This window comes from Streptomyces sp. NPDC088554, from assembly GCF_044752945.1.
In the GTDB taxonomy this organism is placed as follows: domain Bacteria; phylum Actinomycetota; class Actinomycetes; order Streptomycetales; family Streptomycetaceae; genus Streptomyces.
This window is the reverse complement of record NZ_JBIVMF010000027.1, coordinates 1-91783: the sequence shown is the minus strand read 5'-3', so window position 1 is coordinate 91783 and position 91783 is coordinate 1. Positions and strand designations below refer to the sequence as shown.

The following is a 91783-nucleotide window of genomic DNA, read 5'->3' as shown; positions in this document are numbered from 1 at the left end:
TTCGGCTACCTCACACCGGCCGAGACCAGGCAGTACCACCAGCACGCCCTCGCGGCATAGAGATCGAGTGTCCAAGATCACGGGGAAACTTCAGGGCGGCGTCGTACCGGAGGCTTGGATAGGTGGGCGGAAGGTGTCGAGCTGGAGTACGTCGGCACGGCTGGTCCCGCCCAGGAGAACATCCCTCGTAGGACCAGCAAACCGTGGTTCTTCAAGGAACTGGGCAAGACGGCGCGAGCCATCGGAGCAACCATCAGTGCTGTCCCTGAGCCCGGGATCACGCGAGAGTTGACGTGAGGCATCCGCCCGGGACGCCCGGAAATAACGATGTCCCTCCGCCGACCGCCTCGTTAGGGTCTCGGACCGATGATGCACGAGAATGAGATTCCGACCGACGGCGCGCTGGTACAGCGGCTACTCACACACCAATTCCCGCAATGGGCGGATCTGCCCATCAGCCCGGTGCACTCCGCAGGCACCGAGAACGCGATCTACCGGCTGGGCGACGAGCTTGCGGTCCGGTTGCCCCGGATGGAGGGCGCTGTCGGCCAAGTGGACTTCGAGCAGGACTGGTTGCCACGGCTGGCCCCCTGTCTCCCCACTGCCGTGCCCGAGCCAATCGCCGTGGGACAACCGGGACACGGGTACCCCTTTCCGTGGGCGATCAGCCGTTGGATCGACGGCTCGCACCCCACCACCAAGCCGGATGAGCTCCCCGACGGCCACCGGCTCGCCAGAGATCTCGGCGAGTTCGTCACAGCGCTGCGCAAGGCCGACACCACTGGGGCCCGCCCGGGCTACCGGAGCGTGCCCCTGCGCACCCGCGACGCCTCCGTACGGGAGTGGACCGCCAAGGCGGCGGACGACATCGACGCCCCCGCTCTCCTGTCCGCCTGGGAACAAGCCCTCGACCAGCCGGACTGGGACGGGCCACCCAAGTGGACACACGGCGATCTCATCCCCGGCAACATCCTCGTCAACGACGATCGGCTCCGAGCGGTGATCGACTTCGGCACTGCGGGCGTGGGCGACCCCGCCTGCGATGCCATCGCCGCCTGGACGCTGCTCAGTGCGGAGACCCGGAAAACCTTCCGCGCGGCAGGAGGATTCGACGACGCTGCCTGGGCCCGGGGACGAGGATGGGCACTCACCTTCGTCAGCGGGATCGACTATTACCGCCACACCAACCCCGCCATGGCCGAGCTGGGACGCCGCGCCGTCACCGAGGTCCTCACAGAACTGGCCGGATGAACCACACATCTGCGGGGAAGGGCACGGAGACGTGCTCAAGGTATGCGCCTCGCAATGAAATACCCGGACTTGCGCGAGACAACGCCACCCAGGCGTCTCAGCTAAATCCGGGCACCTCAGGTCAGGATCCTGAACTACCCGGACTAATCTGCGACAGGACATTAATGGCTTGCCCACCGGGAAAGCTGGAGTTAGCTTTCCGAGTGGGAAAGTCAAAGGGGAGTCAAGCGGGCTCGTCCCGTACGGGGGAAGGTGATGGTCATGAGCACACCGGTGGACGCCGAGCAGGCGTGGAAGGATCTACAGCGCATCCGGGTGCCGCAGGAGCGGGTGTACGACGAGATCGAGCGGAGCGGGTCCGGTGATCCCGGCGCGACCTGCACCACGGCCGCGATCATGTGGAGCTTCCTGGTCTTTCTGGGCCTGGAGCTGCCCCTGTGGGGCGTCCTGCTGGCCACCGCCGCGTATGTCGCGCTGCTGGGCGCGCTGGCCGTGAACTACAACCGCAGGACCCGGGTGCGGCTGCACCGCTCCCGGCACAGCTGGCGGTCGTCCGCCGCGTTCGTCGCGGGAGGGGTGGTGACCGGCGGGACGATCCTGCTCTCCGGTCATCTGGTCGAGTCGCTGGAGCCGATGCTCGCCAGTCTGGTCCAGGCCACGGTCTCGGCGGCCGTGTTCGTGTTGTTCACCGGGCCGGCGAACCGCTGGGCGACCGACTCGTTGCGCCGACGCGGCGAGGAGGCGGGCCGATGAGCACCCCCGACGGCTTCGACGAGCTGATCCATCCCGCCACCCGGCTGTCGGTGGTCGCGCTGCTCGCCACCACCGAGTGGGCGGACTTCGCGTTCATGCGCGACAGTCTCTCGCTCAGCGATTCCGCGCTCTCCAAACAGCTGCACACCCTGGAAGAGGCCGGATATCTGGAGATCCACAAGGAGGGCGGCGGCCGCAAGCGGCGTACGAAGGTGCGGTTGACGGAGCGCGGGCGTACCGCCTTCGAGGGGCATGTGGCGGCGCTCCGGGCGATCGTCGAGGGTGCCGGCCCCGCGACGGCGGCCGGAGTGGCGTCCGGGACAGCGTCCGGGGTGCAACAGCAGCGGTACGAGACGGAGGCAGGCCGATGACGACGCCCGCCGGCATCACCGCCACAGCCACAGCCACCACCACCGCCCGACCCATCATCCAGGTACGCGATTTGACCATGTCGTACGGCGACACCGATGTCCTCCACGGTATCGATCTGGACATCCACCGCGGCGAGGTCTTCGCCCTGCTCGGGCCCAACGGCGCGGGGAAGACCACCACCGTCGAGATCCTGGAGGGCTTCCGGCAGCGCTCCGCCGGGGAGGTCCGCGTCCTCGGTACGGACCCGGAGCAGGGCGACGACGCCTGGCGCGGCCGGATCGGGCTGGTCCTCCAGTCCTGGCGCGACCACCGCCGCTGGCGGGTCGCCGAGCTGCTGGGCCACTTCGCGACGTACTACCCCGATCCGCGCGACCCGGCCGCGCTGCTGGCCCTGGTCGGCCTCACCGACCAGGCCGGTCAGCAGGTGGAGCGGCTGTCCGGTGGCCAGCGACGGCGGCTGGACGTCGCGCTCGGCATCGTCGGCCGCCCCGAGCTGCTCTTCCTGGACGAGCCGACGACCGGCTTCGACCCGGAGGCGCGGCACGAGTTCCATGTCCTGGTCGAGCGGCTCGCCCGCGACGAAGGCGTCACCGTCCTGCTCACCACACACGACCTGGTGGAGGCCGAGCGGCTCGCCGACCAGATCGCCATGCTGGTCAACGGCCGGATCCGGGCCTGCGGCACCCCGTCGGAGCTGGCCGGGCAGGCCGCCGCGCAGGCCGAGGTCCGCTGGACGGCCGACGACGGAACGCCCCGCCGCGAACGTGCCGAGGACCCCTCACGGCTGGTCTGGGAGCTGCACCAGGCCGCGACCGGCCCCATCGCCGGTCTGGAGGTCCGCCGCCCGACGCTGGAGGACACGTATCTGCACATGGTGCACCGGGAGGACGACGGCACGGACAGGGCCGTGAACGGAAAGGCGCAGGCCGTACGAGGGGGGCACACGTGACGGACACGATGGACAAGACGGAGAAGGCGTACGTGAGCGACGCACCGGGCGGGACGGAGAAGCCGCGCCGCGCCACCCGCCGCTACTGGCGGGCCGGTCTCCTCCGCGGCCGTATCGAGCTGCGGCACTTCCTGCGCAACCCCAAGGAGATGTTCGGCCATCTGAGCAATGTGGTCGTCGCGCTGCTGCTCTCCGTCTACCTCAACGGCCATGTGCCCGGCACCCAGATCCCGATGGGCCATCTGGTGATCGCGGGCTTCGCCGCCTATCTGCTGTTCCAGGTCGGGCTGTTCAACCTCCCGCAGATGCTCGTGACCGAGCGCGAGGAGGGTGCCCTGCTACGGCTGCGCGCCACGCCCGGCGGGATACCGGCGTATCTCATCGCCAAGTGCCTGCTGGTGATCGGCATGGCGGTCGGCAATCTGGTCCTGCTCCTGGCGGCCACGGCGCTGCTGACGGACGGGCCGCTGCCGCACGGGCCGGGCGACTGGCTGACGCTGCTGTGGGTCACCATGCTCGGGCTGCTCGCCGTCGTACCGCTGGGCGCGGCCATCGGCGCCGTCCTGCCCAACCCGCGCGAGGCGCTGGCGCTGATCATGCTGCCCACGATCGCGCTGCTGATGACCTCCGGAGCGGTGTTCCCGATCACCTCGCTGCCCGTGCCGGTCCAGCAGGTGGCATCCGTCTTCCCGCTCAAGTGGATGGCGCAGGGCCTGCGTTCGGCGCTCCTTCCGGACGCCGCGCGGGCGGCCGAGGCGAGCGGCTCCTGGGAGCTGCCCACGGGCGCCCTGGTGCTGACCGCCTGGGCGGTCCTCGGGTTCCTCCTCGCGATACCCCTCCTGCGCCGCGCCGCCCGCCGCGAGTCAGGCTCCCGCCTGTCCGCGCGCCACCACAAGGCGGCACAGAGCGGGGCGATGCCCGGGTAGACAGGTGGCGGGTGGAGAGGTGGCCGATGGCTGGTGGACAGCTGCCCTGAGGGTGCCCAGGGGGACATGGAGCGCCGGCAGGTGCGCGATGCCCAGCACCACCTGCACCGGTGCGAGTACGAGGAAGCCGGACGCGTACAGGATGGGGCGGGGTGAGCCGCCGCCGGGCCGCCACGCCAGGACCGCGGCGAGTACGTACAGCATCGACGCGCGTACATCACGCGCGCTCCGACGCTGAACACGCCTCCGGAACCCGCCTCCCTCCCGCCTCCCTGAACACGCCTCCCGAACCCACCCTCCGAACCCACCCCTCCGACCGGTTCCGCCGAACCCCGTCGCTCCGCCTACGGTGTGACCGCGTCCAGGAGCGCCAGCTCCGCCGCCGAGAAGCCGAGCGCCCCCGCCGCCACGTTCTCGGCCAGGTGCGCCGGGTCCCCGGTGCCCGGTATGGCCAGTACATGCGGCCCCTGGTGCAGCGTCCAGGCCAGCCTGACCTGGGCCTCCGTCACGCCATGGGCCTGGGCGACCTTCCGTACCTCCATGCTGTCCGCACCGCCCGTCCCCGCCTCGCGCCCCTCGCCCGCGATGGCGAAGAACGGGACGAACGCGACGCCCCGCTCGCCGCACACCCGCAGGAACGCGTTCTCCTCGGGGCTCGCGCCGATGCCGTACCGGTTCTGCACACAGACCACCGGGGCGATGGCCAGCGCCTCGTCGAGATGGCCGGGGGTGACGTTGGAGATGCCGAGATGGCGTACGAGACCGGCGTCGCGCAGCTCCGACAGCGCGCCGAAGTGCTCGGCGATCGAGCCCGTGCCCTTCGTCCGCAGGTTCACCACGTCGAGGTGGTCGCGTCCGAGCTGGCGCAGGTTCTCCTCGACCTGGCCGCGCAGCTGCTCCGGGGTGGCCCACAGCCACTCGCCCGAGGGGTCCCGGCCGGGGCCGACCTTGGTGGTGATGACGAGGTCGTCCGGGTAGGGCGCCAGGGCACTGTTGATCAGTTCATTGGCCGAGCGCAGCGCCGAGAAGTAGAACGCGGCGGTGTCGATGTGATTCACCCCCAGCTCGACCGCCGCGCGCAGCACACCGATCGACCGTGCGCGTTCGCTCGGGACGTCGTCGAGGGCGAAGGGCGCTCTGCCGGTCAGCCGCATCGCGCCGAATCCGACGCGGTTGACCGTCAGATCGCCCAGCTCCCAGGTGCCCGCAGATCCCTCGACTCCCACAGATGCCTCAACCCCCGCAGCTCCCTCGACTCCCTCAACTCCCTTGGATACCGCAGCTTCCGTAGCTCGCGCAGATGAAGTCATCCGGTGAGTCTTTCACCCGGCCGGGCCCGTGGACAGCGGTACGAAATCGACATCCCGCCACAGCTCACGCGTCCCCGGATGCCACGCCGTCCCCGTACTCTCCGCCGCTCCCCACACGTGCGCGGCGGCCTCCCCGAGCGGTGGCCACCCCGGGTCGCCGGTCGCCGCGAAGGCGGCCAGGGACGCCCGCATGCGCCGGGCCAGCCGGTGGTCGTCGGCGGTGGGCGGGCCGCCGACGAGGAACGCGACGGCGGGGTCCCCGAGCGTGCCGAAGACGAAGGGGACGTCCGCGTTGTGCCAGGCCAGGACCGGTCCCCGGGGGCCGGTCCGGCGGCGGTCGAAGCGGGAGAGGTAGGTACGGCCGCCGGCCCGCGCGTGCGTTTCGGCGAGCCGGTTGGCGTACTCGGCGAACAGCAGATCGCCCAGTACGGACAGCTGGATCTCGTGGGCGGTGGCTTCCGGCAGCAGCGCGCGGTAGCCCGGCACCAGGTACGCGGGCAGCCCGAGATCGCGCGCGAGGGCGGCGAGCCGCTCGTCCGTACCGACCCCGTCCGTGGCACCGACCGCGTCCATCAGCCAGTACTCCTGGGTGGTGTGGCAGACCAGCAGCTCCACCTCGCGGGCCGCGCCCGCCTCGATCGCGGCCAGCGGGGCGGCGGGGAGGATCTCGCCGTCGACGACCGGGCCGTAGATCACCGGGTTGTGGTGGCGGGCCCCCGTGTCCGGATCCCGCCGGTAGCGCTCCACGACCCGGTCGGAGGCGTCGACCAGTTCGGACGGCGACGCCGCCGCCAGCCCCTCCGCCGTGGCCGCGACACCCGCCGCCGCCGCGACCTCCCGGGTGGTCGCCGCCGCGAGCCCGGCCGTCCGGCAGGGGCTCGCGGGGCTGAGCGCCACCACCCGCCGGAACAGCCCCCGCGCCCGCGCCATGCCCATCAGGCAGACCGCCGAGGCGGCCCCGGAGGACTGTCCGGCCACCGTGACGTTGCCCGGGTCGCCCCCGAAGGCGGCGATGTTCGTACGGACCCACCGCAGCGCGGCGAGCTGGTCGAGCAGCCCCCGGTTGTCGGGGCACCCGGGGGCGTCCGGCACCCGGCCGAACCCCTCGAAGCCCAGCCGGTAGTTGACGGTGACGACGACCAGTCCGCCGGTACGGGCCAGCTCGGCGCCGTCGAAGTCCGGCTGCGCCGAGGAGCCGAAGGTGTACGCGCCCCCGTGGATCCAGACCAGCACCGGCGCCGCTCCGGAAGCCGGACCCGGCTCCGGTGCCCATACGTTCAGCGTGAGGACGTCCTCCTCCCCCGGCGTCCAGAACGGCGCCCCCGGCAGCCGCGCCGACTGCGGTACGACCGGCCCGAACGCCCCGCCCTCCCGTACCCCCGCCCACCGCGACGGCGGACGCGGCTCCCGGAACCGGCCGGCGCCGAAGGGGGCGGCCGCGTACGGGATCCCGAGGCACGCGACGACGCCGGGGACGGGCCGGTGGCCCCGTACCGCGCCGTCCTCGACATGGAAGAGGTCATCCGCCTGATTCATCCGAGCATGATCCATCACCTCGGCCGCCGATCCGGCCCGCTCCCGCCGGGACGTCGGCCGCCGATCCGGCCCGCTCCCGCCGGACGTCAGAACGGCAGCGGCCCGCTGTGCACGACGTCCAGCCGGGACACCGCGCGGGTGAGCGCCACGTACAGCCGGTGCCGTCCCCGGGTCTCCGCCGCGACGATGGCCGCCGGTTCCACGACGACGACGTGGTCGTACTCCAGCCCCTTCGCCTCCGTCGCGGGCAGGACCGTTACCCGGGCCGCCGAGGCGCCGAGTTCGTCCGCGCGCGCCGTGGCGACGCCCGCGTCGGCCAGGGCGGTACGGAGCCGGTCCGCCTCGGGGCCCGACGCGATGACGCCGACCGAGCCCTCGTGGCCCAGCGCCTCCCGTACCGCCTCGATCACCGTCCGGGCCGGATCGCCCGCATCGCTCCGTCGGTACGTCAGCCGCCCGCCGCCGCGCAGCGAACGGGCGGGCGGTACGTCGACGTCCAGCGAGGCCAGCAGCCGATTGGCCGGTTCCACGAGCGCGCCGGGCACCCGGAAACCGACGGTCAGCGGGACCAGCGCCGCGTCCGGCCGGCCCAGCTGGCGCAGGAGTTCGGGCCAGGAGCGGGCGGCCCACGGGGTGGTGCCCTGGGCGAGGTCGCCGAGGACCGTGAGGGAGCCGAAGTCCACGCGGCGGGCGATGGCCCGGCACTCCATCGGGGAGAGATCCTGGGCCTCGTCGATGACGACATGGCCGTACCCCTCGGGGCGTTCGATCAGCCCGGCCAGTTCGTCGAGCAGCACCAGATCCGCCGCCGACCAGCGCGTGTCCGCCCGCCGCCGTGGCACACGGCCCGCCGGGCGGTGGATCGCGCGCTGCTCGTCCGCCGTGAGGAGGCCGTCCGCCGCCGCCCCGGGCGCGGCGAGCAGCGCGGACAGTACGTCCTCGGGGACCGCCTTCGGCCAGACCGCGTCCAGATACGCGGTGACCGGCCGCGAAGTGCCGACCCGCCGCGCCCACAGCGCGGACTGCGGGCCCGCTCGCCGTTCCGCCTGGAGCTGGATCGCCCGTACGGCCCGGCCGCGTACCCGCTCCCGGCCGGTCGCGTACGGCGGCGCCTCGGCCCGTACCTCCTCGACAATCGCCACGAGTTCGTCGACGCCGAGCCGCCAGCGGTACGAACCGTCAGGCAGCGTCAGCGGTTCGGCGGGCGGCGCGATCCCGCCGTACAGCGCCCGGCGCAGCACCTCGGCCATGCGGGCGTCGTGCTTGACGACGGCGGCGGCCTCCGTGTCCCGTACGCCGGGCTCGTGGCGCGCGATCTCGTCGCCGAGGGTCGACTGCCGGATCCCGGTCTCGCCGAGCGCGGGCAGCACCTCGGCGATATGGGCGAGGAAGGTGCGGTGCGGCCCGAGGATCAGCAGCCCGGAGCGCTGGAGACGCCGGGGGTACGTGTAGAGGAGGTACGCGGCCCGGTGCAGACCCACGGCGGTCTTGCCGGTGCCGGGGGCGCCCTGGACGCAGATGGACCGGCCGAGCCCGGACCGTACGAGGTCGTCCTGTTCGGGCTGGATGGTGGCGGCGATGTCCCGCATGGGGCCGATGCGGGGGCGCTCGATCTCACCGGTGAGGATGGCGCCGGGGGCCGGTCCCGTACCGGATCCCGGGTCCGCGGCAGGTGCTGTGGACGCACCGGGGGCCGCGTCGCCCATCAGGTGCTCGTCCTCCAGGCCGGTCAGGTCCTCCGGCGCCCCCTTGCTCCAGGGCGCCCAGCCGAACCGGCGGCGTACGGCGACGCCCTGCGGGTCGTGCGCGCTCGCCCGGTAGAAGGCGCGCGCGACGGGCGCGCGCCAGTCGACGACCAGGGGCGGGGCGGCGGGGTGTTCGCTGATCCGGCGGCGGCCGATGTGGTAGCTCTGGCCGGAATGCTCGCCTCCGGTCCCCTCCCGGCCGTCGAAGTCGAGGCGGCCGAAGAAGAGCGGGCTGTCGGGTTCGAGCCGCAGCTCCTTGGCGCGGCTGCGCAGATGGCGGCCGAGGACTTCGGCGTCCGCGCCGGAGGCGAAGGCGTTCTCGCCGGTGACGACCTGTTCGTGGGCGTCGTCCACCATGCTGGTCAGGGCGGCGCGGCAGGTCTGGTGGTAGGCGCGCTCCCGGTGGAGTTCGCCGTCGTCGAGTGACGTCATTCCAGCGAGAATACCGGAACCGAGTAACAAATATTACCCAGTAATCATTCGGCTCACCAGAGACTCAGCCCCGTACGCAACTGCCCGAACGCCAGCTCCGCCGCCGCCACCGCGTCCGGAAACACCCCGTCCGCGCTCTCCCCCTCCTTGATCCGCCGCCAGTTCTCCTCCGCGAGGATCCGCTGTACGGCGATGATCTGCCCGGAGCCGAGCGCCGCCACGACACCGGCGCCGAGCGCCCCCGCGAGCGCCGCCTCGGAGCGCCGCTGATATCCGTGCAACCTCGCCACCAGACTCGGCGTCCCGTACAGCAGCCGGTGGTAGGCGAGCACGGGGGCCGCGTCGTTGAGCCCGGTCACCGGATCGCGCCGGTCGAGGCCGTCCAGGAAGTGGGCCCGCAGGGCGTCGAGCGGGCGTACGCCGTCAGGGCGCCCCGCGACGACCCGCGCGGCCTCGTCCTCGTGGTCGGCGAACAGGTGCAGCGCGAGGTCCTCCTTGGCCGGGAAGTACCGGAAGAGGGTCGGCTTGGAGATCCCGGCCGCCGCCGCCACCTCGGCCACCGAGACGGCGTCGAAGCCCTTCGCGAGGAAAAGGCCGATCGCCGCGTTGGAGATGTCCCGGTGCCGCTGCCGTTTCTTGCGCTCCCGGAGGCCGAGGTCTTCGGCCCGGTCCGGAGAATCGTTGTCGTCGCCACTCATACCGAAAAGCCTACGCAGACGTGACCCGCGACACCTACACAGGCGGCGCGGAGCCCGCACAAGCGGCCTGGCGCCCACCGGCCGGGCCACTGACCGGGCCGCCGATCAGACGCCGGCCGGGCCGCCGATCAGGCCACGCCCAGCAACCGCGCGCCCAGCTGCCTGTCGAGGAACCAGTTCCGGTACGCCGCCGCCACCGCCTCCACCGACGGTACGGCGATGCCCGCCAGCCGGAGCGGCCCCCGGGCCACCCGCAGCACCCGGTGGATCTCCTCGGCCGCCCTGGACAGCTGGCTCCTGACCAACTCCGTTCTCCCGCCCAGGAAATTCGCCGTACGAATCACATCCGTGAAAACGGACTGCACCCGCTTGTACGCGAGAAGAACGGGGAGGTCCTTCTCCCAGCCGTGCGAACTCCAGGGCCGCGCGTGCTCGGCCGCACATCTCCATACCCGCATGAATCGATGACATTCCGGGGGAGCGAGCCGCATCAGATGGACCAGGGTCACCGCGTCGTAGAGCGGATCGCCGATCATCGCGAGTTCCCAGTCGATGACCCAGATTTTTCCATGCCGGTCGACGATGACGTTCTTCTTGTGGAGATCGCCGTGCAACAGTGCGGGGGGACGCCTGCTCAGCCGCCCGGTCAGCCCCCTGAGGACGTCGAACACCTTTGCCCTGATGCCGAGTTCGGCGAAGAGCGACGCGTAGTTCCGGCCGATTCCCCGGAACACCTGATGCTCGGTGAACCAGACCAGCCGGTCCAGGAAGTCGGCCGAGTCGTCGTTCCGGGGAAGCCGGCTCGCGGTACATACCCGGCGTATCCCGGCCGTCTCGATTTCCTTCGGCTCCACGGATATCAACTCGCGGAAGAAGTCGCCCAGTTGGACGATCTGGCCGTCCGAGGGCGAGCGGCCGGGGCCGAGGCGGAAATCGAGGGTGTCGCCGGGGACGTAGCTCTGCAGAATGTCGCAGCCGGGAGGTTCGACGATCCGCGGGATGCGGGCGATACGGCCCTGGAGGAAGGAGAGCAGCTCCTTGTCCGAGCGGAAGTAGCGCCGGTCGAAGTCCGGCCCACCATGGCGGACCAGGACTTTCGCCCACTTCGGACCCCCGGCGACCGGGGGGAGGGGAACGACGAATGTGGTGCCGGAGTGCCCGTGGAACGGGCCCGGTATCGCGTTGTGTCCGCACCACACCACGGCCACGGAAGAACGGCCGCTCCGGCCGGGGCCGGTCAGGAAGCAGAGAGTGGGACGCTCTTTTTCGTATTCCGTCCCGGGCGCTTCCGATATCACCTTGAGCACCGTGCGAATTTCCTTACTGGAAGAGACGCGCCATTCAGTCACCGGGCAGCTGGCAGCTTTACGACATGCCGCCGAAGCACGCTGCTGATCCAAAGAGAATTTCTACGCTTCGTCTGCCGAGTTTTATCGCGGGAACGAAGGCGACCAGAGCCAAGAAAACCTGGAAACCATTTCCGAGAAACGACAGCCCGGGACGTTTCCGCGATTACCGCAGTCGTCACGTTGCTCACTAAATGTTACACGCACCCCAAGGATTGTCCAGCACCCATTCGTACTAGTCAGCCCACCGATCAGCCTACTGATCAGGGCGCCGATCCGGGGACCGAACAGGCTCCCGGGCCACATTCCCCTATATTCGTTGTTCCGTAAACAAAAAAACCGCCCCCACAACGGGAGGCGGCTTCCTTGCGGAAAGTCATGGAAGACAGGAAATATATCCGATCGTCAGGTCTCACGTGGGGGCCATTCCACCTGGGTCACACCGAGATGGGTCCAGACGGATTCGAACCAGGCCCCGAGTTCGGCGACCTGAAGAGAGCCTTCGGCCTTCGGATCGTCGGTTTTCCTGTGATGGAAAAGGGTGGAGAGCCGGCCGAGAACATCGAGTGCGTCGACCGTCGAGCCGTCATCGAGGATCATGTCCCGGCGGGTGACGTGATACAGCCCGGACAGCGAGGATTCGCCGTTGAAGATATAGATCTTGTTCGTCGGCGTCAGCGGGACCTGCCGGACCGACAGCCGGAACGCGGTCGTCACCGCCGGCTCCGCCACGAGCGTCTCCAGCCTGGTCCGCAGACCGTCGATATGGACGTTGGCCATGTTCATCCAGCGCTGGTACGGCCGGTCCTCCGCCGGATCCAGCGGCGCCCCCGGCTCCGGCACCGCCGCCGGATACGCCGGCCGGAACTCCTGCGAGGGGACGAGCAGCCGCAGGGTGATGCTGTCCGGCCGCACCTCACCGCGCTCCACCGCGTCCAGCTGGACCGCGAGGTGGTGTGCCAGGGACTCCGTGGTCAGCGAGTAGGCGTCGAGGGTGACATCCCGGGCCGACCGGAACGCCTTGGCGATCAACTCCCCCAGCCCCACGGGCCGGCCGCTCTCGGGAGCGGCCATATGGATCCGCCGGCTCCGGACCACGGCCTCCTGCGGCTCCTGCGCCACTTTGGTCCCCGAGCCCTGGAGTGTCTCGATCCAGCCCTCGCTCTTCAGCGCCTTCAGCGCCCTGACCACGGTCTCCCTGGACACCCCGAACTCTTCCGCGAGTCTCTGCTGGGTGGGGAGGTTGCGCCCCCGCTCATACGTGTTGTCGTTGATGCGCGAGCGCAGTACGTCAGCGATCTCCGCCCAACGCGTGCCCGCCTTCGGTGTCTCGCGCCTGTCGGCGCCCGGGCGATCAGTGGCCATGGGCAAACCGTACAACTTGACGGTCGACAAGGCCCATCTTTCGGCCAACTTTGGCAATTGGACTGCCGATCAGTCAACTCGGTCTGCCTTACTTACAAATAAGCAGTCAACCAGTCCAATTCCATCCGCGATGCCGCTGTGACAGGGGTGAAAGATGACCGATTCAGTACGGCGCCAACGCCCGCGCACTGGACAGGATCTCCGCCAGGCTTTTGACGATCGCCCGGTCCGGAACACCCGCTCCCCGCAGCTCGGCGAGTTTCCGCCCGTTCCTCGCGTACCCGAGAAAGGCCACCCCGGCGTGGGCCGCCGCCTTCGCGTCGGATGCCCCGTCGCCGATCATCAGAGCCTCCGAGGCCGACGCCCCGAGCCCGTCCAACGCCCGCAGCAGGGAGTCGGGATGGGGCTTGAGCAGGGTCACATCCGCCGTGCGGCCGTAAATATGTCTGCCGAAGCAGCGAATCAGCCCCCGGTCCTCCAGATACCGGCGGGCCGCCTCGGCCGAGTTGTTGGTCGTCACCGCGAGCCGACGGTCGAGCGCGACCAGCCGTCGGATCAGCGGAGCCGCGCCCAAGGTCGGCTTGGCCGAGCGCGCCGCGGTCAACTCCTCGGCGGTAAGCGCCGCTTCCAGCTCGGCGAAGCCTCTCAGCAGGACGAACGGATCCCGGGTGGACACCATCCCGGCCGACAGCCCCGCCCCCGGACCCCGCCCCGGCTGCGGCCCCAGCCTCGACCGCAGCCGGTCCGCCACCTCGGCTGCCGGATGCCCGGCATACAGCCTGGCGACCGGCCCGTCGAAGTCGAACAGCACACACCGGGCAGCGGAGAGCAGTTCACGCACATGTACGGAGTCGGTCACGCCGGGCACCCTACCCGGCGCCCTCGAAAGGCACTGAACAGATGAAGCGGCTGAAGCAGACGAAGCCGATGGAACAAACGGAGCCACCTGAGCAGACGGAACCGCTGGAACCGCTGGAGCTGATGGACCCGATGGACCCGCTGGAGCTGATGGACCCGATGGACCCGATGGAGCTGATGAACCGATGGAACTGATCGCCTTCACCGCCGACGTATTCGCCCTGGGAGTACACGCGTTGCTCGGCTGGCCGTACGGCGCCATGGGGCTCGTGGGCCTGGCCCTGCTCGCGCGGGGAGCCACCGCACGACGTCACGGATCCGCGTGCGCGGGCGCGGTCGTCCTGGCCCTCCTGCTCATCCCCCCAGGTGCCTGACCCACCGGCCCCGGCCACTGGCCACCAGCCATCGGCCACCAGCCCCGAAGGACTCACCGCCATGCCTCTGCTGGTACTTCTCGCCTCCGTCTTCTCCATCGGCCTCGAAGCACTCGTCCAACTCCGCTTCGGTCCGATGGGCTTCGTGGGCCTGCTGCTGCTCTCCATCGGAATCCGGGCCCGCAACGCGACCTTCGGCTGTGTCGGAGCCGTGGTCCTGACCCTGCTGATGGCCACCGGCCAGTGACCGGAGCGCGTCGAACCACCCCTGGGACTGCGCCACAAGGACGGGGTCCCGTTCCTTCCTCGTCCCGCCCGGGCCGGAGACCGACAACGGCGGCGCGTCACCCCCGGCGCCGCCGCCCACCGTGCCGTACTCGAACAGGACCTCGGAGCCGTTGAGGACGTACAACTTCACCGGTGGTGCCCGCCACGCGCCACCGCACCGCCCCGCCACACGCCCACGCACCGCCACGCACCGCCGCAACGCACCGCCACGCGCCCCCGCACCGCCACGCCACGCGCCCCCGCACCGCCACGCACCGCCACGCCACGCGCCCCCGCCCCGCACCGCCATGCGCCACCGCCGCGCGCCACCGCCACGCGCCCCCGCACCGCCCCGCCCCGCCCCGCCCCCGTACAGAAAGAGCCGCCCCCAGCCTCAGAACGCCGCCCGCACCGCCCCCACCACCTCGCCGCCGCCCAGCAGCGGCGTCCGTCCGATCCGCCCCAGCACCTCGGCCTCGACCCCCAGCAGCTGGAGCGCCCGGGCGAGCACCGGACCCAGCGCCCGCCCGCCACCGTCGTCGATCTTGAAGGCCAGCGCGCGCCCGTCCGGCAGGGCCACCGCCTGGACCGCCTCCGCGCCCATCTTGGAGAGCGTGCCCGGCATCTCGCGCATCAGCCAGGTGTCGGAGCGGCGCGTCCCCGCGACGTACTCCGGATGCGCGCGCATCGCGTCCGCCACCCGTCGCTCGGCCGTGCCCGGCGCGGCGAGCACGAAGTGGCGGAAGGCGCGGGCGAGACCGGTGAGGCTGAGCGCCATCAGCGGGGCGCCGCAGCCGTCGACCCCGACCGCCGGGACCCGCTCGCCCGCGGCCTCCTCGATCACCATCCTGACCAGCTTCTGGAGCGGATGGGCCGGGTCCAGATAGCTGTCCCTGGGCCAGCCGTTCAGGTCGCAGGCCGCCAGCATCGCCGTGTGCTTGCCCGAGCAGTTCATCGTGATCCGCTCCCGTACCCCGCCCGCCGCGAGATACGCCTCCGCCTCGACCGGGTCCAGCGGGAGGTCCGGCGGGGTCCGCAGATCGTCAACCGTCAGCCCGTGTTCGGAGAGCATCGTCCGGACCAGATCCAGCTGGAACGCCTCACCGGAATGGCTCGCCGCCGCCAGCGCCAGCCGCTCCCCCGACAGATCGAGCCCGGCCCGCAGCACGGCCGCCGCCTGCATCGGCTTGTTGCTGGAGCGCGGAAAGACCGGCGCCTCGGCGTCGCCCAGCTCCAGTTCCACCCCGCCGTCCGCCGCGAGCAGCACCAGCGTCCCTCGATGCCGCCCCTCCACGAAGCCCGACCGTACGACCTCGGCGAGGACCGGCGGCTGGGGCGGCGTTATGGCGTGGGTAATGGAGGTCATCATCGGCCTTCCGCGGGCGGGACGGGTCAGGTCAGCAAGTCGTCCACTTGCGCCTCGCCCTCACGGTACCTGCGCGCGATCTCGGCACTGCAATCATCGACCGTACGCTGCAACTGATACCGCCGACGCGAGAGTTGCCGCTCGTTACGGACGAGCCGCCCCATCGCCGTGTGCAACTCCTCGTCCGTACGGGCCGCCAGGTCCGACAGCTCCACCTCCGCGAGCGTCTCGGCGGCCAGCGCGCGGTACTCCTCGCCTCGCGGCGTGGAGAGCGTGACATGGCGGGCGGAGGAGCGGTGCCGCGACGGGATGTCGGTGAGGATCTCGGAGAGCCGGTCGACCACCGGCGTCTCGGGGGCGGTACGGCGCGCCAGCTCGGCCCGCAGAATGTCGATGCGCCCCTGGAACAGCCGCCGCAGATAGCTGAGATCGGCCTCGTCCCGCCGCGATTCCCGGCGCAGCGCGCGCAGTTCGGGCAGGTGCAGCACCCCGAAGTCGTACGGACGCGGCGCGGGCAGGGCCGGCTCGCCGCCGGTCCGCTGTACGGGCGGACGCCCCCCGGCAGCCGCTGCGGCAGCGCCTCCCGGATCCGTACCACCCGTACCACCGCCAACAGCCCCGCTGCCGGTGCCCCGTGTCGTACGGGTCGCCGGTACGGGACCGGGCGGCTGCCCGGCGCCAGATGTGCTCATCGCGCGTACTTCCCCTCGCTCCGCTGGGGCGGCCCCGTCCCCACCGTGGAACCCCATCCCTGGACCGGTGCGCACCATGCCCGCACCGCCTCCGTGCATCGTGCCACTCCTGCCACCGCCCGTGCGGGGGCTCTGCACCCGTTCGGCCCCCGCTAGGTTGGTCGGTATGCGAGCAGTGGTGCAGAGAGTCGACGGCGCGAGCGTCGTCGTGGTGACGGAATCCGGGACCGAAACAGTCGGCGAGTTCGCCGGCGAAGGGCTGTGTGTGCTGGTGGGAGTCGCCCACGAGGACACACCGGAGCAGGCGGAGCGACTCGCGCGCAAGCTCTGGTCGATACGGATACTGGAGGGCGAGAAGTCCTGTTCGGAGGTGAACGCCCCGCTCCTGGTGATTTCGCAGTTCACCCTCTACGGGGACGCCCGCAAGGGCCGCCGCCCCACCTGGAACGCCGCCGCGCCCGGTCCGGTGGCCGAGCCACTGGTCGACAAGGTGGTGGACCAGCTGCGGGAACTGGGCGCGAAGGTGGAGACGGGCCGGTTCGGAGCGGACATGCGCGTCTCGCTCACGAACCACGGCCCGTTCACGGTGATCCTGGACATGTGAGCCGGCAACCGGCCCCCGCAAGCCTCTACGGCTCGACAACGACCTCCTGCGCCGCCGCCGTGTCCCCCGCCATCAGCCGCGCGTCCACCGGCACGTTGCGCTTGACCAGCGCGAGCGCGATCGGCCCCAGCTCGTGGTGGCGGGCCGAGGTGGTGACGAAGCCGAGCTGGCGGCCCTCGGGGCCGTCGTCGGCGAGCCTGATCGGCGTGCCGTGGCCCGGCAGGTGCACATCGCTGCCGTCCAGGTGCAGGAAGACCAGCCGGCGCGGCGGCTTCCCCAGGTTCTGCACGCGGGCGACGGTCTCCTGGCCCCGGTAACAGCCCTTCTCCAGGTGGACCGCGCCGCCGATCCAGCCCAGCTCGTGCGGGATGGTGCGGTGGTCGGTCTCGAAGCCGAGGCGCGGCCGGTGGCCCTCGACGCGCAGCGCCTCGTACGCGAGGATCCCGGCCACCGGGCCGTTCGCCGCGGCGTACGCCGCCAGCTCGGCCCGGGGCAGGAAGACGTCCCTGCCGTACGGAACCTCCCGTACGACCGCGCCCCCGGGCACCTCCGCGATGGAGCCCGCCGGGAGGTGGACGACGGCGAAGTCGTCCGTACGGTCGGCGACCTCGACCCGGTAGAAGAACTTCATCGACTCCAGATAGGCGACGAGCGCCTCCCGCGTACCCGGCTCGACGTGCACCCAGACCGTCTCGCCGTCGTCCACGAGGTACAGCGCGTGCTCGACGTGGCCGTTCGCGGAGAGGACCAGCGCCTCGGTCGCGCGGCCCACGGGCAGCTCGCTGACGTGCTGGGTGAGCAGCAGATGCAGCCAGCTCAGCCGGTCGTCGCCGCTGACGGTGACGACACCGCGGTGCGAGAGGTCGACCAGGCCAGTGCCACCGGCGAGTGCGCGCTGTTCCCGGAAGAGGTCGCCGTAGTGCGCGGCGACGCCTTCGTCCTGGCCCTCGGCGGCGACGGCTCCGGGCAGGGCCAGGAGAGGGCTGGTCGTTGAATGTAGCTGCATACGGTTCAGCGTACGACCTGGCTACGACATCGGAGCGACATCCTCGGTACCAAGGCCGGTACCAGTATCGGCCTCCGCTTTACCCCCGGCCCCGTCCCCGGCGGCCTCGGTGCAGCTCCGGCAGCGCCCGAAGATCGCGAAGTGCTTCATATCGGTCGTGAAGCCGAACTCCTCGCGCAGCTTGGCGGTGAACTCGGCGGTGACGGCGGTGTCGACCTCGATCACGTTCCCGCAGTCCCGGCAGACCATATGAATGTGGTGGTGCCGGTCGGCGAGGTGGTACGTGGGCGAACCGTGGCCCAGATGCGCGTGCGAGACGAGCCCCAGCTCCTCCAGCAGCTCCAGTGTCCGGTAGACGGTGGAGATGTTCACCCCGGAGGCGGTTCTGCGCACCTCGACGAGGATGTCGTCCGGCGTCGCGTGTTCCAGCGAGTCGACGGCTTCGAGGACAAGCTGTCGCTGAGGGGTCAGCCGGTAACCGCGCTGCCGCAGGTCGCTCTTCCAGTCGATGCTCACCACGCCCCCAGTCTAGGCAGGACATGACGCAAAGGCCGTCTACCAGACGTAGACGGCCCAAACGCGGAAGCCGGAAAACCCGCCCACCGGTCTACCGGGTCTACCGGAAGAAGGCGATCCCGTCGTCCGGAAGGTCACCGAGGTCCTTGGCCCACTCCGCGACCTGCTCCGGGGAGACGACCTTCTTCAGATGAGCCGACATGTACGGCCGCAGCGTGACCTCGGGGGTGGACTTCTCGCCCACCCACATCAGATCACCCTTCACATATCCGTACAGCCGCTTGCCGCCACTGTACGGACCGGACGCCGCCGTACGCGCCACCGCGTCGGTCACCAGGTCGATCTGCGGCTTCTGGGCGCCCAGATCCCCGTACCAGACCTCGACGACACCCTGGTCCCGGACCATCACGACCTCGACCTTGCGGTCCTTGTCGATCCGCCAGAACCCGGCCTCGGACTCGATCGGCCTGATCTTCTTGCCCTCGTCGTCGAGCGCCCAGGTGTGCGAGGTGTACTCGATGAAGTCCCGGCCGTCGTGGCTGAAGCTGACTTCCTGGCCGAAGTTGGCCTTCTCCTCACCGGGGAAGTCGAAGACGCCGACGCCTTCCCAGTCGCCGAGGAGGAAGACGAGGGGGACAAGGTCCGGGTGCAGGTCGGACGGGATCTCGATCATGAGCGGCTCAGACGATCTGTAGGAGCGAGTACGGGGGCGGGTACCGGGCGGGTACGGAGCGAGTCGGGTACGGGACGACTAGCGCTGGCCCTGGTACAGCTTCTTCACGGCCAGCCCGCTGAAGGCGAGCACACCGACACAGACGAGGACCAGCAGGGTGGAGAAGAAAATCTCAAGCACGGGGTGCTCCTCGGATGAGCGCTACGAGCGGTACGGGCGGCAAGAGCCGGGCCCCAGCCTAATGGGTGGACGCCCGGCTCTCTCGGTGAGGTACGCCATGGGCGTACCGGACCGCCGACGGCTGCCCCCGCCGACCGCCCGCCGACGCCCCGCCGACCGCCCCACCGGTCGGCGGGGCGGCCGGCCGGACTCAGCCGAGCAGCTGGCTCTGGAGCACCACCGTCTGGTGGAAGGGAACGGCCGGGGCCGAGCCCTTCCGCTCGTGCACGATCAGCCCGAGGGTGTCCCCCGCGGCGACGTACGCGTACCGGGCCCGCGTCGCGCCGTACGGCTCGGACTCGACGTAGACGTTGGTGCTCACGAACAGCTCCGCGCCGGGCGGCGCGTCCGGCCACGACTCGTCGAGGTCGGTCCCGGGCGCGGTGGCCAGTGACGCGCCCGCGCCGCTTCCGAGGGCCAGCGCGTCGTGCTTGAAACCGACCGCGAGACCGGACGACGGGAACCGCAGCAGGTAGACCTTGGAGACGGTGCCGTCCGGCATGGTCCAGCCCCGGGCGGCGATGTGCCGTACGGCGTAGTCGCGCAGCAGCGTCGTGAGGTCCCCGCGCTGTTCGGCGGCGTACTCGGACACGTACCGCTCCGTGCTCACCCAGCCACCGGTCAGCTTCCGGTCGGGCGTGGCCCCCGCCGGAGCTCCGAGCAGCAGCGCCCGGAGATCGGCGTGGTGGATCTCGCCCGCGTTGTCCGGGTTGAAGGGGCGCGGAGAGCCGGCCGGGAGGGCGGGCAGGGAGAGCCGTGGGTAGTCCCAGCGCCCGTCGCCGCGCGTCGAGAGCCCGGGGACGTCGGTGCGCTCCATCCCGTTGACGCCGTACGCCACGCCGGTGCCGAGCCCGGCGAAGACAGCTCCGGCGACGGCCCAGCGGCCGACCGCGCGCAGGACACGCCGGGGCGGCCGGGGAGCGGGGGCCGGGGCGGATCCGGGGGCCGGGGCGGGTTCGGCTGCTGCCGCCGCCGGAGAAACGGCCTGCTCACTCATATGTACGTCCCCGGGGAAGCGATGTGGTCGAGCTGGTCCTTCACCAGCTCGACGAAGGTGAACCGGTTGATCGGTTTCGCGCCCTGCGCGACCACGACGACGGCGACGTCGCCCTCGTACGCCACACAGCTCATCGACTCGATGTCCGCCATCTCGGTCTCGGGCTCCAGCGAGCAGGAGGAGTGCTTCCTGCCCTCGATCACCGGCCCCTTGCGCGCGCCTTCGCCCGGCTGGGACGCCACCGCGTACCAGCGGCGCGCGGCCTCGCGGTCCTTGAGCGCGATGAGGGAGACCTCGGCGTAGAGGGACCCCTGCCCGTTGCCGCCCTTCAAGCGGTACTTGCGGAGCGCGAGCCCCTGGATCCCCATGCGGTCGATCTCCCGGTGCGCCTCCCGGCGTACAGCGGCGGGGTATCCGGCACCGATCTCCTCCTTCATCCTCCCGACCGCCTGCTTGCCGGTCAGCTCACCGTCATTGCCGTATTCGCCCATGTCCGGGCCGAGTTGGTAGCCCGGCGGCACCGGCAGCAGCTTCTTGGTCAGCTCGGTGTCCGCGCGGCCCCTGCCGATGGGCCCGGCCGGGTCCTTGGCCGGCTCGGCGTCGTCCGCCTCCGCCCACACCGTGGTCGGAACGGTCCGGTCCGCCCCGTCGGACGTGATCTTGATGAACGCGGCCCCACCGACCACGGCGCCACTGACGAGAAGCGCGGGCAGCACGGTCCCGAAGAGCCGGCGCGTACGGGTCCGGGGCGTACGGGTCCGGGGCGCCGGGGCCGTACGGTCGTCGTCATTCACAGGCGCTCCAACTGGCGCTCGATCAGCGTCCGGATGTCCTTCTCGCTGATCGGCTCGCTGTCGAAAAGGTTGACCTTGATGAGCACATCGCCCCGGTACGCGGTGGCGTACGCCCGGAAGGGCAGGCGACCGGCCTCGGCAGTGGGCTCGAAGACGTAGGAGCGGCCCTCGGCCGTGCCCGCGACGGGATGGCCGGAGTTGCCCGCTCTGTCGCGCATGTGTCCGGGCAGCACGGCCATCTCGGCGGGGCCCTGCGCGTTGACACTCGGGCGGTACTGGACCAGGACGATGTTCCCCTGCCGGTCGCCGCCCTCCTCCCAGGCCATGCCGGCGACCCGGCGGATGTCCTTCTCCAGCGCCGAGGAGAACGAGGAGTAGTCGTCGGAGTGGTAGTAGGCGTAGGAGCTGATCGGCACCCAGCCCTTGCCGTCGAGCCAGGGCACCGCCAGCTCCCGCCCACCGGCCGGCCGGCCGATCAGCAGCTTGCGCAGATCGCCATCGGTCCTGACCTGGCTGTCCTCCTCGGCGGAGAGCGGCTCCGCCTCCTCCCCCTCGGGCAGGGACTTCGCCGGGTACGCCAGCCCCGGCTGGGCGAGCGGAGGCAGCGGCGTCGGCGGCCTGCCCGCCTGGAGCGCGTACCCCGTGGCCGTTCCCGCGACGGTGCCGAGTACGGCGGCCACGGCGATCAGCAGGGCCGTCCGGCCGCGTCTTCGGACGGGTGTCGACTGTGATGCGGAAATGGGATCCCCCACAAGAGCTGAGCTGAGGCGCGGATTCCGTTACCCACGCACACAGCAGACTCACAGCGGGCGGGGGTGGTTGTAGCGCCGATGATCACGATTCGGCCCCGCCCCGGCCGACCGGCCGGGTGCGAGATCAGGCCAACATCGCCCGGGGGTGGTGTGGAATTTCTCGCCGGTCATCACGTAATAAAACGGACGGGCGATCGAGCGGGAACCAAACAGACCGGGCGGAGTCCGCGTCACGCCGACCCCGCCCGGAATCACTTCACGCATTCATCCCGATATCACTTGTGAATGGTCACGCACGCCTTGGTGCCCGGGAAGTCGTGCCAGTAACCGCAGACCTTGCTGTTGTTCTCGGCGTTCGAAAGGGGGTCCCACCCGACCGTCTTGGTGACGGTCCGGGCGACGCTGTGCGTAGCGCTCTGGAAGCCCGCCGAGCCGTCGGTGAAGTCGATCTTGGCGTAGTCCTTCCAGGCCCGGTTGTTGGACTTCTTGGACAGGGACACGCTGTCGACCCGCAGACCCGTCCCCTTGACGGTGATACAGACGGAGCCCGATCCATCGGTGGATCCCGCGTTACCGGTGCAGCCGGTGGCGGAGAGCGGCCGGACGTCCACCGCGTTCGCGTTCGCCCCCATGGCCAGGACCCCCATTCCCGCCATCACCGTTGCCGCCGCGACGGATACCATCTTCTTCATTTTTCCATCCCCCTGGATATACGAAAAAATCTCGAACATCGAAACACAGAGCCGTGCCCGCATCAAACGAGTTCCGGCCCGACAATTCGACTTGTTTTCAACTATAAAAATAGCCTTTTCCATGCTATTTAGAGCCGTGTACGATCCGGCATATGCAATCCGCGAAGAAGCTTGTGATCAAAGTGACCGCCGGTGCCGACTCCCCCGAGCGCTGCTCCCAGGCGTTCACCGTGGCCGCGGTCGCCGTGGCCAGTGGGGTGGAGGTCTCGCTGTGGCTGACGGGCGAGTCCGCGTGGTTCGCGCTGCCGGGGCGGGCCGCCCAGTTCGAGCTGCCGCACTCGGCGCCGCTGCCGGACCTCGTGGAGTCGATCAGGGAGGGCGGGCAGATCACGCTGTGCACCCAGTGCGCGGCCCGGCGCGGCATCGGGGAGAAGGACGTCATGGAGGGCGTACGGATCGCCGGGGCCCAGGTCTTCGTCAGCGAGATCATGGCGGACGGCGTCCAGGCGCTCGTCTACTGAGCACCGCGTCACGCGTTACCGAGCCCCAGCGGCAATACGACTGGCGCGATACCACCGGCCCTAGCGGCGTTTCCTGCGCTCCAGCTCGTCCAGCCACGCGTCCGACTCGTGGGCCTCGTGTGCGGCGCGATCCTCGGGCGGTTCGTCCCACCAGCGGTCGTCCTTCTCCCACGTGTTGCCCACGAAGGCGGCGATCGGCGGGATGACCATCGCGATCAGACACAGCACGATCGCGGCCGGAACCGACCAGATGCGCACGAACGCCCAGGCGGAGACGAAAAGCACCAGACATCCGCCCATGAGCAGGAAATAGCCGCGACGGCGTCGCGCGTACATGTCTTCAGCGTACGTCGCGCACCCGCTGTCCCGGAGAGCGCGAAGGGCCGTACCCCTGCCGGTGAGCTTCCAGCCCCTGGGGTACGGCCCTTCGGACGGTTGTCCGTAGCCGTGGATACGGCGTCCGTTGATCCGGCGAGATCCGGTGTGCGCGGAACTCAGACCGCGATGGCGACCTCGGAGAGGCCACCCGTCTGCGCGACGACCGTACGGTCCGCCGTGGCACCCGGGACGAGCGCGCGCAGCGTCCACGTACCCTCGGCCGCGTAGAAGCGGAACTGTCCGGTCGCCGAGGTCGGGACCTCGGCGGTGAACTCGCCGGCCGAGTCCAGCAGGCGTACGTAACCGGTGACGGGCTCGCCGTTACGGGTCACGGAACCCTGGATGGTGGTCTCTCCGGGCTTGATCGTCGAGGCGTCGGGGCCGCCGGCCTGTGCTCCACACATACTGTTCAGTCCTCCGGGTCGGAACGAATTACTTGTTGGCGCCGAGCTCGATCGGCACGCCGACGAGCGAGCCGTACTCGGTCCACGAGCCGTCGTAGTTCTTGACGTTGTCCACACCGAGCAGCTCGTGCAGTACGAACCAGGTGAGCGCCGAGCGCTCACCGATGCGGCAGTACGCGACGGTGTCCTTGCTCAGGTCGACCTGCTCGTCGGCGTAGAGCTGCTTCAGCTCGTCGTCCGACTTGAAGGTGCCGTCGTCGTTGGCGTTCTTGGACCAGGGGATGTTGCGCGCGGTCGGGATGTGACCCGGGCGCTGCGACTGCTCCTGCGGGAGGTGCGCCGGGGCGAGCAGCTTGCCGCTGAACTCGTCGGGGGAGCGCACGTCGACCAGGTTCTGCGTGCCGATCGCGGCGACCGCGTCGTCCCGGAAGGCGCGGATCGAGGTGTTCTGCGGCTTGGCCCGGTACGAGGTGGTCTCACGTGTCGGGACGGCCTCGACCAGGTCGCGGGAGTCCAGCTCCCACTTCTTGCGGCCACCGTCGAGGAGCTTGACGGAGTCGTGACCGTACAGCTTGAAGTACCAGTAGGCGTAGGAAGCGAACCAGTTGTTGTTGCCGCCGTAGAGGATGACGGTGTCGTCATTGGCGATGCCCTTGGCCGACAGGAGCTTCTCGAAGCCCTCCTGGTCGACGAAGTCACGGCGGACCGGGTCCTGGAGGTCCTTCTTCCAGTCGATCCGGATGGCGTTCGTGATGTGGTTCTTCTCGTAGGCCGAGGTGTCCTCGTCGACCTCGACGATGACCACCTTCGGGTCGGCGATGTGGGCCTCGACCCAGTCGGCGTCTACCAGGACGTCGCTGCGGCTCATACTTTTTCTCCTCCGGGGCAGTGTGTCGGCGAGATTCGAGACGGTGTCGCGGATGCGGGGGTGCGGATGCGAACGCATACGGGATGCGGGTACGCAACCGCGGATCGCGGCCCTGAGGAAGCTCGAAGGGCGCGGGGGAAACGGAACGCGAACGTCCCGCTCAGGCAGGGCGACAGAGCATGGCGGCGACGCGGCACAGGTCTACTGCCCGCCGCTTCGTGAGGTCCGCCTGCCGCTTCATAGGTCCGATCGTAGGTACGTCCCGGTGGCGATGTCACCGTTGTGTCATATCGCGAGACGCGATCATCCATGATGCGAGACACGAGCGGGGATGCGAGCGGGCCGGGAACGGACCGCGAGGAAGTCCCGTCCCTGGGCGGGGCGCCCCGCCCAGGCGGCGAGCGTTCTAGCTGGTCAGCGAGATGTTCGTGCCCGTCCCCGAGAAGAGGAGTCCGTCCTCGGTGGAGGCGACCTTGTCGAGCTCGACGGTCGAGGGCAGCCCGTCGATCTTCATGTCGTAGTCCACCGCGTCCCGCAACAGGCTCTCCATCCCCGGAACCGGCAGGTCCGGCAGGGAGTCCGCCTTCAGCCGTACCGTATCGCCGTTCACCAGCGAGACCGTGCTGTAGAGCGAGAGCTTCTCGTTGCCCAGCAGCGCGTCGAAGGGCGCCGGTACGGAGATGCCCGCGCCCTCCGCCACGTCGCCCACCGAGCCCGACAGCTCGACCTGTCCCTTGGCCGCGCGCTCGGCGCCCGCGTAGGAGACGGTCACGCCCTTCGGCGCGGACTGCTGGAGGTCCGCGTACGAGATCCGGGCCGAGCCGTCGGCCCGCGCGGCGGTCGCCGAGCTGAAGCCGCTGTCGATCGTGACGTCCTTGAGCACCGCCCGGACCTCGGTGACCCGGACCGTGCGGCCGTTCGCCCTGGCGTTGACGCCGCCGAGGCTGATGTCGACCTCGTCCAGCGAGGAGCCCAGCACCTGGGTGAGGAAGGGGAAGCCCTTGATCGAGACCCGGGGGTCCGAGGTGAGGGCCTGGCTCGACTTGATCCGGTCGGCGACCTGCCCCTCGGCGAAGTAGACCGCGGCACGGTCGGCGGCGACGAACAGCCCGCCGAAGACCACGGCGAGGATCAGCAGAATTCGCAGTGCACGCATCGCTCGGTGTCCCCCTGATCGTTCGGTCCGGTCGGTCCGGGTGGTTCGGTCCGGTTCATCCGGTCCGGGTGGTTCGGCCTGGTCATGCGGTGTTCGGTCGGCGGCCGGGGCGCCTCCTGCCGGGACGCCTCGTGCCGAATGATCGACGTCCGGCAGAGGCGTACGGTTCCCGGCCACTCGTTTCGAGCCGGGCGCGGGCGGCCGGGGCCGCGGTCAGGCCAGCGCGCGGCCCAGCAGGTACACCGCGGGCGCGGCCGCCGTCAGCGGCAGGGCCACCCCGGCGGTCATGTGGACGAAGCGGGACGGGTAGTCGTAGCTCGCCGCCCGCAGCCCGATCAGCGCGCAGACCCCGGCGCCGAGCCCCAGCAGCGCGCCCTGGCCGCCCATGCCGGTCAGCCCGCCCGCCGCGATCCCGGCGCCCACCGAGGCCAGCAGCGCCACCACGACGGAGACGATCCGCGGCATCGGCAGCGCGCGCGCCACCGTCGCCGCCGCGACCGCGAGGGCCCCCACGACCACCGCGTCCGACGCCGCCGCGAGATGGCCGGTGGCGATGATCGCGAGCGCGGCCGAGGCGACGGCGGCCATCAGGCCCGCCATCCGCTCGTCGGCGCTCGCGTGGCTGCGCAGCTGGAGGACGACGACGAGCAGCACCCACACCCCGAGCGTGCCGATGATCGCGGCGGGGGCGTTCTCCCTGCCCGCCGCGAGCAGCGCGACATCGGAGACCAGCCCGCCGAGGAAGGCGAGCGCGATGCCCTGCCGGGCCGGCCACATGCCGTTCAACCGGAACCATCCGGCCGCCGTGACCGCCTGGAGCAGTACGAGCGGTACGAGCAGGGCGTACGGGCCGATGGCCGCGCCCCCCGCGAGCAGCAGTCCGAGCGCGGCGGTCAGCCCGGCGGGCTGGATGCCGGGCGGGATGATCGGCGACCGGCCCTCGGCGCGGGCGCGCTGGGCGTCGGTCATCCGGGTGTTGCCCAGGGTGGTGGGCGCGCTGTAGCCGCCGGTGTCGAGCGACGCCACGGGAGCGGGGGGCGCGGGCCGCTGGGGCTCAGGGGGCGTGAGGGGCTCAGGCGGCCCGTACACGCCCTGCGGCGGGAGATAGGCGGTATCGGCGGCCGCCACCGCCCCCGGGGACCGCTGCGGCTGTCCCTGGGCGTGTCCCACCGTCCCCGGGGCCTGCCACTCGGGAGCGGCCTGCCCCGGTCCCGCCACGTGCGGCTGGTACCGCGTGTCCCAGGTCTGCCCCTCCCACGTCTGCGCGGCACCGGCCGCCTGGTGCCCCTGCGCGGGCTGCTGGGGCTCCGTCCAGCCCTGGGAAGCCTGGTGGCCGTACTGCGCCCCGTGCTGCTCGCCGTACTGCCCGTTGCTGTTGTCCTGGCCGTACCGGCCGTCCTGCTGACCGTACGGATACTGCTGATCGTTGCTCATGTGCTGCGGTTCACCCTCCTGCGAACGGCGGGAGCACCTCGACCGTGCCGCCCTCGGCAAGCCGTACGGTCTCATGTCCACGGGTCCCCACGGGGTCTCCGTCGACGAGGAACGAACACCGCTGGAGTACGCGGACCAGTTCGCCCGGGTGTCTCACCCGTACGGCGTCGAGCGCGTCGGCCAGGTTCTCCGCCGCGTACGGCTCTTCCGCGACGCCCGCGGCGGCCTTGGCCGCGGCCCAGTAGCGAATCGTTCCGGCTGCCATGTCCGCCCTCATCTCCTCCGCGCCGTCCCGCGCCGTTTCCGCGGATCGCCGCCATCCTTCCCCCCGGTCCCGCCCTACACCGTCCGATCCCCCGTGAAACCTGCCGTACACAGCTCGTACACCGTTCGGTAGCGGTCCCGAAGCGTCCCCGAAGTGTGGCTGTGAGCAGGGCCCGGAGGGGCCGGGAGAGGGCCCGGAACGGGGGTTCCAGGCCCTCGCCGCAGGTCGGGAAACTCGTGATCTGCGGAATTGCCCCTCTGCAAGAGGACGCATCTGGGCTATTCTCCTGTGCAGAGGATCCGGGCAACGCAGCCCCCGGGTCCTTTTGTGTTTCCGGTTCGTTGTTACAGACAGATGACACAAACGGAATCCACGGACAGAGCACGACAGCAACATCAGCAGGACCCAGCAGGACCCGGCAACACCAGCAGGACCCAGCAGTGCCGTATACGTCCTCGCAGGGACCGAGGAGGAACCGACGTAATGGGCAAGCGAACCGTGTACGACAACAGTCCGACCGAGGCAGGTGGGCGGCGATGAGTTCTCTGCTGCTTCTGACGAACGCGCTCCAGCCCTCCACGGAGGTGCTGCCCGCTCTCGGACTTCTGCTCCACAACGTACGGGTGGCCCCGGCCGAGGGGCCCGCCCTCGTCGACACCCCCGGTGCCGATGTCATCCTCATCGACGGCCGGCGCGACCTCCCCCAGGTGCGGTCGCTCTGCCAGCTGCTGCGGTCCACCGGACCCGGCTGCCCGCTGATCCTCGTCGTGACGGAGGGCGGTCTCGCGGCCGTCACCGCCGACTGGGGCATCGACGACGTCCTGCTGGACACGGCGGGTCCCGCCGAGGTCGAAGCGCGGCTGCGGCTCGCGATGGGCCGCCAGCAGATCTCCACCGACGACTCCCCGATGGAGATCCGCAACGGCGATCTGTCGGTGGACGAGGCGACCTACAGCGCGAAGCTCAAGGGCCGGGTCCTGGACCTGACCTTCAAGGAGTTCGAGCTGCTCAAGTACCTCGCGCAGCACCCCGGCCGGGTCTTCACCCGCGCCCAGCTGCTCCAGGAGGTCTGGGGCTACGACTACTTCGGCGGTACGCGCACGGTCGACGTACACGTACGGCGGCTGCGCGCCAAGCTCGGCGTCGAGCACGAGTCCCTGATCGGCACCGTACGGAACGTGGGCTACCGCTTCGTCACGCCGGAGAAGCCCGAGCGCGCGGCCGAGAAGCCCGAGCGTGCCGAGGCCACCGTGGCGCAGGCCCCGGACACCGCCGGGGACGACGGCACGGCCGCCGGTCCCGACGTGGCCCAGGACCCGGCGGGAGCCGCCAAACGGTAGGTGGGCGAGGGCCCGGAGACCCGTCCGTCCCAAGGGGCGGACAGCGGAACTTCGGGCTTACCCATCAAGGTCACCACGCGTAGACTGCCGCGCGTGGCCAAGGTGACGAGGGACGATGTAGCACGGCTCGCGGGTACGTCGACCGCGGTCGTGAGCTACGTCATCAACAACGGACCCAGACCGGTCGCCCCGGCCACACGCGAGCGGGTGGTCGCCGCTATCAAGGAGCTGGGCTACCGGCCCGACCGGGTGGCCCAGGCGATGGCCTCGCGCCGTACCGACCTCATAGGAATGGTCGTGCCCGACGCCCGCCAGCCCTTCTTCGCGGAGATGGCGCACGCGGTCGAACAGGCGGCGGCCGAACGCGGCAAGATGGTCCTCGTCGGCAACTCCGACTACCGCGACGAGCGCGAAGTCCACTATCTGCGGGCCTTCCTCGGAATGCGCGTCTCCGGCCTGATCCTGGTCAGCCAGGGCCCCAGCGAGCGGGCGGCGGCCGAGATCGACGCCTGGGATGCCCGGGTGGTGCTGCTGCACGAGCGGCCCGAGAACATCGACGACGTCGCCGTCATCACGGACGACATCGGCGGCGCCCAGCTGGCCACCCGGCATCTGCTGGAGCACGGCTACCCGTACGTGGCGTGCCTCGGCGGGCTGGAGAACACCCCCTCCGTGGGCGACCCGGTCGCCGACCACGTCGAGGGCTGGCGGCGGGCGATGGTCGAATCCGGCCGCTCGGTGGAGGGCCGCCTCTTCCACGCCCCGTACAACCGTTATGACGCCTATGTGATCGCGCTGGAGCTGCTGTCCGGGCCGAACAGGCCGCCCGCGATCTTCTGCTCCACCGACGACCAGGCGATCGGCGTGCTGCGGGCCGCCCGTGAGCTGCGTATCGACGTGCCGGGCGAGCTGGCGGTGGCCGGCTTCGACAACGTCAAGGAAGCCGGGCTGACCGACCCGCCGCTGACCACGATCTCCTCCGACCGGCCCGCGATGGCGCGCGCGGCGGTGGATCTGGTGCTGGACGAGGGGCTGCGGGTGGCGAGTTCGCGCCGGGAACGGGTGAAGCAGTTCCCGTCCGCGCTGATCGTCCGCCGCTCCTGCGGCTGCGCGTAACCCCCCTGCCACCGGCCCGCCCGCCGGGGCTCCCCGCAGCCTTTATATAGGGCATACGCGGTTTTGTTTCCCTTCTCAGCGACTCCTCAGCCGGCTCTCATGTACGGCGCCCAAAGTCATTCCCATGACCGACTACCACCGCAGCAGCGGCGACGCAGACAGCACGCAGCAGCAGCCCTCCGCAGGGCTCCAGGGCGGCCACGCCTACCCGCCGCCCCCTTCGTACGGTCCCACCGTCGCCGCCCCGGCGGCCCCCGCCGCCCCCGTCCGGGCCAAGCGGCCGGTGGCCCTGCTCGCCGCGGTGGCGCTGGCGGCGGCGGTCGTCGGTGGCGGTTCGGCCGCGCTGGTCGGTCAGTACACCCACAGCGGTACGACGACCACCGCGTCCAGTGTCATCAGCGGTACGCCCGTCTCGCAGAGCAGCAAGGGCACGATCGCCGGGGTCGCCCAGGCCCTCTCCCCCACCATCGTGGAGATCAACGCGACCTCCGACAGCGGTGAGGCCACCGGCTCCGGGGTGATCATCACGGCGGACGGCGAGATCGTCACCAACAACCACGTCATCTCCGGCGCCTCGACGATCAAGGTGCGGCTCAGCACGGGCAGGTCGTACACCGCCAAGGTCGTCGGCACCGACCCGGACAAGGACCTGGCGCTGATCAAGCTGGAGGGCGCGAGCGGTCTCAAGACGGCCACCCTCGGCGACTCCAGCCAGGTCGAGGTCGGCGAGCAGGTCATCGCGATCGGCTCCCCCGAGGGCCTGACCGGCACGGTCACCAGCGGCATCATCTCGGCCCTGGACCGCGATGTCACCGTGGCCAAGGAGGACAGCCAGAGCCAGAGCCAGCAACAGCAGCAGGCCGGCGGCCAGAACTGGCCCTTCGAGTTCGGCGGCCGGCAGTTCAACGGCGACACCGGTACGTCGAAGACCACGTACAAGGCGCTCCAGACCGACGCCTCGCTCAACCCGGGCAACTCCGGTGGCGCGCTGATCAATCTGAACGGCGAGATCGTCGGCATCAACTCCGCGATGTACGCGCCGAGTTCGGACTCCAGCAGCTCGGCGGCCGGCAGTGTCGGGCTGGGCTTCGCGATCCCCGTCAACACCGTCAAGGCGGACCTCGCCACACTCCGCGCGGGCGGCACCCACTGATCCCCCGACCGGCCCTCCGCCCCGCCCACGACCCCATCGTCCCGAAGATCCGAGGGAGACCGTCATGACCGTCACCGTCAGGACCGGCGCAGCCACCGAGACCGACCGCGCTCTCCCCACGGGCCCGGCGGATCTGGCCCTGCCGCTCGCTCTCGTACAGGATCTCGTACGGAATCCTGCGCAGGATCCTGTACGGGCCGCCGCGTCCACCCCCGCCGGCCGCGCCGCCGAGGTCCGCACCGCCGCGGCCGGGGCGGCGCGCGGGGCACGCCGTCGCCGGACGGCCGTGCGAGGCTGACGGGCGCCGTAGCGTGGGGGCGTCCCCGCGCGGGACGCCGTACCGTTCTGTTCCGTTCCGCAGCCGGCCGATGAGACTGACGAGGTAGCAGCGATATGAGTCCCGCCGAAGGCGATCCCCAGAGGATCTTGATCGTCGACGACGAGCCCGCCGTACGGGAGGCCCTCCAACGGAGCCTCGCCTTCGACGGATACGGGACGGAAGTCGCCGTGGACGGCCTCGACGCCCTCACCAAGGCCGCCGCCTATGCGCCCGATCTGATCGTCCTCGACATCCAGATGCCCCGGATGGACGGGCTGACCGCCGCCCGCAGGCTCCGCGCGGGCGGCTCGAAGGTCCCGATCCTCATGCTGACCGCCCGCGACACCGTCGGCGACCGGGTGACCGGGCTGGACGCGGGCGCCGACGACTACCTGGTCAAGCCCTTCGAACTGGACGAGCTGTTCGCCCGGATCCGCGCCCTGCTGAGGCGCAGCTCGTACGGGGCCGAGCCCGGCGCGGCGCCCAACGACGACATCCTCGCCTTCGGCGATCTGCGGATGGATCTGACGACCCGTGAAGTCATGCGCGGGAAAAGGCGGGTGGAGCTGACCCGGACCGAATTCACCCTGCTGGAAATGTTCTTGGCGCACCCGCGCCAGGTGCTGACCCGGGAGCAGATCCTCAAGGCGGTGTGGGGCTTCGACTTCGAGCCGAGCTCCAACTCCCTTGACGTGTACGTGATGTATCTGCGCCGGAAGACGGAGAGCGGCGGCGAGGCGCGGCTGGTCCACACGGTCCGGGGGGTGGGGTACGCGCTGCGCTCGGAGTCCCAGAGCACCGCCGGCGGCCCGGCCGCCCCCGGCACCCCCGGCGGCCCGCAGTGAAGCGACTGGCCCACCGGCTCCGTACCCTCCCGCTGCGCTCCCGGCTCGCGCTGCTCGTCGCGTCCGCCGTCGCACTCGCCGTGGCCACCGCCGCGGCGGCCTGCTGGCTGCTGACCCGCAACCAGCTGGAGAGCGAGCTGGACAACTCCCTGCGCAACATCCTGGCCGGACCGGACGCCCTGCGGGACGCGCTCAACAACTGCGGTACGAAGAGCAGCACCGACAACCGGGCGGCGTTCGCCTACATCCAGGTCGTCCTGGCGGACGGCACCCGCTGCGTCACCCCGTACTCGGAGCAGGTGAAGGTCCAGCCCGAGGACACCGCGGTCGCCTCCGGCGCCGAGAACAGCTCCCTGCACAACAGCCTCACCGACAGCGGCGCCAAGGTGCGGGTCTTCACCCAGCGCCAGCGCCTCCCCCTCCCGGGCGACATCCAGGGCGCCGTCTCCGTGTCGCGGCCCCTCACCGAGATCGACTCCTCCCTCAACCAGCTCGCGCTGCTGCTCGCCGCCGTCGCCGGGGTCGGCGTCCTCGGCGCGGGCGCGGCCGGGCTGTGGATCGCCAGGGCGGGGCTGCGGCCGGTCTACGGGCTGACGCAGGCGGTCGAGCATGTCGCCCGTACGGAAGACCTGACCGTCCGGATCCCCGTCGAGGGTGAGGACGAAGTCGCCCGGCTCTCCCGGTCGTTCAACTCGATGACCGCCGCGCTCGCCTCCTCCCGCGAGCGCCAGTACCAGCTGATCGCCGACGCCGGACACGAGCTGCGCACCCCGCTCACCTCGCTCCGTACCAACATCGAGCTGCTCGCCCGCAGCGAGGAGACCGGCCGCGCGATCCCGCCGGACGACCGCAAGGCGCTCATGGCGTCCGTCAAGGCGCAGATGACCGAACTGGCCGCGCTCATCGGGGATCTCCAGGAGCTGTCCCGCCCGGACGCCGCCGACCCGGGCCCCCTCCAGGTCGTCGCGCTCCACGACACGATGGCCGGCGCCCTGGAACGCGCCCGGCTGCGCGGCCCCGATCTGACGATCACGGCGGAGCTGCTCCCCTGGTACGTACGGGGTGAACAGGCAGCGCTCGCACGGGCGTTGGTCAACGTCCTGGACAACGCGGTGAAGTTCAGCCCGCCCGGTGGCTCGATCGAGGTCGCGATCAGCGGCAGCGGTGAACTGACCGTACGCGACCACGGCCCCGGTATCCCCGCCGAGGACCTGCAACACGTCTTCGAGCGCTTCTGGCGCTCCCCGTCCGCCCGCGCCCTCCCGGGCTCGGGACTCGGCCTGTCGATCGTGGCCCGTACGGTCCAACAGGCAGGCGGCGAGGTCGTGTTGCGCCGGGCGGCAGGCGGCGGGACGGTCGCGTCGATCAGGATCCCGGGAGCGCCGACACCGCCCCCGGACACGTACTGACCCCCACGCTCACCCGTTGTGCCGGATGAGCGACTCGACCGGCCCGGCCCTGGTGGCGGAGTCGTGCAGGACGGAAGCGAACGGCCGTCACAGGGGCATGGAGCCGGAGAGTTGCCCTCACAGCCCTGGAGCTCTTGGCCTGAATTAAGGATTCCTTGAGGTTCAAACGGTACGGAATAAGACATTCCATTTCGGAATTTTCACATCTGTACACAGAATTTTCACGGCGCGAACCTCCCGATCAGCCACGCGTCAGAGGCGAGCGAAAGATTCGAGAGCCATGGCGCGATTTCAGCCAAGCCGCCTGAACGGGCTGGCAGCATGATCAACAGGACGCTACTGTCGCGTCACCTCGCAAAGCGCTTCCGGGGGCGCGGGCACCACCACCCAACGCATGCGGTTACCAGGCCACTTATATGCATCGGGGGTTGGCACCCGCGCCGACTTACCCGAAGGAAACAGTAGTGAATCGCAAGGCGCTGCGTATAGCCGCCCTATCAAATGTTGTTGCCCTCACGCTGGGGGCCGCCGGTTCGGCCGCCTCAGCCACCGCCCACGAGGCGCGTACTGCGACTGCGGTTCAGCCGACTGCCGTCGTCACCGCTATGACCGCCTCCGAGGCACGCGAACTGCTCTCGATCCCGGAGTTCAGAGCCGAGTTGACCGCAGCCGAGGCGTCCCAGCTTCAGAAGTCGACCGAAGGCCAGACCGTCTCCGACCAGGGTGCTTCGAGCGCGGCCAGGGCCCTCGTCAAGCTCATCAAAAAATACGGACCGTCCCTCTACAACAAGGCCAAGGATGCGGCCGGGAGTGGCCTGTCGAGCTTCAAGAACTGGGCGCGCAGCCTGTCCTGGTACCACCCGGTCCGGCTGGCCGTGCTGGCCGCCGGTGACTTTGTCCTCAGCAAGGTACTCGATCTCATTACATGATGATGTGGTGTCAATGTCCATACCTACTGGTGCTTCACGCACAGAGGTGAAGCCGCCCGTCGCTCGCCTCGCCATCCTGCCCCTCCTCTTCGCCGCGCACACTGTCTGGGATCTGTCGCACGGGGACACGACCCGGGCATGGGTGGGGTACGTCGCCGGATGGATCGTCGGCCCTACATGGGCTTTCACTGAGTACGCGGTCCGGGGCACAGCACCATGGAAGATGGCGGCGTGGACGGTTCCCGCGTACGCGATCTTCGGCACCATTGCATGGGTGGTCACGCGCTGAACGCGCCGGACCGTCGGGAAGAGCCAGTACCCACCCCCTGATGTCGGTCCTTCCCACACCCATACTGCGTCCCCGTCTCACAACCCTCGTGCGGGTCCTGTCTTCCCCATGGGGCCCGCACGGGCCAACTCGCAGCTCAGAAGGAACAGGTCGCCCCGGTCCATCCGAGTACGGTGCAGAAAGAAAACCATGACCATTGAAGTCACCGGACTGGCCAAGTCTTACGGCAAGAAGCGCGTCGTCGACGACCTGTCCTTCGCCGTACGGCCAGGCACGGTCACCGGGTTTCTCGGCCCGAACGGCGCTGGCAAGTCCACCACACTGCGCATCCTGCTCGGGCTTGCCCGTCCGGATACCGGAACCGCTCTCATCGCTGGTCGTGCCTATCACGAGCACCCCGAACCACTGCACATGATCGGCGCGTTGATGGACGCCCGATGGGCCCACCCCAACCGGGCCGCCCGCGCCCATCTGTCGTGGCTCGCCCACACCAACCGCATCCCTGCTCACCGCGTCGACGAAGTTCTGGACCAGGTCGGACTCACCCCCGTGGCCAAGCAGCATGTGGGCGGGTTTTCTCTCGGCATGGCCCAGCGTCTCGGGCTGGCCACCGCGCTGCTCGGCGACCCCTCCGTTCTCGTCCTCGACGAACCCGCCAACGGCCTGGACCCTGAAGGCATCGCGTGGCTACGCGGCCTACTGCGTGCTCTAGCCGCAGAGGGCCGGACAGTCTTCGTCTCCAGTCACCTGCTGGCTGAAATGGCTCAGCTCGCCGACGAAGTGGTAATGATCGGCCGTGGGAAACTGCTCGCGCAGGGGCCCATCACAGACCTGACGTCCGACGCCTCCACAGACGAAGTCATGGTGCGTACCCCGCACGCCGCCAAGCTCCACGCACTGGCCGCACAGTACGGCGCAACCATCGCCGAAGCCCCGGCAGTCGCAGAAACCTTCGTCGTCACAGGCATCAGCAGCGATGCCATTGGCAAGGCGGCAGCCGACATGGGCATTGTGCTGTACGAGCTGACCCCTCGCCGCCGCACCGTCGAGGAGGCATACCTCCGACTCACTGCGGAATCAGTCGAGTACCGCGGCAATACCCGCCTCATACAGGGGAGCCAGGCATGAGCACCAACATCCTGAAGGCCGAGGCCATCAAGCTCCGCTCCCTCGCCTCGACGTGGTGGTTCCTCGGGATCGCGGCCGTCGTATCCCTCCTGTTCAGCGCCTTCGCCGTCACCCAGCCCGTAGACACGGACACCTCGGGCATCGCTGAGGCCATGGCTGGCCCCGGCCTCGGGCAGCTCCTGCTCACCCTGCTCGCTGCCCGGTCGGCCACCCAGGAGTTCCGCACCGGCACCATCTGGGCCTCCCACCTTGCCATCCCGTCTTGGCCTAAATTGCTCATCGGAAAGGCTGCCGTCGCCGCTCTGCTCACAGCGCTGGCAGGCACGGCGCTGGTGATCGGTGGACTCATCACGGCAGTGCTTGCCGACTCCACAGCCGATCTCGCCCCATCGTCCGTCCTCGAATGGCGGCAGATCCTCGCCGTTCCCGTGGCCTGTGCGATCTGCGCCGTCCTCGGCGTGGCCGTTGGAGTGCTCCTCAAGAGTGACGGCGCGGCGATCACGGTGCTGCTCCTGTGGACACTGGCCGGTGAACCCATAATGGGTGCGCTCGCGGAGTGGCTGCTTGGCATCGACATCGGCGCCTGGCTGCCGTTCGTGGCTCTGAGCGACTTCGTCGGACAGCCCGGCGCGCCATTCCCCGGCGGACCGTACACGGCAGGCTTGTACGTCGCTGCCCTGGCCGCCGCGCTGATGATCGCAGCGATCCGCGTCCAGAGCCGCCGCGAACCCTGACACAGCCCTCTACTGTGCCTCGCCCCCGAATTCCGCCCCGGCGGGGCACTCACCCCCGCCGTGTGCAGCCGCCGTTCCAGGCAGTAACACGGAAGGGCCCGCCTCGACGGCGGGCCCTCAAGAATTAACACGCGGCCTGTGCGCATCCGGCTCATCAACACCGAGTCGGGCGCCAGTGCGCACAGCCTACGATCACCCGTCGAGATACAGCAGCGCGGTAATCGTCTTCTTGCACACATCGCAGTGCATCGGCGCCTCAATACTGGCGAGGTCACATTCGATGGACGTGATGCGGTCCAGCACACCGGTTTCAGCCTCAATGATCCAGGCGTCATGCCACCGTTCGGTGTTCTCCTGAAGCCGGGAGACGTAGCCCCGCGTCATCTCGTAGAAGGCGCGAACCCCGTGCTCCTTCATATAACCCCAGTTGAACTCCAGACTCTTGAGCACAACCGGGAAAGGATGCAACGCCTGAGTCCGCCCCCAGGTTTCCAGAACATCCTGAACGTCCAGCCGGACAGCTCGTTCATCCAGAACGTCCCACATGCCCGACGCGTCGTAGTCGCCCAGAACCTGATCCAGGATGCCCGCACAACGGCGAAGGTTCGCCTGCTTCGCATCGAAGATTCTGGAGACCTCTGCACCCGCCTCGCCCGAGGGCCCCTTGCGTGCCGTGCTGATGGCGCGGGTCAACTCCGTGCTGAGAGCAGCCTCATCACATAAGGAGTCCCCGAAACTGAGCCAGGGGTCGGGAAACCCCTGCTCAGCCGTGATCTGGAAGATCCGATCCCCTTGCGTTCCCATCCGCTTCTCCTCTGATCCGTCTTGGAACGAGCCAGCAGCGGAACAGGTCCACCGCCGGTCAACTGGAGGGCGTACACCTTCGCGAGAGTTCTGCGGCCGTACGGTCGAACGGGACCTGAACCTGTTCGCCACTGTCCATGTCCCGCAACGTGACCATGCCGGCCTCCCGTTCGGCCACGCCGTAGATCACGCAGAAACGAGCTCCTTGATCGGCAGCCCATTTCATCTGCTTGGCGAACTTCCCACTTGCCCCCAGATAGATTCCGGTTCGCACACCAGCACGCCGAATTTCGGACGCCAATCGGAAGCTTTCCGCGGCCTGTTCTTCGCCCATCACCGTGACAGCTACATCAACTTGTGCGTAACTGTTCTCTTCCGTCTGCCCCAGAAGGGGCAGGATCCGTTCAATTCCCAGCGAGCCGCCGCATGCGGGAGATTCCTTGCCCCCGAGACGGCCGATCAGGCTGTCGTATCTGCCACCGGACGCGATCGACCCCGGCATGCCAGGGGCGACCACCTCGAAAATGATTCCGGTGTAGTAGTCGAGCCCGCGCACAAGATTCGGGGTGAACCCGATGCGCTCGGACGGAATCGCGCCCTTGGTGAGCTCCAGCAACTGGTCCACCTCGGCCAGGCCCACCTGACCGGTTTCACTCGCCTTCAGCTCTCCCCTGACCCGCTCGACGGCATCCTCCGCCGTCAGGTCATCGACCAAGCCCTGGGCCGTCTCCGGTGCCAGCCCACGACTGGATACCAGCTCGCTCACCACCGCCGCCGGCGAGAGCTTGTCGAGCTTGTCCAGTGTGATCAGAGCACCGGAACCGAGATCATCCGGAACCCCGTACGCCTCCAGCAGACCGAACAGGACCTGCCGGGAGTTCACCAGAAAACGAAACTCGGGCACACCGAGCGCTGCGAGCGCGTCGTGCAGCGCAAGTACGATCTCGGCGTCCGACAGAGGCGAGGACGAACCCACGATGTCCAGGTCACACTGGACGAATTCCCTGAACCTTCCCTTCCCCGGCCGGTCCGCTCGCCAGACCGGAGCAATCGCGTACCTCTTGTACGGGGAGGGGAGCTGGCTGCCGTACGCCGCCGCCGCGCGAGCCAGGGGGACGGTGAGGTCGTAGCGGAGCGCCAGATCGGCCTCTCCGGTCGCCTCGTGCTCACCTCGACGCAAGATCTTGAAGATCAGCTTGTCGCCCTCATCCCCGTACTTGCCGGTGAGCACGTCAAGCCGCTCAAAAGCGGGGGTCTGGAGCGGCTGAAAACCGTAGCGAGAGAACACCGTACGGATAGTCGCGAAAGCTCGTTCGCGCTTCTCGAACTCGGCTGCGAGGAAGTCCCGCGTCCCGGAGGCTGGATCGAACTGCTTTAAGGAGGCCATGCCGGTCATAGTCCCGGAACCCAGCGCCCCGGAGCAAAACAACACGGGACGGCGTTTCTTCCCCCGAGCCTCCCTCGATCTTCCCTGCCACTCACACCTCGCCCCGTCCGCGCGTCGGTTCCGCTCCGCGACGCACTCGCCGAGTTCGGCGGGGCGGGCAGGGTGGGGGCTCCTCTTCGGGCAAGGGCGGGCCCCCTTGGCTCCCTGCGTACGGCAGGTACGTCCCCTTCCCCGGCCGGTCCGCTCGCCAGACCGGAGCAATCGCGTACCTCTTGTACGGGGAGAGGCGCTGGCTGCCGTACGCCGCCGCGCATGCCTGCGGCGTACGCGCAGCGGTTTCCTCTCGTCCGCAGGGCGCTTGCTCCGCGCACGGCAATGCCCGGCGGGTTCCTTCTCTGCTGCGGCCGCCACAGAAAGCAGCTCAAGTTATCCTCAACTCCATCTATTCCCAATGGACTTGAGGCTAGTGTCTGCGTAGCTGAAGGGCGCCATCTCTGACCAAACGCCCTTCGATCCAAGCGAATCGGGGAAATCAGAATATGAAGCATCTATAGCCTCGTGCTGAGCAAAATGACCAATCGACCCCAGCGTGAAATCTGACTCGAATCTGAACAAATCTTGGTTCATCTCGTCGGGGTCGCCGCAAGGATGCAGCGCCCCCGACGGAAACATTGAAAAATACCTTTATAGCAAGTCCGGCGGACTCCCACGCCATTCTCTCCGGAATCATTCCGTATGAAATTCTCCGTCGGCCCACCATGCAGCGGACTTCTACGAACCGGCCTGAAATCATCCAGTAGGCCAGGAGATCGCGAAACGGAAGGACGCCCTTTCCAGAGCCTGCCCCACACGCGGCCGCTCACCGGGGGCGGCTACTGAATACGCCCTCAACTCCGCTTGCTGGTCTCGGTGTTCGCGGCCCCATGTCTGGATCTCCGCGATCAGCCGGTCTGCCGTCCGCGCGGCCTGCGGTCCGTGCGCCACAGCCCCGAACTCGAAGTCCGTCCGCTCGGGGCCGGTCGGCCGCATCGTCAGGTAGGCGAAGGATCCGGTGGCACTGTCGAGGAGAGTGGCAACCCCCCGGCGCGACCAGGAGGCGACCACGCCACGGTCGCGCGCCTGCCGGGTGGCCGCCAGGAGTGCGAACTCGGGCAGGACGGAGACCAACCACAGCTCCAGTCCGTCGGACGGCAGGCCGAGCCCCAGAGTCACTCCGGACCACGCTTCGGTCCGTGGCCGGGACAGCGCCTTGCGCAACTGTTCGACGTCCACCCGTCCCTCATCCAGGCGCAGGCCGACCTCCTCGCCCTCACCCTCATGCAGGATGACCAGTTCCTCGTCCCGAGCTCCGGCCCCGCGCATGGGTACGAAGCCACAGACCTCGAAGTCCCGGGCCACCAAACGCCCTTCTTCGCGCTGGAGAGCGACCGACCAGGTCAGCCCTCGCAGTCGCAGCGGCACCACAATCCGCCCGTTCTCCGCGAGTTGCTCCACCCAGGCCGCTGCGAGATCGGACGCCTCGACCGTCACCACGATGCGGTCGTACGGAGCGTGCTCGGGCTCACCCTCCTCGCCATCGACAACGAGAGCGTGTACGTGCCCGTACCCCGCGGCGGGCAGCAGCGATCGGGCTCGGTCGATGACATCGGGGTCAATGTCGATGGTGGTGACCTCTCCGCCGTCACCGACCAGTTCCGCGATCAGCGCCGCGTTATAGCCACCTGAGCCGATCTCCAGGACCCTCATTCCCGGGCGGATATCGGCCTGCTCCAGCATGAACGCCTGGATACGGGCGGCGCTGACCGAGCTGAGCGCCACGCCACGCTCGTCCCTCTTCGTGACCAGCGCGCGTTCCGCCGCGTACGCCCCCTCCAGCGTCTCCTCAGGCATGAACAGGTGCCGGGGAACGGTACGGACGGCCCTCTCGACCGCGTCGGTACGGATCGCGCTCAGCCCGCGCAGCTCGACGATCATCTTCTCGCGCAGTGCATCGACATGGGCCGGTTCCGCATTTTCGTTTTCCATCGGGCGGAGTGTAGTCACGCCGTTACTCTCCCGTCAGGCACACGTGAAGGCACCACACCACTCACGCCCCCGCTCCGGCTACCGCACCGGGTTCCCGTTCAGCAACGCGCTCGCCGAGTTCGGCGGCAGTCGACTGGGCGCGTCGTCGGGTAGAGGGGGCCGCCCCAAGGCTGTCCCCTCTACTCCTTCACTTTCCGGACGCAGCCGCTACCAGCAACTCTTCAACCGCGCGATGCGCATCGACGTCCTCGTCCCAGCCTCGCGCCCAGTCAAGAGCCGAACCACCGGCGCTCTCCCGAAGGAGCGGATCCGCGCCATGCCCGAGGAGCAGCTCGGTCAGTGCCAGGTCCGCGTGCGCCGCAGCCGCCGCGAGAGGCAGACCACCGCGCCGGCCACGAGACGCTTCATTCGGCGCGGCTCCCGCCTGGAGCAACAAGGCCGCGCAGCGGAACTCGCCCTGCACCACCGCCAGATAGAGAGCGGTAGCGCCCTCGAACCGAGCGTTCGGATCCGCACCGAGCGCCAGCGTCTTTTCCAGATCTCCCACTCGACCATTCGCAGCCGCTTCACAAAGCCGCTTCGGGAGCTTCTTCCTCGCCCTGTTGTTCATGCTTCGTCCGGGCACATGGCACGTTCACTTCTTGGAACTGCGGAACGTGCAGTGGTGCGCCCGGTACCCCTTTCCGTACTTACGACTGATCTGATCCTGTACGTCGCTCTGCGCGGCCTTCTGTGCCGCGCTCTTGCTCTTTCCCGTTCCGCTCCCCTTCAACTGCTTGTTGCCGTGGTCGCCCTTCCCGATCTTCTCCACGCCGCACGTGGCCGTCGAGTGCCACCGCTTCGGCGGCTTCGCCTCGACGGACGTTTCGGCATGGGCCGTCCCCGTCAGGGGCAGCATGAGGCACGCAACAGCGGCAAGCCAGCGCATACACGTCTTCATGGAGTTCCCTCTCCTGTTGTCTTTTTCGGCGGTCCGGTCCGAGTCCACCACTCACACCCCGCCCCGGCTGCTGCGCCGGTTCCGTTCGGCGACGCGCTCGCTGAGCTCGGCGTCGGTGGGCGACGGGGGTTCCTCGTCGGGCGGGGGCGCCGGGTCTTTCCGTACGACCAGGGCGCCATCCGCGCCGTACACCTCGATCAGCAACGACAGCCGCCGTCGCGCCTCGCTGCCGTCGCTCATCCGGGCAGCCTCCTGAGCCCGCGCAGTACGCGCATCAGCAACTCCGGTGTCGATTCGGCGAATCCGAGCGCGGTCCCCGACGCGTTCTCCCGGGCTTCCGGTAACTCCGGTTCCTCGGCGAGTCGTTGGCGCGTGGTCGTGTGGCTCACTGTGAGCGTCATACGTTCCGTCTCCTCCGCGTGACGGGGCGGGGGCCGCCCCCTCGGCTCCCCGCGCGCCGGCGTGACGAGCGGCAGGAGGAGCGGGAGGGGGCGACCCTTCGGGCGCTCTCCCCCAACTGGCGTAAGTCCGAGGAGAGTTGCGCACAGCTCCGGGCACGGGCCTGCCTAGGAATCGGCCCGGAGCTGCGGCATGAGAGGACGCTAGCGTTTGCGACCGATCCGTATCAAGTGTTTGACTCTAATGAGTGATACGGGTCATTACTTCTAGTGCTACGAGGGCACACAGGCTAGCGTCCCTCCCCAGTCGCCCGTGAGTACCGGCACATACCGATCCGGAGATCCAGTCAAGAGAAGCGCGCGAGTGCACCCCCGCGAAGAGAGCACCCACGCGAACGGGCGGCCTCCATCTGCGCCGATGGTGACCGCCCGCTGCACTGCTGCGACATGGCGAACTCACGCCATATCGTCGAACTCGCCTTCCTTGGCGCCGCCGAGGAACGCGCGGAGCTTGGCGCGGGTGGTGCGGATGACCACGTCCGGGTTGTCGCTCTCGCGCATCAGGATCTCGCCGTCGTACTCAGCGAGTTCGAGGCACTCGGCCTGATCGTGCTCACCCGACTTTGAGGACTTGCGCCATTGAATGTGCATGAACTTCACGCCTTCAGATTTGTTGTGCGACTTTATCGATGAAGTCTCTGGACTGCTGCGGATCAAGCGCCTTCTCTTCGGCGCGGTCGAGCACAGCACGCCAGTTGGAGAGACGTAGTTCCGCATCTACGAACCCTGAACCGGTCGGCGTGTCCGTCTGCACCGTGTCCAGCTGTGGGACAGGCCCGTAGACGTAGTGCGCCGAGCTGCTCCCGTGCGGGATTCCACCTGCGGAGAACGGAATCACCAAGATGGTCACGTTGTCTCGTTCCGACTCGACCAGAAGGCTCTTGAGCTGACCTCGGAGAACCTCCGGGCCGCCGAATGTCATACGCAAGGCAGCCTCATGAATGAGAAACGTGCAGTCCGGTGGGTTCTCCCGGTCGAGTACGTCCCTCCTCTTCAGCCGGTGCGAGACCAAGCGGCGCTGACGCGCCGGGCTTCGCGGCGGAACGAATTCGGAGTAAACCGCGCGGATGTAGTTCTCGTTCTGCAGCAGACCAGGCACATGCATGATCTGCATGCCACGGATCGCAACCGCGTGATACTCCAGCTCGGCCAGGTCGAGAGCTACATCATGAAGCTCACCTCGGTAGTCCTCCCACCAACCGTTTATGCGCTCAGCCGCCATGGCTGCAAGAGCGTCAACGTAAGCCGCGTCAGTGCAGCCGTACTTCTCGGCCCACGATCGAACCCGCTCGGGACTCACACCGAAGCGACCCGACTCCGTGTTGCTGACGGTGGTGCGGTCGGTGGCGAGCATCGGGGCGGCCTGGGCGATGGAAAGGCCGGCGCTCTGCCGGATCTTGCGCAGTTCGCTGCCCAACCGGCACTGCCGCACCGTGGGCTCCTTCCTCGGTGGCATCAGCCTCTCCTCTTCGCAGTATCTCCATTGTGACTGGCGTCTCGATGATAGCGAACCGGTCGCGCCCCTGCTCCAGTTGCGTACAAGTAGTTGTACGGCGCGCTATGGTCATCCCAGCACCGCGTCGCCGCCAGTAAGACCGAAGTGCAGCCGCTTCCGCGCGCCTTGAACCTCGCGCCCGGTACGGCCATTGCCACGCATGGCGTGCAACGCACCTGTTCACAGACCGCGTTGGGAGAACGCCATGACCACCGTCACCGCCACCGCACCCCCTCCGCCCCCGCCCCCGCAGGGCGGGGAGACCTATCGGCTGGCGCTGCCGAACACGCCTGTCGCCGCCAAAATCGCACGTGATTTCGTCAGTTCACTGTTGGGGACCAGCAGTCACCGCACCCGGCCCGAGCTGGTCGACGACGCGCGGCTGTGCACCACCGAAGTCGTCACCAACGCTCATCGGCACACCAGAACCCCGCTGATCCGCGTTCATGTGACGGTGGGCCACCGGGATGTGACCGTCTCCGTGACGGATGACCGGCCCTGGGCCCTGCCCATGCCCGCGCCCACCGCAACAGAGGACACAGAAGACAGCGAAGACGCAGAAGACGCCGAGGGCGGGCGGGGGATTTCGTTGGTGGCGAGCCTCGCGGTGGCGTGGGGCGCGACGATTTACGGGGGCGAGGACAGTTGCCGCAAGGCGATCTGGTTCACCCTCAGGAACGTCGATACGGCGACCCGGACGCCCGGGTGAACGGGGTCGTGGGGTTCGTCGTCGTGGCCATCGCCCTCGCCTCGGTCGCGGTGGGAATGGTCTACGCGGCCGTACCGGCTCGGCGCCCCCTCGCTCCCATGGCGGATACGGCAGGCGCGGCGGACATGGATGAAGGCGTGGTTGTCACGCCGGAGACGCTCCGGAATCATGTGGCGCCGGAGTGCTTCCGCCGGACCCCGGGGGCCATTGATGACTGCCGTACCTGTCCGCCGCGACCTGACCGGCCGCATCGCGGACGGACTCTCCTCCCCGTTGCTCAACGCGGTGATCGGGATCGCCGGGATCGCGGTGCCCGTGGTCGCCTGGATCAGCGAGACCACGAGGGCGAAGAACACCTTGTTCGCGGTGGAGACCGTTCTCGTACTGCTTCTGGTCGCCAACCATGTGTGGTTACGAAGGGCATATATCTCGCTTCGGAGGGCCAACAGCCGTGAGATGGCCGATCGGCAGTACTTCGACCGGGTTCGCACTCAGTTGGAGAACGAACTCATCGCCGACTTCGGGGAGATCGCGGACGGACATCTCCAGGTGTACGCATCGGAAGTTCCGCGGCTCTCGGTACTGCTGTACAAGGTCCTCATCGAGTGCGAGTCCGAGCCCAGACGCGTGCTGGCCGCCGATCTGACCGTCAATCCGGACCTGCTCACCCAGCGGCGGGAGTACCTCGCCGTCAATCGTCGACTCGTCGAAACAGGCGGCACGATCCAGCGGCTGTTCATCACCCGGGCCTCCGACCTGGCACAGGAGGTTTTCGCGACAGCTCTGTTGCAACTGATCAATCACCACCGCGCTCTCGGCGTCCAGTGCGGAATCGCCGTACGTGACCGGCTCCGGGCGGATCAGGCCATCGACTTCGTGGTCGTCTCGGGGGCCGCCGTGCTGGTGGAGGAGGAGCAGGGTGACGCGGAGTACACGCGCGGTCGCTCGTCCGTGTACTTCAAGCAGGTCGACCGCTGGACAGGGCGCTTCGAGTCGATCTGGGGACACGGCACCACCTCCGCCCCTTTCATACTCCAGTCCTACGAGGCGGCGGTACGTCCGATGCTCGACGGTGGCGGCTGGGACGCGGCGCGGGCGCGGGCGGTCGTGAACGGGCTGTGAGGACCGGCAGCCCTTCCCCCCGATCCGGACAGCGGCCGGTTGTCCCAACGCCTCGGTAGAATGGCCGCTACCAGCCGGTCTGCGAGGCCGGTGCGAGTCGGAAAGCGGTCCTCGCCAGCCATGTCATCTCTCTCGATCGCCAAGACCCACGGATCGCGTAACGACATCTTCGTGATCGACGGCGCCCCGGACGATCATTTTTCCTCCGCCGAACTGTCCCGCGCTGTGGAACGACTGTGCGACCGGCGGCAAGGTCTGGGCAGCGATGGCGTGTACTTCCTCGCCGACAACGGGGACGGATCGGCCAAGGCGTGGTTCTTCAACCCGGACGGTTCGCCCGCCCTGCTGTGCGGCAATGGCATGCGCTGTGCCGGTCGGCTGCTGCTGGACCGGTACGAGGCGGAGACGGCCGTGGTGCACACGGGACCGTACAGCTTCACCGTGCGTAACGCGGAGGACACCCCGCAGGGGGTTCGACAGGTCTCGGTGGAGCTGCCTCCGGTCGACTTCACCCCTGCCGACCCGATCGTGGCCGATGTCCGGTGGCCCTTCGTCGGGCAGGTTCTGCCCGCTTTCCACGCCACTCGCGCGATGTCCGCGCTGGCGGTGCCCAACTCCCATCTGGTCAGCATCGTCGGCGCCTACGACGAGGCGGAGCTGGTGGAGACCGGGCGGCGGGTGGCCGACCAGACCGAGGCGTTTCCGATCGGTGCCAATGTCTCCTTCGTCCTGCCCCTGGATGACGAAGAGGTGTTCATCCGTACCTTCGAGCGCGGCGCCGGGCTGACCCCGTCCTGCGGTTCGGGGATTGCGGCCTCGCGTGCCGTGTACTCCAAGCTGGGGCCGGTCGACCCTGATGTCCGGCTGCGGGTACGCAACGCGGGCGGCCCTGCCCGGTCCTGGCTCCAGGAGAGCAACGGCCGGTGGCAGCCCGTCCTGGAGGGCAACGCCACCGTGGTCTACCGCACCGAACTGAACCCCGCCGATCTGCTGGGTGACGCGCCACTGGAGTTCACCGGGGAGACCTATCTCTCCGAGGTCAACGCGTTCGCCGCGCTGTTCGAGGACAACCTCAAGGCGCTGCACACGGCCGGGGTCAATCCAGCCATGGGTTAGGTGGGGGATGGTCACTCATTTAACGGTCTTGACGGTCATTGCCTCCGGGGTCGTTCTGCGCCAGTGCGACCGCTGGTGGTTCAGCCCGTACCGGTGGTGGTTCGACCCGTTACCCCTCAGCGGGTTCTCGGGTTCGTTGCGGTCCTCCATGGCTCTGCAACGCAGCCGATCCAACAACCTCACCCCGGCTCTTCTGCTCGCCGGGCACTGGCTGGAGCTGGCCGGCTGGTGGTTGCTGGCCTCGCGTACGGGCCCTGTGGGCTGGGTCATCGCGGCTCTGATGGTGTCGGTGAAGTTCCGGCATCTCCAGGAGGTCAGCCACTTCGCTGTCCACGGTGTGCTCACCCGCAGCGGTGTTCTGGGCACCGTACTGACCGAAGCGACAGTGCACGCACCACTCGGCTTCGTACCGGTGCCCGTTCGGCGGGAAAAACACGTCCGCCGGCACCATCCCAACGCGACAGTTGCCGGTGTCGACCCCAATCTCGCTGAACTCCGTATGGCGGGTCTGCGTCCCGGAGTCGGCTCCTGGCGGTTCGCTCTGGCAATGGTGTTCCCACTGACCATCGGCGGGGTGACGGACACCTGCCGCAGTCTGGTCCGCAACCTGAACCCGCTGGGTGCCGACTGGTGGCGGCTGGGTGCCTTCGTCGTTGTTCCACTGACTCTGGGGAGCCTCCTGGGCTGGCCCGTCGCCGTGTTCGGCTTTCTCCTGCCGAGGCTGCTGCTCTACCCCCAACTGGCCTGGATGTCGCTGCTGGTGGAACACCGCTGGTTCGATGCCGGGCCCGCCACCGGAGGCCCCGCCGCCATCGAAGCCGCCCGCTGCCTGCGGCTGTATCCGCATCATCGTGCGCTGGCACTGCTCGCCCGAGGCACCTGGCTTCCGTACGGCGACCTGTTCCACTACGCCCACTCGGTCCACCCGGCGGTGCGCTGGAACTACCTGCCTTTTCTGGAACGCGCCATAGGCACCCCCGCCTACACCCCGGCCGCTCTGCTGCTCGGCGGCTCCGCGGTGATTCCCCACCATCATCGCGCCCTCGGCGGAGGAGGTGCGGCGGGTGCACGAGCGGGCCGGCCACGCGGCTGACGAGATCCATCACGTACCGCTCAGTGTGTGACCACGGGCCGCCCGGCACGGGTGACCTGCACTCGCGCCCGTCAGCGCGCGATGTTCCCGTCAGTGCGCGATGTTCCCGTCAGTGCGCGATGTTCCCGTCAGTGCGCGATGTCCCCGTCAGTGCGCGATGTCCCCGTCAGTGCGCGATGTCCCCGTCAGCGCGCGATGTTCCCGTCAGTGCGCGATGCTGTCGATCAGCTCGCGCGCGCCCTGCCGCAGCAGGGTGACCGCCACCGACGTACCGAGGGTGGCCGGGTCCAGGGGGCCCGCCCATTCGTGGGCGTTCAGTACGGTCTTGCCGTCGAGGGTGAAGACGCACGCCCGCAGCGAGAGGTCACCGTTGGGCAGGGACCTGGCGTAGCCCGCGATGGGTGAGTTGCAGTGGCCCTGGAGGACGTGGAGGAACATGCGTTCCGCCGTGGTCTCGCGGTAGGTGTGCGGGTCGCCGAGGGCGCTGACCGCCTCGATGAGGGCCCCGTCGTCCTCGCGGCACTGGAGGGCCAGGACGCCCGCGCCGATGGGCGGGCACATGACCTCGGGCGAGAGGATCTCGGTGATCACGTCGGGGCGGCCGATGCGCTCCAGGCCCGCGACGGCCAGGAGCAGCGCGTCGGCCTCGCCCGCGGCGAGCTTCTCCAGTCGGCGGTTGGCGTTGCCCCGGAAGGGGACGCACTCCACGTGGGGGTGGGACGCGGCGAGTTGGGCGATGCGGCGGACGGAGGAGGTGCCGATCCTGGTGCCCGCGGGGAGCTCGTCGAGGGTCAGGCCCGCCGGGTGGATCAGGGCGTCGCGGATGTCGTCGCGCTTGAGGAACGCGGCGAAGACCGTGCCCGCGGGGAGCGGGCGGTCCGCCGGGATGTCCTTGACGCAGTGCACCGCGAGGTCCGCCTCCCCGGCCAGCAACGCCGCGTCGACCTCCTTGGTGAACGCGCCCTTGCCCTCGACCAGGCTCAGGTCGCCCATCCACTTGTCGCCGGTGGTCTTCACCGGGACGACCTCGGTGACGGTCCCGGGATACAGCGCGGCCAGCTCTCCGCGTACACGCTCCACCTGGGCCAGGGCCATGGGCGAGTCGCGGGAGACGATACGGATCAGCTCAGGGGCGGACATGCGTCCACGATAGCCCCACGGGCCCCTCCCCCCGGGTGCCGGTGCCCCTCGCCGACGGGCGGTCCCCCACACCGCTCCGTACACACGGAAGGCCCCCGTACGCCGAAGGGCGGTGAGCGCACGGCCCACCGCCCTTCGGGAGAACTCCGCGGTTACTTGATGATCGTGATCCGGTCCGCCGCCGGCGGGGCGAGCGGGGCGGTCGGGGTGGAGTTGGCCTTCAGGTAGGCGTTGAACATGTCCAGGTCAGAGGCGCCGACCAGCTTGTCGGTGCCCTGACCGAAGGCGGGGAAGCCGTCGCCCGCGCCCGCGAGGAACTCGTTCATGGTGACGCGGTAGGGCTTCGCCGGGTCGATCGGCTCACCGTTCAGCCGGACCGAGTCCGTGATGACGCGGGCCGCGCCCGTCTTCGTCATGTCCAGGGTGTAGGTGAAGCCCTTCGAGACCTGGAGGATCTTCGGGGACGCCTCGTTCGAGCCGCTGACCTGCTGCTGGAGCGCGGCGAGCAGTTGCGCGCCCGTCAGGGTGATCGTGTTGGTCATGTTGGTGAACGGCTGGACCGTGAACACCTCACCGTAGGTCACGACACCGTCGCCCTCGGCGCCGGACGCCTTGTGGACCAGGTCGGCCCTGATCCCGCCCGAGTTCATGAAGGCGATCTGCGCCCCGCCCTTGTCGGCCGCCGAGGTGCCCGCGAGCTGGGCGTCCGCGATGAGGTCGCCGAGAGGGGTTTCGAGGGTCGTGGCGCCACGACCGTTGATGTCGGCCGAGATGTAGCCCTGCGGGGTGCCCGCGATCGGCGCGGCCAGCTTGTTCCAGCGGGCGATCAGGTCGGTCATGTCCTGGGCCTTGGCCTGGTCACGGCTGACGATGTGATTGGCCGACTTGACGCTCGTCCGCACGATGTCCTTCGTACGCAGGTCGTACGTCAACGTGGTGTCCGTGTAGAGCTTGCCGAACGACGCCGCCGACGTCACCAGCCGCGGGTTCCCCGACGGGTCCGGGATCGTGCACGCGTACGCCTGGTGCGTGTGGCCGGTGACCAGCGCGTCGACCTTCGGCGAGATGCCCTTGGCGATGTCGACGATCGGGCCGGAGATACCGTCACCGGCACCCGGGCTGTCACAGTCGTAGTTGTACGCGCTGGAGGCCGGCGCGCCGCCCTCGTGGATCAGGGCGACGATCGACTTCACGCCCTTCTTGTCCAGCTCCTTGGCGTACTTGTTGACCGTCTCGATCTCGTCGTGGAACTTCAGCCCCTTGACACCCTCGGCGGTCACGACGTTCGGCGTGCCCTCCAGGGTCACCCCGATGAAACCGATCTTGACGCCGTTCTTCTTCCAGACCGTGTACGGCTTGAGTATCGGCTTGCCGGTCTTCTCCGACGTCACATTGGCCGCGAGGTACGGGAAGTCCGCGCCCTTGAACTTCTTGCCCTTCTCGAAACAGCCCGCCGTGGGGTGACAGCCGCCGTTCTGGAGCCGGGCCAGCTCGACCGCGCCCTCGTCGAACTCGTGGTTGCCGACCGCCGTCACATCGAGCTTGATCTTGTTGAGCGCCTCGATGGTCGGCTCGTCGTGGAACAGGCCGGAGAGCAGCGGACTCGCGCCCACCATGTCGCCGCCCGCCGCCGTGATGGAGTACGGGTGCCCCTTGCGCGCGGTGCGCAGCGAGGTCGCCAGGTACTCGACGCCACCGGCGGGGATCGCCTTGACCGTGCCGTCCGCCTGCTTCTCGCTGACGTTCCCGGCCGAACCGGCGGGCGGTTCGAGGGTGCCGTGCAGGTCGTTGAAGGACAACAGCTGTACGTCGACGGTCTTCGGCTTCTGCCGGTCGTGCCCCTTGGCCGGGCCGTGGTTCTGCGCGGTGGCCGGCATCGCGGCGACGAGGGCGCCCACGGTGGCCAGACCCGCGGCGGCGGCGAGCACCCGCCGGGCCGCACGGTTCGTCGTCACGCGCTTCTTTGTCGCACGGTTCTTCTGCGGATTCGCTGACATTGTCCCCTGATCCCTGTACATACGGCAGACCCCTGTGCATGTGACGTGGCGCCTGAATTCGCCCGCCCGAAGGGCCGCGAGCCGCAGCCTAAGGTCAACGCGCGTAGCGCAACAGGGGGTGCCGGGTTACGAGCTGGTTGCCTTTGCGGCCGGGCAAAGGCCGCGTACACGGCCTCCGGTACGGGCGCGCCATCGCCCCCGGCACCCTCGCCGTACCCTCGGACCCATGACTGACGCAGCAGCCCGCGAGCCCGGCCGGCAGATCCAGACCCTCGACGCGCTCACCCCCGAGCAGGCCGAGGAGGTGCTCGCCCTGCTCGCCGAAGCCGCCGCCTCCGACGGGGTGCAGGCCGTCTCCGAACAGGGCCGGCTCCAGTTGCGCGGCGGCCACCGCCAGGGCGTACGGCACTTCCTGCTCACCGTCGACGGCGAACTCTCCGGGTACGGACAGCTGGAGGACACCGACCCCGTCGAGGCGCCCGCCGTCGAGCTGGTCATCCGCCCCGGGGCCCGGGGCCGGGGGCACGGGCGGGCGCTGGGGACGGCGCTGCTGGGCGCGTCGGGGAAGCGGCTGCGGGCGTGGGCGCACGGCGGGAAGCCCGCGGCACGGCATCTGGCGCAGGTGCTCGGGCTGACCCTCTTCCGTGAACTGCGGCAGCTGCGGCGCCCGTTGGCCCCACTCGCCATCGCGGAGCCGGTGCTGCCCGCCGGGGTGACCGTCCGCACCTTCGTCCCCGGGCAGGACGACACCGCCTGGCTCGCCGTCAACTCCGCCGCCTTCGCGCACCACCCGGAGCAGGGCTCGCTGGCCCAGCGGGACCTGGACGACCGGATCGCCGAGCCGTGGTTCGACCCGAAGGGCTTCTTCCTGGCCGAGCGGGACGGGCGGCTGATCGGCTTCCACTGGACGAAGACGCACGCCGAGGAGCAGCTCGGCGAGGTGTACGTCGTCGGCATCAGCCCCGACGCGCAGGGCGGCGGCCTCGGCAAGGCGCTGACCGCGATCGGGCTGCGCCATCTGGCGGCGCAGGCGCTGCCGACCGCGATGCTGTACGTGGACGCGGACAACACGGCGGCGGTGACGGTGTACGAGCGGCTCGGGTTCCGTACGTACGAGGTGGACCTGATGTACCGCACCGAGTCCTGACCCGCCGAGGCGGCAGTAGCGAGACAGGTAAGGGGCGCCGGCTATTGACGGCGCCCCTTACCTACGACATCCTTTCACTACTTCCTTAGTGAAAGGGTGGTTGTGGGTGATCGCGTACCGCATCGACCGACGCAGTGGCGTGGCCACCTATCTCCAGATCGTCCAGCAGACCAAGCAGGCGCTCCGGCTCGGCCTGCTGGAGCCCGGCGACAAGCTGCCCACCGCCCGTGAGGTGGTGGAGGCCACCGCCATCAATCCGAACACCGTGCTCAAGGCCTACCGCGAGCTGGAGCGCGAGGGCCTCGCCGAGGGGCGGCGGGGGCTGGGGACCTTCGTACGCGGAACGCTCGGCCGGGGCGCCGCCGATACCGCCCTGCGGGCGGAGCTGACCGCGTGGGCCCGGAGCGCCCGCGCCGGGGGGCTGGACCGGGACGACGTGACCGCGCTGGTCACGTCCGTGATCGAGCAGGTATTCACCGAGACCGACGCGTCCGACATGTCCAGGGGGGACATATGAAAGCGACAGAAACAGGGGCTGCGGCAGGGGTCGCGGCGGTCGAGACCGCCGGCCTCGGCACGCGTTACCAGGTGCGGAAGCGGCTCCGGAAGCAGGACCACTGGGCGCTGCGCGGCTGCTCCTTCCGTATCCCCGCCGGGCGCGTCTGCGCCCTCGTCGGGCCCAACGGCGCGGGCAAGTCCACCCTGCTCGCCCACGCGGCCGGGCTGCTGGCGCCGACCGAGGGCTCGGTCCGCGTCCTCGGCTCGCCAGGACCGGCGCCCGTCCGGGCCCGGGTCGCCTATGTCGCCCAGGACAAGCCGCTCTACCCCCGGCTGACGGTCGGCGAGACCCTGCGAATGGGCCGCGAGCTGAACCCGGAGCGCTGGGACACGGCCCTCGCCGAGCGGATCGTCGCGGGCGGCCCGCTCGACCCCGGCGCCCGGGTCCGTACCCTCTCCGGCGGCCAGCGCACCCGCGTCGCCCTCGCCCTCGCGCTCGGCAAGCGCCCCGAACTCCTGCTGCTGGACGAGCCGATGGCCGACCTCGACCCCCTCGCCCGCCATCAGCTGATGGGCATCCTGCTGGCCGAGGCGGCGGAGCGGGGCACCACCGTGGTGATCTCCTCTCACATCCTCGCCGAGCTGGAGAACGCCTGCGACTATCTGTTGCTGGTCGACGGCGGCCGGGTCCGCCTCGGCGGCGAGACCGACGACCTGCTCGCCGCACACACCCTGGCCACCGGCCCGGCGGGCGACCGGGACGCGCTGGGGCCGTACACCGTCGTCGAGTCCCGTACGACGGGACGGACCCTGACCGCGCTCGTACGGCCGGACGGCGCGGGCCCGCCCGCCGGTGCGTGGCGGACCTCCGTTCCCTCGCTGGAGGAGCTGTTGCTCGCGTATCTGCGCACCCCGGAAGCGCCCGTACTGCTCACGCCGTCCGCGACGACCGGTCGTACGGAGGTGGCGTCATGAGCGCGCTGACCCCGCACGGCCCGGCCTGGGTGACGGTGCGGCTGCACGGCAGGGCGCTGTGGACCGTCCCGGTGCTGCTGGTGCTGGCGTTCGGGCCGCTGTTCTACCTGTGGTGGCGGGCGGCCCCCGGATACGGCGACCTCCTCGCCGCGGGCTGCTCGCTCGACGGCGACACGACCGTGTCCTGCATGAACCGGGCCGACGACTACCGCGCGGTCCAGGGCCGGTTCACGTACGCGTTCCAGCTCGTCGGTCTGCTGCCGCCGCTCCTGCCGATGATCGTCGGCTCGTTCGTCGCGGGCCCGGTGATCGCCCGGGAGCTGGAGTACGGCACCCACCGGCTCGCCTGGACCCAGTCCGTCTCCCCCGCCCGCTGGCTGCTGGCCCGGCTCGCCCTGCCGACCGCGTGGACGGTCCTGGGGACGATGGCGTTCGTCGCGCTCTACCGCTGGACCTGGACCTCCGGCCCGTTCCACGGCGACGAGGCGTACTGGTACGAGAACTTCTCCTTCTACGGACTCGGTCCGGTCCTGGTGGGGTACGTCGTCCTCGCCATCGCCTCCGGCGCGCTGATCGGCCTGCTGACGCGCGGGGTCGTGGCGGCGATGGCGGTCACCTCGGCGGCCATGACGGTCACCGTCCTCGCCTTCGGCATCAAGCTGCGGGGGTACCTGATGCCGGTCACGAGGGAAACGGCGCTCGGCGCGCTGCCGGACAGCGGCTGGGTGGTCGACTGGGTCGAGGATGCGGTGCCGAGCGAGCTCCCTGTCTCCACCACGTTCTACGGCTACCACCCGGCCTCGCACTTCTGGCCGCTCCAGTTCATCGAGACCGGCATCCTGCTGGCCCTGGCGGCGCTGGCGCTCGCCCTGGCCTTCCGGACGCTGCGCAGGCTGCACGCCTGACCAATCGGCCCGTCCTGTACGACCTGCCCGACCTGTACGGGACGACCACGCGGGACGCCGGGGGCACAGGGGACTCCCGGGGTCCCGTGCGGTCGTACATGCGGCCGTACCAGCCATACACAGGCGGGTCCTGCAAGCAGCCGCGCGGCCCGTACCAGCCGCACACAGGCGGGTCCTGCAAGCAGTCGCACAACCGCACGTACCAGCCGCACACAGGCCCGTACAGTCGTACAAACCGACGAGAAACCCGCCCCCGCCGCCCCGCCAGTCCCCATCCCGCTTTCCTCCACGTCATGTCGCCGTTACCGGCCATTCAGAAGTCCTTGCGACCCTCACTGAATGCAGCCCGCTCTGCCCCCCGCAGCGAGGAACGGCAGGATCCACCTCGCCCCCGCTCTCTCCGACGCGCCTGTCCTCCCCTCCGCGCGGAACAATGGGGATATGAGCCACCAGCCCGCCGAGGTCCCGGTCCAGCACGCGCAGCAGCCGTCGGTCGGTTTCATCGCCGCCCATCGGCCCCATACGGTCGCCGCGACCGGGTCCGCAGGAGACCTTGAGCCCGACCTCGACGCCGATCTCGACATGTACGAGGAGTCCGGCGGCCACGAAGGAAACGAGCTGCCCCAGGGGCGCTTCCTCGACCGCGAGCGCAGTTGGCTCGCATTCAACGAACGCGTCCTGGAACTGGCCGAGGATCCCACCACCCCGCTCCTCGAACGGGCTAATTTTCTCGCGATCTTCGCGTCCAACCTGGACGAGTTCTTCATGGTCAGGGTGGCCGGCCTCAAACGCCGCATCGCGACCGGCGTCGCCACCCGCTCCGCGTCCGGCCTCCAGCCGCGCGAGGTCCTCGACCTGATCTGGACCCGCTCGCGCGAGATCATGGCCCGGCACGCCGCCTGCTACCAGCAGGATGTCGCCCCCGCCCTGGCCGACGAGGGCATCCATATAGTCCGCTGGCCCGAGCTGACGGAGAAGGAGCAGGCGCGGCTCTTCACCCTCTTCCGCCAGCAGATCTTCCCGGTGCTGACACCGCTGGCGGTGGACCCGGCCCACCCGTTCCCGTACATCTCCGGTCTGTCGCTCAATCTGGCCGTCGTCGTACGCAACCCGGTCAGCGGCCACCGCCACTTCGCGCGCGTCAAGGTGCCGCCGCTGCTGTCGCGCTTCCTGGAGGCGTCGCCCTCGCGGTACGTACCGCTGGAAGATGTGATCGCGGCCCACCTCGAAGAGCTGTTCCCCGGGATGGAGGTCCTGGCGCACCACATGTTCCGGGTCACCCGCAACGAGGACCTGGAGGTGGAGGAGGACGACGCCGAGAACCTCCTCAAGGCGCTGGAGAAGGAGCTGATGCGGCGCCGCTTCGGGCCGCCGGTGCGGCTGGAGGTCGAGGAGTCCATCGACCCGTACGTCCTCGACCTGCTGGTACGCGAGCTGAAGGTGTCCGACTCGGAGGTCTATCCGCTGCCGGGGCCGCTGGATCTGACGGCGCTCTTCGGGATCTCGTCGCTGGACCGTCCCGAGCTGAAGTTCCCCCGGTTCATCGCGGGCACGCATCGCGACCTGGCCGAGGTGGAGTCGGCCTCCGCACCCGACATATTCGCCGCGCTCCGTGAGCGCGATGTGCTGCTGCACCACCCGTACGACTCGTTCTCGACCTCCGTCCAGGCATTCCTGGAGCAGGCGGCGGCCGACCCGGACGTCCTCGCGATCAAACAGACGCTGTACCGCACCTCCGGCGACTCGCCGATAGTGGACGCGCTGATCGACGCGGCCGAGTCGGGCAAGCAGGTCCTCGTCCTCGTCGAGATCAAGGCCCGCTTCGACGAACAGGCCAACATCAAGTGGGCGCGGAAGCTGGAGGAGTCCGGCTGCCATGTCGTGTACGGGCTGGTCGGGCTGAAGACGCACTGCAAGCTCTCGCTCGTCGTACGGCAGGAGGGCGAGACCCTGCGCCGCTACAGCCATGTCGGCACGGGCAACTACCACCCGAAGACCGCCCGGCTGTACGAGGACCTCGGCCTCCTCACGGCGGACCCGCAGGTCGGCGCGGACCTGTCCGACCTGTTCAACCGGCTCTCCGGCTACTCCCGCCGCGAGACCTACCGCCGCCTGCTGGTCGCCCCGAAGTCCCTGCGCGACGGGCTGGTCTCCCGGATCAACAAGGAGACCGCCCACCACCGCGCCGGACGGCCCGCCTATGTCCGTATCAAGGTCAACTCGCTGGTCGACGAGGCGATCATCGACGCCTGCTACCGCGCCTCGCAGGCCGGGGTCCCGGTGGACATCTGGGTACGCGGCATCTGTGCCGTACGGCCGGGGATGGCGGGGCTCTCCGAGAACATTCGGGTACGCTCCGTGCTCGGCCGGTTCCTGGAGCACTCCCGGATCTTCGCCTTCGGCAACGGCGGGGAACCCGAGGTCTGGCTCGGCAGCGCCGACATGATGCACCGCAACCTCGACCGCCGCATCGAGGCGCTGGTGCGGCTGACCGACCCGGCCCACCGCGCGGCCATCACCCGGCTGCTGGAGACGGGGATGTCCGACACCACGTCCTCCTGGCACCTGGGCGCGGACGGCAACTGGACCAGACATGCCACGGACGCGGAGGGCCAACCGCTGCGGCACGTACAGGAAATGCTCATAGACGCCCGGAGGCGACGGCGTGCAGCACCGTGAAGTGGACATGAGACCGGCGGCCGTCGCTGCCGTGCCACCGGCCGTCCCCTCGGTCGTGCCACCGGCCGTCCCCTCGGTCGTGCCACCGGCCGTGCCACCGGTCGTCCCCCCCGTCGGCCCCTCGGTCGTCTCCCCCGCCGTTCCCTCGGTCGTCTCCCCCGCCGGCCCTCCCGATACGGAGCGGCTGACCGGCGGCGAGGTCCTGGCCGGGTATCTGCACGCCCGCGCCGGTGACTTCCTGCGCGCGCTGCGGCAGTACGGCGAGAGCGGCTCCGACAGCGAGGCCGCCGAGGCCGCCGCCCACACCCTGCGCGGCGCGGCCCGCAGGGTGGGCGGCGGACTGCACGCGTTCCGGCCGCTGCTCGACCCGGTCTGGGCGGATCACCTCCGTATGGAACTGGGCTGGCTCTCCGGCACACTCGCCCAGGAACACGCCTGCTCCGAGCGGCTGGCCCGGCTGCTCGGGGCGCTGTCCCGGCTGTCGGGACCGGCGCTCCAGGACGAGGCGCGCCCCGGCCCGCTCGCCGTGGGGGCGTCGCGCGCGGGCGCGCTGCTGGAGCGGCAGCTGACCCTGGCGCGGACCCGGGCCCACTCGGCCACGCTCCAGGCGCTCGGCTCGTCGCGCTTCCACGCGGTGGCCGACGCCGTGGCCGTACTGGGCTCGGAAGTGCCGCTCACCCCGCCCGCGGGCGCGCCGGCGGGCGAGGCGCTGGCCGGTCCCGTCGAGTCGACCGAGCAGCGGCTGCTGGACGCCGTGGCCGCGCTGCCGCTGCGGCGGGTCGGGTACCCGTACACCACGGACGCCCTGGTCCACTGCCTGTCCACCCCCTCGGAGGGGGAGGCACAGGACGCGCCGTGGCACCACGTACGGCAGTTGCTGCGGCTGTACCGCTACGCCCAGGAGGTCCGGTACGCGGGCGGCGCCCCCGACCCGGCCCTCGCGGGGGCGCTGCACGCGCTCGACCTGCACCGGGACGCCGCCGAGGCCGCCGCCGCCGCCGCGAACGCGGCCCGTACCCCCCGGATCGCACCGTCGACGGCGTACGCCCTGGGCGTGCTCCACGCGGACCAACGACACGAGGTGGAGGCGGCCCGCTTCGCGTTCCAGCAGGTGTGGCGGCCGGCGGGGATGACGGGATGAGCGCGCCGACCTGGCGGGACCCGGTGGTGCGGGCGGCGGGGTGCGTGCTGTGGCGGCGGCCCCCGGGCCCGCTCCTCCACGCCGAGGCCATCGAACTGGCCCTGGTGCACCGCCCGAAGTACGACGACTGGTCGCACCCCAAGGGCAAGCTCAAACGCGGCGAGACCGCGCTGGCCGGGGCGCTCCGTGAGGTGCTGGAGGAGACCGGTCACCACTGCGCCCCCGGCCCGCTCCTCGACACCGTCCACTACACGGTGCAGGGTCACCCGAAAGAGGTCACCTACTGGGCGGCCGAGGCGACCACCGGCGCCTTCGCACCCAACGACGAGGTGGACCGCGTGCTCTGGCTCCCCCCGGTGGCGGCCCGGGAGCGGCTGACCCAGCCTCGGGACCGGCTGCTGGTCGACGCGCTGCTCACCTCGTTGCACGCGACGGAGTAGGCCCGCGTCCCGTACCCCATACCCCGTACCCCGGCGCCCGGCCGGGCCCGGTCGCCCGACGTCCACCTTCGGCCGGGGGGCGGCCCCGACCGTCCCCCGCCGAAGCCCCCCGGAACACACCTAACCGAGCCCGCCCCCGATACCGCCCTCACACCCGGGCAGCCCCAGCCGTAACCCCCGGCTCTCCGCGATGACCAACACGTCCCGCAGCGCATCCGTCAACCGGGCGGCCAGACAGTCCACTTCCAGTTCCTCGGGCCCGCCCTCCGCGAACAGGTCCAGCGCCTCTTCGTGCAGCCTCTCCGCCCACGCGAGCTGTACGGCTTCGACCCGATCGGCAAGCCGGGACACCGGGCCGGTGCCGATGCCGTCCGCCGAGAGATAACAGGGCCGACCGCTCTCATCGGTCCAGGGCAGCTGCCGCAGGGGGCGTCCGTCGAGGTTCACCGGGACGCCTCCGAGCAGCAGATATGGAGCAATCCGACGTCCATAGGTTGAGTCATGTCATCAACTCTCTTTGAGGCCATGGGCACCGGGCGGTGTTCCCGCATGCCGACGAACGCGCACCAGAAGATCGCTTCACGCAATCAATCCATCACCATGTGCAACATGACAAAGCATGGAGGCAAGAAAGGTTTCTCAGCAAGAGGCTCGGGACCCTTTCTTAATAATGTGACGAAGTGACATGCTTCGGACCCGGGCCTCTGTGTAGAGTCCGCACCGAGAGAGAGGCGGTGACCACGTATGGCTGATGCCCGTCCTAATCTGATGCGCCGCCGACTCGGCTTGGCGCTCCGCACGTTGAGGCAGCGATCCGGCCTCAACCTTCCCGACGCGGTGAGGCTGCTGGGGCTTTCGGGATCCTCTGCCCTGAGCAAAATCGAAAATGGCAAGCAGCGAGTCCCGGCAGCCACGCTGGACAAGTACTTTCAGGCATACGAAGTACACGACGAACAGCGGATACTGGAGATCAGGCAGCTGGCCGCACAGGCTTCCTCGTCACGTCGCACCAACCTGTTCGACCAGTACCGAGACGCCGTCCGCGATCCCTTCGCCGACTACCTCGAACTCGAAGAGCTCGCCGCGCACGCCGACTGGTACGCCGCCCAACTGATTCCCGGGCTGCTACAGACACCGGAGTACGCGTACGCCGTGATCGAAGGCAGCGGCAAGTGGAACACCGCGCGCGAGGTGCGCACCTTCGTGGAGCTGCGCATGAAACGTCAGCAGGTACTCCGGCGTGATCGCCCGCTGTCCATGTGGTGCGTACTGGACGAGGCTGCGCTACGTCGAGCCATGGGAGGTAAGCAGGTGCTCGCAGGGCAGCTTCAGCATCTGCTGGACGTCTCGGATGAGCTTCCCGGAGTAGAGATTCAAGTGCTCCCCTTCGATGTGGGCGTCCACACAGGCATCGATGGCACGTTCACCCTGTTCCGGTTCGACGCGGGCGACCCGCTGACCGTGCTGGAGCCACTGACGAGTTCCCTCTATCTGGAGGAGGATGAGCATGTGGGGCGCTACGAGGTGGCGTTCAACCATCTGCGCGCACGCGCCCTCGACATCCCGGCATCGCGAGGTTTCATCAAAAGCCTCATAGAGGAGGAGAGTTGACCATCGGAATCAACCTGACAGGCGCCCACTGGGCGAAGAGCAGCTACAGCTCAGGGGGCGACAACTGCGTAGAAGTGGCCTCCGCCAACGACACCACGGGCATACGCGACTCCAAAGCCCCCCACGGCCCCCTGCTCACCTTCCCCACTGCCTCGTTCACCGCGTTCCTCGGGGGGATCAAGAGCCCGATAGCAGACCATGATCTCTGCTGACTGAACGTCTGGATCGACCCTGTCGAGATACCACCGCACCGTGCCCGTCTCGACACAGAGCGAGCGGGTGCCCGGGGTCAGCTCTGCGGCTCGCCCCAGTAGTCCCTGAGCATCTCGCCGGGCCAGCTGGGCTCGCAGATCTCGCCGCGTGGGCCCATCTCCTGGAAGTACGGGGCGAGATCGTAGACGGGGCTGCCGTCGATGGCATCCAGATCGGTGACGTGAAGGTCCAGGCCATCGACCTTCAGCAGCCGGGGAAAAGATTGGGCGAGCTGGTTGGGGCGCCGGTGATTGCGGTGAACGAAGGTGCCGGTGGCCGGCCACTGGGGGTTGTTGCGGGGGCTGCGGGCGTGCAAGGCGACGTCGTCGGGGGATGCCTGGTGGAAGTGCCAGACGACCAACAGGTGGGAGAACTCCTCCAGACCCTGGACGACTTCGACGGGGAAGTCCGGATCGAGGCGGATGATCGCCGTGCCGGTCCAGTGGTCGTCGGTTGGTTCGGTCCGCCCGCCGACCACGGTGCCGATGGGCTTGATCTCCAGCGACTTCGACATGCGTACCCCTATTCGACCCTGCGTCGCGACGTGGTCAATCTACCCGGGCAAGGTAGGCGGCAGCCCGAGCGTCCAGCTCGGCAACCATAGGGATCCCACGACGCCGGTAGGGGGAAACAAGGTTGCGCATGTCGACGACCGCCTGACAAGCGCGGCCCGAGTAGATGCCCTCTTCCATGGCGTCCAGGACACTACTCCAGGTGGAACATGCCTCTTCAATGCTGCCGCCCGCCATCTGAGTGGCACCCAGGTATCCAAGGGTCACCGCACGCGTACGGCGGAAGGCAGCTCCGCGTGTTCGTACGCTGCGCCGGAACTGCCGAACAGCGCCCTGACGGTCACCGGAGTCCCTGAGAGTGCAGGCTGTTTCGTGTGCCAAGGACGCCTCAGCGAAGAAAAACGTACGGTTGGGCTCCTTGATGGCTTCATCAGCCGAGGCGAGGTCGTCCTCAGCCTTCAGCAGCGCTTTCGCCGCTGCCTGTTTCCGTCCGTTCGCCGCCAGGCCACGAGCGTGGATGACCGTGAGCAGGGCACGTTCCCGAGGGGTGGCCGACGCGTACCGCTGCCCCGCTACTGAGGCGGCCGACAGGTCGAGGGCCTGTTTATGGAAGCCGAGGTCAAGGGCCTGATGGGCCATAGCACGCAGAATATGACCAGTCAGCGGGGGATCGTCCGCTCGCGCGGCAAGCTTAACCGCGAGGACGAAGTAGCGCTGTGCGACGGCATGTTCCGCGTTGTCAAAGGCCATCCAGCCGGACAAGTAGGCAAGCTCTCCAGCTGCGGAGAACATGGCGCGCCGCACCCGCTCGTCGGGATAGGTGCCTCGTAGGAAGACAGCAACGTCCGTTTGCAAGTACTGGACCAGTGCCTTCCGGCCATGGCCGCCGCCACACTGCTGATCCATTCGGGAGAAAGCCACGGTCAGTTCCTGGACGGTGGCCACATCATCCGGCCCGACGCGCTGTCGTTCGGCTGGCACCGCTGGGGATAACGTCCGGGCCATCGTCTCCCACCATTCCTGGCCGGGCAGGGCGAGGGAGGCCGTCGAGTACACCGCATCAGTCAGGATCTGTCTCCGATCCGCGTCCAAGTCGGCTCTCCCCAGGTCATTCAGCGCGGTTAAAGGGTCGACGCGCCATTCCTGTGCCCCCTCTGTCGGCACATCGAAGACTGCGAACCCAAGCTCCTCCGGTGTGATGACGCGCTTCAGACGACGGGACAGCGCCTGGCTCAAGATTAGAGGTGCGGCACCGGACGGCTGCGTCCCGCCCACCCACATGCTGACGTGGGAACGGCCGATGCCTCCGACTACGGAGAGCTTATTCTCCTGCGCAACACGGTTGTATGCGCTCGCCGCCTGTGCCCGTGACCAGCCCGCTTCGGCCAGATACGCGGCGAGCCGCTCATTTCGTCTGCGCGTCATGGCGCACCCCCGCATGCTGAATGATCTTGTCCACCCTGGCCGATTCGCCTCTATGTTGGCTATCTGGCCCGATCCTGCCTGGTGACACCAATGTAACTGTCGGCGTCATCGGCCCTCGGGCGAACGGCCGGAATCTCACCCTTCCGTATCCGCGCGCAACTGCAAGTGATCTTTGACCACTTTGACCACTCGTCGGGCCTTGCCCTCATACCCAAACTGCCCACTTCGCGGTTGGCTCTACGTGTGTCTACCAGCGAATGACGTTGAGAGGTAACCGAATACGCGCTCGCCCGGGGAGCGAGGAGTCGCCTGTGCGGAAGTTGACACCCGACAGCACGCTCTATCAGCTGCACCGACACAGGCCGCCCAACCCCCTTGATCTACCTGGAGTTGGGCGGGAACCGCAAGAACCGTACAGAAAGAGAGCTGGCCCATGGCGCCTGATGCCCGGCGCGCGCAGTCGAAGAGCGATACGCCCGCTGACACACTCACCGGGGTGACTGAGACCACCAAGAACACCAGCGGTGCGGCCTCCGCCGAGGCGCTGCGCGACGCCCTCACAGACAAGCTGATCAAGCAGGGCATCATCCGGAGCAGGCCGGTGGAGACAGCGTTCCGTACTGTCCCCCGGCATCTTTTCACCCCCGAGGCGACGGTCGGGAAGGCGTATGACGCCGAGTCTGTCGTGGCGACCAAAAAGGACGAGCACGGCATCACCATCAGCTCCGTCTCCGCCCCGGTGATCCAGGCCATGATGCTGGAGCAGGCCGGGATCGAGCCGGGAATGCGCGTCGCGGAGATCGGCTCCGGCGGCGTCAATGCGGCAATGGCGGCCGAACTCGTCGGCAGGGAAGGCGAGGTGATCACAGGGGACATTGACCCGTTCGTGACCGACCGAGCCCGCCGGTTCCTGGACTCGACCGGATACCAGAGGATCCAGGTGGTGACGGCCGACGGTGAAGGCGGCTTTCCCGACCACACCCCGCTCGACCGGCTACTGGTCACCGTTGGCGCCTGGGACATCCCTCCCTCGTGGATGGAACAACTCGCCGCCGACGGGCGGCTCGTCGTTCCGCTGCGGATGCGGGGCCTGACCCGGTCGGTGGCCTTCGACAAGGAAGGTGACCACCTGGTCTCCCGGTCAACAGAAATTTGCGGCTTCGTGACCATGCAGGGGGCCGGGGCGCACAAGGAGCGTCTGCTGCTACTGCGTGGCAAAGAGATCGGGCTGCGCTTCGACGACGACTGGGGAGCCGACGCCGACGCGCTGAACGGGGCTCTGGACACCGGTCGGGCCGAGGTATGGACCGGGGTCACCGTGGGCCGGGACGAGCCCTTCGGCAGGCTTCAGATGTGGCTGGCCACGGCCCTTGACGGCTTCTGTCAGCTGTCGGTGGATACGACGCTGGACACCGGGTTGGTATCTCCGCAGAACCGTATGGCGTGCCCCGCCGTGGTAAACGGCGGCAGCTTCGCCTATCTCGCGATCGACCGGACTGAGGAGATTCCCGGCGCGCCTGTGTTCGAGTTCGGCGTGCACGGCTTCGGACCGGACGGCGAGACGGTAGCCGAGAGGTTCGCTGAGCAAATCCGTGCCTGGGACCGTGATCACCGGCACGGCCCCGACCCCGTGATCTACGTATATCCGGTCGGTGCCCCGGAGGATGCCTTGCCGCAGGGCCGGGTCATCACCAAGCGGCATGTCCGCGTTGTCATCTCCTGGCCCCTGAAGGGTCAGGCCACCGTGCACCAACCGATGAGGGAGAAGTGATCGAGATGGCTGCTGACATCCAGGCGGCGAGTACCACGGCCGCATTCGACTCGGAGTTCACACTCGATGTGAGGGTGGTCGAGGCCGGACTGCCCGTACGGGACCTGCTGCGGGACACGAGCGACAACTGCGGCTCCACCTGCTCAGGCACGGCGTGCGTCTCGTTCGTGGGTGACCCTGCCTGACACCGACCGGAAGGGAGGCGGGGGGGGAGCACAGCCTTCGGCCGTCCTCCCCCCAAACTCACCTCCGCCCGAAGCCAGGCACGTGGCCGGTCGGCGTTTCTCGCACCCGGCCCCAACTCGTACCACCCATACCGGACGAGGGGAACGGACTGATGACAGCGGCGGCACAACGACGCCTCTACGGACACACGGGCGTGCTCATGGTCAGGGCCACTACCTTCCCAGGCGCGCACATGCCGGGATACGAAGCCGAGCTGCCATCGCACAGTGAGGAGACGGGGTGCGAGCGACTGGCCCGTATCTGGGCTCTCAGCGAGCTGCGGAGGGCTGTTGAAGTGGCCAGCCCGCTCCTGGCCCATCGGATCGACACTGCTCTGAAGCAGAACACCACGGATGCAAGAGAGCGGCGGCGCCTGGAACACTCACTCGTCTCATATCTATTGCGCTGGCAAGGCCGAGCGGTCCCGTTCGGCCTGTTCGCCGGGGTCACGTCCGCTCGCATTGGCGGTTCCCCAGCCGTCCGCTGGGGCGTTGACCACCGGGTGAGACTCAGTTCCGACACGGTGTGGCTGAACGGTGTCGTGCGGCACCTGGAACAGCATGCCGCTCTCCTCGACCGGCTCACCGTCACCACGAACAACACTGTCACCGCACGCGGCGGACGCCTCGTCGTGCCCAGCCCTGCCCCACTGGACCCGTACGAGCTGGCGCCGCTGGAACTCACTGTCGGCGCAAGCAGGCCGGTGTCCGCTGCGCTGGAGGCTGCCCGTACGCCTATCCTCTTTGTGGACCTGCGCAAGGGCCTGATGGCTGGGTATCCGGCCGCTGCCCCGGACCAACTCGGCGGCTTGCTGGACGGGCTCCTCACGCATCAGCTTCTGTTGACCAGCCTGCGTGCCCCGATGACCGAGTCGGACGCCCTGGGCCATGTGTGTGCACAGCTGGAGAGCTCGAATGCTGCCTCTCTCCCCGGCCTGGCCGATCTTGCGGGCCAACTGAAAGTCATCCACCAGGAAATGACACGCGTACGACGTGCCACGGCTCACGCCGAACGGACGGCTCTCACCGAACACATGCGACCACTCAACCCCGATGCCCCGCAACCGCTGGTCACCGATCTATGCCTGGACGCGGAGATCACCGTGCCAACCGTGGTAGTCGAGGAAGCAGAGAGCGCCGCTTCAGTGTTGCTGCGGCTGACGCCCTACCCGTACGGCTATCCCCGGTGGAAGGACTTCCACAACCGCTTCCGCCTGCGCTACGGAGCAGGGGCCGTCGTGCCCGTCACTGACCTGGTTGCCGATTCCGGCCTTGGCTGGCCCGCCGGCTATCTCGGCTCCGCTTGGCCCAGCGCCCCGCAGACGTTCACTACCCGGGACGAAGCCCTGCTCGCGCTCGTACAGAACGCCCTCCTCGACGGACGGGACGAGATCATGCTCACCCATCACACAGTCGAGTCCCTCGTGGTCGGCGACCCGGACGAGACCACGGCCCCACCCCTGGTGGAACTGGCATTCCAGCTCCACTCCGACAGCGCCGAGGCAGTCGGACGTGGCCGGTTCGCCCTGTGGGTCTCCTCGGTACCCCGGCCTGGCAGCAGCATGGCCGGACGCTTCGCCGACCTCCTGGCCGAGGAGGACCGTGCCCGGCTCGCCGACTCCTACACTGTTCCCGGCACATCTACCGTGCAGTTATCGTTCCCGCCTCGGCGCCGCCGCAGCGAGAACGTCATCCGCACCCCGCGCCTGCTCGCCGACACCCTTGGCCTCGTCGAACATCCCACTCCTCACTCCGGTGCCCTTGACCTGGACGATCTCGCCGTCACCGCCGACGCCCGGCACTTACACCTTGTCCAGCTCTCCACCTGGCGCCGCGTGGAACCCCGGGTCCTGCACGCGCTGGAAGCCGGGACGCTGACCCCGCCCCTCGCCCGGCTCCTCTCCGAGATCGCCACCGCCCGGTACGCGGTCTTCAAGGGCTTCGACTGGGGCGCCGCCGCGCGCCTGCCCTACCTGCCGCGCCTACGCCACGGCAGGACCGTTCTGGCCCCGGCCCGCTGGCTCCTGTCATCCACCGAACTCCCCACCATCGGCCAGCCGTGGGCTAATTGGGAGACGGCGTTCACCGCCTGGCGCGACCGTCTACGTGTCCCAGCGGATGTACTGGTTGTCGAGACGGACCTGCGCCTGCCCCTCGACTTGAACGTACCGATGCACCGGGAGATTCTGCGCTCTCGCCTGGACCGGGCACGCGAGGTCGAACTGCACGAGAATCCGGTGCCGACCAGCCGCACCACCTCACCGACAACGGGCTGGGGCTTCATGGGCCGCGCACACGAATTCGTTCTCCGTCTGCGCACCACTGCCCCAATCACGGCCGAACTCCGGCGTCTCTCGCCACCCATCACACCCGACGCGGGACACCTACCGGGCCACTCGCGGCTGTTGCACGCGCACTTGACCGGTCATCCCGCCCGCCAAAACGAGATCCTCGCCGACTACCTGCCACAACTCCTCAGCTCCTTGGACGCTCCCGCAGTGTGGTTCGACCGCCACCTCGACACCAGCCACCCCGATCGCGACCAGCACCTCACCCTCACCGTACGGCTGGCGGACGGACAGACATACGGACAGGGAGCCGAGCTCATCGCCAACTGGGCGGCGGCGTTACGCGAGAGCCAGTTGGCTTCCGGGCTCCAACTCGCCACCTACGAACCGCAGACGGGCCGCTTCGGACACAGTGCGGCGCTGGACGCGGCCGAGACGGTGTTCGCAGCCGACACGGCCGCTGCCCTCGCCGAGCTTCACTGCGTACGGCTCAGCAAGATCACAGCCGAGGCGGTCACAGCAGCCTCGCTCACCGACATCGCCGGGTCCTTCGCGGAAACAGCCGGGGCCGGGCTGGAGTGGCTGATCCAGCACCTGCCGCAAGAGCATGGCCGGTTGAATCCCACAACCCGTGAGGAGACCTTCCGGCTGACCGGACCGAACGGCATCGGTGCCCTGCGCACCTTGCCCGGCGGCGGACCGGTCGCGGCGGCATGGCAGCAGCGCCGCACGGCCCTGACCGCCTACCGCCGTGCCCTGGAAAGGCAGCGGGACCCGCTGACCGTGCTGCGATCCCTGCTCCACCAGCACCACGTCCGCGCCCTCGGCGTCGCCCCACACCGGGAAAGCATCACACACCGTCTGGCCCGCGCCGCTGCTCTGCGTCACACCCTCACCAGCCGACGAACCCCATCATGACCGACACCGAAACCATGATCCGCCGCCCAGCGGACCAGTCCCTGGCCAACGGCGCCGCCGGAATCGCCCTGCATCACATCGAACGCGCCCTCACCGGGGCTGGCCCCTGGCAATCCGCACACTCCTGGCTCACAGCCACCGTCAGCCGGCAAATCAGCAGCACCGACACCGCTTGCCTCACCTATGGAGCGCCTGCCGTCGCCTTCGCACTCCACTGCGCCCAAGCCGACGGAACACCCCGCTACGGCCCTGCCCTGAACACCCTCCACCAGTACGTGACCGACCTGGCCCACCGCCGCGTCAGAGCCGCCAACATTCGCATCGACCGGGGCGCTGCCCCGCCATTCGCCGAGTACGACGTGCTCCATGGCCTCACCGGCATCGGCGCCTACTTCCTCCGCAGCGCCCCCGGCAGCGACGCACTCGGCGCGGTACTTGCCTACCTGGTCCGTCTCACCCGGCCACTGCTCATCGACGACCAGACGGTACCCGGCTGGTGGTGCTCCCACGATCCTCATGTCGGCCAGTCGTACGCGTTCCCCGGTGGGCACGCCAACTTCGGCGTCGCACATGGCATCGCCGGACCACTCGCGCTCCTCGCGCACGCTGCCCGGCGCGGCATCACCGTCGAAGGCCACACCGACGCCATGGACGTCATTACTCGCTGGCTGGACGACTGGCGCCAAGAGGGCGAACCCGGGGGCTGGTGGCCTCAGTGGATCACTCTCAAAGAACTCGTCAGCGGTCGCACCACCCAACCCGGTCCCGCCCGCCCGAGTTGGTGCTATGGCACCCCCGGAATCGCCCGTGCCGGGCAACTGGCCACGATCGCCAACGGCGATACACGCAACCAGCAGTATTTCGAGGGCACGCTCAGCAATTGCCTCGCCGATCCCGTACAGACGAACCAGCTCATCGACACCAGCCTGTGCCACGGCTGGGCCGGTGTCTACCAAACCGTATGGCGAGCCGCCCACGACACGACAAACCCGGTACTGCGCGCGATCCTCCCGCGCCTGGCCAACGCCCTGACTCGCCAGGCCCACACCGGCACAGGGAACGAACCCGGCTTCCTCGAAGGCGACGCGGGAGCCGCCCTCTCTCTGCACACCGCCACACGGGACACCACACCGATCTCCGGATGGGACGCATGCCTGCTGATCAGCTGATCTGCCCCCGGGCCATCACACCAGACGCGACAGTGCGCGCCGTACTGTCGGTCCTAGCCGGAACAGACCTCCGGGAAGCAGCCTCTCGCACCCGCTTGGCCCCGGCAGACCTCGCCACCGCTATCAGTGTCTTCAAACAGGCCGGGCACCGCGCGATCGAGCAACAATCATCTATCGGTAACTGGTGGCAGCTCTACATCGAGTTCACCAACTGGACCACCGCCGAGAGCATCGCAGCCGACCACCTCGCGCCCTTGTTGCACCACGCCGAGTCGGACGGCACCCTCGTCGCCTGGTGGTTCATCCGCAAACATCCATGCTGGAGACTGCGCCTTCAACTACCCTTGCACGACAGCCGTGTCAAAGCCGGGTTCACCACGGCCCTGGACGAACTCTCCGCTGTCGGCCACATCCAATGCTGGTGGCCGACCCTCTACGAGGCGGAAACCCCAGCCTTCGGCGGCAGCGCAGCCATGCACGCCACCCACCAACTCTTCCACACCGACAGCCACACCATCCTGAACCTGCCCAGCCGCAAAAGTCCGCTCGGCCGTCGCGAACTCTCCATCCTGCTCTGCACCGTCTTGATACGAGCCGCCGGACTGGAATGGTACGAACAGGGCGACGTGTGGCATCGCGTCTCCGAGGAACGACCGCTGCCAGCCGACATCCCGGCCGACCGGCTGCAAGGAATGGTCCAGAACGTCAGAACACTGCTGTCCGCCGACATCGATCCGGACGGCCCACTGCTCGGCCCGAACGGAGCTATGGCATTCGCCTCCCCATGGGCAGTCGCCTTTAATCGGACGGGCCAAACCCTCGGAGCGGCGGCCCGTGAAGGAACACTCGAACGGGGCCTACGCCATGTCCTCAGCTATCACGTGATCTTCCATTGGAACCGCCTCGGGCTGCCCATGCGAACCCAGAGCGCCCTCGCATGGGCAGCACGCACAGCCATCATGGACCCCCTCCCACCGTCGCCAAGGCGCATCAAACCGAAGGGTAGTTCTTGACTGTGTCTATCGCTGCGGACTCCGTGGGTGAGCCCGCCCGCTGCCGGGCATCGGTAGCTGGGCCGTGGACACCCGGCGGGACCGGCTCGGCGAAGTGATGGGGCACGTCGGCACCCGCGTCCAGCTCCGGCCACCGCGCGGAGGGCTTGAGTGGGACGCCGACCCCGTCAGGTACGACCCTCTACCCGGGCCGAGGAGTTACGAGCGCGGGTGACGGAGCGCAACCACCGGACTCGACTGTGAACAGCGCGCGGCGACCACACCCGCCGGCCGGCGTCCCGTACGTAAATACCCCGCTCCGCACCACCAAGGAGGACCCCTTGTCCACGACAACCGCCCCCTGGGGCATGCGCCGTATGACGCCCCTGCGCAACGGCGGACCCGTCGCGCCGTACGTCGGGATCGATCCCGGGACACAGACCGGACGGTGGATCGGGGACGACGTCCTGGACTGGCGGGCCGAGTACCGCGCCCTGGCCTACGAACCGGTCGACTGCCCCGATGACCTCCGCACCGCCCTCGCCCGCTTCCTCCGCCACTTCGGCCTGCGCTTCGGCGCGTTCGACTTCGCCGTAACCCCCGACGGCGCATGGTGGTTCCTGGAGTGCAACCCGAACGGCCAGTGGGCCTGGCTCGAAGACGCGGTAGGTCTGCCGGTCACCGTCGCCGTCGCGGACCTCCTCCAGAACGGAACTCCCACCTCATGAACACCACCAGCACCGCAGACCCGCGCGCCCGCCTCGCCGAGCGGCTCGCCGCGAACGGTGCGCTGCTCAGCCCCGGCTGGGCGGCGGCCGTACGGTCCGTACCGCGTGAGGCGTTCCTGTCCCACGGGTGGTTCGAGTACGACGGCGGTGGCTGGTACCGGTCCGTGCCGACCGATCCTGTGCGGGCCTACGAGGACGACACCCTCGTCACCCAGATCGCCGGAGGCGTCTTCGCCGATCAGGTCGATGGGCGCGTCGCGGGCGCGCCGTCGTCCTCCTCCACCAGGCCGGGGCTCGTGGTGCGGATGCTCGAAGAGCTGGACGTGTCGCGCGGGGCGCGGGTCCTGGAGGTGGGCACCGGGACCGGTTACTCGACCGCCCTACTGTGCCACGCGATCGGGGACGGCGCGGTGACGACCGTGGAGGTAGACGCCGAGGTGTCGGCGCGGGCCGGGATCGCCCTCGCCGGTACGGGATACCGGCCGCGCCTGGTCGTCGGCGACGGGCTCGCGGGCCACGCGGCGGGCGCGCCGTACGACCGGCTGATCGCCACCTGTGCCGTACGGACCGTCCCGCCCGAGTGGATCGCCCGGATCCGGCCCGGCGGCACGGTGCTGGTGACGGTCGGCGGCTGGCTGCACGCTTCCGAGCTGGTACGCCTCACCGTGTCGTACGACGGAACCGCGAGCGGCCCGGTCCTGGACGGCCATGTCTCCTTCATGCTCGCCCGCCCGCACTTCCCGCCCCCGCTCGGCCTCCTGCCCGACCTCGACTCCGCCGACCCGGCCCCCGCCGGTCTCGGGGCCGACGTACTCGACGACCGGACCGCCCTCTTCCTGGCCCAGTCCGCCGTCCCGGGCGCCCAGCGCCTCGTGCTGGAGCGCGACGGCCGGACGGAGCACGTCCTCGTCGACGTACGTGCCGGGGCATGGGCCGTCCTGTACGAGGAGGGCGGCCGTTGGCTCGTCCGCCAGGGCGGGCCCGAACGCCTCTGGGACGCGGTCACGGAACGCGTGACCCGGTGGACGGAGGACGGCCGCCCGCCCGCCGGACGCATGAGCCTCCGGGTCGGCCCCGAGGGCCAGCGGCTCACCTGGCGCTGAGTACGGGTAACGGACGCCCGCACCATGCCCCTCGTACAAACGCCAGGAAGTACGGACACCGGCATGACAGGGCCCGTCATGGCCGCGGGAACATCCCCGCGCGTACGGGGAGCTTCCACCCGCACTCCGATCGCCCCCGTCACTCTGTGCGACAAACGCCACCGCGTCCCCCGGACACCCAGGTCCGCACCAGGCCGCCCGCCACGGTTCACCTTCCGTTCACTCCGCTCCGTCGGCGCCTTCACCTGTTCTGCCTAATTTCGGCCTTACACGGTGCGCGGAAAGCCTCCGTCCCCACCACCGCCTCGCACGCCGCCGTAGAACGAAGAGAAACCGGCGGCTCCTGGAAGGAAACACCCGAAGTGAAGCTTCAGCGCAAGAACGGGCTGCGCGCCACCGCGCTCGGTGCCCTCGCCGTCTCCGGCGCCCTGGTTCTCACGGCGTGCGGCTCGGACAACAACAGCGACACCTCCGGCGGCTCGGCCACGAAGGCCACCGCCGGGTCCAGTGCGGTGTGCGAGGGTGCCAAGGGCCAGCTGCTGGCGTCCGGGTCGAGCGCGCAGAAGAACGCCATGGACCTCTGGGTGAAGAACTACATGGCCACGTGTTCCGGCGTGGAGGTCAACTACAAGTCGTCCTCCTCCGGTGAGGGCATCGTCGCGTTCAACCAGGGCACCGTGGGCTTCGCCGGTTCCGACTCGGCGCTGAAGCCCGAGGAGGTCGCCGACTCGAAGAAGATCTGCACCGGCGGCGGCCAGGGCATCAACCTCCCGATGGTCGGCGGACCGATCGCGATCGGCTACCACCTGGAGGGTGTGGACAGCCTCGTACTCGACGCCCCGACGCTCGCCAAGATCTTCAACAACGAGATCAAGAACTGGAACGACGCGGCGATCAAGAAGCTCAACCCCGACGCCAAGCTTCCCAACAAGCCGATCCAGGCCTTCCACCGCTCCGAGGACTCCGGCACCACGCAGAACCTCGGCAAGTACCTGAGCGCCACGGCCCCCTCCGTGTGGAAGTACGAGCCCGAGAAGAAGTGGCCCGCCCCCGGCGGCCAGGCCGCGTCCGGTTCCGCCGGTGTGGCCACGCAGGTCAAGCAGGTCGACGGGGCGATCGGTTACTTCGAGCTGTCGTACGCCGTCTCCCAGAAGATCTCGACCGTCAAGATCGACACGGGCGCCGGCACCCCCGTCGAGGCCACCTCCGAGAACGCCTCCACGGCCATCGCCGCCGCCAAGATCAAGGGCACCGGCAAGGACCTGGCGCTCGGCCTCGACTACACCACCAAGGCCGCGGGCGCGTACCCGATCGTCCTGGTGACGTACGAGATCGCCTGCGACAAGGGCAACAAGCCCGACACCCTGGCCACGGTCAAGTCCTTCCTGGCCTACACCTCCAGCGCCGACGGCCAGAAGGTGCTCGCCGACGCCGGCTACGCGCCGATCCCCGCGGAGATCAACGCCAAGGTCCGCGAGACGGTCGCCTCCCTCAGCTGAGGCCAGGCAGAAGCCCAGGCCCAGGCAGAAGCCCAGGCCCAGGCCCAGGCAGAAGCCCGGGCCGAGGCCGAAGCCGAAACCTCGGCCGAAGCCGAGGCCGAAGCCGACCCGCCCAACAACGCGAAACCTGTTGTACGTACGAGTGGGACCGAGCCCCCCGAGCAGTACGGCCCCCCGGTCCCACCACCCCGCAGTCCCGGTGACGGCACACCGGCCCCCGCCCGTTCCACCGGGTGACGGGCCGGCGGGCCGTCCCCCATCCGGTGCACCGCCGCCAGGGGATGGGCGCGCGCCCTCCCCCACACAGACCGGAAAGACATGGCTTCCACCACACCGATAGAAACCCCACCGGCCCCGCCGGGGCCGCCCGTCCTGACGTCCTCGGACACCGGCCGTATGGGCGACCGGATCTTCGCGGGCCTCTCCCGGGGCTCGGGCATCCTGCTGCTCGCGATCATGGCGTCGATCGCGGTGTTCCTCACCTACCGCGCCGCCATCGCCATCTCGCAGGACGAGGGCAACTTCCTCACCACTTTCGACTGGAACCCCTCCGGGAACCCGCCGGTCTTCGGCATCGCGGTCCTGCTCTTCGGCACGGTCGTCAGCTCGATCATCGCGATGGTCATCGCGGTTCCGATCGCTGTCGGCATCGCGCTGTTCATCTCGCACTACGCGCCCCGCAAGCTGGCCTCGCCACTGGCCTACGTCGTGGATCTGCTGGCCGCCGTGCCGAGCATCATCTACGGCATCTGGGGCGCCGTCGTCCTCGTCCCGTACCTCGACGGGCTGAACAGCTGGCTCGACCAGTACTTCGCGTGGACGTACATCTTCGACCAGACCCAGCCCGGTGTGGCCCGCAACATGCTCACCGTCGGCATCCTGCTGGCGATCATGATCCTGCCGATCGTGACCAGCGTCAGCCGGGAGGTCTTCCTCCAGGTCCCGCGGATGAACGAGGAGGCGGCGCTCGCCCTCGGCGCCACGCGCTGGGAGGTCATCCGGCTGTCGGTGCTGCCCTTCGGGCGCTCCGGTGTCATCTCCGCGTCGATGCTGGGGCTCGGCCGCGCGCTCGGCGAGACGATGGCCGTGGCCACGGTCCTCTCCCCGAGCTATCTGATCTCGCTCCATCTGCTCGACCCGGGCGGCGGCACCTTCGCCCAGAACATCGCCGCGAAGTTCGACGAGGCCAACCCGCTCGGGCGCGACGCCCTGATCGCCTCCGGTCTCGTCCTCTTCGTCCTCACCCTGCTGGTCAACAGCGCGGCCCGACTGATCATCGCGCGCCGCAAGGAGTACTCGGGGGCCAACGCATGAGCCACGCAGCCGTGAAGGACACGCCCACCCCCACCCCGCCCTCGGGCGGCCCCGGCGACCTCAGCCAGCGCAGCCTGCCCCGCTGGGCGCCGGTCGGGTTCGCCGCGCTCGGCATCGCCGTCGGTGCCGGCATCGGTGCCGCCGCCGGGCTCGGCAGCAAGGTCCAGTGGGGCCTGATCGCGGTCGTGGTCTTCCTCGTCGTCTCGTACGTCGCCACCTCGGCGATCGAGAACAAGCGCCAGGCCAAGGACCGCCTCGCCACCAGCATCGTCTGGGTCTGCTTCATCCTGGCGGTCATCCCGCTGTTCTCGCTGCTCTGGACCACCGTCAGCCGCGGGGTGACCTCCCTCAGCATCAACTTCCTGACCCACTCCATGGCCGGTGTCCTCGGCACCGACTCGAACGGCGGTGTCTACCACGCGCTGGTCGGCACGCTGGAGCAGGTCGGCATCGCCACCGTCATCGCCACCCCGCTGGGTCTGCTGACCGCCGTGTATCTGGTCGAGTACGGCAAGGGCGCGCTGGCCAAGGCCGTGACGTTCTTCGTGGACGTCATGACCGGCATCCCGTCCATCGTCGCCGGTCTGTTCATCCTGTCGCTGATGCTGATGACCAACACCCAGCCGTCCGGGCTGATGGGCGCCCTCGCCCTGACGATCCTGATGATCCCGGTCGTCGTACGCTCCACCGAGGAGATGCTCAAGCTCGTCCCGAACGAGCTGCGCGAATCCGCGCTGGCCCTCGGCGTACCGAAGTGGCGCATGATCCTGAAGGTCGTCCTGCCGACCGCGATCGGCGGAATCACCACCGGTGTGATGCTGGCCATCGCCCGTATCGCCGGTGAGACCGCGCCGATCATCCTCCTCGTCTTCGGCAGCCAGCTGATCAATACGAACCCCTTCGAGGGGGCCCAGTCCTCGCTCCCCTTCTACATCTACGAGCAGTACAAGCTCGGTGAGGTGGAGTCGGTCAACCGGGCGTGGGCCGCGGCTCTCGTACTGATCGCGTTCGTCATGATCCTCAACCTGGTGGCGCGCGGCATCGCTCGCTGGAAGGCCCCCAAGTCCGGCCGCTGAGGCCCTGGAAGAAGCAGTGGTACCCCCATCATGGCCAAGCGAATCGACGTCAGCGGCCTGACCGCCTACTACGGCTCCCACCGGGCCATCGACGACATCTCGATGACCGTCGAGCCCCGCTCCGTGACGGCCTTCATCGGCCCCTCCGGCTGCGGAAAGTCCACCTTCCTGCGCACCCTGAACCGTATGCACGAGGTCACCCCCGGTGGCCGCGTCGAGGGCAAGGTGCTGCTGGACGACGAGAACCTGTACGGCGCGAACGTCGACCCGGTCGCGGTACGCCGTACGGTCGGCATGGTCTTCCAGCGCCCCAACCCGTTCCCGACCATGTCGATCTTCGACAACGTCGCGGCGGGGCTGCGGCTCAACGGCAAGGCCCGCAAGAACGAGCTGTCCGACATCGTCGAGAAGTCCCTCAAGGGCGCCAACCTCTGGAACGAGGTCAAGGACCGCCTCAACAAGCCCGGCTCCGGCCTCTCCGGCGGCCAGCAGCAGCGCCTGTGCATCGCCCGCGCCATCGCGGTCGAGCCGGAGGTCCTGCTGATGGACGAGCCGTGCTCCGCCCTCGACCCGATCTCGACCCTCGCCATCGAGGACCTGATCGGGGAGTTGAAGGAGCGCTTCACGATCGTCATCGTGACGCACAACATGCAGCAGGCGGCCCGCGTCTCGGACCGTACGGCCTTCTTCAACCTGGCGGCCGTCGGCCAGCCCGGCAAGCTCATCGAGATCGACGAGACCGAACGAATCTTCGCCAACCCGTCCGTACAGGCCACGGAGGACTACATCTCCGGCCGCTTCGGATAAGCCTTCACGGCCTGTACGGGTACGGCGACCCCCACGTCCTGCGGTGCTGCATGGCGGTGCCACCGCAAGGCGAAAGGGCCCGCCCCCTCGGAAGAGGGGGCGGGCCCGATTTCGTCCTGCGCGGGGATCGGCTTTCGTCCTGCGCGGGGATCGGCCGAACGCCAGGTTGACGATCCAACCGTACTCACCCGGGGGCAACCCCCGAACCCCCGGCCGACACGACCGTCGCTCAGCCGAACGCCAGGTTGACGATCCAGAAGCTCAGCGCCGCCACGAGTGCCGCCGCCGGCATGGTGATGAACCAGCCCAGGATGATGTTCTTCGCGATCCCCCAGCGCACCGCATTGACCCGCTTCGTCGCTCCCACACCCATGATCGCCGAGGTGATCACATGCGTCGTCGAGATCGGCGCGTGGAACAGGAACGCCGAGCCGAACATGATGGACGCGCCGGTCGTCTCCGCCGCGAAGCCCTGCGGCGGGTCCAGCTCGATGATCTTCCGGCCCAGGGTCCGCATGATGCGCCAGCCGCCCGCGTACGTACCGAGGGACAGCATCAGCGCACAGACGATCTTCACCCAGACCGGGATCGCGTCACCCTGGTCCTCCACATCGGCGATGACCAGGGCCATCACCACGATGCCCATCGTCTTCTGCGCGTCCTGGAGACCGTGGCCGAGCGCCATGCCCGCCGCCGAGACCGTCTGCGCTATCCGGAAACCGCGCTTGGCCTTGTGCGGGTTGGTCCGGCGGAAGAGCCACATGATCCCGACCATCACCAGATAGCCCGCGACCAGCCCGATCACCGGGGAGACGAACATCGGGATGACGATCTTCTCCAGCACGCCGGACCAGATCACATCCGTACCGCCGGCCAGCGCCGCGCCCACCATGCCGCCGAACAGCGCGTGGGAGGAGGACGAGGGGAGGCCGAAGTACCAGGTGACGAGGTTCCAGACGATCGCGCCGACCAGCGCGGCGAAGAGGATGCCCATCCCCCGCTGCCCGTGGGGCGTGGCGATCAGGCCCTCGCTGACGGTCTTGGCGACCCCCTGACCGAGGAAGGCGCCCGCGAGGTTCATCACCGCGGCCATGGCGAGCGCGGCCCGCGGGGTCAGTGCCCGGGTGGACACCGAGGTGGCGATGGCGTTGGCGGAGTCGTGGAAGCCGTTCGTGTACGTGAAGCCGAGCGCGACACCAATGGTCACGATCAGCGCAAAGGTGTCCACGTGGTTCAGGACTCCTTGACCGCGATGGTCTCCACCGTGTTCGCGACGTGTTCGAACGCGTCGGCGGCTTCTTCAAGCACGTCGACGATCTGCTTGAGCTTGAGCACCTCCATCGCGTCGTACTTGCCGTTGAAGAGATGGGCCAGCAGCTTGCGATGGATCTGGTCCGCCTGGTTCTCCAGCCGGTTGACCTCGATCCAGTACTCGGTGAGGTTGCTCATCGTCCGCAGGTGCGGCATGGCCTCGGCGGTCAGCTCGGCGGCCCTGGCGAGGACCTCGATCTGCTGCTCGACACCCTTGGGCAGCTCTTCGATGTTGTAGAGGACGACGAGGTCGACGGCCTCCTCCATGTAATCCATGATGTCGTCGAGCTGGGACGCGAGGCTGTAGATGTCCTCGCGGTCGAACGGCGTGATGAAGGAGGAGTTCAGCTGGTGGAAGATCGCGTGCGTGGCATCGTCACCCGCGTGCTCGGCCGCCCTCATCCGCTCCGCGATCTCGGCCCTGGCGGAGATATCCGCCCCGAGGAGTTCCATCAGGAGCTTGGAGCCCGTGACGATGTTGTCCGCGGACGCGGCAAACATGTCGTAGAAGCTCGTCTCCCTGGGGGTCAGACGAAATCGCACGTGGGGTCCTCGGGTTACATGGATTCGGTCAGGGGTGATGCTAGGCGCATCATCCGGCCACGGCTAACCGGCGGTCCCAGTGTCACTCATGGGGCATGGTGATGAGCACAGGGCCCTGCCCCGAGCCTCACAGACGGGTACCCTATACCCGGGAGGGGTATATACCCCTTATTCGGATTTCGGCCACATCATCACAGGAGGACGCGATGACGACCACCGAGGCGGCCGGCGCGGCGACGGACGGCGCGCCCTCCGTGACCACGCCCGCCACCCCCGGCCACAGCCACGCGGTGCACGGTTACCACGACCAGAAGGACGAGCACCTCAAGCGCCTGCGCCGGATCGAGGGCCAGATCAGGGGCCTTCAGCGGCTGGTGGCCGAGGACGTCTACTGCATCGACATACTCACCCAGGTCTCCGCCTCGACCAAGGCCCTCCAGTCGTTCGCGCTCCAGCTCCTGGAGGAGCATCTGCGGCACTGCGTGGCCGATGCCGCGGTCAAGGGCGGCGACGAGATCGACGCGAAGGTAGAGGAAGCCACCAAGGCGATCGCCCGGCTGCTCCGTACCTGACCCGGACCGTTCCGTACCCGACCCACCCCCTCGAAGAGTGGGCGGTCACTCCCCGCAGCTCTCCCTCCGCCGCACCGCCCGGGCCCCCTGGTGGGACCGGGGGCCGACGGCCCGCTCCGCCCGTACGTTCAGTACCTCGTCGATACGGTCCGGGCTGAGCCGCTCACCATCCGCGGTGGACGCCGCGATCATCAGCTCCCCGCACCACTCGATCTCGGCGAGGGCCGCGTGGTCATGGACGGTCGGCGTGCGCGACAGAGCCACGTGCTATCACCTCTTCCTGCCAGTCCCTGCTTCCCAGCGTAGGGAGCGGGACACCCCTCGCGCATGGCACGTCCGGACCATTTCCGGCTAGGGCATAAGGCATATCGCGCAAGCGGAAAGGGACGGCCGGACCGGGTGCCGGCGACCGGAGCGGCTGCCGGACCACGGGTTCTACGACTTGATCTCGCCGTCGTAGATATCGCCCCCCGGCGGCAGCGTGACCTCGACCCGCTCCCCGAACGCGTACAACAGCGTCGTCGACGAGACCGCGACCGCGTGCCCCTGGTTGACGTAGCTGAACCGGTGCCTGACCTTCCGCAGCCGCCCGGCGTCGTCCAGATACGCGTCGAACGGCACCGCGTCCTCGGCGAACCCTCTCGCCGCCGCGGTCAGCGCCCCGCGCGCGTAGGGCGAGGCCACCGTCGCGGCCCGGCGGATGTCCGTGACCCCCCGGAAGTGCCACACCCGCACCCCGGCGAGGTCCTGTTCCGCGACAAAGGTCACACGCGTCGCGGTACGCAGCAGCTCCGCCGCCGTCAGCGGATCCGTCGCCCCGCCCGTGACCAGATTCCCGTCGTCCACGGTCGCGGAGTCCACCCTGACCCACTTGTTGTCCGGCACCCCGGCGCCACGGTTCTTCATGTACAGCGCGCCCGGCGACAGCAGCTCCGTGATCGGCCGGTGCTCGTCGCTGCCCGAGGGGTCCTTGGGCAGAACGACCCGGAGCCGCCCCATCCGCTTGCCGAAGTCGTAACCGCCCTCGCCCCTGATGGTCACCCGGGTCCCGCCGACCGCCATCTCCATGGACGTACGGGCCCGGGAGCTGCCCGAGGCCAGCAGCACATCGGCCACCTTCCGCACCGCCGCCGCGTCGAGGCGCGGCCGGTCGTCCGCCGCCGCGCCGCCGTCCCCGGAGCATCCCCCCGCCGTGGCCACGACACCCGCCATGGCCATGCTCGCGAACACCGCTCCCCCGCGTCCGTGCCGCTGCGCCACCATCGCCCGCCAAACCCCCAACGCCCGACCGCCGCTTGTCCGAACCCCACCCCGAACCCCGCCCCGTCCCGCATAACGACGCCCCGCGTCCCCCGTCACGCCACTCCGTACGACCGGCACCGGTCCGGCGGTGGTTGTCGGTACGGTGGACAGGTGAGCGAGTCAGACGTCTCCGCGCCCTCCACGGCAGCCCCCGCGGCCCCCACCGCCCCGCCCCACACCACCTCGACGATCGAGCGCGGCTCGTTCTGCCTGGCCCGGTGCGCCTGTGGCTGGTCGGGCCCCGCCCGCAGATCGCGGGACCTCGCCCGTACGGACGCCCGCACCCACGGCGACTCGGCGTAACGACGCCCCTTTCTTTCGCCCGTACGGCTCACCGAGGTGGCCGTACGGGCCCTTTGGCGATGGCCTGGAACCGGCAACAACAGCCGCAGGGGGGCACACCCGACCCGACTCGCAGGGGCGTACCCATGCACCGAACCGGCCCCGGACCCGGATTCCGGACCGCCGCGCTGATCACCGCGGTGATCATGGCCACGGCCACCGTCATCGTCCCTGTCCTCTCCGGGCGCCACGGCAACGCCGCCGAATCCCCGCCCGCGCCGGCCGTCTCGGAGACGATCTCGTTCACCTCGCGGGCCCGCCCCCCGGCCGACAGCCCGAGTCCCACCCCGAGCCCCCCGGACGCCCCGGACATCGGCGCGCTCGGGGTAACTCCCTCCGGCGCCGCGCGCGGTGGCGCGGACCACCCGGGCCGCCCGCCCGCCCGGTCGGCCGCCGCCGAGCTGTCCCTCGCGATCGGCGCGACCGCCGCGGCCACCGCCGGCACGATCCTGGTGGTGCGCCGCTTCCAGCGCCGCGCGGCCGACAGCACGCCCCACAGGTGGCACTGACCGGCCCGGCGCGCGGGCGCACGGGCGCGGACAGGGCGGTCCGGGTCCTCTGCGCGGTGGCGGCCCTGGGCGCGGTGGCCGCCGTACTGCTGCACCTGTTCGCGCGACCGCCCGCGCCACGGCCCCCGGCCGCCGCCCCGGAGCCCCGGGTCGTCCGTGTCCCGGACCCGCGCTCCGCGCCCGTACGGCTGCGGATCCCGGCGCTCAGGATCGAGGCGGGCGTGCTGCCGCTCGCGCTCGACGGCGGGGGCAGGCTGGACCCGCCGGGGTTCCGGCACGCGATGGAGGTCGGCTGGTACGCGGCCGGCCCCCGCCCCGGCGAACCGGGCCCCGCCGTGCTGGTCGGCCACCGGGACGCCCCGGCCAATCCGGGCACCGTCCCCGTGCGCAACGGCAGGGACAACATCAAGAACGCGGTCTTCGCCAAGCTGGGCCGGCTGCGCCCCGGCGATCTGGTCGAGGCGGAGCTGGGCGACGGGCGGCGGGTGCCGTTCCGGGTGACGGCCGTGGACACGTACCGGACGGAGCGGTTCCCGACGGAGCGGGTCTACGGTCCCGTACCGGATCCGCAGCTGCGGCTGATCACCTGCGGCGGGGCCATCGACGCGGGCGGCCACTGGGACTCGAACGTGGTGGTCAGCGCCGTCGCCGCGTCGTAGAGCAGAACCTCAGGCCGCCAGGTTGTTGTCGTCCGGCCGCGGCTCCGGGATGTCCAGCCGCCGCGTCCCGCCGACCGTGCCCGGGTCGCCCGACCGGTCGTCGTCCTCGCGCGCCGCCCGCGACCGTACGAGCACACCGAGCCGCCGCGAACGGGCGACCGCCGAGACGACCGGGGTCAGCAGGGCCAGCGCGAGGGGCGTGAGCAGCAGGGCGACGGCGGTGCCGAGCGCGAAGCCGCCGATCACGTCGGTCGGGTAGTGGACGCCCATGTAGACGCGGCAGAAGCCTTCCAGGAGGGCCAGCCCGATCGCGGCGAGCCCGAATTTCCGGTGGGCGATGAAGACGCCCGCGCCGATGGCCATCGCCATCGTGGCGTGGTCGCTGACGAAGGAGTAGTCCGTCTTGCCCGCGACCAGGACGTCGAGCCCCTCGTGGTCGAGGAAGGGTCTGGGACGTTCGACGAAGCCGCGGATCGGGATGTTGATCAGCAGCGCGACCCCGGCGGCGAGCGGCGCCCAGATCAGTCCGGCGACCGCCGTGACCGAGTCCTCGGCGCTGCCGCTCCTGCGCACGCTCCACCAGCACCAGAGCAGGAGGACCCCGAGCCCGAGCATGATCCCGTACTCGCCGGTGAACCCCATGACGCGGTCGAACCAGGACGGGGCGTCCTTGGCGAGTCCATTGATGTCGTAGAGCAGGCTGACATCGGGGTTCGACCCATCCAGTGCGAGTCCGGCCATCTGCTGTCGGTCCCCTGCCTTTATCTCGTGTCTCTACCAACCCCCGTGGTCAGTACGGAACATGCCGCGTGATCAATATCGCAGCCCTTTCCCAGCGGAACGGACCACGCGCCGCCTCCGTTCCACTCTCTACCGAAAGATCACCGTGCTGTTATCGAAGAGAGATACGTCGTCGCAGCTCAGAAGGGGGGTGCAGACCGCTCGTCTGGCGAGTTCCAGCCATTTCCCCGCCCTCGTGCCCGACTCTCATCAGGCTTCCGGCCTGCTCTCCGGCAGGGCGGTCGGCAGCGATTTCGCGCCGTCCTCGGTCACTCGGGTGGCCCCGAAGTAGTCCGGAGTATCGATCTTGTCGAATCGGATCACCGCTCCGGTGTACGGCGCGTTGATCATGTACCCGCCGCCCACATAGATCCCCACATGGCGAATCGCCCGCGAATTGGTGAGATCGTCGGAGAAGAAGACCAGATCTCCGGGGAGCAGCTCATTCCGCGCGGGATGTTCGCCCGCGTTGTACTGGTCATTGGCCACGCGCGGCAGCTCGACCCCCACCGTCCGGTACGCCGCCTGCGTCAACCCGGAGCAGTCGAAACGCCCCCCCTGGTCGGCCGTACCGTTGCCGCCCCAGAGGTAGGGCGTGCCCAGCTTCTGCTGGGCGAAGTAGATCGCGGCGGCGGCCTGCTTCGACGGCTCGACGCCGCCCACCGGCCGGGCGAAGCTCTTCTCCAGGGTCTTGATGATCTTGACGTAGTTCTGGGTCTCCCGGTACGGCGGGATGCCGGAGTACTTGATGACGGCGTACGCGCCCGCGTTGTACGCGGCCAGCATGTTGCTGGTCCGATCACCCGGCACATCCTTGATGTACCCGGCCAGTTCGCAGTCGTACGAAGCCGCCGAGGGGATCGCGTCGGCCGGGTCCCAGATGTCCCGCTTGCCGTCGTTGTTCCCGTCGATCCCGTGCGCCTCCCAGGTGCCGGGGATGAACTGGCCGATGCCCTTGGCGTTGGCCGGGCTCTGCGCCGAGGGGTTCCACCCGCTCTCCTGGTACAACTGCGCGGCGAGCAGGGCCGGATTGATGGCGGGGCAGAGGTTGCCCCACTTCTGCACCAGATTCTGATACGCCGCCGGCACGGCCCCCTTGGCCAGCCCCACGGCGCTCCCGCCGCCCGCGCCCATCCCGGCGGCGGCCGAGTAGGTCCCGACGACCAGCAGAGCGACGAACGCCGTCCCCAGACCACCGACGGTGGCCACGCCCAGCATTGCCTTACGCACCGTCACACACCCCTCGCGTCAGGGCCGCTGTCGTACGTCAGTCTAGGCGCGGCGGGCTTCCGGCAGGAGGGGGACGGAGAGGACGCGGGAGGGAACCGTAAAGGTGTAACAACGACAATCATTGCCCGGAGTCACGCACCATGATACACAGAGTAATCGCGCGAGTCCTCGTACATCTGATTCATCGCTGGTCAGAGCCCTGGCCTCGGTCATATGTGCGGGGATCGGGTAAAGAGAGCCGCCAAGCGGCTTACGAGGGCGGTTCCATCAGCGAAGATAGAGCGTGACCCGTGCCATGGGGCACGGGCGTGAACGACCCATACAGGGGCGGTGAGTTACATGTACCTGGCGGCCGAAAAGGGCGACATCACCACCATTATCGGTGGCATCGCACCGAACTGGGGGCCTTTCGGGACACTGGGGAACGAGGCCCGGGTGATGATCGAGGTCGTGATGGCGGTGGCCATCCTTCTCTGCCTCGGTATCGCGATCTGGGGCGCGGCCAAACAGCGGATCGGGGCGACAGCCCTCAGGGACACGTTCAGCGCGGAACAGGGCAAGGGTCTGATCGTCGCCGGACTGACCGGTGTCTTCATCATCGGTTCACTGGGCACGCTCTTCACCATCGTGTACGGAATGGCTGTCTAGCCACCCGCCCACAGCGTCCCTCTTGCCCCACCGGTTCCACCCTGTTCCAGCAGTTGCGTCCCGTTCCACCGGTTCCGGCCTTTCCACCGGTTCCTGCCTGTGCTCCTGCGTCACCCGCACACCTTCACTCGCTTCCACACCACCTGTCCGTCGCGCCCACCGGCTGAGGTTGCGTCTCCCTGATGTCGAGTCACCACACCGCGCCCGCGCGGGAACCAGCACGGCTACCGTCGTACTACGCGGGTACCGCGGAAGTGCCAACGGCTGAGGGGGCGTACGCGGCATGAGCTTCGGCGACGAGCACGGCTACGGCGGCGACTCCGGCCGTACGGACGACAGCTTCGGCGGTACGGGCCAGACCCGTACCCGCCTGCCCGACAGCGGCGACCCGTACGGCGGCGGACGGCGGCCCCCGCGCACCTCGCGCTCCCTGGTGACCGTGGTCGGCGTCGTGGTCCTCCTCATCGCCGCCATCGCTTTCGCGAACCGTGGCGGCGGCGCCGACGAGGCGTCGGGCGGCGGCGCCAAGGGCACGGCCGGCGCGGGCGCCGACCCCACGGCGGCCACCGGCGTGAAACCGGTGACCGGGAAGAACGCCACGGACGGCGCGATCCCCGCGGGCTTCGCCCGCAGCGAGCAGGGCGCGGCCAGCGCGGCGGCGAACTACGCGGTGGCGCTCGGCTCCGCCGGGATGTTCGACACGGCCACCCGCACCGCGATCATCCGCGCCACCCACGACCCCGCGACGGCGGACGGGCTCCTGTCCGGCCTCGACAAGGCGTACTCGCCCGATTTCTTCAAGAACGTCGGGCTCAACGAGAACGGCACCACCCCCACCGGCCTCACCTTCGTCTCCAGAACCGTGCCCGTGGGCACCAAGGTCACCAAGGTCGACGCGAACGCCGCGACGGTCGAGGTCTGGTCCACCGGTCTGGTGGGCCTGGCGGGCGAGGGCTCCACCAAACCCGTGACGGAGACCTGGTTCACCCTCACGCAGAAGCTCAAGTGGATCGACGGCGACTGGAAGATCGCCTCGTCCAGCCAGACCGAGGGCCCGACCCCGGTCAACAACGACAACAGAGCGTCGTCCGCCGATGAGATCGCCAAGGCTGTTCAGGGATACGGAGGCTTCACCTATGCCCGGTAGCCGACTGCCCAGGACCCGCCCCGCCGAAGGCCGTACCCCCGGAACGCCCGGAACGACCGGAACGCCCGGAGCCCGCCCCGCGCGGCTCCTGCCGGGCCCGCTCGCCGCCGCCCTCGCGGGCGCGGGCGCGCTCGTCCTCGGCGCGGCCTCGCGCGCCGCCGCCGCGCCGACCCCGACGCCCTCCCCGACCGACCCGGCGGCCTCGCCCTCCCCCAGCGGCAGCGCCAACCCCTGCGATCTGATCGTCGGACTGGCCAAGGACTACTGCGAGGACGGCGAGTCGGCCGCGAACTCCTCCAGGACCAGCGGCGTCCCCAGCACCACGGACGCCGCCGACCCGCTCTCCTCCCTGGCGCGCGGCTGCGCCGACGCCGCCGCCTGGATCGTCGAGAAGCTCAGCGCCGCCGTGAAGGAGACCGCCAACGTCGACTTCACCAACGCCGCCTTCCTCCGCCAGTACGCCGTCGTCTTCGCCGCGTCGACCGTCCTCACCCTCGTCCTGTGGCTGCTCGCCGTCGCCAAACGCGCCGTCAGGGGCGTGCCGCTGACCACCGCGATCTCCGAGGCCATCGGCTTCCTGTGGCTGACGGTCCTCGCCTCCGCCTTCACCCCGCTGATCCTGTACACGATCGTCTCGGCGACCGACAGCGTCACCGAGATCATCTCCGCGGCCACCGGCGGCCAGACCGACGCGTTCTTCGGCGGCTTCTCCGAGGCGCTCAAGAAGGGCGACGACATCGGCGGCGGCCCGATCATGCTGATCGTCGTCTCGCTCGTGTCGATCGTCGCCGCCGGAGTGCTCTGGCTGGAGCTGGTGATCAGAGCGGCGCTCCTGTACGTCGGCGCCCTGCTCGGCACCGTCGTCTACGCCGGGCTGGTCGACAAGAACATGTGGGGCCACGTCCGCCGCTGGGCCGGGATCATGATCGCCGTGATCATGGTCAAGCCCGTCATCATGATCGTCCTCGGGCTCGCCGGGGCGCTCTCCGCCGACGACGGCCCCAACGCGTTCTCCGCCGTCGTCTCCGGCCTCGCCATCATCCTGCTCGCGATCTTCGCCTCCGCGATGATCTACCGCTTCGTGCCCGGCTTCGGCGACGAGATCGCCGCCTCCCGCACCGACCGCAAGCAGGCCACGGACGGCGCCCGCGCCGCCGCCCTGATCAGCTCCCCCGCCGCCCTCGTCTCCCAGGGCATCAAGACCCACAGCGGCCGCGGCGGCCAGGGCGACAGCGGAGGCGGCGGCGCCCGCCCGGCCAACCCGGTCTCCGGCGGCGTGGCCGCGCACAGCTCCCGCGGCTCCTCCGGAGGCGGAGGCGGCGGCACGGGCGGCGGCCATGTCCCCTCGGCGGCGCCCCCACCCCGTAACTCCAGCCCCACCAGCGGAACCCCGCACGGATCGCGCTCATCACGCGGTTCCGGCAACAACAGCACAGGAGGTGGCGGGCGTTGACGACCCACTCCCAGCCGATGGCTCCCCGCCGTACGTATCTCATCGGCCGCGCCCGGCCGAACGCGATCGTCGGCAAGAACCGCGAGACCGGCGAGATCGCCCTGATCATCGCCGGTGCGTTCATCGGCATGATGTGCGGTCTGCTCGTGCCCGTCCTGTCGCTGCGGATCGTGACGCTGACCGGGTTCCCGCTGATAGCGCTGGCCGCCGTCTACCTACCGTACAAAAGCCGCACCTTCTACAAGTGGTTCGAGATCAACCGCAGCTACAAACGGACCCTCCGGCGCGGCACCGCCTACCGCTCCGCCGCCATGGAGTCCGGGACGCGGATCGACGGGCGCGAGGTCGAGGTCGGGCCGCCGCCGGGGATCGGCAGGATCAACTGGCTGGCCGCGCCGTTCGGGCCCGACGAGATCGCCGTCCTGCTGCACGCCGACCGCAGGACCGTCACCGCCGCCATCGAGATCGAGGGCCCCGGCGTCGGACTGCGCGACAGCGAGGACCAGGAGGCGCTGGTCGACCGCTTCGGCACGCTCCTCAAACACGTCGCCAACGGGGACGGCTTCGTCACCCGCATCCAGATGCTCGCCCGCACCCTGCCCGCCGACCCCGACGCGCACGAGAAGGACGTCGCCCAGCGCGGCGACACCACCGCCCCCGGCTGGCTCAAGGAGTCGTACGACCAGCTCCAGTCGATGGTCTCCACCTCCAGCGAACAGCACCGCGCCTACCTCGTCGCCTGTATGCACTACACCCGCGAACTCGCCGCCGAGGGCCAGGCCATGGCCCGCGCCGCCCGCCAGGCCGCCGGCACCAAGCGGCTCGACCGGGACGCGGGCCTCGCCGTCGTCATGGCCCGCGAGCTGACCGACATCTGCGCGCGGCTCGCCGAGGCCGACATCCGGGTACGCCAGCCGCTCGGCCAGGGCCGGCTGTCCTCCCTCGTGCACTCCATGTACGACCCCGACCACCCCATCGACCACATCCAGGCCATGACGAAACGAAACGCCTGGCCGGCCGAGCTGGACGCGATGGAACCGACGTATCTCCAGGCCAAGACCCGTGAGTCGTCCACCCGCGCGCCCTGGTGCCACTCCACCGCCTGGGTCAAGGAATGGCCCATGACCCCGGTCGGCGTGAACTTCCTCGCGCCGCTGCTCGTCCACACCCCCGATGTCATCCGCACGGTCTCCGTCACGATGGACCTCGAACCCACCGAGATCGCCATCGAGCGGATGCTCACCGAGAAGACCAACGACGACGCCGAGGCCAGCCGCGCCGCCAAGATGAACCGCACCGTCGACCCCCGCGACATCGCCGCGCACGGCCGCCTCGACCAGCGGGGCGAAGACCTCGCCAGCGGCGCGGCGGGCGTCAACCTCGTCGGGTACATCACCGTGTCGTCCCGCTCCCCGGAGACCCTGGCCAGGGACAAGCGCACGATCAGGGCCTCGGCCGGCAAGTCGTACCTGAAGCTGGAGTGGTGCGACCGCGAACACCACCGAGCCTTTGTGAACACGCTGCCGTTCGCGACCGGCATCCGCCGCTAGCCGCCGGCCCAGCCGCCGAGAACCGAGCCGCCAGAACCGAAAGGGGCCTGTCGTGCGAGATCCGCTGTCCATCCTCACGGATGCCTTCACCAGCTTCCTCTTCGGGAAGGTGGAGACGACCCGGCTGCCGGTCCGTACGTCGACGGGCCAGGCCCAGGCCGTCTACCTGCCCACCGCCGCGCCCGGCCTCGGCGACTCCGGCGTCATCATCGGCCGCGAGGTCTACAGCGGCAAGGGCTACATCTACGACCCCTTCCAGCTGTACGGACAGCAGCTCCCCGCCCCCCACTGGCTCGTCCTCGGCGAGTCCGGCAACGGCAAGTCCGCGCTGGAGAAGACCTACGTCCTGCGCCAGCTCCGCTTCCGCGACCGCCAGGTCGTCGTCCTCGACGCCCAGGGCGAGGACGGCGCGGGCGAGTGGAACCTCATCGCCCAGGAGCTGGGTATAACCCCCATCCGGCTGGACGCGATGGCCGCCCTCGACGACGGCATCCGGCTCAACCCGCTCGACCCGGCGATCACCACGACCGGGCAGCTCGCCCTGCTCCGTACCATCATCGAAGTCGCCATGGGCCACGGCCTGGACGAACGCTCCGGCTTCGCCCTCAAGGTCGCGCACGCCTACGTCAACGAGACCATCGTCGACCGCCAGCCCGTCCTGATGGACATCGTCGACCAACTGCGCCACCCGAAGCCCGCGTCCGCCGAGGCGATGAACGTCGACCTCAACGATGTACGGGCCTGGGGCCTCGATGTCGCCCTGGTCCTCGACCGGCTGGTCGACGGCGACCTGCGCGGCATGTTCGACGGGCCGACGAGCATCGGGATCGACCTGGACGCCCCGCTGATCGTCTTCGACCTCTCGCACATCGACCGCAACTCGATCGCGATGCCGATCCTGATGGCGATCGTGGGCGTCTGGCTGGAACACACCTGGATCCGCCCCGACCGCAAGAAGCGGATCTTCCTCGTCGAGGAAGCCTGGCACATCATCAACTCGCCCTTCGTCGCCCAGCTCTTCCAGCGGCTGCTGAAGTTCGGCCGGCGGCTCGGCCTGTCGTTCGTGGCGGTGGTCCACCACCTGTCCGACGTGGTCGACGGCGCGGCGGCCCGCGAGGCGGCGGCGATCCTCAAGATGGCCTCGACCAGGACGATCTACGCCCAGAAGGCCGACGAGGCACGGGCCACCGGCCAGGTCCTCGGGCTGCCCCGGTGGGCCGTGGAGATCATCCCTACGCTCACCCCCGGGATCGCGGTCTGGGACGTCAACGGCAATGTCCAGGTCGTCAAACACCTGGTGACGGAGGCGGAACGCCCCCTGGTCTTCACCGACCGCGCCATGACGGAGAACTCCGCCGCGTCCGACGCCTCGGACGCCGCCGACGCCCTGGCGCTGGCGGGCGTCCTGCCCGAGGACATGCGGGCCGCGGAATGGGAGGCGGAACAGCGGGCGGCCCTCCTGGAGCGACAGCGCGGGCTGAACGAATCCTCCGAGTCGACGGTGGCATGACATGCGGGCACAGCACAGCGGTCACGACGGGCGGAACCAGCAGGGCGGCATCCCTGACGGGCTGCTCGTGGGGCTGCTGGGCTTCCTCCTCGGCCTGACCCTGCTGGTCTGGACGGCCACCGGCCTGGCCGCCCTGTTCACCCACGGCGACTGGCCGTCGGGCGTCACCTTCACCCGTACGCCCATGGCCATGCGCGAACTGGCCGCCGCCCCGCGCGACCTCCCCGGCGCCTGGCCCGACACCCCACCGGGCGAACTATCCGGGTACGGGCTGTTCTGGGGCCTGCTGATCAGCCAGCTGATGGTGCTGACCGTGCTGACGATCTTCACCCTGGGCGTGACGGTCCGCTACCGGGCCGTACGGGAAAGACGCAAGCGGCAACGGTACGAGGCCCCCGCCCCGCCCCCCGAGACCCACCCCCGCCTGCACAAGGCCCCCACGCCCGCGCCCGTACCCGTACCCTCGCCTGCACCCGCCCCTGTTGTCACACCGGCTGTCACACCAGCCCCCGCGACCACCCTCACCTCCACGGTCCCCGCCCCGCGCGTACGGTACGGGGCGCCGGCCGCCCGGCGCCCCGCCGCCGTCCAGGCCGTACGGGAAGCCCCGGGCCCGGCGCTCGTGGTCACCTCGGCGCCCGAGGTCTGGGCGGAGACCAAGGACGCCCGCGCCAAGCTCGGCCCCGTCCTCGTGTACGACCCCGGCCACCTCTGCGACACCCCGGCCCGGCTCCACTGGTCCCCGGCCGCCGGGTGCGAGGACGCGGCCACGGCGGGCGCGCGGGCGGCCGCCCTGCTCTGCCCCGTACGCCCGCACGCCCTGCTCGACGCCTCCATGGCCGACACCGCCGAAACGCTCCTGCGCTGCTGGCTGCACGCGGCGGCCGTGGACGGGCGGCCGCTGAAGCAGGTGCTGCGCTGGGCACAGGGCGGCGGCGCCCAGGAAGCCGTACGGATCCTGCGCACCCACCCCAAGGCCGTCTCCGGCCTCGCCGGCCTCCTGGAGTCCGCGCTCACCGCACACCCCGAACGCCGCGAAGTGGCACAGCAGTTGACGGCCCGCGCACTGGGCTCGCTCTCCTCGGTTCATGTCCGGGACGCCTGTACACCCAACCGAACTGATGCGCTCGCCCTGGATTCTTTTGTGAACGAGGGGGGCACGCTCTATGTGGTGGGTGAGCCGATCGAGGACCCCCGATCCCGCCCGGGTGCGATGCCCCTGCTCACCGCACTCACCTCACACGTGGTCGAGCACGGCCGCCGCATGGCCGCACGGTCATCTGACGGTCGGCTCGACCCACCAATGTCGCTCGTCCTCGACGATGTCGCGGCCGTGGCCCCGTTCCCCCGTCTCCCGGAGCTGCTGGCCACCGGCGAGGACCACGGCCTGCAGACTCTTGCCCTGCTCCGCTCCCGCCAGCAGGGCAAGGACCGCTGGCCCCGCCACGACCTGCCGGACGGAGCCGACGCCTAGGCCTGGCCTCCGCTCCGTTCGTACGGCGGCCGACCCACCCCCTACGGCTGACAGCAAAAGGTCCTGAACGCAGAAATGCCCCGCACCAGATACCTGGTACGGGGCATTCCCACAATAATTGTTCGGCGGCGTCCTACTCTCCCACAGGGTCCCCCCTGCAGTACCATCGGCGCTGTGAGGCTTAGCTTCCGGGTTCGGAATGTAACCGGGCG

Annotated in this window: 96 protein-coding genes, 1 rRNA gene and 1 pseudogene; 53 read left to right on the top strand and 45 right to left on the bottom strand. The window is 69.3% G+C overall.

All coding sequences use genetic code 11. The features are described from left to right. Positions 1-366: 366 nt before the first annotated feature. The 5 genes from ACIP8W_RS26855 (at position 367) to ACIP8W_RS26835 (ending at position 4251) form a co-directional block, all read left to right on the top strand. Positions 367-1251 carry an aminoglycoside phosphotransferase family protein gene (locus ACIP8W_RS26855; protein WP_402204942.1) on the top strand — a complete coding sequence of 295 codons (885 nt, stop codon included), beginning with the start codon at positions 367-369 and terminating at the stop codon, positions 1249-1251. Positions 1252-1512: 261 nt separating this feature from the next. Then, positions 1513-2004 carry a hypothetical protein gene (locus ACIP8W_RS26850; RefSeq protein ID WP_401955422.1) on the top strand — a complete coding sequence of 164 codons (492 nt, stop codon included), beginning with the start codon at positions 1513-1515 and terminating at the stop codon, positions 2002-2004. After that, positions 2001-2375, top strand: coding sequence for a transcriptional regulator (locus ACIP8W_RS26845; RefSeq protein WP_401955421.1), 375 nt, complete (start codon positions 2001-2003; stop codon positions 2373-2375). Before ACIP8W_RS26850 ends, ACIP8W_RS26845 begins: the two co-directional genes overlap by 4 nt. A 77-nt stretch (positions 2376-2452) precedes the next feature. Next, positions 2453-3325 carry an ABC transporter ATP-binding protein gene (locus ACIP8W_RS26840; protein ID WP_402204945.1) on the top strand — a complete coding sequence of 291 codons (873 nt, stop codon included), beginning with the start codon at positions 2453-2455 and terminating at the stop codon, positions 3323-3325. After that, a complete protein-coding gene (locus ACIP8W_RS26835; protein WP_402150091.1) occupies positions 3322-4251 on the top strand; it encodes an ABC transporter permease in 930 nt (309 codons plus the stop codon). The genes ACIP8W_RS26840 and ACIP8W_RS26835 overlap by 4 nt, the downstream gene beginning before the upstream one ends. Here the strand turns inward: ACIP8W_RS26835 and ACIP8W_RS26830 are convergent. The 8 genes and pseudogenes from ACIP8W_RS26830 to ACIP8W_RS26795 all read right to left on the bottom strand — a co-directional run. Next, positions 4189-4487: pseudogene (locus ACIP8W_RS26830) on the bottom strand (hypothetical protein); the annotation flags it as partial. The gene ACIP8W_RS26835 and the pseudogene ACIP8W_RS26830 sit on opposite strands and share 63 nt — an antisense overlap. 108 nt (positions 4488-4595) lie before the next feature. Beyond that, complete coding sequence (locus ACIP8W_RS26825) at positions 4596-5477, bottom strand: aldo/keto reductase (protein ID WP_402204939.1); 882 nt, start codon at positions 5475-5477, stop codon at positions 4596-4598. Between the two features lie 96 nt (positions 5478-5573). Then, positions 5574-7097: a carboxylesterase/lipase family protein gene (locus ACIP8W_RS26820; protein WP_401955418.1), complete on the bottom strand. Its 1524-nt coding sequence runs from the start codon at positions 7095-7097 to the stop codon at positions 5574-5576. An 86-nt stretch (positions 7098-7183) separates the two neighbouring features. Next, positions 7184-9274, bottom strand: a complete 2091-nt coding sequence (locus tag ACIP8W_RS26815) for a HelD family protein (RefSeq protein ID WP_402204937.1) — start codon at positions 9272-9274, stop codon at positions 7184-7186. Positions 9275-9327: 53 nt separating this feature from the next. After that, positions 9328-9972, bottom strand: a complete 645-nt coding sequence (locus ACIP8W_RS26810; RefSeq protein ID WP_402204935.1) for a TetR family transcriptional regulator — start codon at positions 9970-9972, stop codon at positions 9328-9330. Between the two features lie 128 nt (positions 9973-10100). Next, positions 10101-11279 carry a phosphotransferase gene (locus tag ACIP8W_RS26805; RefSeq protein WP_402204933.1) on the bottom strand — a complete coding sequence of 393 codons (1179 nt, stop codon included), beginning with the start codon at positions 11277-11279 and terminating at the stop codon, positions 10101-10103. A gap of 444 nt (positions 11280-11723) precedes the next feature. Beyond that, on the bottom strand, positions 11724-12683 hold the full coding sequence (locus ACIP8W_RS26800) for a GntR family transcriptional regulator (RefSeq protein ID WP_401955414.1): 960 nt from the start codon (positions 12681-12683) through the stop codon (positions 11724-11726). A gap of 163 nt (positions 12684-12846) precedes the next feature. Continuing rightward, positions 12847-13542: an HAD family hydrolase gene (locus ACIP8W_RS26795; protein ID WP_401955413.1), complete on the bottom strand. Its 696-nt coding sequence runs from the start codon at positions 13540-13542 to the stop codon at positions 12847-12849. A gap of 41 nt (positions 13543-13583) precedes the next feature. On the opposite strand from ACIP8W_RS26795, the gene ACIP8W_RS26790 reads away from it, so the two are divergent. From ACIP8W_RS26790 to ACIP8W_RS26780, 3 genes are all read left to right on the top strand, one after another. Further along, positions 13584-13736 carry a hypothetical protein gene (locus ACIP8W_RS26790; RefSeq protein WP_402204931.1) on the top strand — a complete coding sequence of 51 codons (153 nt, stop codon included), beginning with the start codon at positions 13584-13586 and terminating at the stop codon, positions 13734-13736. Continuing rightward, a complete protein-coding gene (locus ACIP8W_RS26785; RefSeq protein WP_401955411.1) occupies positions 13727-13915 on the top strand; it encodes a hypothetical protein in 189 nt (62 codons plus the stop codon). Before ACIP8W_RS26790 ends, ACIP8W_RS26785 begins: the two co-directional genes overlap by 10 nt. Before the next feature lie 61 nt (positions 13916-13976). After that, the gene (locus ACIP8W_RS26780) at positions 13977-14162 is read left to right on the top strand and encodes a hypothetical protein (protein WP_401955410.1); all 186 of its coding nucleotides are present in this window, start codon (positions 13977-13979) and stop codon (positions 14160-14162) included. Between the two features lie 414 nt (positions 14163-14576). Here ACIP8W_RS26780 and ACIP8W_RS26775 read toward each other — a convergent pair whose 3' ends face one another. Then, the gene (locus ACIP8W_RS26775; RefSeq protein WP_402154638.1) at positions 14577-15551 is read right to left on the bottom strand and encodes an asparaginase; all 975 of its coding nucleotides are present in this window, start codon (positions 15549-15551) and stop codon (positions 14577-14579) included. 23 nt (positions 15552-15574) lie between these two features. Continuing rightward, positions 15575-16240, bottom strand: coding sequence for an ABC transporter substrate-binding protein (locus ACIP8W_RS26770; protein WP_401955408.1), 666 nt, complete (start codon positions 16238-16240; stop codon positions 15575-15577). Positions 16241-16406: 166 nt separating this feature from the next. Here ACIP8W_RS26770 and dtd point away from each other — a divergent pair, with 166 nt between their 5' ends. Continuing rightward, positions 16407-16844, top strand: a complete 438-nt coding sequence (gene dtd / locus ACIP8W_RS26765; protein WP_401955407.1) for a D-aminoacyl-tRNA deacylase — start codon at positions 16407-16409, stop codon at positions 16842-16844. Between the two features lie 25 nt (positions 16845-16869). Here dtd and ACIP8W_RS26760 read toward each other — a convergent pair whose 3' ends face one another. The 7 genes from ACIP8W_RS26760 to ACIP8W_RS26730 form a co-directional block, all read right to left on the bottom strand. Further along, on the bottom strand, positions 16870-17850 hold the full coding sequence (locus tag ACIP8W_RS26760) for a YgfZ/GcvT domain-containing protein (protein ID WP_401955406.1): 981 nt from the start codon (positions 17848-17850) through the stop codon (positions 16870-16872). 21 nt (positions 17851-17871) lie between these two features. Then, positions 17872-18369 (bottom strand): Fur family transcriptional regulator, encoded by a 498-nt coding sequence (locus tag ACIP8W_RS26755; RefSeq protein ID WP_401955405.1) that lies wholly within the window; start codon positions 18367-18369, stop codon positions 17872-17874. A gap of 97 nt (positions 18370-18466) precedes the next feature. Further along, a complete protein-coding gene (locus ACIP8W_RS26750) occupies positions 18467-19039 on the bottom strand; it encodes an FABP family protein (RefSeq protein WP_401955404.1) in 573 nt (190 codons plus the stop codon). Positions 19040-19409: 370 nt separating this feature from the next. Further along, a complete protein-coding gene (locus ACIP8W_RS26745) occupies positions 19410-20255 on the bottom strand; it encodes a hypothetical protein (RefSeq protein ID WP_401955403.1) in 846 nt (281 codons plus the stop codon). After that, a complete protein-coding gene (locus ACIP8W_RS26740) occupies positions 20252-21049 on the bottom strand; it encodes a hypothetical protein (RefSeq protein WP_402204928.1) in 798 nt (265 codons plus the stop codon). Before ACIP8W_RS26740 ends, ACIP8W_RS26745 begins: the two co-directional genes overlap by 4 nt. Further along, a complete protein-coding gene (locus ACIP8W_RS26735) occupies positions 21046-21729 on the bottom strand; it encodes a hypothetical protein (protein ID WP_402204927.1) in 684 nt (227 codons plus the stop codon). Before ACIP8W_RS26735 ends, ACIP8W_RS26740 begins: the two co-directional genes overlap by 4 nt. Before the next feature lie 347 nt (positions 21730-22076). After that, a complete protein-coding gene (locus ACIP8W_RS26730) occupies positions 22077-22493 on the bottom strand; it encodes a hypothetical protein (protein WP_402151001.1) in 417 nt (138 codons plus the stop codon). Positions 22494-22645: 152 nt separating this feature from the next. Here ACIP8W_RS26730 and ACIP8W_RS26725 point away from each other — a divergent pair, with 152 nt between their 5' ends. Next, a complete protein-coding gene (locus ACIP8W_RS26725) occupies positions 22646-23014 on the top strand; it encodes a DsrE family protein (RefSeq protein ID WP_401955399.1) in 369 nt (122 codons plus the stop codon). A gap of 60 nt (positions 23015-23074) precedes the next feature. Here ACIP8W_RS26725 and ACIP8W_RS26720 read toward each other — a convergent pair whose 3' ends face one another. From ACIP8W_RS26720 to ACIP8W_RS26690, 7 genes are all read right to left on the bottom strand, one after another. Then, a complete protein-coding gene (locus tag ACIP8W_RS26720; RefSeq protein WP_401955398.1) occupies positions 23075-23350 on the bottom strand; it encodes a DUF3099 domain-containing protein in 276 nt (91 codons plus the stop codon). A gap of 158 nt (positions 23351-23508) precedes the next feature. Then, positions 23509-23796: a DUF1416 domain-containing protein gene (locus ACIP8W_RS26715; RefSeq protein ID WP_402204924.1), complete on the bottom strand. Its 288-nt coding sequence runs from the start codon at positions 23794-23796 to the stop codon at positions 23509-23511. Between the two features lie 28 nt (positions 23797-23824). Next, positions 23825-24664 carry a sulfurtransferase gene (locus ACIP8W_RS26710; protein WP_402204922.1) on the bottom strand — a complete coding sequence of 280 codons (840 nt, stop codon included), beginning with the start codon at positions 24662-24664 and terminating at the stop codon, positions 23825-23827. Between the two features lie 160 nt (positions 24665-24824). Further along, positions 24825-24905 carry an Ms5788A family Cys-rich leader peptide gene (locus tag ACIP8W_RS26705; RefSeq protein ID WP_401955523.1) on the bottom strand — a complete coding sequence of 27 codons (81 nt, stop codon included), beginning with the start codon at positions 24903-24905 and terminating at the stop codon, positions 24825-24827. 165 nt (positions 24906-25070) lie between these two features. Further along, a complete protein-coding gene (locus ACIP8W_RS26700) occupies positions 25071-25820 on the bottom strand; it encodes a DUF2993 domain-containing protein (RefSeq protein ID WP_401955395.1) in 750 nt (249 codons plus the stop codon). 213 nt (positions 25821-26033) lie between these two features. Then, entirely contained in the window at positions 26034-27254 is a 1221-nt protein-coding gene (locus ACIP8W_RS26695; protein ID WP_402204920.1) for a hypothetical protein, read from the bottom strand. A gap of 10 nt (positions 27255-27264) precedes the next feature. Then, complete coding sequence (locus tag ACIP8W_RS26690) at positions 27265-27519, bottom strand: MoaD/ThiS family protein (RefSeq protein WP_401955393.1); 255 nt, start codon at positions 27517-27519, stop codon at positions 27265-27267. Positions 27520-28055: 536 nt separating this feature from the next. Between ACIP8W_RS26690 and ACIP8W_RS26685 the strand changes: the two genes are divergently transcribed. The 9 genes from ACIP8W_RS26685 (at position 28056) to ACIP8W_RS26645 (ending at position 36781) form a co-directional block, all read left to right on the top strand. Further along, positions 28056-28859, top strand: coding sequence for a response regulator transcription factor (locus ACIP8W_RS26685; RefSeq protein ID WP_401955392.1), 804 nt, complete (start codon positions 28056-28058; stop codon positions 28857-28859). A gap of 93 nt (positions 28860-28952) precedes the next feature. Continuing rightward, positions 28953-29975 (top strand): LacI family DNA-binding transcriptional regulator, encoded by a 1023-nt coding sequence (locus ACIP8W_RS26680; protein ID WP_401955391.1) that lies wholly within the window; start codon positions 28953-28955, stop codon positions 29973-29975. 124 nt (positions 29976-30099) lie between these two features. After that, positions 30100-31128 (top strand): S1C family serine protease, encoded by a 1029-nt coding sequence (locus tag ACIP8W_RS26675; protein ID WP_402204917.1) that lies wholly within the window; start codon positions 30100-30102, stop codon positions 31126-31128. Positions 31129-31192: 64 nt separating this feature from the next. Continuing rightward, positions 31193-31426, top strand: coding sequence for a hypothetical protein (locus ACIP8W_RS26670; protein ID WP_402151015.1), 234 nt, complete (start codon positions 31193-31195; stop codon positions 31424-31426). A 95-nt stretch (positions 31427-31521) separates the two neighbouring features. Next, positions 31522-32292, top strand: a complete 771-nt coding sequence (locus ACIP8W_RS26665; RefSeq protein WP_401955388.1) for a response regulator transcription factor — start codon at positions 31522-31524, stop codon at positions 32290-32292. A gap of 5 nt (positions 32293-32297) precedes the next feature. After that, positions 32298-33701 carry a sensor histidine kinase gene (locus ACIP8W_RS26660; RefSeq protein ID WP_401955522.1) on the top strand — a complete coding sequence of 468 codons (1404 nt, stop codon included), beginning with the start codon at positions 32298-32300 and terminating at the stop codon, positions 33699-33701. 464 nt (positions 33702-34165) lie between these two features. Continuing rightward, positions 34166-34630, top strand: a complete 465-nt coding sequence (locus tag ACIP8W_RS26655; protein WP_402204915.1) for a hypothetical protein — start codon at positions 34166-34168, stop codon at positions 34628-34630. A gap of 478 nt (positions 34631-35108) precedes the next feature. After that, positions 35109-36047: an ATP-binding cassette domain-containing protein gene (locus ACIP8W_RS26650; RefSeq protein ID WP_401955385.1), complete on the top strand. Its 939-nt coding sequence runs from the start codon at positions 35109-35111 to the stop codon at positions 36045-36047. Beyond that, positions 36044-36781 carry a hypothetical protein gene (locus tag ACIP8W_RS26645; RefSeq protein WP_401955384.1) on the top strand — a complete coding sequence of 246 codons (738 nt, stop codon included), beginning with the start codon at positions 36044-36046 and terminating at the stop codon, positions 36779-36781. The genes ACIP8W_RS26650 and ACIP8W_RS26645 overlap by 4 nt, the downstream gene beginning before the upstream one ends. A gap of 192 nt (positions 36782-36973) precedes the next feature. Here the strand turns inward: ACIP8W_RS26645 and ACIP8W_RS26640 are convergent, their stop codons facing one another. The 9 genes from ACIP8W_RS26640 to ACIP8W_RS26600 all read right to left on the bottom strand — a co-directional run bounded on the left by ACIP8W_RS26640 (position 36974) and on the right by ACIP8W_RS26600 (position 43851). Next, positions 36974-37585 (bottom strand): hypothetical protein, encoded by a 612-nt coding sequence (locus ACIP8W_RS26640; protein WP_401955383.1) that lies wholly within the window; start codon positions 37583-37585, stop codon positions 36974-36976. A 58-nt stretch (positions 37586-37643) separates the two neighbouring features. Next, a complete protein-coding gene (hisS, locus tag ACIP8W_RS26635) occupies positions 37644-38981 on the bottom strand; it encodes a histidine--tRNA ligase (RefSeq protein ID WP_402150158.1) in 1338 nt (445 codons plus the stop codon). A 780-nt stretch (positions 38982-39761) separates the two neighbouring features. Next, positions 39762-40997, bottom strand: a complete 1236-nt coding sequence (gene fxlM, locus ACIP8W_RS26630; protein WP_401955381.1) for a methyltransferase, FxLD system — start codon at positions 40995-40997, stop codon at positions 39762-39764. A 187-nt stretch (positions 40998-41184) separates the two neighbouring features. Next, a complete protein-coding gene (locus ACIP8W_RS26625) occupies positions 41185-41607 on the bottom strand; it encodes an ankyrin repeat domain-containing protein (protein WP_401955380.1) in 423 nt (140 codons plus the stop codon). 24 nt (positions 41608-41631) lie between these two features. Then, positions 41632-41937 (bottom strand): hypothetical protein, encoded by a 306-nt coding sequence (locus ACIP8W_RS26620; RefSeq protein ID WP_401955379.1) that lies wholly within the window; start codon positions 41935-41937, stop codon positions 41632-41634. Between the two features lie 51 nt (positions 41938-41988). Then, complete coding sequence (locus ACIP8W_RS26615; protein ID WP_401955378.1) at positions 41989-42177, bottom strand: hypothetical protein; 189 nt, start codon at positions 42175-42177, stop codon at positions 41989-41991. Further along, positions 42174-42338, bottom strand: coding sequence for a hypothetical protein (locus tag ACIP8W_RS26610; protein ID WP_401955377.1), 165 nt, complete (start codon positions 42336-42338; stop codon positions 42174-42176). The genes ACIP8W_RS26615 and ACIP8W_RS26610 overlap by 4 nt, the downstream gene beginning before the upstream one ends. Before the next feature lie 453 nt (positions 42339-42791). Then, on the bottom strand, positions 42792-42986 hold the full coding sequence (locus tag ACIP8W_RS26605) for a DUF397 domain-containing protein (RefSeq protein WP_401955376.1): 195 nt from the start codon (positions 42984-42986) through the stop codon (positions 42792-42794). 13 nt (positions 42987-42999) lie between these two features. Next, positions 43000-43851 (bottom strand): Scr1 family TA system antitoxin-like transcriptional regulator, encoded by an 852-nt coding sequence (locus tag ACIP8W_RS26600; protein WP_401955375.1) that lies wholly within the window; start codon positions 43849-43851, stop codon positions 43000-43002. 244 nt (positions 43852-44095) lie between these two features. On the opposite strand from ACIP8W_RS26600, the gene ACIP8W_RS26595 reads away from it, so the two are divergent. From ACIP8W_RS26595 to ACIP8W_RS26580, 4 genes are all read left to right on the top strand, one after another. Next, complete coding sequence (locus ACIP8W_RS26595; protein ID WP_401955374.1) at positions 44096-44599, top strand: ATP-binding protein; 504 nt, start codon at positions 44096-44098, stop codon at positions 44597-44599. A gap of 210 nt (positions 44600-44809) precedes the next feature. Next, positions 44810-45721, top strand: a complete 912-nt coding sequence (locus ACIP8W_RS26590) for a hypothetical protein (RefSeq protein ID WP_402150167.1) — start codon at positions 44810-44812, stop codon at positions 45719-45721. Positions 45722-45841: 120 nt separating this feature from the next. Continuing rightward, complete coding sequence (gene dapF / locus ACIP8W_RS26585; RefSeq protein WP_401955372.1) at positions 45842-46837, top strand: diaminopimelate epimerase; 996 nt, start codon at positions 45842-45844, stop codon at positions 46835-46837. A gap of 148 nt (positions 46838-46985) precedes the next feature. Next, entirely contained in the window at positions 46986-47930 is a 945-nt protein-coding gene (locus ACIP8W_RS26580) for a fatty acid desaturase (RefSeq protein ID WP_401955371.1), read from the top strand. A gap of 204 nt (positions 47931-48134) precedes the next feature. Here ACIP8W_RS26580 and hemC read toward each other — a convergent pair whose 3' ends face one another. Continuing rightward, positions 48135-49070, bottom strand: coding sequence for a hydroxymethylbilane synthase (gene hemC, locus ACIP8W_RS26575; RefSeq protein ID WP_401955370.1), 936 nt, complete (start codon positions 49068-49070; stop codon positions 48135-48137). Positions 49071-49222: 152 nt separating this feature from the next. Then, on the bottom strand, positions 49223-51067 hold the full coding sequence (locus tag ACIP8W_RS26570) for a bifunctional metallophosphatase/5'-nucleotidase (RefSeq protein WP_402150171.1): 1845 nt from the start codon (positions 51065-51067) through the stop codon (positions 49223-49225). A gap of 226 nt (positions 51068-51293) precedes the next feature. On the opposite strand from ACIP8W_RS26570, the gene mshD reads away from it, so the two are divergent. The 7 genes from mshD (at position 51294) to ACIP8W_RS26535 (ending at position 58852) form a co-directional block, all read left to right on the top strand. Then, complete coding sequence (gene mshD, locus ACIP8W_RS26565) at positions 51294-52214, top strand: mycothiol synthase (protein WP_401955368.1); 921 nt, start codon at positions 51294-51296, stop codon at positions 52212-52214. A 106-nt stretch (positions 52215-52320) separates the two neighbouring features. Further along, on the top strand, positions 52321-52731 hold the full coding sequence (locus tag ACIP8W_RS26560) for a GntR family transcriptional regulator (protein WP_402150173.1): 411 nt from the start codon (positions 52321-52323) through the stop codon (positions 52729-52731). Next, positions 52728-53687 carry an ABC transporter ATP-binding protein gene (locus tag ACIP8W_RS26555; RefSeq protein ID WP_402150175.1) on the top strand — a complete coding sequence of 320 codons (960 nt, stop codon included), beginning with the start codon at positions 52728-52730 and terminating at the stop codon, positions 53685-53687. The genes ACIP8W_RS26560 and ACIP8W_RS26555 overlap by 4 nt, the downstream gene beginning before the upstream one ends. Then, positions 53684-54592, top strand: coding sequence for an ABC transporter permease (locus tag ACIP8W_RS26550; RefSeq protein ID WP_402150177.1), 909 nt, complete (start codon positions 53684-53686; stop codon positions 54590-54592). Before ACIP8W_RS26555 ends, ACIP8W_RS26550 begins: the two co-directional genes overlap by 4 nt. Before the next feature lie 441 nt (positions 54593-55033). Then, entirely contained in the window at positions 55034-57271 is a 2238-nt protein-coding gene (locus ACIP8W_RS26545; RefSeq protein WP_401955367.1) for an RNA degradosome polyphosphate kinase, read from the top strand. Then, positions 57258-58412, top strand: a complete 1155-nt coding sequence (locus ACIP8W_RS26540) for a CHAD domain-containing protein (protein WP_402204908.1) — start codon at positions 57258-57260, stop codon at positions 58410-58412. The genes ACIP8W_RS26545 and ACIP8W_RS26540 overlap by 14 nt, the downstream gene beginning before the upstream one ends. After that, positions 58409-58852 carry an NUDIX hydrolase gene (locus ACIP8W_RS26535; protein WP_401955365.1) on the top strand — a complete coding sequence of 148 codons (444 nt, stop codon included), beginning with the start codon at positions 58409-58411 and terminating at the stop codon, positions 58850-58852. The genes ACIP8W_RS26540 and ACIP8W_RS26535 overlap by 4 nt, the downstream gene beginning before the upstream one ends. Before the next feature lie 120 nt (positions 58853-58972). Here ACIP8W_RS26535 and ACIP8W_RS26530 read toward each other — a convergent pair whose 3' ends face one another. Continuing rightward, positions 58973-59299 (bottom strand): hypothetical protein, encoded by a 327-nt coding sequence (locus ACIP8W_RS26530; RefSeq protein ID WP_401955364.1) that lies wholly within the window; start codon positions 59297-59299, stop codon positions 58973-58975. A gap of 297 nt (positions 59300-59596) precedes the next feature. Between ACIP8W_RS26530 and ACIP8W_RS26525 the strand changes: the two genes are divergently transcribed. Next, the gene (locus tag ACIP8W_RS26525) at positions 59597-60463 is read left to right on the top strand and encodes a helix-turn-helix domain-containing protein (protein ID WP_401955362.1); all 867 of its coding nucleotides are present in this window, start codon (positions 59597-59599) and stop codon (positions 60461-60463) included. Continuing rightward, entirely contained in the window at positions 60460-60675 is a 216-nt protein-coding gene (locus ACIP8W_RS26520) for a DUF397 domain-containing protein (RefSeq protein WP_401955360.1), read from the top strand. The genes ACIP8W_RS26525 and ACIP8W_RS26520 overlap by 4 nt, the downstream gene beginning before the upstream one ends. Before the next feature lie 77 nt (positions 60676-60752). On the opposite strand, the gene ACIP8W_RS26515 is transcribed toward ACIP8W_RS26520, so the two are convergent. Together ACIP8W_RS26515 and ACIP8W_RS26510 are read right to left on the bottom strand one after the other, a co-directional pair. Further along, positions 60753-61229 carry an SAM-dependent methyltransferase gene (locus ACIP8W_RS26515; RefSeq protein ID WP_401955358.1) on the bottom strand — a complete coding sequence of 159 codons (477 nt, stop codon included), beginning with the start codon at positions 61227-61229 and terminating at the stop codon, positions 60753-60755. A 34-nt stretch (positions 61230-61263) separates the two neighbouring features. Further along, positions 61264-62652, bottom strand: coding sequence for a Tat pathway signal protein (locus tag ACIP8W_RS26510; RefSeq protein ID WP_402204905.1), 1389 nt, complete (start codon positions 62650-62652; stop codon positions 61264-61266). A gap of 496 nt (positions 62653-63148) precedes the next feature. Here ACIP8W_RS26510 and fxlM (ACIP8W_RS26505) point away from each other — a divergent pair, with 496 nt between their 5' ends. The 11 genes from fxlM (ACIP8W_RS26505) to pstB all read left to right on the top strand — a co-directional run bounded on the left by fxlM (ACIP8W_RS26505) (position 63149) and on the right by pstB (position 76541). Further along, on the top strand, positions 63149-64423 hold the full coding sequence (gene fxlM, locus ACIP8W_RS26505; protein ID WP_402153558.1) for a methyltransferase, FxLD system: 1275 nt from the start codon (positions 63149-63151) through the stop codon (positions 64421-64423). A gap of 5 nt (positions 64424-64428) precedes the next feature. Then, positions 64429-64608: an FxLD family lanthipeptide gene (locus ACIP8W_RS26500; protein ID WP_401958289.1), complete on the top strand. Its 180-nt coding sequence runs from the start codon at positions 64429-64431 to the stop codon at positions 64606-64608. Between the two features lie 152 nt (positions 64609-64760). Next, on the top strand, positions 64761-67853 hold the full coding sequence (locus tag ACIP8W_RS26495; protein ID WP_402204903.1) for a lantibiotic dehydratase: 3093 nt from the start codon (positions 64761-64763) through the stop codon (positions 67851-67853). Further along, complete coding sequence (locus tag ACIP8W_RS26490) at positions 67850-69022, top strand: lanthionine synthetase C family protein (protein WP_401958290.1); 1173 nt, start codon at positions 67850-67852, stop codon at positions 69020-69022. The genes ACIP8W_RS26495 and ACIP8W_RS26490 overlap by 4 nt, the downstream gene beginning before the upstream one ends. Then, complete coding sequence (locus tag ACIP8W_RS26485) at positions 69004-70035, top strand: thiopeptide-type bacteriocin biosynthesis protein (protein WP_401958292.1); 1032 nt, start codon at positions 69004-69006, stop codon at positions 70033-70035. The genes ACIP8W_RS26490 and ACIP8W_RS26485 overlap by 19 nt, the downstream gene beginning before the upstream one ends. Positions 70036-70355: 320 nt before the next feature. After that, on the top strand, positions 70356-70742 hold the full coding sequence (gene tgmA, locus ACIP8W_RS26480) for a putative ATP-grasp-modified RiPP (protein WP_402152540.1): 387 nt from the start codon (positions 70356-70358) through the stop codon (positions 70740-70742). After that, positions 70739-71845, top strand: coding sequence for an ATP-grasp peptide maturase system methyltransferase (gene tgmC / locus ACIP8W_RS26475; protein WP_402204901.1), 1107 nt, complete (start codon positions 70739-70741; stop codon positions 71843-71845). The genes tgmA and tgmC overlap by 4 nt, the downstream gene beginning before the upstream one ends. A 362-nt stretch (positions 71846-72207) precedes the next feature. Beyond that, a complete protein-coding gene (pstS, locus tag ACIP8W_RS26470) occupies positions 72208-73344 on the top strand; it encodes a phosphate ABC transporter substrate-binding protein PstS (protein ID WP_402204899.1) in 1137 nt (378 codons plus the stop codon). A gap of 318 nt (positions 73345-73662) precedes the next feature. Beyond that, a complete protein-coding gene (gene pstC, locus ACIP8W_RS26465; protein WP_401958302.1) occupies positions 73663-74658 on the top strand; it encodes a phosphate ABC transporter permease subunit PstC in 996 nt (331 codons plus the stop codon). Beyond that, positions 74655-75734, top strand: coding sequence for a phosphate ABC transporter permease PstA (pstA, locus tag ACIP8W_RS26460; protein ID WP_402152536.1), 1080 nt, complete (start codon positions 74655-74657; stop codon positions 75732-75734). Before pstC ends, pstA begins: the two co-directional genes overlap by 4 nt. 30 nt (positions 75735-75764) lie before the next feature. Next, the gene (gene pstB / locus ACIP8W_RS26455) at positions 75765-76541 is read left to right on the top strand and encodes a phosphate ABC transporter ATP-binding protein PstB (RefSeq protein WP_401958308.1); all 777 of its coding nucleotides are present in this window, start codon (positions 75765-75767) and stop codon (positions 76539-76541) included. Between the two features lie 229 nt (positions 76542-76770). On the opposite strand, the gene ACIP8W_RS26450 is transcribed toward pstB, so the two are convergent. Together ACIP8W_RS26450 and ACIP8W_RS26445 are read right to left on the bottom strand one after the other, a co-directional pair. Further along, positions 76771-77769, bottom strand: coding sequence for an anion permease (locus ACIP8W_RS26450; protein WP_401958311.1), 999 nt, complete (start codon positions 77767-77769; stop codon positions 76771-76773). 5 nt (positions 77770-77774) lie between these two features. Continuing rightward, positions 77775-78395 (bottom strand): DUF47 domain-containing protein, encoded by a 621-nt coding sequence (locus ACIP8W_RS26445; protein ID WP_401958312.1) that lies wholly within the window; start codon positions 78393-78395, stop codon positions 77775-77777. A 206-nt stretch (positions 78396-78601) separates the two neighbouring features. Between ACIP8W_RS26445 and ACIP8W_RS26440 the strand changes: the two genes are divergently transcribed. After that, positions 78602-78967 (top strand): metal-sensitive transcriptional regulator, encoded by a 366-nt coding sequence (locus ACIP8W_RS26440; RefSeq protein ID WP_401958314.1) that lies wholly within the window; start codon positions 78602-78604, stop codon positions 78965-78967. A 45-nt stretch (positions 78968-79012) separates the two neighbouring features. On the opposite strand, the gene ACIP8W_RS26435 is transcribed toward ACIP8W_RS26440, so the two are convergent. Both ACIP8W_RS26435 and ACIP8W_RS26430 read right to left on the bottom strand, forming a co-directional pair. Further along, positions 79013-79231, bottom strand: coding sequence for a hypothetical protein (locus tag ACIP8W_RS26435; RefSeq protein WP_401958317.1), 219 nt, complete (start codon positions 79229-79231; stop codon positions 79013-79015). A gap of 171 nt (positions 79232-79402) precedes the next feature. Continuing rightward, positions 79403-80230, bottom strand: coding sequence for a hypothetical protein (locus ACIP8W_RS26430; protein WP_402204895.1), 828 nt, complete (start codon positions 80228-80230; stop codon positions 79403-79405). Between the two features lie 150 nt (positions 80231-80380). Here ACIP8W_RS26430 and ACIP8W_RS26425 point away from each other — a divergent pair, with 150 nt between their 5' ends. The 3 genes from ACIP8W_RS26425 to ACIP8W_RS26415 all read left to right on the top strand — a co-directional run bounded on the left by ACIP8W_RS26425 (position 80381) and on the right by ACIP8W_RS26415 (position 81779). After that, complete coding sequence (locus ACIP8W_RS26425; RefSeq protein ID WP_401958322.1) at positions 80381-80572, top strand: hypothetical protein; 192 nt, start codon at positions 80381-80383, stop codon at positions 80570-80572. 125 nt (positions 80573-80697) lie between these two features. Beyond that, positions 80698-81120, top strand: coding sequence for a hypothetical protein (locus tag ACIP8W_RS26420; RefSeq protein WP_401958324.1), 423 nt, complete (start codon positions 80698-80700; stop codon positions 81118-81120). Then, a complete protein-coding gene (locus tag ACIP8W_RS26415; RefSeq protein ID WP_402204893.1) occupies positions 81111-81779 on the top strand; it encodes a sortase domain-bontaining protein in 669 nt (222 codons plus the stop codon). Before ACIP8W_RS26420 ends, ACIP8W_RS26415 begins: the two co-directional genes overlap by 10 nt. A gap of 9 nt (positions 81780-81788) precedes the next feature. On the opposite strand, the gene ACIP8W_RS26410 is transcribed toward ACIP8W_RS26415, so the two are convergent. Together ACIP8W_RS26410 and ACIP8W_RS26405 are read right to left on the bottom strand one after the other, a co-directional pair. Then, entirely contained in the window at positions 81789-82520 is a 732-nt protein-coding gene (locus ACIP8W_RS26410) for a phosphatase PAP2 family protein (protein WP_401958329.1), read from the bottom strand. 249 nt (positions 82521-82769) lie between these two features. Continuing rightward, positions 82770-83777, bottom strand: a complete 1008-nt coding sequence (locus ACIP8W_RS26405; protein WP_401958344.1) for an NlpC/P60 family protein — start codon at positions 83775-83777, stop codon at positions 82770-82772. A 351-nt stretch (positions 83778-84128) separates the two neighbouring features. On the opposite strand from ACIP8W_RS26405, the gene ACIP8W_RS26400 reads away from it, so the two are divergent. From ACIP8W_RS26400 to ACIP8W_RS26375, 6 genes are all read left to right on the top strand, one after another. Beyond that, on the top strand, positions 84129-84437 hold the full coding sequence (locus ACIP8W_RS26400; RefSeq protein ID WP_003985768.1) for a hypothetical protein: 309 nt from the start codon (positions 84129-84131) through the stop codon (positions 84435-84437). Positions 84438-84720: 283 nt separating this feature from the next. Then, positions 84721-85584: a hypothetical protein gene (locus tag ACIP8W_RS26395; protein ID WP_402152913.1), complete on the top strand. Its 864-nt coding sequence runs from the start codon at positions 84721-84723 to the stop codon at positions 85582-85584. Then, on the top strand, positions 85574-87037 hold the full coding sequence (locus tag ACIP8W_RS26390) for a hypothetical protein (RefSeq protein WP_402152911.1): 1464 nt from the start codon (positions 85574-85576) through the stop codon (positions 87035-87037). Before ACIP8W_RS26395 ends, ACIP8W_RS26390 begins: the two co-directional genes overlap by 11 nt. Further along, a complete protein-coding gene (locus ACIP8W_RS26385; RefSeq protein ID WP_402152909.1) occupies positions 87034-88587 on the top strand; it encodes an SCO6880 family protein in 1554 nt (517 codons plus the stop codon). Before ACIP8W_RS26390 ends, ACIP8W_RS26385 begins: the two co-directional genes overlap by 4 nt. Before the next feature lie 52 nt (positions 88588-88639). Continuing rightward, positions 88640-90097 carry an ATP-binding protein gene (locus tag ACIP8W_RS26380; RefSeq protein ID WP_401958338.1) on the top strand — a complete coding sequence of 486 codons (1458 nt, stop codon included), beginning with the start codon at positions 88640-88642 and terminating at the stop codon, positions 90095-90097. 1 nt (position 90098) lies between these two features. After that, entirely contained in the window at positions 90099-91571 is a 1473-nt protein-coding gene (locus tag ACIP8W_RS26375) for a type VI secretion protein (RefSeq protein WP_401958340.1), read from the top strand. Positions 91572-91691: 120 nt separating this feature from the next. Here the strand turns inward: ACIP8W_RS26375 and rrf are convergent. Continuing rightward, a 5S ribosomal RNA gene (rrf, locus tag ACIP8W_RS26370) occupies positions 91692-91783 on the bottom strand; the annotation flags it as partial.

Coding starts and splice junctions, on each gene's coding strand:
- ACIP8W_RS26525 (WP_401955362.1), top strand. CDS start 59,597: ATGGCTGATGCCCGTCCTAATCTGATGCGCCGCCGACTCGGCTTGGCG.
- pstA (WP_402152536.1), top strand. CDS start 74,655: ATGAGCCACGCAGCCGTGAAGGACACGCCCACCCCCACCCCGCCCTCG.
- ACIP8W_RS26690 (WP_401955393.1), bottom strand. CDS start 27,519: ATGGCAGCCGGAACGATTCGCTACTGGGCCGCGGCCAAGGCCGCCGCG.
- ACIP8W_RS26695 (WP_402204920.1), bottom strand. CDS start 27,254: ATGAGCAACGATCAGCAGTATCCGTACGGTCAGCAGGACGGCCGGTAC.
- ACIP8W_RS26555 (WP_402150175.1), top strand. CDS start 52,728: ATGAAAGCGACAGAAACAGGGGCTGCGGCAGGGGTCGCGGCGGTCGAG.
- ACIP8W_RS26645 (WP_401955384.1), top strand. CDS start 36,044: ATGAGCACCAACATCCTGAAGGCCGAGGCCATCAAGCTCCGCTCCCTC.
- ACIP8W_RS26400 (WP_003985768.1), top strand. CDS start 84,129: ATGTACCTGGCGGCCGAAAAGGGCGACATCACCACCATTATCGGTGGC.
- ACIP8W_RS26570 (WP_402150171.1), bottom strand. CDS start 51,067: ATGTCAGCGAATCCGCAGAAGAACCGTGCGACAAAGAAGCGCGTGACG.
- ACIP8W_RS26850 (WP_401955422.1), top strand. CDS start 1,513: ATGAGCACACCGGTGGACGCCGAGCAGGCGTGGAAGGATCTACAGCGC.
- ACIP8W_RS26580 (WP_401955371.1), top strand. CDS start 46,986: ATGGCTCTGCAACGCAGCCGATCCAACAACCTCACCCCGGCTCTTCTG.
- dtd (WP_401955407.1), top strand. CDS start 16,407: ATGCGAGCAGTGGTGCAGAGAGTCGACGGCGCGAGCGTCGTCGTGGTG.
- ACIP8W_RS26715 (WP_402204924.1), bottom strand. CDS start 23,796: ATGTGTGGAGCACAGGCCGGCGGCCCCGACGCCTCGACGATCAAGCCC.
- ACIP8W_RS26490 (WP_401958290.1), top strand. CDS start 67,850: ATGACCGACACCGAAACCATGATCCGCCGCCCAGCGGACCAGTCCCTG.
- ACIP8W_RS26495 (WP_402204903.1), top strand. CDS start 64,761: ATGACAGCGGCGGCACAACGACGCCTCTACGGACACACGGGCGTGCTC.
- ACIP8W_RS26685 (WP_401955392.1), top strand. CDS start 28,056: ATGAGTTCTCTGCTGCTTCTGACGAACGCGCTCCAGCCCTCCACGGAG.
- pstC (WP_401958302.1), top strand. CDS start 73,663: ATGGCTTCCACCACACCGATAGAAACCCCACCGGCCCCGCCGGGGCCG.
- ACIP8W_RS26815 (WP_402204937.1), bottom strand. CDS start 9,274: ATGACGTCACTCGACGACGGCGAACTCCACCGGGAGCGCGCCTACCAC.
- ACIP8W_RS26440 (WP_401958314.1), top strand. CDS start 78,602: ATGACGACCACCGAGGCGGCCGGCGCGGCGACGGACGGCGCGCCCTCC.
- hemC (WP_401955370.1), bottom strand. CDS start 49,070: ATGTCCGCCCCTGAGCTGATCCGTATCGTCTCCCGCGACTCGCCCATG.
- ACIP8W_RS26820 (WP_401955418.1), bottom strand. CDS start 7,097: ATGAATCAGGCGGATGACCTCTTCCATGTCGAGGACGGCGCGGTACGG.
- ACIP8W_RS26595 (WP_401955374.1), top strand. CDS start 44,096: ATGACCACCGTCACCGCCACCGCACCCCCTCCGCCCCCGCCCCCGCAG.
- ACIP8W_RS26720 (WP_401955398.1), bottom strand. CDS start 23,350: ATGTACGCGCGACGCCGTCGCGGCTATTTCCTGCTCATGGGCGGATGT.
- ACIP8W_RS26420 (WP_401958324.1), top strand. CDS start 80,698: ATGCACCGAACCGGCCCCGGACCCGGATTCCGGACCGCCGCGCTGATC.
- ACIP8W_RS26675 (WP_402204917.1), top strand. CDS start 30,100: ATGACCGACTACCACCGCAGCAGCGGCGACGCAGACAGCACGCAGCAG.
- ACIP8W_RS26390 (WP_402152911.1), top strand. CDS start 85,574: ATGCCCGGTAGCCGACTGCCCAGGACCCGCCCCGCCGAAGGCCGTACC.
- mshD (WP_401955368.1), top strand. CDS start 51,294: ATGACTGACGCAGCAGCCCGCGAGCCCGGCCGGCAGATCCAGACCCTC.
- ACIP8W_RS26725 (WP_401955399.1), top strand. CDS start 22,646: ATGCAATCCGCGAAGAAGCTTGTGATCAAAGTGACCGCCGGTGCCGAC.
- ACIP8W_RS26375 (WP_401958340.1), top strand. CDS start 90,099: ATGCGGGCACAGCACAGCGGTCACGACGGGCGGAACCAGCAGGGCGGC.
- ACIP8W_RS26535 (WP_401955365.1), top strand. CDS start 58,409: ATGAGCGCGCCGACCTGGCGGGACCCGGTGGTGCGGGCGGCGGGGTGC.
- ACIP8W_RS26840 (WP_402204945.1), top strand. CDS start 2,453: ATGTCGTACGGCGACACCGATGTCCTCCACGGTATCGATCTGGACATC.
- ACIP8W_RS26545 (WP_401955367.1), top strand. CDS start 55,034: ATGAGCCACCAGCCCGCCGAGGTCCCGGTCCAGCACGCGCAGCAGCCG.
- ACIP8W_RS26665 (WP_401955388.1), top strand. CDS start 31,522: ATGAGTCCCGCCGAAGGCGATCCCCAGAGGATCTTGATCGTCGACGAC.
- ACIP8W_RS26615 (WP_401955378.1), bottom strand. CDS start 42,177: ATGAGCGACGGCAGCGAGGCGCGACGGCGGCTGTCGTTGCTGATCGAG.
- ACIP8W_RS26845 (WP_401955421.1), top strand. CDS start 2,001: ATGAGCACCCCCGACGGCTTCGACGAGCTGATCCATCCCGCCACCCGG.
- hisS (WP_402150158.1), bottom strand. CDS start 38,981: ATGACCGGCATGGCCTCCTTAAAGCAGTTCGATCCAGCCTCCGGGACG.
- ACIP8W_RS26605 (WP_401955376.1), bottom strand. CDS start 42,986: ATGCACATTCAATGGCGCAAGTCCTCAAAGTCGGGTGAGCACGATCAG.
- ACIP8W_RS26650 (WP_401955385.1), top strand. CDS start 35,109: ATGACCATTGAAGTCACCGGACTGGCCAAGTCTTACGGCAAGAAGCGC.
- pstB (WP_401958308.1), top strand. CDS start 75,765: ATGGCCAAGCGAATCGACGTCAGCGGCCTGACCGCCTACTACGGCTCC.
- ACIP8W_RS26810 (WP_402204935.1), bottom strand. CDS start 9,972: ATGAGTGGCGACGACAACGATTCTCCGGACCGGGCCGAAGACCTCGGC.
- ACIP8W_RS26710 (WP_402204922.1), bottom strand. CDS start 24,664: ATGAGCCGCAGCGACGTCCTGGTAGACGCCGACTGGGTCGAGGCCCAC.
- ACIP8W_RS26625 (WP_401955380.1), bottom strand. CDS start 41,607: ATGAACAACAGGGCGAGGAAGAAGCTCCCGAAGCGGCTTTGTGAAGCG.
- ACIP8W_RS26670 (WP_402151015.1), top strand. CDS start 31,193: ATGACCGTCACCGTCAGGACCGGCGCAGCCACCGAGACCGACCGCGCT.
- tgmC (WP_402204901.1), top strand. CDS start 70,739: ATGAACACCACCAGCACCGCAGACCCGCGCGCCCGCCTCGCCGAGCGG.
- ACIP8W_RS26700 (WP_401955395.1), bottom strand. CDS start 25,820: ATGCGTGCACTGCGAATTCTGCTGATCCTCGCCGTGGTCTTCGGCGGG.
- ACIP8W_RS26775 (WP_402154638.1), bottom strand. CDS start 15,551: ATGATGACCTCCATTACCCACGCCATAACGCCGCCCCAGCCGCCGGTC.
- ACIP8W_RS26430 (WP_402204895.1), bottom strand. CDS start 80,230: ATGGTGGCGCAGCGGCACGGACGCGGGGGAGCGGTGTTCGCGAGCATG.
- ACIP8W_RS26500 (WP_401958289.1), top strand. CDS start 64,429: ATGGCTGCTGACATCCAGGCGGCGAGTACCACGGCCGCATTCGACTCG.
- ACIP8W_RS26510 (WP_402204905.1), bottom strand. CDS start 62,652: ATGACGCGCAGACGAAATGAGCGGCTCGCCGCGTATCTGGCCGAAGCG.
- ACIP8W_RS26515 (WP_401955358.1), bottom strand. CDS start 61,229: ATGTCGAAGTCGCTGGAGATCAAGCCCATCGGCACCGTGGTCGGCGGG.
- ACIP8W_RS26485 (WP_401958292.1), top strand. CDS start 69,004: ATGCCTGCTGATCAGCTGATCTGCCCCCGGGCCATCACACCAGACGCG.
- fxlM (WP_401955381.1), bottom strand. CDS start 40,997: ATGGAAAACGAAAATGCGGAACCGGCCCATGTCGATGCACTGCGCGAG.
- ACIP8W_RS26610 (WP_401955377.1), bottom strand. CDS start 42,338: ATGACGCTCACAGTGAGCCACACGACCACGCGCCAACGACTCGCCGAG.
- ACIP8W_RS26405 (WP_401958344.1), bottom strand. CDS start 83,777: ATGCTGGGCGTGGCCACCGTCGGTGGTCTGGGGACGGCGTTCGTCGCT.
- ACIP8W_RS26750 (WP_401955404.1), bottom strand. CDS start 19,039: ATGATCGAGATCCCGTCCGACCTGCACCCGGACCTTGTCCCCCTCGTC.
- ACIP8W_RS26770 (WP_401955408.1), bottom strand. CDS start 16,240: ATGAGCACATCTGGCGCCGGGCAGCCGCCCGGTCCCGTACCGGCGACC.
- ACIP8W_RS26705 (WP_401955523.1), bottom strand. CDS start 24,905: ATGAAGCGGCAGGCGGACCTCACGAAGCGGCGGGCAGTAGACCTGTGC.
- ACIP8W_RS26590 (WP_402150167.1), top strand. CDS start 44,810: ATGACTGCCGTACCTGTCCGCCGCGACCTGACCGGCCGCATCGCGGAC.
- ACIP8W_RS26760 (WP_401955406.1), bottom strand. CDS start 17,850: ATGCAGCTACATTCAACGACCAGCCCTCTCCTGGCCCTGCCCGGAGCC.
- ACIP8W_RS26855 (WP_402204942.1), top strand. CDS start 367: ATGATGCACGAGAATGAGATTCCGACCGACGGCGCGCTGGTACAGCGG.
- ACIP8W_RS26800 (WP_401955414.1), bottom strand. CDS start 12,683: ATGGCCACTGATCGCCCGGGCGCCGACAGGCGCGAGACACCGAAGGCG.
- ACIP8W_RS26395 (WP_402152913.1), top strand. CDS start 84,721: ATGAGCTTCGGCGACGAGCACGGCTACGGCGGCGACTCCGGCCGTACG.
- ACIP8W_RS26730 (WP_402151001.1), bottom strand. CDS start 22,493: ATGAAGAAGATGGTATCCGTCGCGGCGGCAACGGTGATGGCGGGAATG.
- ACIP8W_RS26780 (WP_401955410.1), top strand. CDS start 13,977: ATGCCTCTGCTGGTACTTCTCGCCTCCGTCTTCTCCATCGGCCTCGAA.
- ACIP8W_RS26620 (WP_401955379.1), bottom strand. CDS start 41,937: ATGAAGACGTGTATGCGCTGGCTTGCCGCTGTTGCGTGCCTCATGCTG.
- ACIP8W_RS26550 (WP_402150177.1), top strand. CDS start 53,684: ATGAGCGCGCTGACCCCGCACGGCCCGGCCTGGGTGACGGTGCGGCTG.
- ACIP8W_RS26745 (WP_401955403.1), bottom strand. CDS start 20,255: ATGAGTGAGCAGGCCGTTTCTCCGGCGGCGGCAGCAGCCGAACCCGCC.
- ACIP8W_RS26785 (WP_401955411.1), top strand. CDS start 13,727: ATGGAACTGATCGCCTTCACCGCCGACGTATTCGCCCTGGGAGTACAC.
- ACIP8W_RS26790 (WP_402204931.1), top strand. CDS start 13,584: ATGAAGCGGCTGAAGCAGACGAAGCCGATGGAACAAACGGAGCCACCT.
- ACIP8W_RS26600 (WP_401955375.1), bottom strand. CDS start 43,851: ATGCCACCGAGGAAGGAGCCCACGGTGCGGCAGTGCCGGTTGGGCAGC.
- dapF (WP_401955372.1), top strand. CDS start 45,842: ATGTCATCTCTCTCGATCGCCAAGACCCACGGATCGCGTAACGACATC.
- ACIP8W_RS26410 (WP_401958329.1), bottom strand. CDS start 82,520: ATGGCCGGACTCGCACTGGATGGGTCGAACCCCGATGTCAGCCTGCTC.
- ACIP8W_RS26640 (WP_401955383.1), bottom strand. CDS start 37,585: ATGGGAACGCAAGGGGATCGGATCTTCCAGATCACGGCTGAGCAGGGG.